The organism is Nocardia sp. NPDC055165, assembly GCF_053606985.1.
Genome location: NZ_JBSGSS010000003.1, coordinates 78,342 through 193,147, shown reverse-complemented (window position 1 = coordinate 193,147; position 114,806 = coordinate 78,342). Strand labels below are relative to the sequence as shown.

Annotated in this window: 112 protein-coding genes (1 of these 112 only partly in view); 26 read left to right on the top strand and 86 right to left on the bottom strand. The window is 68.7% G+C overall.

Annotated features, from left to right (window positions below):
• Window positions 1-136: the 3' portion of a helix-turn-helix transcriptional regulator gene (locus ACWFRF_RS07670; RefSeq protein ID WP_452449241.1), read on the top strand. It extends 584 nt beyond the left edge of the window; 136 of the gene's 720 nt are visible here — the last part of the coding sequence; the start codon falls outside the window, past its left edge; it ends in the stop codon at window positions 134-136.
• Between the two features lie 56 nt (window positions 137-192).
• Window positions 193-588: a hypothetical protein gene (locus ACWFRF_RS07665; protein ID WP_452449240.1), complete on the top strand. Its 396-nt coding sequence runs from the start codon at window positions 193-195 to the stop codon at window positions 586-588.
• A 12-nt stretch (window positions 589-600) separates the two neighbouring features.
• On the opposite strand, the gene ACWFRF_RS07660 is transcribed toward ACWFRF_RS07665, so the two are convergent.
• Complete coding sequence (locus ACWFRF_RS07660; protein ID WP_378989015.1) at window positions 601-1,977, bottom strand: replication-associated recombination protein A; 1,377 nt, start codon at window positions 1,975-1,977, stop codon at window positions 601-603.
• A gap of 123 nt (window positions 1,978-2,100) precedes the next feature.
• Here ACWFRF_RS07660 and ACWFRF_RS07655 point away from each other — a divergent pair, with 123 nt between their 5' ends.
• From ACWFRF_RS07655 to ACWFRF_RS07645, 3 genes are all read left to right on the top strand, one after another.
• Window positions 2,101-3,765, top strand: a complete 1,665-nt coding sequence (locus tag ACWFRF_RS07655; protein WP_452449239.1) for an alkaline phosphatase D family protein — start codon at window positions 2,101-2,103, stop codon at window positions 3,763-3,765.
• Between the two features lie 133 nt (window positions 3,766-3,898).
• A complete protein-coding gene (locus tag ACWFRF_RS07650; protein WP_387442819.1) occupies window positions 3,899-4,252 on the top strand; it encodes a YciI family protein in 354 nt (117 codons plus the stop codon).
• Window positions 4,249-5,496 carry an RNA polymerase sigma factor gene (locus ACWFRF_RS07645; protein WP_452449238.1) on the top strand — a complete coding sequence of 416 codons (1,248 nt, stop codon included), beginning with the start codon at window positions 4,249-4,251 and terminating at the stop codon, window positions 5,494-5,496. Before ACWFRF_RS07650 ends, ACWFRF_RS07645 begins: the two co-directional genes overlap by 4 nt.
• A 21-nt stretch (window positions 5,497-5,517) precedes the next feature.
• Here the strand turns inward: ACWFRF_RS07645 and ACWFRF_RS07640 are convergent, their stop codons facing one another.
• Window positions 5,518-6,339 carry a siderophore-interacting protein gene (locus ACWFRF_RS07640; RefSeq protein ID WP_387442815.1) on the bottom strand — a complete coding sequence of 274 codons (822 nt, stop codon included), beginning with the start codon at window positions 6,337-6,339 and terminating at the stop codon, window positions 5,518-5,520.
• 76 nt (window positions 6,340-6,415) lie between these two features.
• Window positions 6,416-7,585: a phosphotransferase family protein gene (locus ACWFRF_RS07635; protein ID WP_379312458.1), complete on the bottom strand. Its 1,170-nt coding sequence runs from the start codon at window positions 7,583-7,585 to the stop codon at window positions 6,416-6,418.
• A 193-nt stretch (window positions 7,586-7,778) separates the two neighbouring features.
• Between ACWFRF_RS07635 and ACWFRF_RS07630 the strand changes: the two genes are divergently transcribed.
• Window positions 7,779-8,789, top strand: coding sequence for a hypothetical protein (locus tag ACWFRF_RS07630; RefSeq protein ID WP_378989009.1), 1,011 nt, complete (start codon window positions 7,779-7,781; stop codon window positions 8,787-8,789).
• Between the two features lie 2 nt (window positions 8,790-8,791).
• Here the strand turns inward: ACWFRF_RS07630 and ACWFRF_RS07625 are convergent, their stop codons facing one another.
• Window positions 8,792-9,760, bottom strand: coding sequence for a DUF389 domain-containing protein (locus tag ACWFRF_RS07625; RefSeq protein ID WP_378989008.1), 969 nt, complete (start codon window positions 9,758-9,760; stop codon window positions 8,792-8,794).
• Window positions 9,761-9,835: 75 nt separating this feature from the next.
• Complete coding sequence (gene aspS / locus ACWFRF_RS07620; protein ID WP_452449237.1) at window positions 9,836-11,650, bottom strand: aspartate--tRNA ligase; 1,815 nt, start codon at window positions 11,648-11,650, stop codon at window positions 9,836-9,838.
• 209 nt (window positions 11,651-11,859) lie between these two features.
• Here aspS and ypfJ point away from each other — a divergent pair, with 209 nt between their 5' ends.
• Window positions 11,860-12,786 carry a KPN_02809 family neutral zinc metallopeptidase gene (gene ypfJ, locus ACWFRF_RS07615; protein ID WP_452449236.1) on the top strand — a complete coding sequence of 309 codons (927 nt, stop codon included), beginning with the start codon at window positions 11,860-11,862 and terminating at the stop codon, window positions 12,784-12,786.
• 48 nt (window positions 12,787-12,834) lie between these two features.
• A complete protein-coding gene (locus ACWFRF_RS07610; RefSeq protein ID WP_452449235.1) occupies window positions 12,835-13,329 on the top strand; it encodes a hypothetical protein in 495 nt (164 codons plus the stop codon).
• A gap of 58 nt (window positions 13,330-13,387) precedes the next feature.
• Here ACWFRF_RS07610 and ACWFRF_RS07605 read toward each other — a convergent pair whose 3' ends face one another.
• Both ACWFRF_RS07605 and ACWFRF_RS07600 read right to left on the bottom strand, forming a co-directional pair.
• Complete coding sequence (locus ACWFRF_RS07605) at window positions 13,388-15,013, bottom strand: hypothetical protein (protein WP_452449234.1); 1,626 nt, start codon at window positions 15,011-15,013, stop codon at window positions 13,388-13,390.
• Window positions 15,010-15,327, bottom strand: coding sequence for a type VII secretion target (locus ACWFRF_RS07600; protein ID WP_378945397.1), 318 nt, complete (start codon window positions 15,325-15,327; stop codon window positions 15,010-15,012). Before ACWFRF_RS07600 ends, ACWFRF_RS07605 begins: the two co-directional genes overlap by 4 nt.
• 193 nt (window positions 15,328-15,520) lie before the next feature.
• On the opposite strand from ACWFRF_RS07600, the gene ACWFRF_RS07595 reads away from it, so the two are divergent.
• On the top strand, window positions 15,521-16,495 hold the full coding sequence (locus ACWFRF_RS07595) for an NAD-dependent epimerase/dehydratase family protein (protein WP_378989003.1): 975 nt from the start codon (window positions 15,521-15,523) through the stop codon (window positions 16,493-16,495).
• Between the two features lie 31 nt (window positions 16,496-16,526).
• Window positions 16,527-17,540 (top strand): Rv2578c family radical SAM protein, encoded by a 1,014-nt coding sequence (locus ACWFRF_RS07590; RefSeq protein WP_378989002.1) that lies wholly within the window; start codon window positions 16,527-16,529, stop codon window positions 17,538-17,540.
• A 42-nt stretch (window positions 17,541-17,582) separates the two neighbouring features.
• Here the strand turns inward: ACWFRF_RS07590 and ACWFRF_RS07585 are convergent, their stop codons facing one another.
• Both ACWFRF_RS07585 and hisS read right to left on the bottom strand, forming a co-directional pair.
• Entirely contained in the window at window positions 17,583-18,230 is a 648-nt protein-coding gene (locus ACWFRF_RS07585) for a hypothetical protein (protein ID WP_378989001.1), read from the bottom strand.
• Between the two features lie 108 nt (window positions 18,231-18,338).
• Entirely contained in the window at window positions 18,339-19,613 is a 1,275-nt protein-coding gene (gene hisS / locus ACWFRF_RS07580; protein WP_452449233.1) for a histidine--tRNA ligase, read from the bottom strand.
• Between the two features lie 85 nt (window positions 19,614-19,698).
• Between hisS and ACWFRF_RS07575 the strand changes: the two genes are divergently transcribed.
• Window positions 19,699-20,595: a peptidylprolyl isomerase gene (locus tag ACWFRF_RS07575; protein WP_378988999.1), complete on the top strand. Its 897-nt coding sequence runs from the start codon at window positions 19,699-19,701 to the stop codon at window positions 20,593-20,595.
• 240 nt (window positions 20,596-20,835) lie between these two features.
• Window positions 20,836-21,390 carry a hypothetical protein gene (locus ACWFRF_RS07570; protein ID WP_452449232.1) on the top strand — a complete coding sequence of 185 codons (555 nt, stop codon included), beginning with the start codon at window positions 20,836-20,838 and terminating at the stop codon, window positions 21,388-21,390.
• 60 nt (window positions 21,391-21,450) lie between these two features.
• Here the strand turns inward: ACWFRF_RS07570 and ACWFRF_RS07565 are convergent, their stop codons facing one another.
• From ACWFRF_RS07565 to ACWFRF_RS07460, 22 genes are all read right to left on the bottom strand, one after another.
• Entirely contained in the window at window positions 21,451-21,876 is a 426-nt protein-coding gene (locus ACWFRF_RS07565) for a DUF4913 domain-containing protein (RefSeq protein WP_378626947.1), read from the bottom strand.
• Entirely contained in the window at window positions 21,873-23,699 is a 1,827-nt protein-coding gene (locus tag ACWFRF_RS07560) for a type IV secretory system conjugative DNA transfer family protein (protein ID WP_387442797.1), read from the bottom strand. The genes ACWFRF_RS07565 and ACWFRF_RS07560 overlap by 4 nt, the downstream gene beginning before the upstream one ends.
• Window positions 23,700-23,730: 31 nt before the next feature.
• The gene (locus ACWFRF_RS07555) at window positions 23,731-24,297 is read right to left on the bottom strand and encodes a hypothetical protein (protein WP_379313402.1); all 567 of its coding nucleotides are present in this window, start codon (window positions 24,295-24,297) and stop codon (window positions 23,731-23,733) included.
• Window positions 24,294-25,949 (bottom strand): peptidoglycan DD-metalloendopeptidase family protein, encoded by a 1,656-nt coding sequence (locus ACWFRF_RS07550; RefSeq protein ID WP_378988995.1) that lies wholly within the window; start codon window positions 25,947-25,949, stop codon window positions 24,294-24,296. The genes ACWFRF_RS07555 and ACWFRF_RS07550 overlap by 4 nt, the downstream gene beginning before the upstream one ends.
• 61 nt (window positions 25,950-26,010) lie before the next feature.
• Window positions 26,011-26,319, bottom strand: a complete 309-nt coding sequence (locus tag ACWFRF_RS07545) for a transposase (RefSeq protein ID WP_056810706.1) — start codon at window positions 26,317-26,319, stop codon at window positions 26,011-26,013.
• Complete coding sequence (locus ACWFRF_RS07540) at window positions 26,316-28,607, bottom strand: hypothetical protein (protein WP_379313400.1); 2,292 nt, start codon at window positions 28,605-28,607, stop codon at window positions 26,316-26,318. Before ACWFRF_RS07540 ends, ACWFRF_RS07545 begins: the two co-directional genes overlap by 4 nt.
• 7 nt (window positions 28,608-28,614) lie before the next feature.
• Entirely contained in the window at window positions 28,615-30,111 is a 1,497-nt protein-coding gene (locus ACWFRF_RS07535) for an SCO6880 family protein (protein WP_378988993.1), read from the bottom strand.
• Window positions 30,108-31,559 carry a hypothetical protein gene (locus ACWFRF_RS07530; RefSeq protein ID WP_379313399.1) on the bottom strand — a complete coding sequence of 484 codons (1,452 nt, stop codon included), beginning with the start codon at window positions 31,557-31,559 and terminating at the stop codon, window positions 30,108-30,110. The genes ACWFRF_RS07535 and ACWFRF_RS07530 overlap by 4 nt, the downstream gene beginning before the upstream one ends.
• A 56-nt stretch (window positions 31,560-31,615) precedes the next feature.
• Window positions 31,616-32,431 (bottom strand): hypothetical protein, encoded by an 816-nt coding sequence (locus ACWFRF_RS07525; RefSeq protein ID WP_378626938.1) that lies wholly within the window; start codon window positions 32,429-32,431, stop codon window positions 31,616-31,618.
• Window positions 32,428-33,024: a hypothetical protein gene (locus tag ACWFRF_RS07520; protein ID WP_379313398.1), complete on the bottom strand. Its 597-nt coding sequence runs from the start codon at window positions 33,022-33,024 to the stop codon at window positions 32,428-32,430. The genes ACWFRF_RS07525 and ACWFRF_RS07520 overlap by 4 nt, the downstream gene beginning before the upstream one ends.
• Before the next feature lie 8 nt (window positions 33,025-33,032).
• Window positions 33,033-33,287: a hypothetical protein gene (locus ACWFRF_RS07515; protein WP_056810720.1), complete on the bottom strand. Its 255-nt coding sequence runs from the start codon at window positions 33,285-33,287 to the stop codon at window positions 33,033-33,035.
• Window positions 33,287-33,580, bottom strand: coding sequence for a hypothetical protein (locus tag ACWFRF_RS07510; protein ID WP_056815437.1), 294 nt, complete (start codon window positions 33,578-33,580; stop codon window positions 33,287-33,289). The genes ACWFRF_RS07515 and ACWFRF_RS07510 overlap by 1 nt, the downstream gene beginning before the upstream one ends.
• Before the next feature lie 94 nt (window positions 33,581-33,674).
• Window positions 33,675-34,316, bottom strand: a complete 642-nt coding sequence (locus ACWFRF_RS07505) for a hypothetical protein (RefSeq protein ID WP_449966109.1) — start codon at window positions 34,314-34,316, stop codon at window positions 33,675-33,677.
• Window positions 34,313-35,167: a MinD/ParA family ATP-binding protein gene (locus ACWFRF_RS07500; protein ID WP_378626934.1), complete on the bottom strand. Its 855-nt coding sequence runs from the start codon at window positions 35,165-35,167 to the stop codon at window positions 34,313-34,315. Before ACWFRF_RS07500 ends, ACWFRF_RS07505 begins: the two co-directional genes overlap by 4 nt.
• A gap of 9 nt (window positions 35,168-35,176) precedes the next feature.
• Entirely contained in the window at window positions 35,177-36,370 is a 1,194-nt protein-coding gene (locus ACWFRF_RS07495; protein WP_452449231.1) for a hypothetical protein, read from the bottom strand.
• A 52-nt stretch (window positions 36,371-36,422) separates the two neighbouring features.
• On the bottom strand, window positions 36,423-38,060 hold the full coding sequence (locus ACWFRF_RS07490; protein ID WP_452449230.1) for a cutinase family protein: 1,638 nt from the start codon (window positions 38,058-38,060) through the stop codon (window positions 36,423-36,425).
• Window positions 38,061-38,270: 210 nt separating this feature from the next.
• Window positions 38,271-40,643 (bottom strand): RelA/SpoT family protein, encoded by a 2,373-nt coding sequence (locus ACWFRF_RS07485; RefSeq protein ID WP_101467044.1) that lies wholly within the window; start codon window positions 40,641-40,643, stop codon window positions 38,271-38,273.
• A 307-nt stretch (window positions 40,644-40,950) separates the two neighbouring features.
• Complete coding sequence (locus tag ACWFRF_RS07480; protein WP_452449229.1) at window positions 40,951-41,967, bottom strand: alkaline phosphatase family protein; 1,017 nt, start codon at window positions 41,965-41,967, stop codon at window positions 40,951-40,953.
• A 219-nt stretch (window positions 41,968-42,186) separates the two neighbouring features.
• Window positions 42,187-42,816 (bottom strand): NUDIX hydrolase, encoded by a 630-nt coding sequence (locus ACWFRF_RS07475; RefSeq protein WP_452449228.1) that lies wholly within the window; start codon window positions 42,814-42,816, stop codon window positions 42,187-42,189.
• A 68-nt stretch (window positions 42,817-42,884) separates the two neighbouring features.
• Complete coding sequence (locus ACWFRF_RS07470; RefSeq protein ID WP_379318204.1) at window positions 42,885-44,201, bottom strand: adenylosuccinate synthetase; 1,317 nt, start codon at window positions 44,199-44,201, stop codon at window positions 42,885-42,887.
• On the bottom strand, window positions 44,198-45,145 hold the full coding sequence (locus ACWFRF_RS07465) for a hypothetical protein (protein WP_452449227.1): 948 nt from the start codon (window positions 45,143-45,145) through the stop codon (window positions 44,198-44,200). The genes ACWFRF_RS07470 and ACWFRF_RS07465 overlap by 4 nt, the downstream gene beginning before the upstream one ends.
• A 92-nt stretch (window positions 45,146-45,237) precedes the next feature.
• Window positions 45,238-45,756, bottom strand: a complete 519-nt coding sequence (locus ACWFRF_RS07460; protein ID WP_452449226.1) for a winged helix-turn-helix transcriptional regulator — start codon at window positions 45,754-45,756, stop codon at window positions 45,238-45,240.
• Between the two features lie 92 nt (window positions 45,757-45,848).
• Between ACWFRF_RS07460 and ACWFRF_RS07455 the strand changes: the two genes are divergently transcribed.
• Complete coding sequence (locus ACWFRF_RS07455; RefSeq protein ID WP_378626922.1) at window positions 45,849-46,292, top strand: nuclear transport factor 2 family protein; 444 nt, start codon at window positions 45,849-45,851, stop codon at window positions 46,290-46,292.
• Here the strand turns inward: ACWFRF_RS07455 and ACWFRF_RS07450 are convergent.
• Window positions 46,210-47,880 carry an ABC-F family ATP-binding cassette domain-containing protein gene (locus ACWFRF_RS07450; protein WP_452449225.1) on the bottom strand — a complete coding sequence of 557 codons (1,671 nt, stop codon included), beginning with the start codon at window positions 47,878-47,880 and terminating at the stop codon, window positions 46,210-46,212. The two genes, ACWFRF_RS07455 and ACWFRF_RS07450, sit on opposite strands and share 83 nt — an antisense overlap.
• 234 nt (window positions 47,881-48,114) lie before the next feature.
• Here ACWFRF_RS07450 and ACWFRF_RS07445 point away from each other — a divergent pair, with 234 nt between their 5' ends.
• The gene (locus ACWFRF_RS07445) at window positions 48,115-48,723 is read left to right on the top strand and encodes a GNAT family N-acetyltransferase (RefSeq protein ID WP_452449224.1); all 609 of its coding nucleotides are present in this window, start codon (window positions 48,115-48,117) and stop codon (window positions 48,721-48,723) included.
• 1 nt (window position 48,724) lies between these two features.
• On the opposite strand, the gene ACWFRF_RS07440 is transcribed toward ACWFRF_RS07445, so the two are convergent.
• The 6 genes from ACWFRF_RS07440 to ACWFRF_RS07415 form a co-directional block, all read right to left on the bottom strand.
• Window positions 48,725-49,297: an adenine phosphoribosyltransferase gene (locus ACWFRF_RS07440; protein WP_378626917.1), complete on the bottom strand. Its 573-nt coding sequence runs from the start codon at window positions 49,295-49,297 to the stop codon at window positions 48,725-48,727.
• A 23-nt stretch (window positions 49,298-49,320) separates the two neighbouring features.
• Window positions 49,321-51,033, bottom strand: a complete 1,713-nt coding sequence (locus ACWFRF_RS07435) for an ABC transporter substrate-binding protein (protein WP_378988979.1) — start codon at window positions 51,031-51,033, stop codon at window positions 49,321-49,323.
• 25 nt (window positions 51,034-51,058) lie between these two features.
• Window positions 51,059-52,237, bottom strand: a complete 1,179-nt coding sequence (gene secF, locus ACWFRF_RS07430) for a protein translocase subunit SecF (RefSeq protein ID WP_378988978.1) — start codon at window positions 52,235-52,237, stop codon at window positions 51,059-51,061.
• Window positions 52,234-53,937 (bottom strand): protein translocase subunit SecD, encoded by a 1,704-nt coding sequence (gene secD / locus ACWFRF_RS07425; protein ID WP_452449223.1) that lies wholly within the window; start codon window positions 53,935-53,937, stop codon window positions 52,234-52,236. Before secD ends, secF begins: the two co-directional genes overlap by 4 nt.
• 98 nt (window positions 53,938-54,035) lie before the next feature.
• Window positions 54,036-54,377 (bottom strand): preprotein translocase subunit YajC, encoded by a 342-nt coding sequence (yajC, locus tag ACWFRF_RS07420; RefSeq protein WP_378988976.1) that lies wholly within the window; start codon window positions 54,375-54,377, stop codon window positions 54,036-54,038.
• Window positions 54,378-54,520: 143 nt separating this feature from the next.
• Complete coding sequence (locus ACWFRF_RS07415) at window positions 54,521-56,011, bottom strand: flavin-containing monooxygenase (protein WP_452449222.1); 1,491 nt, start codon at window positions 56,009-56,011, stop codon at window positions 54,521-54,523.
• Between the two features lie 82 nt (window positions 56,012-56,093).
• Here ACWFRF_RS07415 and ACWFRF_RS07410 point away from each other — a divergent pair, with 82 nt between their 5' ends.
• Window positions 56,094-56,723, top strand: coding sequence for a TetR/AcrR family transcriptional regulator (locus ACWFRF_RS07410; RefSeq protein WP_452449221.1), 630 nt, complete (start codon window positions 56,094-56,096; stop codon window positions 56,721-56,723).
• A 36-nt stretch (window positions 56,724-56,759) separates the two neighbouring features.
• A complete protein-coding gene (locus ACWFRF_RS07405) occupies window positions 56,760-57,338 on the top strand; it encodes a DivIVA domain-containing protein (protein ID WP_378626903.1) in 579 nt (192 codons plus the stop codon).
• Between the two features lie 186 nt (window positions 57,339-57,524).
• On the opposite strand, the gene ACWFRF_RS07400 is transcribed toward ACWFRF_RS07405, so the two are convergent.
• From ACWFRF_RS07400 to ACWFRF_RS07350, 11 genes are all read right to left on the bottom strand, one after another.
• On the bottom strand, window positions 57,525-58,037 hold the full coding sequence (locus tag ACWFRF_RS07400; protein WP_378626902.1) for a GtrA family protein: 513 nt from the start codon (window positions 58,035-58,037) through the stop codon (window positions 57,525-57,527).
• Window positions 58,038-58,091: 54 nt separating this feature from the next.
• The gene (ruvB, locus tag ACWFRF_RS07395) at window positions 58,092-59,186 is read right to left on the bottom strand and encodes a Holliday junction branch migration DNA helicase RuvB (protein ID WP_452449220.1); all 1,095 of its coding nucleotides are present in this window, start codon (window positions 59,184-59,186) and stop codon (window positions 58,092-58,094) included.
• A gap of 3 nt (window positions 59,187-59,189) precedes the next feature.
• The gene (ruvA, locus tag ACWFRF_RS07390) at window positions 59,190-59,789 is read right to left on the bottom strand and encodes a Holliday junction branch migration protein RuvA (RefSeq protein WP_378988972.1); all 600 of its coding nucleotides are present in this window, start codon (window positions 59,787-59,789) and stop codon (window positions 59,190-59,192) included.
• Window positions 59,786-60,355 (bottom strand): crossover junction endodeoxyribonuclease RuvC, encoded by a 570-nt coding sequence (gene ruvC, locus ACWFRF_RS07385; RefSeq protein WP_101467026.1) that lies wholly within the window; start codon window positions 60,353-60,355, stop codon window positions 59,786-59,788. The genes ruvA and ruvC overlap by 4 nt, the downstream gene beginning before the upstream one ends.
• Window positions 60,356-60,435: 80 nt before the next feature.
• Window positions 60,436-60,882 (bottom strand): acyl-CoA thioesterase, encoded by a 447-nt coding sequence (locus ACWFRF_RS07380; protein ID WP_452449219.1) that lies wholly within the window; start codon window positions 60,880-60,882, stop codon window positions 60,436-60,438.
• A 60-nt stretch (window positions 60,883-60,942) separates the two neighbouring features.
• Window positions 60,943-62,076 (bottom strand): ABC transporter substrate-binding protein, encoded by a 1,134-nt coding sequence (locus ACWFRF_RS07375; protein ID WP_452449218.1) that lies wholly within the window; start codon window positions 62,074-62,076, stop codon window positions 60,943-60,945.
• 51 nt (window positions 62,077-62,127) lie between these two features.
• Window positions 62,128-62,982 (bottom strand): ABC transporter permease, encoded by an 855-nt coding sequence (locus tag ACWFRF_RS07370; RefSeq protein ID WP_452449217.1) that lies wholly within the window; start codon window positions 62,980-62,982, stop codon window positions 62,128-62,130.
• Entirely contained in the window at window positions 62,979-63,791 is an 813-nt protein-coding gene (locus ACWFRF_RS07365) for an ABC transporter ATP-binding protein (RefSeq protein WP_452449216.1), read from the bottom strand. Before ACWFRF_RS07365 ends, ACWFRF_RS07370 begins: the two co-directional genes overlap by 4 nt.
• 68 nt (window positions 63,792-63,859) lie before the next feature.
• Window positions 63,860-64,903: an amidohydrolase gene (locus ACWFRF_RS07360; RefSeq protein ID WP_452449495.1), complete on the bottom strand. Its 1,044-nt coding sequence runs from the start codon at window positions 64,901-64,903 to the stop codon at window positions 63,860-63,862.
• 14 nt (window positions 64,904-64,917) lie between these two features.
• On the bottom strand, window positions 64,918-65,058 hold the full coding sequence (locus ACWFRF_RS07355; protein ID WP_452449215.1) for a hypothetical protein: 141 nt from the start codon (window positions 65,056-65,058) through the stop codon (window positions 64,918-64,920).
• 67 nt (window positions 65,059-65,125) lie between these two features.
• On the bottom strand, window positions 65,126-65,872 hold the full coding sequence (locus tag ACWFRF_RS07350; RefSeq protein ID WP_378988966.1) for a sulfite exporter TauE/SafE family protein: 747 nt from the start codon (window positions 65,870-65,872) through the stop codon (window positions 65,126-65,128).
• Between the two features lie 202 nt (window positions 65,873-66,074).
• Here ACWFRF_RS07350 and ACWFRF_RS07345 point away from each other — a divergent pair, with 202 nt between their 5' ends.
• A complete protein-coding gene (locus ACWFRF_RS07345) occupies window positions 66,075-66,746 on the top strand; it encodes a GntR family transcriptional regulator (protein WP_378988965.1) in 672 nt (223 codons plus the stop codon).
• 110 nt (window positions 66,747-66,856) lie between these two features.
• Entirely contained in the window at window positions 66,857-68,122 is a 1,266-nt protein-coding gene (locus ACWFRF_RS07340) for an amidohydrolase family protein (RefSeq protein WP_452449214.1), read from the top strand.
• Between the two features lie 50 nt (window positions 68,123-68,172).
• Here ACWFRF_RS07340 and ACWFRF_RS07335 read toward each other — a convergent pair whose 3' ends face one another.
• From ACWFRF_RS07335 to ACWFRF_RS07315, 5 genes are read right to left on the bottom strand one after another with little or no spacing between them, the layout of a single operon-like run.
• The gene (locus ACWFRF_RS07335) at window positions 68,173-68,979 is read right to left on the bottom strand and encodes an ABC transporter ATP-binding protein (protein ID WP_452449213.1); all 807 of its coding nucleotides are present in this window, start codon (window positions 68,977-68,979) and stop codon (window positions 68,173-68,175) included.
• A gap of 19 nt (window positions 68,980-68,998) precedes the next feature.
• On the bottom strand, window positions 68,999-69,868 hold the full coding sequence (locus tag ACWFRF_RS07330) for an ABC transporter permease (protein ID WP_387442763.1): 870 nt from the start codon (window positions 69,866-69,868) through the stop codon (window positions 68,999-69,001).
• Window positions 69,865-70,878: an ABC transporter substrate-binding protein gene (locus ACWFRF_RS07325; RefSeq protein WP_452449212.1), complete on the bottom strand. Its 1,014-nt coding sequence runs from the start codon at window positions 70,876-70,878 to the stop codon at window positions 69,865-69,867. The genes ACWFRF_RS07330 and ACWFRF_RS07325 overlap by 4 nt, the downstream gene beginning before the upstream one ends.
• A 14-nt stretch (window positions 70,879-70,892) precedes the next feature.
• The gene (locus tag ACWFRF_RS07320) at window positions 70,893-72,125 is read right to left on the bottom strand and encodes an amidase family protein (protein WP_452449211.1); all 1,233 of its coding nucleotides are present in this window, start codon (window positions 72,123-72,125) and stop codon (window positions 70,893-70,895) included.
• Window positions 72,122-73,264: an acetamidase/formamidase family protein gene (locus ACWFRF_RS07315; protein WP_452449210.1), complete on the bottom strand. Its 1,143-nt coding sequence runs from the start codon at window positions 73,262-73,264 to the stop codon at window positions 72,122-72,124. The genes ACWFRF_RS07320 and ACWFRF_RS07315 overlap by 4 nt, the downstream gene beginning before the upstream one ends.
• Before the next feature lie 199 nt (window positions 73,265-73,463).
• Here ACWFRF_RS07315 and ACWFRF_RS07310 point away from each other — a divergent pair, with 199 nt between their 5' ends.
• Window positions 73,464-74,156: a FadR/GntR family transcriptional regulator gene (locus ACWFRF_RS07310; protein WP_387442760.1), complete on the top strand. Its 693-nt coding sequence runs from the start codon at window positions 73,464-73,466 to the stop codon at window positions 74,154-74,156.
• 43 nt (window positions 74,157-74,199) lie between these two features.
• Here ACWFRF_RS07310 and ACWFRF_RS07305 read toward each other — a convergent pair whose 3' ends face one another.
• Complete coding sequence (locus ACWFRF_RS07305; protein ID WP_452449209.1) at window positions 74,200-74,709, bottom strand: O-acetyl-ADP-ribose deacetylase; 510 nt, start codon at window positions 74,707-74,709, stop codon at window positions 74,200-74,202.
• A 91-nt stretch (window positions 74,710-74,800) separates the two neighbouring features.
• Between ACWFRF_RS07305 and ACWFRF_RS07300 the strand changes: the two genes are divergently transcribed.
• Window positions 74,801-75,301, top strand: a complete 501-nt coding sequence (locus ACWFRF_RS07300) for an SRPBCC domain-containing protein (RefSeq protein WP_452449208.1) — start codon at window positions 74,801-74,803, stop codon at window positions 75,299-75,301.
• Window positions 75,302-75,360: 59 nt separating this feature from the next.
• Here the strand turns inward: ACWFRF_RS07300 and ACWFRF_RS07295 are convergent, their stop codons facing one another.
• The 3 genes from ACWFRF_RS07295 to ACWFRF_RS07285 all read right to left on the bottom strand — a co-directional run bounded on the left by ACWFRF_RS07295 (window position 75,361) and on the right by ACWFRF_RS07285 (window position 77,695).
• The gene (locus ACWFRF_RS07295) at window positions 75,361-76,116 is read right to left on the bottom strand and encodes a YebC/PmpR family DNA-binding transcriptional regulator (protein ID WP_378988955.1); all 756 of its coding nucleotides are present in this window, start codon (window positions 76,114-76,116) and stop codon (window positions 75,361-75,363) included.
• Between the two features lie 92 nt (window positions 76,117-76,208).
• Window positions 76,209-76,829 carry a pyridoxal 5'-phosphate synthase glutaminase subunit PdxT gene (pdxT, locus tag ACWFRF_RS07290; protein WP_387442758.1) on the bottom strand — a complete coding sequence of 207 codons (621 nt, stop codon included), beginning with the start codon at window positions 76,827-76,829 and terminating at the stop codon, window positions 76,209-76,211.
• 44 nt (window positions 76,830-76,873) lie between these two features.
• A complete protein-coding gene (locus ACWFRF_RS07285) occupies window positions 76,874-77,695 on the bottom strand; it encodes an acyl-CoA thioesterase (protein ID WP_378988953.1) in 822 nt (273 codons plus the stop codon).
• Between the two features lie 79 nt (window positions 77,696-77,774).
• Here ACWFRF_RS07285 and ACWFRF_RS07280 point away from each other — a divergent pair, with 79 nt between their 5' ends.
• The gene (locus ACWFRF_RS07280; RefSeq protein ID WP_452449207.1) at window positions 77,775-78,383 is read left to right on the top strand and encodes a hypothetical protein; all 609 of its coding nucleotides are present in this window, start codon (window positions 77,775-77,777) and stop codon (window positions 78,381-78,383) included.
• Window positions 78,384-78,457: 74 nt separating this feature from the next.
• Here ACWFRF_RS07280 and ACWFRF_RS07275 read toward each other — a convergent pair whose 3' ends face one another.
• The 3 genes from ACWFRF_RS07275 to ACWFRF_RS07265 form a co-directional block, all read right to left on the bottom strand.
• Entirely contained in the window at window positions 78,458-78,955 is a 498-nt protein-coding gene (locus ACWFRF_RS07275; protein WP_378988951.1) for a hypothetical protein, read from the bottom strand.
• Window positions 78,956-79,131: 176 nt separating this feature from the next.
• On the bottom strand, window positions 79,132-79,920 hold the full coding sequence (locus ACWFRF_RS07270; protein ID WP_378988950.1) for an inositol monophosphatase family protein: 789 nt from the start codon (window positions 79,918-79,920) through the stop codon (window positions 79,132-79,134).
• 101 nt (window positions 79,921-80,021) lie between these two features.
• Window positions 80,022-80,756, bottom strand: coding sequence for a sulfite exporter TauE/SafE family protein (locus ACWFRF_RS07265; RefSeq protein ID WP_378988949.1), 735 nt, complete (start codon window positions 80,754-80,756; stop codon window positions 80,022-80,024).
• A gap of 126 nt (window positions 80,757-80,882) precedes the next feature.
• On the opposite strand from ACWFRF_RS07265, the gene ACWFRF_RS07260 reads away from it, so the two are divergent.
• Window positions 80,883-81,680 (top strand): hypothetical protein, encoded by a 798-nt coding sequence (locus ACWFRF_RS07260; protein WP_449966178.1) that lies wholly within the window; start codon window positions 80,883-80,885, stop codon window positions 81,678-81,680.
• A gap of 19 nt (window positions 81,681-81,699) precedes the next feature.
• Here ACWFRF_RS07260 and ACWFRF_RS07255 read toward each other — a convergent pair whose 3' ends face one another.
• Window positions 81,700-82,317, bottom strand: a complete 618-nt coding sequence (locus tag ACWFRF_RS07255) for a hypothetical protein (RefSeq protein ID WP_452449206.1) — start codon at window positions 82,315-82,317, stop codon at window positions 81,700-81,702.
• Window positions 82,318-82,456: 139 nt separating this feature from the next.
• Between ACWFRF_RS07255 and ACWFRF_RS07250 the strand changes: the two genes are divergently transcribed.
• Together ACWFRF_RS07250 and ACWFRF_RS07245 are read left to right on the top strand one after the other, a co-directional pair.
• A complete protein-coding gene (locus tag ACWFRF_RS07250) occupies window positions 82,457-83,620 on the top strand; it encodes a sensor histidine kinase (protein ID WP_452449205.1) in 1,164 nt (387 codons plus the stop codon).
• Window positions 83,617-84,267, top strand: a complete 651-nt coding sequence (locus ACWFRF_RS07245) for a response regulator (protein ID WP_452449204.1) — start codon at window positions 83,617-83,619, stop codon at window positions 84,265-84,267. The genes ACWFRF_RS07250 and ACWFRF_RS07245 overlap by 4 nt, the downstream gene beginning before the upstream one ends.
• A gap of 17 nt (window positions 84,268-84,284) precedes the next feature.
• On the opposite strand, the gene ACWFRF_RS07240 is transcribed toward ACWFRF_RS07245, so the two are convergent.
• Window positions 84,285-84,857, bottom strand: a complete 573-nt coding sequence (locus ACWFRF_RS07240; RefSeq protein ID WP_452449203.1) for a TetR/AcrR family transcriptional regulator — start codon at window positions 84,855-84,857, stop codon at window positions 84,285-84,287.
• A 107-nt stretch (window positions 84,858-84,964) separates the two neighbouring features.
• On the opposite strand from ACWFRF_RS07240, the gene ACWFRF_RS07235 reads away from it, so the two are divergent.
• Window positions 84,965-85,792: an SDR family NAD(P)-dependent oxidoreductase gene (locus tag ACWFRF_RS07235; RefSeq protein ID WP_452449202.1), complete on the top strand. Its 828-nt coding sequence runs from the start codon at window positions 84,965-84,967 to the stop codon at window positions 85,790-85,792.
• Between the two features lie 90 nt (window positions 85,793-85,882).
• On the opposite strand, the gene pdxS is transcribed toward ACWFRF_RS07235, so the two are convergent.
• From pdxS to ACWFRF_RS07170, 13 genes are all read right to left on the bottom strand, one after another.
• On the bottom strand, window positions 85,883-86,803 hold the full coding sequence (gene pdxS / locus ACWFRF_RS07230; protein ID WP_056810852.1) for a pyridoxal 5'-phosphate synthase lyase subunit PdxS: 921 nt from the start codon (window positions 86,801-86,803) through the stop codon (window positions 85,883-85,885).
• A 152-nt stretch (window positions 86,804-86,955) separates the two neighbouring features.
• A complete protein-coding gene (locus ACWFRF_RS07225; protein WP_452449201.1) occupies window positions 86,956-87,078 on the bottom strand; it encodes a hypothetical protein in 123 nt (40 codons plus the stop codon).
• Between the two features lie 105 nt (window positions 87,079-87,183).
• Window positions 87,184-88,230, bottom strand: a complete 1,047-nt coding sequence (locus tag ACWFRF_RS07220) for an NUDIX hydrolase (protein WP_379312721.1) — start codon at window positions 88,228-88,230, stop codon at window positions 87,184-87,186.
• Complete coding sequence (locus ACWFRF_RS07215) at window positions 88,230-89,354, bottom strand: glycosyltransferase family 4 protein (RefSeq protein WP_379312717.1); 1,125 nt, start codon at window positions 89,352-89,354, stop codon at window positions 88,230-88,232. Before ACWFRF_RS07215 ends, ACWFRF_RS07220 begins: the two co-directional genes overlap by 1 nt.
• Complete coding sequence (locus ACWFRF_RS07210) at window positions 89,351-90,274, bottom strand: phosphatidylinositol mannoside acyltransferase (RefSeq protein ID WP_387442739.1); 924 nt, start codon at window positions 90,272-90,274, stop codon at window positions 89,351-89,353. Before ACWFRF_RS07210 ends, ACWFRF_RS07215 begins: the two co-directional genes overlap by 4 nt.
• Window positions 90,271-90,942 (bottom strand): phosphatidylinositol phosphate synthase, encoded by a 672-nt coding sequence (pgsA, locus tag ACWFRF_RS07205; RefSeq protein WP_378988934.1) that lies wholly within the window; start codon window positions 90,940-90,942, stop codon window positions 90,271-90,273. Before pgsA ends, ACWFRF_RS07210 begins: the two co-directional genes overlap by 4 nt.
• A 5-nt stretch (window positions 90,943-90,947) precedes the next feature.
• Window positions 90,948-91,502, bottom strand: a complete 555-nt coding sequence (locus ACWFRF_RS07200) for an HIT family protein (protein ID WP_378626868.1) — start codon at window positions 91,500-91,502, stop codon at window positions 90,948-90,950.
• Entirely contained in the window at window positions 91,499-93,562 is a 2,064-nt protein-coding gene (gene thrS / locus ACWFRF_RS07195) for a threonine--tRNA ligase (protein WP_378988932.1), read from the bottom strand. Before thrS ends, ACWFRF_RS07200 begins: the two co-directional genes overlap by 4 nt.
• Window positions 93,563-93,670: 108 nt before the next feature.
• Window positions 93,671-94,345 (bottom strand): (2Fe-2S)-binding protein, encoded by a 675-nt coding sequence (locus ACWFRF_RS07190; protein WP_452449200.1) that lies wholly within the window; start codon window positions 94,343-94,345, stop codon window positions 93,671-93,673.
• Window positions 94,342-94,833 carry a TIGR02611 family protein gene (locus ACWFRF_RS07185; RefSeq protein ID WP_379312715.1) on the bottom strand — a complete coding sequence of 164 codons (492 nt, stop codon included), beginning with the start codon at window positions 94,831-94,833 and terminating at the stop codon, window positions 94,342-94,344. The genes ACWFRF_RS07190 and ACWFRF_RS07185 overlap by 4 nt, the downstream gene beginning before the upstream one ends.
• A 44-nt stretch (window positions 94,834-94,877) precedes the next feature.
• Entirely contained in the window at window positions 94,878-97,103 is a 2,226-nt protein-coding gene (locus tag ACWFRF_RS07180) for a SulP family inorganic anion transporter (protein ID WP_452449199.1), read from the bottom strand.
• Between the two features lie 220 nt (window positions 97,104-97,323).
• Entirely contained in the window at window positions 97,324-99,558 is a 2,235-nt protein-coding gene (locus tag ACWFRF_RS07175) for a SulP family inorganic anion transporter (RefSeq protein ID WP_452449198.1), read from the bottom strand.
• A 207-nt stretch (window positions 99,559-99,765) separates the two neighbouring features.
• Entirely contained in the window at window positions 99,766-100,530 is a 765-nt protein-coding gene (locus ACWFRF_RS07170; protein WP_452449197.1) for a tyrosine-protein phosphatase, read from the bottom strand.
• Window positions 100,531-100,784: 254 nt separating this feature from the next.
• Between ACWFRF_RS07170 and ACWFRF_RS07165 the strand changes: the two genes are divergently transcribed.
• Window positions 100,785-101,579 carry an MBL fold metallo-hydrolase gene (locus ACWFRF_RS07165; RefSeq protein ID WP_387442729.1) on the top strand — a complete coding sequence of 265 codons (795 nt, stop codon included), beginning with the start codon at window positions 100,785-100,787 and terminating at the stop codon, window positions 101,577-101,579.
• Between the two features lie 3 nt (window positions 101,580-101,582).
• Here the strand turns inward: ACWFRF_RS07165 and ACWFRF_RS07160 are convergent, their stop codons facing one another.
• The 10 genes from ACWFRF_RS07160 to ACWFRF_RS07115 form a co-directional block, all read right to left on the bottom strand.
• A complete protein-coding gene (locus tag ACWFRF_RS07160; protein ID WP_452449196.1) occupies window positions 101,583-102,791 on the bottom strand; it encodes a cytochrome P450 in 1,209 nt (402 codons plus the stop codon).
• On the bottom strand, window positions 102,788-104,446 hold the full coding sequence (locus ACWFRF_RS07155) for a fatty acyl-AMP ligase (protein WP_452449195.1): 1,659 nt from the start codon (window positions 104,444-104,446) through the stop codon (window positions 102,788-102,790). Before ACWFRF_RS07155 ends, ACWFRF_RS07160 begins: the two co-directional genes overlap by 4 nt.
• A gap of 8 nt (window positions 104,447-104,454) precedes the next feature.
• A complete protein-coding gene (locus ACWFRF_RS07150; protein ID WP_452449194.1) occupies window positions 104,455-105,192 on the bottom strand; it encodes a thioesterase II family protein in 738 nt (245 codons plus the stop codon).
• Window positions 105,189-106,448, bottom strand: a complete 1,260-nt coding sequence (locus ACWFRF_RS07145; protein ID WP_452449193.1) for a cytochrome P450 — start codon at window positions 106,446-106,448, stop codon at window positions 105,189-105,191. The genes ACWFRF_RS07150 and ACWFRF_RS07145 overlap by 4 nt, the downstream gene beginning before the upstream one ends.
• Window positions 106,445-107,338 carry a class I SAM-dependent methyltransferase gene (locus tag ACWFRF_RS07140; protein WP_452449192.1) on the bottom strand — a complete coding sequence of 298 codons (894 nt, stop codon included), beginning with the start codon at window positions 107,336-107,338 and terminating at the stop codon, window positions 106,445-106,447. Before ACWFRF_RS07140 ends, ACWFRF_RS07145 begins: the two co-directional genes overlap by 4 nt.
• Before the next feature lie 2 nt (window positions 107,339-107,340).
• On the bottom strand, window positions 107,341-107,598 hold the full coding sequence (locus ACWFRF_RS07135; protein WP_056810906.1) for an acyl carrier protein: 258 nt from the start codon (window positions 107,596-107,598) through the stop codon (window positions 107,341-107,343).
• Between the two features lie 12 nt (window positions 107,599-107,610).
• On the bottom strand, window positions 107,611-108,528 hold the full coding sequence (locus tag ACWFRF_RS07130; RefSeq protein WP_452449191.1) for an acyl-CoA desaturase: 918 nt from the start codon (window positions 108,526-108,528) through the stop codon (window positions 107,611-107,613).
• Window positions 108,529-108,589: 61 nt separating this feature from the next.
• Window positions 108,590-109,843: an MFS transporter gene (locus ACWFRF_RS07125; RefSeq protein WP_452449190.1), complete on the bottom strand. Its 1,254-nt coding sequence runs from the start codon at window positions 109,841-109,843 to the stop codon at window positions 108,590-108,592.
• A complete protein-coding gene (locus ACWFRF_RS07120; RefSeq protein WP_452449189.1) occupies window positions 109,821-112,067 on the bottom strand; it encodes a beta-ketoacyl synthase in 2,247 nt (748 codons plus the stop codon). Before ACWFRF_RS07120 ends, ACWFRF_RS07125 begins: the two co-directional genes overlap by 23 nt.
• 29 nt (window positions 112,068-112,096) lie before the next feature.
• Window positions 112,097-114,806, bottom strand: a 2,710-nt coding sequence (locus ACWFRF_RS07115) for an SDR family NAD(P)-dependent oxidoreductase (RefSeq protein ID WP_452449188.1), incomplete at its 5' end; no start/stop codon positions are given.

Genomic DNA, 114,806 nt, shown 5'->3' with positions numbered 1-114,806 from the left:
TCGGGTGCTGGCCGCCGACGTCCTGGACGAGGCGGCTCCCGAACGCGAGGTGGACCTGTCGGCGATCCCGACGGGCTTCGGCACGCTCATCGATGTGACGGCGATCACCGACACACCGTTGTCGCGCAACGACTGAATTCTGGATGACGCAGGCCGCCGCACCCGCCGCGGCCCGACTCGAAGGAGCAGTCCATGACAACCACGACCGTCACCGCCGATCAGCTCGCCGCGACCTGGACCGAGCTGTGGAACGGCAGCACCGAACTCGCGACGGCGTTGCTCACCGACGACTTCAGCATCCGTTTCGCCTCGCCGACCCGCGACATCACCGACGCGCTGCGCGGGCCCGCGGCGTTCGCCTCGTTCGTCGCCGAATACCGGGCGCAGCGACCCGGCGTCGGGTTCGTCGTCGATTCCGACGCGGTCGGCGGTCTCGATGCCACCGGCACCGGCACATTCGCTGTCCGTTGGCATTCAACCCACGACGAGATTCCCGCGCACGGCGGGATCGACGTCTTCGAAGCGGTCGGCGGGCAACTGCGCAAGGTGTGGTCGGTCGGTGGCGCCGGTCCGTTCACGCTCGACTGACCGCACCCCGCCTCACTTGCCGCGGATGATGCGGCGCAGCTTTTCCAGACGCGGGGCGATCGTGCGTTCGTTGCCGTGGTCGGTGGGCAGGTAGTAGTCGGTGCCGACCAGTTCATCGGGTGGGTACTGCTGGGCCACGACGCCTTCGCGGTACTTGTGCGGGAACTTGTAGCCCTGGGCGTTGCCCAGCAGGGCTGCGCCCGCGTAGTGACCGTCGCGCAGGTACGGCGGGACGGCACCGGCCTTGCCGCGCGAGACATCGGCCATCGCCGTGCCGATCGCGGTGGTCACCGCACCGGATTTCGGGGCGGTCGCGAGATGGATGGTGGCCTGCGCCAAGGCGAGTTTGCATTCGGGCAGGCCGACCTGCTGGACGACCTGGGCGGCCGCTGTCGCGGTCTGCAGGGCCATCGGGTCGGCCATGCCGATGTCCTCGCTGGCGTGGATCATCAAGCGGCGCGCGATGAAGCGGGGGTCCTCGCCCGCGGCGAGCATGCGCGCCAGATAGTGCACGGCGGCGTCGACATCGGAGCCGCGAATGGACTTGATGAACGCGCTGATCACGTCGTAGTGCTGGTCGCCCGCCCGGTCGTAGCGGACGGCGGCCTTGTCGACGGTCGCCTCGACCGTTTCCAGGTCGACGGCGCCCTCGGTCGCCGACTCGGCCGACGCCTCCAACGCGGTGAGCGCGCGGCGAGCGTCGCCGCCCGCGATCCGCACGATGTGCTCGATCGCGTCGTCGCTGACGGTGTAGGCGTCGGCGAGACCGCGCGGGTCGCTGATCGCGCGGGCGAGGACCGCGCGGATGTCGTCGGGAGTGAGCGGTTGCAGTTGCAGGACGAGCGAGCGCGACAGCAACGGGGAGACGACGGAGAACGAGGGGTTCTCGGTGGTCGCACCGACCAGCAACACGACCCGGTTCTCGACGGCGGCCAGCAGCGCGTCCTGCTGGGTCTTGGAGAAGCGGTGGATCTCGTCGATGAACAGCACGGTCTGCTCGCCCGCGGCGAGCCTGCGCCGGGCGAGGTCGATCACCGCCCGCACCTCCTTCACGCCGGCCGAGAGCGCCGACAGCGCTTCGAACCGACGGCCGGTGGCTTGCGAGAGCAACGAGGCCAGCGTGGTCTTTCCGGTGCCGGGCGGGCCGTAGAGCAGCACCGATGCCGCACCCGACCCTTCGACGAGCCGACGCAGCGGAGACCCGGGACCGAGCAGATGCGTCTGTCCGATCACCTCGTCCAAGTTCGCCGGGCGCAGGCGAACGGCGAGCGGCGCGCCGGAGTCGCGACGGAACACCGCATCGGCGCCGGGTTCGGCGGACGCGTGTTCGCCGGGCACGTCGAAAAGGCTGTCGCTCACGTTGTGCAGGGTACCGAGGCCCTCGGACATGTCCTGCGAAGCTCACCAACCGACCCCGGAGATCGACCAGGACCTGCCACATAGATGGACAGTTGACCAACAATCCTCCGGTCGACTTGCGCCCGAGCGATTCGTGGGCTGTGATCGCTGATCGTGGTCGAAAACAACAGCGCCGTAACCTCCCAGCCGGTCGGGTTCGCCCGCCGCACCCTGTTCGCCGGTTCCACGGCGGTCGCGGCGGTCGCGGTGCTGGGCACCGCAGCGCCCGCGCACGCCGCGGGTGCTGTCTTCCGGCACGGCGTCGCGTCCGGCGATCCGCTACCGGGCGCGGTCATCCTGTGGACCAGGGTCACGGTCGCCGAGGACGCCGCTCCAGGTTCCGGCCTCGGCGACGCGGCAGCGGTGCGCTGGGAGATCGCCACCGACGCCGGCTTCGGCACGCTCGCCGCGTCCGGCACCGTCACCGCCTCGGCCGACACCGACCACACCGTCAAGGTCGACGCGACCGGCCTCACCCCCGGTGAGGACTACTTCTACCGTTTCACCGCGCTCGGCGAGACCTCACCCGTCGGCCGCACCAGAACAGCGCCGGCACCGGACAGCGAGGTCGACCGCCTCCGCCTCGGCCTGGTCTCCTGCGCCAACTGGGAAGCAGGCTGGTTCGGCTCCTACCGGCACCTGGCCGCGCGCACCGATCTCGATGCGATCGTGCACCTCGGCGACTACATCTACGAGTACGGCCGCGGCAAGTACACCGGCCGCAACGGCGCGGTCCGCGCACACGACCCGGCGAACGAGATCGTCACCCTCACCGACTACCGCACCCGCCACGGCCAGTACAAGACCGATCCCGACCTGATGGCCCTGCACGCGGGTGTGCCGTTCATCTGCACCTGGGACGACCACGAGTCGGCCGACAACTCCTGGCGCGAGGGCGCGGAGAACCACGACCCCGCCACCGAAGGCCCCTGGGCCGACCGTAAGGCCGCGTCCACCCGCGCCTACCTGGAGTGGATGCCGGTGCGCGCCACGCGCGCCGACGGCCAGGTGCAGATCTACCGACGCCTGCGATTCGGCACGCTGGCGGAACTGTCGATGCTGGATCTGCGCACCTACCGTGACGAGGAGGCGGGGCCGGGCGGGGGCTGGCGGCACGCCGACGACCCGTCGCGCACCATCACCGGCCGCGCCCAGATGGCGTGGCTCACCGCGGGACTCACCTCCTCCCCCACCCGCTGGAAGCTGGTCGGCAATTCGGTGATGGTCGCGCCGCTGGTGTTCCCGCCGCTGGAAGCGGCCACGACCCAGGCGATCACCGAGGCACTCGGTATTCCGCAGGGCGGGATCACCGTCAACGGCGACCAGTGGGACGGCTACACCGCCGACCGCACCACGCTGTTCCGGGCGATCGCCGACAACGAAGTGGGCGACGTTGTGTTCCTCACCGGCGACATCCACACCTCCTGGGCCGCCGATCTGCCGGTGAACGCCGCGAACTACCCGGGCGGACCGACTGTCGGCGCGGAGTTCGTGATCCCGTCGGTCACCTCCTCGAGTGTCGGCGACCTGCTGAAGATGCCCGCCCGCACCGCGTCGGTACCGGCGGAAGAGGCCATCAAGGCAGCCAACCGCCACCTGCGTTACGTCGAGCTCGACTCCCACGGTTTCGGCGTGCTCGAGGTGACCGCGACGCAGACGCAGATGGACTGGTTCTACCTCGCCGATGTCACCGATCCCGCGACGGGCGTGCGCCACGGCGCGTCGTTCGCCGTTCCGGCGGGCGGTCGGCTCGAACCGCGGCCGACGCCGATGCCCTGACCGGGGTTCGCCGCGACGCGGCGGAAATCGGCGCAGAATTCTTCGGACAGGGTTGTCGATTGCGCCCGTGGTCGCTCGTCGAGTGAGTACGGCACCCGACGAGCGGGCAGCCCCACACCCGAAGGAGCACATCATGAGCCAGTACCTGGTCCTGATCTACGGCGACGAAGCCGCCTACGCCGCGTACTCCCCCGCCGAGTTCGACGACATGCTCGCCGCGCATCGCACCTTCCAGCAGATCGCCGGTGACGCCAATCTCGGTGGGCAGGCGTTGCAGCCCACCGCGACCGCCACCACGATCCGCCACGACGCCAACGGCGAGGTCGTCATCACCGACGGGCCGTTCGCCGAGGCGAAGGAAGCGCTCGGCGGCTACTACTTGCTGGAGGCGCCCGACCTGGATGCCGCGATCGCGATCGCCGCGCGGGTGCCTGCCCCCACCGGTGGCGTCGAGGTACGCCCGATCCAGGTCTACCCACAGTCGTGACCACGGTGGCGGCCGCGGCCGTCGAGCAGGCGCACCGTCGTGAATGGGCCTTCGTGCTCGCCGCGACGGTGCGGCTGGTCCGCGATTTCGACCTCGCCGAGGAATGCGTCCAGGATGCCTACGCGACGGCCCTCACTGTCTGGGCGAGCGACGGTGTCCCGGCCAAGCCCGGCGCCTGGCTGACGACGGTCGCGCGACGCCGGGGCCTCGACCTGCTCCGTCGCGACAGCACCTTCCGGCGGGCGCTGCCCCAGCTCGTCGTCGACGAGCCGGTCGCCGACACCGCCGATCTGGCGCTGGCCGACCTGGACGACCCGGCGATCCCCGACGACCGGTTGCGGTTGATCAGCACCTGCTGTCACCCCGCGCTCGCACCGCAGGCACAGGTCGCGCTGACTCTGCGGCTGGTCTGCGGTGTCACCACCGCCGAGGTGGCTCGCGCGTTCCTGGTGAGCGAGTCGACGATGGCCGCGCGCATCACCCGAGCCAAGAAGAAGATCGCGGTCGCGGCCATTCCGTATCGGGTGCCCTCGGTGCGGGAACTGCCGCAGCGGCTCGATTCCATCTGCGCGGTGATCCATCTGCTGTTCACCACCGGCCATACCGCGCCGGCGGGTGAGGTGCTGGTCCGTGCCGATCTCGTCGACCGGTCGCTGCAGTTGGCCAGGATGATGCACGCGCTGGTTCCCGACGACCCGTCCGTGACCGGGCTGCTGGCGCTGATCCTGCTCACCGACGCCCGCCGGGCAGCGCGCGTCGACGACGACGGCAATCTGTGCACGCTCGAACACCAGGACCGCGAGCGCTGGGATCACGCGGCCATCGCCGAGGGCATCGCGCTGGTGAAACACGCTCTGCCACATATCGACCGGTATACCTTGCAGGCCGCGATCGCCGCGGTCCACGACGAGGCACCCACGTGGGCCGACACCGACTGGCGAGAGATCATCGGCCTGTATCGGCTGTTGCTGCGCGATTCCGCGTCGCCGGTCGCGCTGCTCAATCACGCCATCGCGGTCGGCCTCGCCGGCGATCCGGCGCAGGCGCTGGCCTTACTGGATCCGCTCGGCGCGGAACCGGCGCTGGCGACCTACGGCTATCTCGACGCCGCCCGCGCCGCTTTCCTCACCGATCTCGGACGTACCGAGGAGGCGATCGCCGCCTACGAGTCGGCGCTGCTGCTCACCGACAACGCGGTCGAACGTGCCCATCTGCGTGACAAACTCGTCGCGCTGACGAGCTGACCGGCACCGGGGAACTCCGGATCAGGCGCCTTCGGCGGCCAGCTCCCGCTTCCACTCGCGGAAGCCCTCCTCGGTGCGGCCGCGCCGCCAGTACCCCGAGATCGAGACCCATTTCGGCGCGACGTCACGTTCCTTGCGCAGGTAGGGACGCAGCTGACGCATCACGGCCTCGGCCTCCCCGTGCACGAACGCGTGGACCTGTCCCGGCAGCCACTCGGCCGCGCGCACCGCGGCCACCAGTGGTGAGTGGGCCCCGGCGAGGTCGTCGGTGATCCGGTCCGAGGACACCCCGCGATGCACCCACTGCAGGCGCAGGTCGGCGGGCGAGTCGAGGGCGATCTCGTCTTCGGTGCCGCCCACTTCGACGAACACCAGGGCGGGCACACCGGCGGGTAGCGCCTCGAGCGCGGCCGCGATGGCCGGCAGCGCCGACTCGTCGCCGGCGAACAGGTACCAGTCGGCCGCCGGGTCGGGCGCGAACGCACCGCCGGGTCCGTTCAACCAGAACCGCGCGCCCGGCTCCACCGAGCGCGCCCATGGCCCCGCGATGCCCTCGTCGCCGTGCACCACGAAGTCGATGCTGATCTCGCGTCGCTGCGGATCGAAGGACCGCACGGTGTAGGTGCGCAGCACGGGCTGGCTCTCCGGGCCGAGCGTCGCGCGCACAGTGTCGAGATCGAACGGCTCGGGGTAGTCGACGCCGGGCACCGGAAAGATCAACTTCACGTAGGCATCAGTGAACCCGTTAGGGCTGAATCCGTCCGAGACCGTGCCGACCACCCGCACCAGGTGCGGGGTCAACCACTGCTTGCGGACGACTGTGACGGTGACCGGTATCGGCACGGCTGCTCCCAACTCCTCAGATCCCTGCCGACGGTACCCGTGTCGCGCCGGGAAGTGGGGAGCCCGCTCGGCGGCGCTACTCCGACCAGCGCTCTTCGAGCATCGCCGAGACCTGTTCGGCGAAGTCGCCGACCGCGTCGTCGCCGGTCATCCTCGCGTCCTCGGCCAGCGCCGACCACCGGTTGATCAGCGCCTCCGAGCGCGGCACCGACAGCCCGTGCTCACGCGCGGTGGCGATGCGGGCGTGGTCGGCGGGCAGGAACCAGTACGTCGACAGCCAGACCCAGATCAGCCGGGCTTCGAGGATTCGTTCGGCCAGGACGGTGTCGTCGGCCAGCGACGGCCATACACCGACCACGGCCGAACGCCAAGCCTCGACCATCTCCTTGGCACGGCTGCGCGAGAGTTCGAAATCGCACAGGCAGCCGGGGAAGGAGACCAGCGCGTAGGCGATGTCGAGGGTGGCGTCGCGGAAACCGCCCCACTCGTAGTCGAGGAACCGCGCGCCTTCCTCGTTCATGATCACGTTGTCGGGGCACAGGTCCGACGGGCTGAACGCGCGGTAGCGGCCGCCGGTGAACAGACGGTTGCCGTGCACGATGCGCTCGGCGATCTCCCCGGGCACCTCGACGCCGAACTCGGCTTCGAGCAGACCTGGAACCTCGGCGATGGCAGCCTGCGCCTGCTGGGCGATCCCGTCGACGCGATGCGCCGAGTCGACCCGGCGCATCAGGGCGACGAAGTCGGGTTCGCGGCCGACGGTCGCGGCGTGCATCCGGCCGAGCGCCTGAGCGAACGCCATCAGCGAGTTGCGGGTGCCCGGCTCGACACGCGCCTGCAGCACCGAGGTGAGTAAGGCGTTCTCGCCGAGGTCCGACAGCACGAGGAGCCGGTCGGGAACGCTGTGGGCGATCAGGAAGGCTCCGGGGCGCTGTTCGCGACTCAGCGCGGTGGTGAACTGGTAGGACACCGCCTCGCGCAGGAACGCGGCGTCGATGCTGGCGACGCCGGGCGCCAGACCACCGATGCGGCGGTCAGGACTGGAACCGCGCACCTGCTTCACGATCAGGGTGCGCGGCAACGAAAATGCGTTTTCCGCAACACGCACGCGTAGGACTGTCGTCCTACCACTGCCGCTGAGCTCCATCGGATCACTCAGCTTTACCGGAGCACCCATTCGCTTTGTGAGCAACTGTTGTGCTGCGGACACGACGTCGGCGGCGCGTTCGGCCAATAGTGCGGTCATCGCCTCTCAAGCTACTCGTACCCGGTCACTTCTAGCGAGCGGTTGGACAACCTTTCCGCGTCGCTCGGCGTGTTGGCGCCGAGGTTGCGCGTGTGTGCCTGTTCGCTTGACACATCAGCCGGTCGTCGGGTTTTCTCATCGTGAACTGCTGTGCGCCACACCGCAAACCGGTTGAGTCGAAAGGTCTATCACAGTGACCGACACTCCGTACGCCGCATCGAGCGATTCGCCGGGCGGGTCGCCTGTTCCGGGCGGTGGCGGACAGTTCGCCGGCCCCACGGGCAGACATGAGGGCACCGGGCAGCCACCGGCTCCCGGTCCGGGACCGAGCAGGCACGGAATGGCCGGTGGCGCAGGCTATCCGCAATTCGAGGGACCCGGCGCCGCCCAGTACGGGCAGGAGCCGGTCGAGCCGCCGCCACCGATTGCCGGACGCGGGGGGCCCACACCGCAGTACGGGCCCGCGGGCACGGGCTCCGGTTACGCCGTCCCCCAGGCGAAACCGGAGAATCCGGTATACCCCGCATCCGGCGTGTCGCAGGGCGGTGCCGGGCAGACGCCCGGTTACTACCATTCGGGAGCACAAGCCCTCGATATCGGCCGTTCGCTGAGCTACGGCTGGGAACGATTCCGGGCCAATCCGGGTCCGTGGCTCGGCGTCACCGCGGTGGGCGTGCTGATCTATCTCGGCTTCGTCGCCGTGGTCCAGATCGTCGAGCCGACGTCGCCGTTCAGCGTGCTGTTGCTGTTCTTGATGGTGATCGTCGCACTGTGGCTGCTGCAGGCGGCGATGGTGCGCGGCGCGCTCTACGAAACCGACGGATACCCACCGGCTTTCGGGTCGTACTTCCGGTTCGTGAACGCGGGCAATGTCCTGCTCACCTCGCTGCTCGCCTTCACCGTCACGCTGCTCGCCTCGACGCTGTGCCTGCTGCCCGGCATCGTCGCCGGGTTTCTGTGCATGTTCTCGATGCACTTCGTGATCGACCAGGACTACGGTCCGGTGGAAGCGATCAAGGCGAGCGCGCAACTGGTGCTGGCGAACCTGTGGGCGGCGCTGCTGCTGGCGCTCACCATCACGCTGGTCACCCTCGTCGGCGCGATACTGTGCGGGCTCGGCCTGTTCGTCGCGGGGCCGGTATGCGTCATCGCGGTCACTTACTCCTACCGGATGCTGACGGCGGGACCGGTCGCCCGCGTCTGAGGTCAGCGGTCGAGTGCGGACCGCATGCCGATGGCCCGCTTGAATCGCCCGACCGGACCGTCCGTGTCCCCCGCCCGGGGTCGCAACTCGAGCACGATCACCCCGGCCACGACGATGCCGAGCAGGTTCACCGCGAGCTGACCGACCGATTCGAACGCGCGATGCCACTGCCCGATCGTCGCCGCCACCACCGCGTAGCCCGCGGCAGGCACGGTGGTGACCGAGATGAACACCCCGATCAGGGCCGCCGACTTCGCGGTGACCAGCGACAGCATCCCGGCCGCACCGGCGAGTAGGGCCACGACCAGCGAGAACGGCCCCACCTCGTAGATGAAGTCGACATTGTGCGCGTCGATGACACCCTTGGTGGTGATCCAGCCCAGCTGCTGCCACACCAGGGTCGCGCCGAGCGTGATCACCATCGCCACCGGGAAGGCCACGGCAAGCGCGAGTACCGAACGCCGGGCCAGCCGCCAGTTACGGCGAACCAGTGCGACCGACAGCGCTGCCAGCGGCCCGAACTCCGGACCCACCACCATCGCGCCGACGATGGTGACCGGCGAGTTGGTCGCCACACCGATCGAGGCCAGCAGACACGCGATCGTCAGAAACGCCACAAAGGTGGCGTTGAGCGAGGATTCCTCGTGCGTCTCCTTGAGCAACTGCTCCCAGACGACCGCGTCGCTCGGGTCTCCCGGTGCCGCGTGGACCGCGCGATCGGCGGCGTCGGACAGCACCGCCGTGATCGGTTCCAGCGTGATCCCGCCGGTATGAACGATGCCGAGCGCCTTCACATCGGCGAGAACCTTGTTGCCCGCCTCGCGCGCCACATCGGCCTGGACCAGATCGCCCGGCGGGTCGAGGGCGATCCCGCGCGCCACCGTCAGATGAGTGACACCGGCGTCCTCCTCGAGCACCCGCACCAGGGCGTCGGTCTGCTCGGGCGGGCTGATCACTCGCAGATGTAGCACCCGGTGTCCTCCTGATCGGTCCCGCCGTCGCGATCGGGAACTGACCAGAAGGTACCGGGCTACCTCCGATGACCGCTATTTCTCGGCCGCAACAACTTTCGGCGCGTCGGTGGCGTCGCCCTTGCCCTTGGCCTCGGGCTTGGCGTCGATGCCCGCTTCCTTGCGCTGCTGCGCGGTGATCTGCGCGGGTGCGTCGGTGAGCGGGTCGACGCCGCCACCGGTCTTCGGGAACGCGATCACCTCGCGGATCGAGTCCTCGCCCGCCAGGAGCGCGGTGATGCGGTCCCAGCCGAAGGCGATGCCGCCCATGGGCGGGGCGCCGTAGGAGAAGGCGTCGAGTAGGAAGCCGAACTTCTCCTGCGCCTCGTCATGGTCGATGCCCATCACCTTGAACACGCGTTCCTGCACGTCGCGGCGGTGGATACGGATGGAACCGCCGCCGATCTCGTTGCCGTTGCAGACGATGTCGTAGGCGTAGGCCAGTGCCGCACCGGGGTCGGTGTCGAAGGTGTCGATCGACTCCGGCTTCGGCGAGGTGAACGCGTGGTGCACCGCGGTCCAGGCCGAGTAGCCGAGGGCCACGTCGCCGCTGGCGGTGGCATCGGCGGTGGGCTCGAACATCGGGGCGTCGACGATCCAGACGAAGGCCCAGGCGTTCGGGTCGATGAGGTCGCACTTGCGGGCGATCTCGCCGCGCGCGGCACCGAGCAGGGCACGGCTCGACTTCACCGCACCGGCCGCGAAGAACACGCAGTCACCCGGCTCGGCGCCGACCTGCTTGGCCAAGCCGTCGCGCTCGGCGTCGGTCAGGTTCTTGGCGACCGGGCCGCCCAGGGTGCCGTCTTCGTTGATCAGGATGTAGGCCAGGCCCTTGGCGCCGCGCTGCTTGGCCCAGTCCTGCCAGGCGTCGAGCTGACGTCGCGGCTGGCTCGCGCCACCGGGCATCACGACCGCGCCGACGTACTCCGACTGGAACACGCGGAACGTGGTGTCCTTGAAGTAGTCGGTGAGCTCGGTGATCTCCACACCGAAGCGCAGGTCGGGCTTGTCGGAGCCGTAGCGCCGCATCGCCTCCGCGTAGGTCATGTGCGGGATCGGGGTGACGATCTCGTGGCCGACCAGCTTCCACAGCGAGGTCAGGATGTCCTCGGCCAGCAGGATCACGTCTTCCTGGCGCACGAAGCTCATCTCGATGTCGAGCTGGGTGAACTCGGGCTGACGGTCGGCGCGGAAGTCCTCGTCGCGGTAGCAGCGCGCGATCTGGTAGTACCGCTCGATGCCGCCGACCATCAGCAGCTGCTTGAACAGCTGCGGGCTCTGCGGCAGGGCGTAGAAGCTACCCGGCTGCAAGCGCGCGGGAACCAGGAAGTCGCGGGCACCTTCGGGAGTAGAGCGGGTGAGCGTGGGGGTCTCGACCTCGACGAAGTCGTGGTTGGCCAGCACGTCGCGAGCCGCGGCGTTGACCTTGGAGCGCAGGCGGATGGCGTGGCCGGGGCCTTCGCGGCGCAGGTCCAGGTAGCGGTACTTGAGGCGGGCCTCGTCGCCGGGGGTCTCGTCGAGCTGGAACGGCAGCGGCGCGCTCTCGTTGAGCACGACCAGTTCCTTGGCGTCGACCTCGATCTGCCCCGTCGGCAGCTCCGGGTTCTCGTTGCCGTCGGGACGCCGTTCCACCACACCGGTGACCTGCACACAGTATTCCGCGCGCAGCTTGTGGGCCTGCTCGGCCGCCTCGCCCTCGCGGAAAACCACCTGCGAGACGCCCGAGGCGTCGCGCAGATCGATGAAGGTCACACCACCGTGGTCACGACGCCTCGCCACCCAGCCGGTGAGGGTGACGGTCTGACCGGCGTGCTCGCCTCGCAGCGAACCAGCCAAGTGGGTGCGCAGCACGGTATTCCTTTCGACAGACTTTCACGGACTTGTCGCACCGGCGCAGATGACCGTGTGCACTGCCATCGTAGTGAGACACGGTGCCCGGATGAAAACCGATATCTTCCTCACCGTGTCAAGCTTGTGACACCTGTCCGCCGTCGCCGCTCCCGCCGACGGTGAATCGCGCTGTGAGACAGCTGGACAACCGAGCGAAGGCGAGTACCGCGATGACCTTCAACGAAGGTATGCAGATCGATCCCGGCCGGGCGTCGTCGGGCGGCGGACCCGGCATGGGCGGCAAACTCGCTCTCGGCGGCGGCGCGGGCGGTCTGATCCTGTTGGTGATCACGTTGCTCCTCGGCGGCGATCCGGGGACAGTGCTCGGCAACTTCACCGGCGCGCAGAGCGGGCAGCAGGCACAGCCGGGGACCGCGGGAACGCCGACCCACTGCAAGACCGGCGCCGATGCGAACAAGTACGTCGACTGCCGGGTGGTGGCCACCGCGCAGAGCCTGGACGCGGTGTGGTCGGTGCAGCTGCCAAAGCAGACCGGCAGGCAGTACGTGGAGCCCGAACTGGTGCTGTTCACCGGCGGCGTGAGCACCGGCTGCGGCAACGCCACCAGTGATGTCGGCCCGTTCTACTGCCCCGCCGACCAGACCGCCTACTTCGACACCGCCTTCTTCCAGGAACTCACCGACCGCTTCGGCGCGAGCGCGGGACCGCTGGCGCAGGAGTACGTGGTCGCGCACGAGGTCGGCCACCACATCCAGAACCAGCTCGGCGACATCGGCAAGGCTCAGCGTGATCCGCAGGGTGCGACCTCGGGCGCGGTCCGCACCGAGCTGCAGGCCGACTGCTACGCCGGTATCTGGGCCAACTTCGCCGACAAGCAGCCCTCGCCGGGCGGTGGACAACCCTTCCTGAAGCCCCTGTCCGACAATGACATTCGCGATGCGCTGTCGGCCGCCAATGCCGTGGGTGACGACCGTATCCAGCGCTCGGCCGGTCGCGGTGTCAATCCCGAGTCGTGGACCCACGGATCCTCCGAACAGCGGCAGAAGTGGTTCCTCACCGGCTACCGGACCGGGTCGGTGCAGGCGTGCGACACCTATTCCGCGCGTGACCTCGACAACCCGCCCGGGATACGCTGACGCCTCGAACGCGATACCCACGCACTGTCTTTCGATCGAGGGGAACCCATGCGCCCGACCATGACCGGACTGCTCGTCTGCGCTCTCGCCCTGAGCGGCGCGAGCGCACTCGCCCATGCCGATCCGGCGCCACTACCGTTGGTGAGCCTGACCACGATCCCCGACGGCTGGTCGCAGCGCACCGACCTGCGTCCGGTCCTGCAGGTGTTCGCCGACGGCAAGGCCGTGCACATGCCCGACGCGGTGAGCAAGGACCGTAAACCCGAGACCGCACCCAAGCAGGTGACCGGAAAGGTTGCCGCCGACGTGATCGAGGCCGCGCGCGAGGAGATCAACGCGCTGAAGGACACCGACTTCGGGATGCCGGCGGGCGACAACCGCGGCACCCGGATCATCGACCTGATGCCCGACGACCCGGCCGACGAAGCGCACCTGGTGATCTACTCCCCCGATGCGTCCGATGGCCTCAACCCGGAGCAGAAGGCCGCGCGCAAGCGCTTCACCGACCTCTACAAGAAGCTGGTCGACGCCTTCAAGAGCTGATCCTTCGACACCGAACCGCAAGGGGCTCGCCGGTTTTCACCGGCGAGCCCCTTGCCGGTCAGAACCGATCCGCGGTCGCGTCCGCTTCGCGTTCGTCCTCGTGGACGGCACCGATCACGTCGGGCGTGGATTCGCCCAGCGGACCGGTGAGATCGTCGTTGCCGGTGCGGCTCTGGTAGGGCTGCACGGTACGACCGTGTTCTTCCTCGTTGTTGCCACGGCCCGCACCCGCTCCCGCGCCACCACCGCCCATCATGCCGGAGGTACCGCTGGTACCGGCGGCCGTGGTGGTGCCGGAGCCCATCACCGTGCTGATCGCCCGGCCCGACGCCGGAACCGCCGCACCCGGCACGGCCGCGGTGGACTTCGGAGTGCCCGAGCTCGGAGTGCCGCCGGTGCTGCCCGCCGAGCCGCCGGCGCCGCCGCGCGCGGTACCGAGCGCGCCGAGCGAGGCGCCGGATCCACCGCCGCTGCCACCGGTACCGACACTCGACGGTGAAGTCGAGCCGGGAGTAGTGGTACCCGCGGTGGTGCTCGCGGCAGTGGTAGACGAATCGCCGCCGCCGGTCAGAGCCTCCTCCGCCTGGGTGAGCAGCGGTTCGCCGATGTTCTCCGAAGCCGCGGAGAGAACTTCCTCGGGCGAGGGCAGGCCGCTCTGGCTGGCCAGCTGCCCGACGACGCCGCTCAGCTCGCCGGTGTACCCCATCAACTGCCCACGGGTGACGTTGACGACCGACACCGCCTCACCGAGATGCGAAGTGGCCAAGCCGATCAGGGTGGCCTGGGTCGGCGGCAGCATGATCGTCGGCGCGAGCGCGGTGGCCTGGGCCGCGAAGGTGGTGGCGATCGTGGTGAGCTGGGCGTTGCCGGTCTGGACGACGGCAGCGGCCTGCTGGGTGAGCGCGGAGATATCGATGCCGCGCTGGCTGGTGTCCTGCCCCTGTGTCTGCGCCTGCTGGCTGGCGGTGGTCGCCGCGTCGGCGGACTGCCCCTCCCACACCTGCTGAACGGTCTTCACGCCGCCTTGGGCCAGAGTCATCGCCTGCTCGATGACCGCCGAGGAATTGCTCAGGATCGAGGTCGGGTCCAGCGAGCCGAAAACGCCGGTACCGAAGCTGCTGAGCAGATCGAGGAACGGCTGGAACAGGGTGTCGATGCCGGGCAGTGCGGGCAGCGACAGGCCGCTCATCAGCGCGGCGACCGGATCTTCGGTCAGGGTCGTCGCGGCGGCCGACGTGCTGGCGCCGGCGGTGCTCGACGCGCCCGCACCCGAGGTGCCGGTGAGTGCGGACTTGGCCTGGTCGAACGCGGTCAGCGCGGCGGCCGACGCGGGCGCGGCGACCTGAGCGACCGTCCCCTGCAAGCCGCTCAGCGCGGACGACGCGTCGTCCGCGACGCCGGACAGGATGTCCTGGGGCTCTACGCCGGTGCCGAGGCCGCCGAGCCCACTCAGTCCGGCGGGCGACATGCTGCCGTTCTGGGCTTCGTCGGTGATCTTCTGCGCGAGGGTGAAGACCGCTTCCTCGTCGGTCGCCACATCCTCGGGCACCTGCATGAGCGGGACGTCCAGGATCGCCTGCGAATCGAGGGGTACCGCACCCATCACCGACGCCGTCGCGGCATCGGCGGCGGCCATCGCGGCATCGGGAGCGATGACGCCCGCGTCCGAACTCAGCGGCTTCACAGGCCGGCGGCCTGACGGGCGAGTTGGGCGGCATTGTCGATATCGGTCGTCTCGAAGGTCACCGACGACTTGAAGGCCGCGTCGGAGAGCGAGCTGAACTTCGCCGACAGGTCGTTGATGTCCTTGGCCTGCAACGCTTGCGCGGCCGCGAACATCGCCAGGTAGTCGGCACCGATGAGGCCGAACACCGGCGTCGCCGCCGACACGCTGGCAACCAGGTCGATATTGCCCGCCGCGGCGACCTGTGCCGCCACCCCGCCATTGGTCGCCGCGAACGCGGCGACTTCTTCGGTTTGCACCGAGAGATCGGTCATGCGAAATCCCCCCAACTCGTCGTGAAAAGTCTGCACTACAGAAGCGAGCGACGGACGCGAAACTCCCGACGCGACCACCCAACTGCGATTGGCGCCAAATATAGCCGAACTCCCCGGCAGTTTTCGAGTCGTGCCACCCCCGATCTGCGTGATCCACTATCAAAACTAGAACATGTTCTATATCCTCGGCCTCATGAAGGTCGCAGTGACCGGCGCAGCCGGCTACCTCGGTACCAACTTGATCCCTCTGCTCGTCGAGCGCGGCCACGAGGTCGTCGCGATCGACCGCGTCGCCCCGGCTACCGCCGATCCGGCCGTCACCTGGGTCGAAGGCGATGTGCTCGACCCGGCGTCGATGCGTGCGGCGCTGGCGGGCACCGAGGTGGTCTACCACCTCGTCGCGCTGATCACCCTCGCCGAACGCAACGATCTGGCGTGGCGGGTGAACACCGAGGGCGTGCGCGTCACCGCCGAGGCGGCGCTGGAATCGGGCGTGCGCCGGTTCGTCCACACCAGCTCTATCCACGCTTTCGACCAGTACCGCGCGGGCGGGCACATCGACGAGACCTCCGGCCGCTCAGACGATCCCGGTTTGCCCGTGTACGACCGGTCGAAGTGGTCCGGCGAACTGGCCTTGCGCCCGGTGATCGAGCGCGGACTCGACGCGGTGATCGTGAATCCGACCGGCGTCTACGGCCCGGTCGACCTCCCCGATCGCCTGTCCCGGCTGAACGTCATCGCCGCCCAGGCGATGCGCGGCCGGATTCCGGTGATGATCGGCGGCGGCTTCGACCTGGTCGACGTGCGCGACGTCGCCCAGGGACTGGTCCTCGCGGGCGACAAGGGCCGCACCGGCGAGAACTACCTGCTCGGCGGCGAGATGACCACGATGATCGACTTCTGCCGGATGGCGGCGGCCCGCACCGGCGCCAAGGGCCCACGCTTCGCCATCCCGGCGAAGGTACTCGGCGCGACACTGCCGGTGCTCGAGCCGATCGGCAGGCGTTTCGGCTCCGACAGCCTGTCCAAAGCCGCACTGGGCGCGCTGATCTCGGCGCCGGTCGTCGACCACGGCAAGGCCGAACGCGAACTCGGCTACCGCCCCCGCCCGACCACCGAGACCGTCAACGACCTCGTCGACTTCCTGCGGGCGTCGCGTCAGGCTTGACAGCTGTTCGAACAAATGTTCGACTCATGGGGTGCGGTGGCAAGCTCAGACCCTGGACGCCGATGACGGCGCGCTGCCCGGCCTGACCAGGGCCGGGCTGGTCCGCTCCGTCCGCACCCCCGAGTTCGACGGCATCACCTTCCACGAGGTGCTGTGCAAGAGCGCGCTGAACAAGATGCCCGAGAGCTCCGCGCTGCCCTTCCGCTGGACGATCAACCCGATGCGTGGCTGCTCGCACGCCTGCCGCTACTGCTTCGCGCGCGGCAGCCACGAATATCTCGGCCTCGACGCGGGCGAGGATTTCGATTCCGAGATCGTGGTGAAGACCAATATCGCCGCGGTGCTGCGTCGCGAACTCCTGCGCCGGTCCTGGCAGCGCGAGGCGGTGGCGCTCGGCACCAACACCGACCCGTACCAACGCGCCGAGGGCCGATACCGCTTGATGCCCGGCATCATCGGCGCACTCGCCGATTCGGGCACCCCCTTCTCCATCCTCACCAAGGGCCCGCTGCTGCGCCGCGATCTCCCCCTGCTCACCGAGGCGGCCCGGCGCGTAGAGGTGAGCGTCGCGGTGTCGATCGCCATCCTCGATCCCGACCTGCATCACCGCCTCGAACCGGGCACCCCCGAACCGCGTGCCCGTCTCGACCTGGTCCGCGCGCTGGCCGACGCGGGCTTCACCGTCCATGTCATGGCCGCGCCGATCATCCCCTGCCTCACCGACAGCCGAGCCCACCTCGAGGCCCTGTTCGCCGCGATCGCCGACGCGGGCGCGGCCAGCGCCATGGCCTTCCCGATGCACCTGCGCGGTCCCACCCGAGACTGGTTCCTCACCTGGCTCGGTACCGAACACCCCGCGCTCATGCGCCGCTACCGCCAGCTCTACGCCCGCGGCGGCAACGTCACTCCCCTCTACCGCGACTGGCTACGCGACCGAGTGAATCCCCTCCTCGACCACCACGGCCTGCGCCGAGTCCAAGGCCCCACCACGCCGGCCGCTCCCCCACCCACGCCGCAGGACGCGCAGCTCGCCCTCTTCGGCTGACCGCCGGACAGGCGGTCGGGCTACGACACCATCCGGCGACGCTCAACCGAGTGCGGCGACCTCGGAATCGGTGAGGACCACCGGTGAGACGCTGTCCTTGCTCCGCACCGACCGCACCGCGCGATACAGCGGACGTTCGCCGAGGCCGGCGTCGCGCGCCTCGGCACGCAACTGCTGCACGAGCACTTCCGAGATCGCGATGGCCGCGGCGAGTTCGCTGGCGGCGAGTGCGTCGGCGAGTTTGCGCAGGCCGAGCAGATGCAGTTCGCGGCCGCTGCCCACGTCGGTGTACATCGCCAGCGGCACCAGTTGGGTGTCGCCGCCGGCGGTGACCCGCAAGACGATGCGGCTCAGGCGTGCGGGATACACCAGCAGTTGCACGCCGGTAGCGTGGGCGAGGTCGACCGTGTGTTCGCCGACCAGCCGGTGTGCGCGGATCACGGTGCCGCTCAACCACAGCCGCCGCCGCTGGAACGCGAAGACGTAACCGATAGTCGGGACAGCGACGGCCAGTCCGATCAGGATCGCGTACGGCCAGCTCAGCCAGACCGCCGACAGCAACGCCGCACCGACGCCCACGCCGAGCGCGGCCAGCGCGAGCCTGCGCAACATCGGCGCGAACACCTCGGGCGCCACCAGGTCGATTCCCACCGGTTCCGTCGCCGCCGACTGCCCGGACTGCCCGTCCACGATTGCCTCTCCGCCCCCACCGGCCCGCCCGGCATGAGGCGCGGTCAGATTACCGCGCCCCACCGACCTCAGCAGCCGAGCGCGGCGCCCACCGCGGAGTACGCGGCCTCAGCGACCGAGCTCCGCGCGCAGCACCGCCACGACGCCGTCGAGCGGGACGGACCGCTGTTCACCGGTTGCCATCTCCTTGACGCCGATCGTGTTCTCGGCGAGATCGCGATCTCCGAGCACAAGGGTGTACTTCGCCCCCGAACGGTCGGCGCCCTTCATCGCACCCTTCATCCCGCGTCCGCCATAGGCCAGGTCGACGCTGATGTCGGCGGCACGCAGTTCACCGGCCAGCGCGACCAGCTTCGCCTTGGCCGCGTCGCCGAGCGCGACGCCGTACACCTGGCAGCGCGCCGGATCGGCCGCCGACTTGCCCTCGGCAGCGAGTGCCAGCACCGTCCGGTCGACCCCGATGCCGAAACCGATGCCCGACAGCGGCTGACCGCCCAGTTCGGCCATCAGTCCGTCGTAGCGGCCACCGCCACCGATGCCCGACTGCGCACCGAGCTGGTCGTGCACGAATTCGAACGTGGTCTTCGTGTAGTAGTCCAGACCGCGCACCATGCGCGGGTTCACCACGTACGGCACGCCGAGCGCGTCGAGGTGTCCGAGAACCTGCTCGAAGTGCGCCTTCGCCGACTCCGAGAGGTGGTCGATCATCAGCGGTGCGTTCGCGGTCAGCTCGCGCACTTCGGGACGCTTGTCGTCGAGCACACGCAGCGGGTTGATCTCGGCGCGGCGCTGTGTCTCCTCGTCCAGGGGCAGCCCGCGCAGGAACTCCTGCAACAGTTCGCGGTACTGCGGGCGGCACGTCTCGTCACCGAGCGAGGTGATCTCGAGGCGGAATCCGTCCAGGCCCAGCACGCGGAATCCGGCGTCGGCGATCGCGATGACCTCGGCGTCGAGGGCGGGGTCGTCGATGCCGATGGCCTCGATGCCGACCTGCTGCAACTGCCGGTAACGTCCGGCCTGCGGGCGCTCGTACCGGAAGAACGGACCGGCGTAGCAGAGCTTCACCGGCAGCTGACCGCTCTTGTCCAGGCCGTGCTGGATCACCGCGCGCATCACGCCCGCGGTGCCTTCGGGGCGCAGGGTGAAGCTCTCGCCGTTGCGGTCGGCGAAGGTCCACATCTCCTTGCTGACCACGTCGGTCGACTCGCCGACACCCCGTGCGAACAGGGCGGTCTGTTCGAATACCGGCAGCTCGACATGCCCGTACCCCGCGAGTCGGGCGGCGTGGATCAAGCCGTCGCGCACGGCGACGAACTCGGCCGAACCGGGCGGCAGGTAGTCGGGGACCCCCTTCGGGGCGGTGAAGCTGCTGGTCTTGGTCACGATGGTCCAGTTTTCCCCACGGGCGCCCCCCGCGTCCAACCGGTTACCCTCTAGACGAACCTGACGACACGGGAGGAACGCGGTAGTGCCGAGTAACGAACAGCGACGGGCGGCGGCCAAGCGCAAGCTGGAGCGCCAGCTGGCACGACGGGCCGAGCAGGAGAAGAAGCGCAAGCGCTTGACGATCGCGGGCTCGGTACTGGGTGTGATAGTCGTCGCGGCCGCCGCGACCGGCGTGTATTTCCTCACCAGGGGCGACGACAGTGAGTCGGTCAACGCCGAGTCGTCCTCGGCGGTGCCGACGACCCAGTTCGTCAACACTCCCCTCGACATCCCCGGTCCGCCGCCCCCCGCGGCCAAGCCCGCGACCGTCGACTGCAGCTACCCGGCGGGCCAGGAGCCTGCGGCCAAGCCCGTCACCGCGCCCACCACGACGTCGGTCGCCACCGACGGTCCCGAGGTGAAGGTGGCGATCGATTCCACCCAGGGCCCGATCGGGTTGTCGCTCAACAGCGCGCAGGCACCCTGCACGGTCAACTCGATGGTGAGCCTGGCCCAGCAGGGCTATTTCGACAAGACCAGCTGCCACCGCATCGTGGCCACGCCGGGCTTCGGCATCCTGCAGTGCGGTGACCCCGCGGCCACCGGTATGGGCGGCCCCGGCTACTCCTTCGACAACGAATACCCCACCGACCTGTTCCCCGCCGGTGACCCGGCGCTGCAGCAGCCGGTGAACTACAAGCGCGGCCTGGTCGCGATGGCCAACGCGGGTACCTCCCCGGAAGGCAAGGGCACCAACGGAAGCCAGTTCTTCCTGGTCTTCGGCGACACCCAGCTGCCGCCGAACTACACCATCTTCGGCACGATCGACGAGGCCGGCCTGGCCACCTTGGACAAGGTCGCGGGCGGCGGCGTCAAGGGTGGCGCGGAAGACGGCGGGCCTGCCATCCCGATCTCGTTCAACTCTGTCAAGGTGGGCTGACACCCGCTTTCCCAGGACAGAAACGGACCGGACACGCTGGCGTGTCCGGTCCGTTTCCGGTTTTCCCGCCCCGACGTGCGAAGAAGATCATCAGAGGCTAGGCAATCCTACGATTCATCCGCCTCATGCACCGCTCACCCGCATTTTCTCCGCTGTCGACCCGGCCCGCCGGACATCGCACCGTGTCCTTCGCGCGGTAGGCTCAGATGTCCACTTCCACAGCAGCATCGGGGAGCAGTCATGGCGGAACTCGACGACATCGGCAGCGAAACAGCGTCCATGATGCGCACCATGCTGCAGATGGCCATCTTGGTCGCCGTCAAATCGCGGGAACACGGCCAGAAAGAGGCCGAGTCCCGGGCGAAGGCGATCGAGGCCAAGATGAAGGAAGCGCGCGAATTGCAGATCCGCGAGGCGCGTGATCTCAAGGCCAAGGATCCGCGCAATATCGAACTCGTGCAGATGATGTCGGTGGGGTCGCGCACGGTGGAATCGCGCGGTGTGGAGACGCGCGGAATCAACCTCAACAAGCCGGCGGGCTCCGCCTTCGCCGCGAGCGCCGCGGCGACGCCGAGCGTCGGCTACGACTCGGCCGAGCGACGCTCGGCGATCGCGGCACATCTGCAGCGTGCCGGCGTCGCTCCGGAGCTCACCCAGGTTCGGATGCTGGTCGAAATGGGCCAAGGCATCTCGCCGGAAGAGGCGATCCGGTCCCGGGACACGGTGATGCGCGCTACCCTCGCGCGCCAGCGTGGGGAACGCGGGATCGAACGCGGGATCGAACGCGGTCGCTGACCCGACTCCGAATATGCTCGGATCCCCTTGCCTGGCAACGGGATCCGAGCATCCGTCCGGTCAGTCCGGTATGCGGCCTTTCTGCCAGAGTCGGTCGATGTCCGGACTGCCGAACATCTGCGCGTCCGCGCCCTCCGGTTTCTTGAGCGGCAGCGGTTCGAGCATCCCCTTGTGACCGTTGCGCACACTGCAGTACTTGAACGGCCCTTTCGGGTCGAACAGCTTGGTCATGTGCGGGTCCGCATGGTCGAGAAACCACACGCTGATACCGGTCCCGCCCTGCAGACGGTGATGCTCCCAGGCCTGCCACAGCGCGCTCAACCGGATCACGGCCTCGCTGTGGTGCCACCATTCCGGGCACCACACCGTGTCACTGATATCGGTGACCTGGCGCCGGTAGACCTGACTCAGGTACTCGGTGACGAACTCGTACACCCCCTGGTAGCCGTTCGTAATCTCCCCATTGGCGACATTGTCGTAGCTCACAGCGGCTTGACCTCCTCGACTTCACCCATCTCTTCCGGCGGAACAGATTTCGCTAACGACGCAGACCCGAAAAGGTCTTCGATGCGGGTCTTGCGAGTCGGGTCGTTCTGCTCGATCGACCGCTTGACCGCGTCGGCGTACTCCGACTCCCACCACGGCACGGTCCGCACCAGGACCGCGGGCTGACCGGAGGTGAACACGACGGCACGACCGCGCGGTAGCGTCGCCAGGCCCTGCGCGGTGAAGGTCACCGAGGAGCTCAGCGAACGCGAGTAGCTCTTGCTGTTGCCCGACTGCGACATCGACGCGGAGATCGAGTCGTACTCGCCGATCGCCTCGGACCGATCGCGCAGGAAGGCCATATCGTCGACTCCGCTGCCGAGAACCTTGATATTGGCGGCCGACCACAGCGCGCTCATCCCGGCCTCGCCCCAGCAACGCGCGCCCTGCGCCCACGACTGCAACACGGTCATCACCACGATGCCGCGCGACCCGAAGTGGCTGTACTGCTTGGGCAGATCCTTCCAGCGCACCACGTTGGCGGCCTCGTCGAGCACCGCGAGCAGCGGGATCGGCAACCGGCCACCCGACGAGCGCGAGGCCTTACGCATGGCCACATCGATGACCGCCTCGGTGAGCGCGCTCACCAGCGGTGCGGCCGAACCGCGCCCCTCGAGCGACAGGCAGTACAGCGTGCCGTTGCGTTCGATGAACTCCAGTTCGTCGAACTGGGGACGGACGCCGTCGGCCGGGGTGATCCACGGGTGCACATTGGACAGCTGCAAGCAGCGAATCATCTTCTTCGCAGTACCGAAGATGCCGCTCCTGGTGCGCTCGTCAGCGTTGTACTGCATGGCGAGGCCGGACGCGGTGAAGTGGTGTTCGGCGCCGCGCAGGTGTTCGATCGCCTCGGTGTTCTGCGGATTCGTCACCCATTCCCACACCTGGGTGATCGGTTTGCCCGCGATCGCGGCCGCGAGGAAGAACGCGGCGAGCAGGTCTTCGGCCTCAGGATCGAAGAAGTTGTCGCCGTCGTCGGCGCTGCCGCCGGTCTCGGCGTCGGCGAAATGTCCCGCGAGCCGAGCCGCCCGCATCTCACACCCCTCGGTGCGGAAGTTGACCCAGCTCAGCGGATCCCAGAACCAGGTCGGTCGTTCACCGGCAACGCCTTGTGGATCGAACACGAATGTGCGACTGCCCTTGGCTTCCTGCACATCACGGGTCGCGTCGACCACGTCACGCTTGTTCGACGTCGCCAGCACGGGCCCGATCGCGGAGAGGATCGCCGGAATGACCCGCGAGGTGGATTTGCCCTGTCGCGGGCCCCAGATGTCGAGATGCAGGTCTTCGTAGGAGCCGTAGAGCGAGGTGCCGTCGGCGACAGCGATGCCGATCGGCACACCGGGTGAGTCGTTGGTGCCCAGCTTCATCCCCAGAGCTGCCGCCTTCTCCCTGACTCCGGCCTCGGTGATCGACGCGATCGCGCTACCGCTGCCCATGTGGTCGGCCTTGTCGTCGACCGCCAACCGCCCCACACCCGCACGCTTCTTCAACCGCTTGCGGATCACCACATACGCGATGGCCGACGCGATCACCAACAGCACGATCACCGTCGACGCACGCGGCCAGTGCAGCTTGCCCCGCGCCAGATCGGCGACCACCGCGATCGGGTTGATCGGAATGGTCTGCGGCACAACCGCCAGCGCGTTGCCCAGGTGCAGGGCGACGGCGAGGGTGATCAGCGCCGCGAACCCGAACATGATCATGATCAGCGTTGTGTCGGGTCCGACCGCGGCCGGATCCGTCACCTTCTTCTTCGCCACGGGTGCCTCCTTGTGTGGACGTGGTGGGTGGTCAGCGGAACGCGTCGAGGCGCCAGCCCTGCGGGGTCTGCACCACCGTCGCGATGACGGTGCTCGGCGGTAGCTCTTCGGTGCGGCCGTTCGGGTAGACGACCGTTTGTTCGATGCCGATCTTGTACTGCGCCACCGCGGGATCGGCGCTCGCGGGCGCCGGCTCCCCCGAGGCGAAGGTGAACGCCTCCACGCGCGCTTTCGCCTTGGCCCAGTCGGCCCACTGCAGCGACGGTTTCGGAGTCGCGGTGGCCCCGATCGAACTGTCCAGCATACGTATCATGCTGGGCCCCAGCCATTCTCGCGCGCGCTGCAGCGAGGATCCGGGTTGCTCGGTCGCGGGGTACCAGGTGTAGACCTCGCGCAGCGCGACCACCGCGACACCGTCGGGAGTCGTCGGGTCGACCGCGGCTTCGAGCAGACGCGTGGTGGAAGTCGCCTCGGGACGCGTCGGCTCGGCATCACCACTGCACGCCGGAACCGAGAGCAGGACTGCCACGAGCATCACCGCCGGGGTTGTGCGGATTCGTGTTCTCTCCCACCAGGTTATCGCTGGTCGCGTGGTCACAACACCCTCCTCGCCCGTGCGTCGCCGGGCACCGCCACCTCGGCGACACCCCCGCCACCGCGGTTGCTCGTCGGCGGCACCGACTGGATCAGCCGACCATTGCCCGCGTAGATCCCGACCTGTGTCGGGCCCTGCCGTCCGAACCCGCTGAACACCAGATCACCGGCGACGGCCTTCGCGATCGGGACCTCCCGCCCGGCCTCCCATTGCTGTTCAGCGGTGCGTGGCAACGTGACCGCGCCCGAGGACGCGGCGAACACCGCCGCGGCGGTCAGCCCCGGCCCGTCGAATCCGCCACCGCTCGGCCCCTGTACGCCGCCGCCGCCCCACACATACGGTGTGCCGAGCCAATCGTGGGCGGCCTCGACGATCTGCTCGCCGTCGCTGCCCTGCCCGGGGGTGAACCGGCCTTGCGCGCCGGGCGCGCGGTACTGGGGTTCCATCGACAAGATGTTGGTGACGTAGGGCCTGGTCTCGGAATAGTGCGCCGCATACTGATTGGGCATCCCCCCGGAGGCCAGCACCGCGCCCTCACCGGCGTTGTACCCGGCCAGAGTGAGGGCGGCCAGGTCGCCCGACACGCGCCCCGCGGCCATCCAGCCCGCGATCTTGTGGGCGATCGAGCACATGTAGCGGGCCTGTCCGATGATCGCGTCACCGTCGTCCCACACGCTGGCGGACCCGTTGCCGTCGGCGTCGATGACGTAGGGCTGACCGTCCTCGGGATTGATGCCCGCCGCCGTGCCCGGCAGGAACTGGGCCAGGCCCTGGGCGCCCGCGGGCGAGGTGAGCCCCCGCCGGAATCCCGACTCCTGCTTGGCCTGCGCGGCCAGCAGCGACGAGGAGATCTCCGGGCATACCGTCCCCGCGCGGCGATACCAGATCTCGAGTTCGGCGGGTACCTTCCCGTCGGCCAATGCCCCACCGGCGCTGCCGAATCCGCGCACACAGTTCGGATCGCTCGAAAATGCCCGCGCGCCACCGACATCCGGGGTCGGCGCGCCGTCGAGCCACGGCATCGGGTCGATCTGACGACCGCCGGTGAACCGGCCACCGGGCACGATCTCGAAATGCAGGTGCGGACCGCTCGATTCGCCCGCGGACCCGACCATCCCGATCGGCTGACCCGCGGTCACCGTCTGGCCGGTGCGCACCTTGACGCCCGCGTCCCACATGTGGCCGTACACCGCGGAGTAGGCGCGACCGTTGGTGTCGACGGAATCGACGACGATCCAGTTGCCGAAACCGGAAGCGGGACCGGCGGCGACGACCCTGCCGTCGGACACCGAGTAGATCGTGGTGCCGTCGGTGGCGGCCATGTCGATGCCCTTGTGATCGCCGCCGCGCGAACCGAACACATCGGAGATGGTGAACGTTCCGGTCTCCAGCGGCAACGTGCGGCGCAGCGGACCCACACCCGCGGCCAGCACCGGTGTTCCGGTGACCGCCGGATTCGATGTCGGCGCGGCAGCACTGGTCGCGCCCGCGCGATTGTCTCCACCGAGTTCGGGCAGCGTCGGCACCGACGATCCGACCAGCACATCCCCGGTCTCGCAGGTCTCATCCGAGGACGGCAGCACGATCACCAGCACCAGGGCCACCAACCCGATGACCGAGCCGAACACCGTCATCATCATCGTGCGGACGTTCACCGGCCGCCTCCCCGCGGTCCGCGCCGGGCGCCGATTCGCGCAACGTCCGCCGCGGCGGAGTTCATGTTCGGCGCCGGGACTCGTTGAGCGTGTCGGCGAGCGTGCGGTTCATTTCCGCGGCGGCGGCCAGCTGTTGTTGCAACAGCGCCACTTTGCGGCGTAGCGCGGTGGCGTCCATGCGGTCCAAGCTCGGGTCCTGGGTCGCGCGGACCCAGTTGCGCACCGAATTGGCGTGCACGCCGATCTGTTCGGCCACCATTCGGCAGGCCTCCGATTCGCTGCGCAACTTGTCGGTCAGCGCGACCACCTGGGCGACGGCGGCATTGCGGACCTCCGGCGAGACCCGGCGATAGGACCGGTGCGGCATCATTGCTCACTCCCGTTCGAATAGTCCGGCGTGCCCCTGGGGTTGTCGCCGAACTCGCTGAAGCGCTGGTTCGTGTCGTGGATTCCGCTTTCTCGCTCCGACACCGTGAACTCCATGTGGAAAGGAATGCCCGGCCGGCGATCCTCGCCGACCTTCAGCAGGAACTTGCCGGTACCGGGCGGCGACGGCCGCTGCTGGCCGGGCTTGAGCGCCTCCCCGGTGAGGGCCTGCGGCGCCGACCAACTCGTCACCATCTCCTGCTCGGCCGAGGTGAACGGCACCGTGGAGTCGAGCCTGCTGATCTCCTCGGCGGGTAGCGCGCCGAAGATCTTGGCGCGCGCGCGTTCCAGGAAGCCGATGGCCTTGGCGATCGCGGCGTCGGACCCCAGCGCCTGCAGGTCCTTGATGGTGTGGCTGATCATGATCAAAGCGGTGGCCAGGCCACGCTGCAGACGGGTCAGTTCGTCGACGCGGTCGACCATGAAGTCGCCGAGCCCGAGCACCTGCCACAGCTCGTCCATCACCACCTGGAAGTAGCGCTGCGGGCCGAGGTCCGCGTCGGCCAGCACGTGCGCGGCCTCGACGGACGCGAAACCGTCTGCCCAGCAGGCCAACATGACCGCGGCCTTGAGCTTCTTGTCACCGCTGGGGATGTGCGAGACGTCGATGCACACCGCCACGGCGCTGGTGTCGATCGGAACGCTGGTCTGGCCGTTGAAGATCGCGCCGAACGGGCCCTGGGTGAGCGCGCGCAACGATCGACGCAGTCCCTTGATCGCGTTCTGGTATTCGTCGGCGTTGTCGGCGCCCGCGTCGAGCATCATCTCGGCGCCGCCGCCGACGATCACCTCGAGCAGGTTTTCCATGATCGGCGGTTTGTCGGGGGTGAACCCGCCGGGCTGGTAGAGGATGCGCAGCGCGGTGGCGATCAGCGTTTCCTCGAAGTCGGCGACGCGGGCGCCGCGAACCAGTTCCACCAGGCCCGCGATCAACGTCACCTGCCGAGCGCGCAGATCCTGCAGCACCTGACGTTGCAGTGCGGGTTCGTCCGCCAGGCGTGGCACCACCGAACCGAGCACGCCCGCGGCCAGCGGGTTCAGCTTGCCGTGTCCGTAGCCGAGGTCGATCACCTGGCCGCCGACGAGTTCGACCATCTTGCGATAGTCGGGTTTCACGTCGGCCAGGATCAGCGGGGTGATGCCCTGGGCGATGCCGCCGAGCACGATCCGGCGCACCAGCGAGGACTTGCCGAAACCGTTGAGGCCGAGCACGAACAGGCTGGGTGCGGTGATGAAACTGCCGCGCATGAACCAGTTCATCGGGTCGAAGCACACCGGGGCGCCGGTGTGCAGGTGCGAGCCGAGTGGGGTGCCGATCAACGGCGCACCGGCACCGACCGACCACGGCCACAGACCCGCGACCTGGGCGGTGGTGGCGCGATACTCGACCGGGCGGCCGACGACGTTCATCTTGCCGCCGCCCGCGCCCGAGTACCCGCGGTCGGTCAATTCGGCGGTGGTGCGGTCGAACCCGTCCTTGACCACGGCCTCGGTGCGCGCGTGCGCGTTGTTGCGGCGCAGATCGTCGGTGTGGATCCGGAACGTCGCCCAGGCCGCGCGCAGACCCGACTGCTCGCGGGCGATCATCTCGTAGCGGGCGCGGGTAGCGTCGTCGAGCAGCGAGGGGCCTTGCGAACGCCGGTCCGGCTTGGTCGATTTCGCCGACCGGCCCGAACCCATCGCCCGATCGGCGGCCTCGTCGGCCCGGACCGCGCGCACCGCCTTCGCGGGCCGCGCCTTCTTCATCGGCTTCGGTGCGGCCTGCTTGGGACGCCGGCGCGGATCACCCTGTGGGCGTTCGTGTTCCAACCGGGGACCGTGATCCTGGTCGCGCAACCCACGCTCGGCGCGCGCCCTGGCGCCCCGATCGGCATCGGGACGCGGACCCCGCGTCCGCCGCTCGCCCTCGCGCGATCGACGCGGCTCGTCCTCGCGTGGCCTGCGTGGCTCCTCGCCACGGGGCCGGGGTGGACGACCTCGCTCGGTGCGGGCTTCGTCCCGTGCCCGGTGCTCGACCGGTGGACGGCCTTCGGCCGTGCGTGATCCCCGCGCCGAGCCTTCTCGCTCGTCGCGGTCGGTGCGCTCGTCGAGGCCGAGCACGTCGTCGCTCACGCGCGGCGCGCTCCCCGCGGGCCGTGGCTCGCGTTCGCCGCGGATGCGCGGCGGCCGGTGAACCGGGCGCAACGCGACGTCGTCGCGATCGCGCACCGGGGGTTCGTAGTCGCGTCCCATAATCGCCTCACCCCGCCAATGCCTTCGGAATGGTTGCGTGTTCGGGCAGGATCACGCCGCAACCGAGAGATGCCGCGAACGCCGCGGACTGGTAGCGATAGCAACGCCGGATCTTGAGCCGAGCCTGCGTGGACAGGTCGCGGGTGATGGCCTCGATGCGGGGCAGATCACCGCGCAGCGGCTCGGTGATCGTGACCAGCGCACCGAACCGGGTGACACCGTGTCCGCGCGCCTGCTCCTCGCGCGCCTGCTGGGTGGCGCCGACGCGCAGCGTCGCCGCCGCCGAGACCACGCCGCGTTCGCTCTGCTGGGCCACGAGCGCGTTCTTGAAGTCGTCGTCGACGATCTCGGCGGCGTCGGCGGCCGAGTGCGGCCGGTAGACGATCGCGATGCGTTTGCGTGGCACTTCGGGATTGGGCGCGAGCAATCGCTGCAACACCCGCTCGTCCACCGCGCCCTCGGGCGCCGCGTCCATTTCCCAGGTCACCGAGCGGCCGCCGTCGTGGATCAGGTGATCCCACTTCTCGTCGTAGGACACCGGACCCGCGTCGTCCCAGCCGAGGCCGTGCCCACCGGGATCGGCCGCGGCCACCTCGAGGTCGGCCTGCGAGGCCGGGTCGTAGCTGCGGCGGATGAAGGAGATGACCTCCTCCGCCGACATCGGCTGCGCCCGCACGCCGGCCTCGGCCAGCGCCGCGCAGATACCGGGCAGCCTGCGCCCGATCTCCACCGCTTCCTCGGCCGGGTTCTTGCGCCGCTCGGCGGTGGTCGCCTTGAACGTGATCGCCACCCGCGGCAGCAGTTGCACACGCTCCTGCGGCAATTCGGTCGCCAGCTCGTACATCACCTGCTGGGCCAGATCGGGGGCTTCGGGGCGGGTGATCGTGGACACCTCGTTGAGCAACCGGTTTCCGGTCTCGGGCACCGTGTCGATCACCGGCACCACCGCGACGATGTCGCTGGTCTGCCCGACCGAGGCGAGGAAGGTGCCCCAGGCCGCGACCCAGCGATCGATCACCGGCTGGTCCACCGCCTCGTGCCCCTGCGGCCAGGCCCGCAACACCACCGTGTACTGCGCGAACGCGGGCAGATGGATCATCCCGAAGTGATACCCACCGGCGTCGATGCCTTCGTAGAGCTTCGACGGCGCGAGCAGCCCCGGCAATTTCGTGACACCGCCGGGGATCCGGGAGAACCGGCCACCGCGATACACGTGCTCGCCGTTGTTGCGCGAGCGCCTCCAGTTGAACATCATCAGTCCCGTCTCATAGCCCGAGCGGCCCCCCGTCCGCCACACCAGGGGCACCATCACCAGCGCACCGAGCCCGCCGACGACGAGGCCCCATTTGAATCCACCGACCATCGCGCAGATCAGTGCCGTGATCACCACGACGAAACCGATCACGGTCTCTTCCCAGCGCAGGCCGAAAAGGCCCGCGCTGCGCGGTTTCTGCCACAGCCCGTACGAGCGGCGCTCGTAGGTGTCGGTCGCCGAGGTCGTCATCGCGGAATCGTGCTCCTGCCGAGGTCGGGTGAACGATTCGCCCAGCGGTCACCGGCGACGTCGCCCATCGATTGGTCCGCGCGCGAGGTGGTGTTGGCCGCGGTCCGAGCGGCCGCCACATTGCGGGCGCCGGCGGGTACCGAGCCCGAACTCGTCGTCGCGGGCGCGGGCGCACCCCCTCGTGGTGGCGGTGTCGGTCGTGGCGCCGCGCCACCGCCGCCGCTTCCCCCGCCCCCGCCGGGTCCACCGGGCCGCGGGCCCGCACCGCCATTGCCGAAGTAGCCCGCGGAGCCGGGCGCCGCCACCGGCCGAGAGGCGACAGCCTTGGTGCCGATCGCACCGAGCCCCATCGCCGCTACCGCCGCACCACCGGCCACCATCAGACCCGAGCCGCCGGTGCCGACCGTGGCCACCGCCGGCGCGACCAGGCGCATCAGCGCGGGCAGCACGAACGCCACGCTGCACAGCAGCACCAGCGCGACCAGCATCCGCTGCGCGTCCTCGCCGCTGGGCAAGCCGCCGGAGTCCGTGGTCTCGTCGACGTGGCCCGCGGTGGTGAACGCGATCATGTACACGATCGCGGCCACCGGTTTGAACAGCATGAACGCGATGATCCAGCCGACCAGTTTCTGATACGACTGCTTGCCGGTGCCCGTCGCCGAGGCAGCGGCGGCCAGCGGCAGCACGCCCGCGGCGACCACCAGCAAACCCTGCCGAACGATGGCGAGCACGATCTGGGCGAGCGCGCCGAGCAGGCCGACGATGGCGATGATCAGCACCAGGCCCGGCGAAAAGGCCTGCAGCTTACTGGTTTTCACCATCAACTCGGCCATGTTCTTGGCATTGCCGCCGGTGGCGTCGTCGATGATCCACTCGGAGAACTTGTCCGAAGCTCGCGTACCCGCGACGATCACCGCACCCAGCATCCACGAACTGAACACCACCCTGGCGAACAGGCGGAACGATTCGGCGGCCTCGCTCACGGCCGCCCCGCGTCTGGCCTCGGCCAATCGGCCGCCGGTGATGATCACCGAGGCGATCAACAGCAATATCTGGATCTGATAGGTGTAGTCGTTGATCTTGGTGAACAGTGCCCCCGAGTCGCTCACCGCCTCGTTGGGCACCTTCATCCAGAAGGTCAACGCCAGGATCAGCGCCTCGCCGAGGCCCTTCATCAGCGAGTCGACCACCTTGCCGAAGGTGGAATCCCACGCCTTGTCCTTGACCGCGGTGGCCGCGTCGCCGGGGTGGGAGGCGGCATTGCCCGCCTTGCACACCGCCGACGCCGCGTCGCCGAGCGAGACTCCGGGGATCGCGACGCTGTCGAGGGTGTCGTGCAGTTCGTTGCACGCCTCGTCGAAGCCGTAGGTCTGGCCGTAGGCCACCGTCGGCGTCGCTATCATCACGGTGAAGATCACCGCGAAAATGGTGACGATCCGCCTCAGCATAGTTGGCACCCCTCGATGGTCCGCGCGGAATCGATCCGGGCTGTGCTGTACCTCGATCACCATGTCGTCCACCCCGCCAGCGATTCCACGTATTCGGTCTGGGTATTTGCTGTCGTCGACGGTTTGAGCCGCCAGTCACCGGCGTCCCACACCACGATCATCCGCATCGCGGCGTACAGCTGCTTGCCATCGATCACCGGACCGCGCGAAGCCAGCCGCACGATCGCCAGATCCTCGGCGAAATCGTCGATCTTGAACGCGTCGGAGGCCACGAAATACCGGGTCACCTTCTCCGGCTGCTGTTTGGGCAGCCGCTCGCCCGACAACGCGGAGTCGTAGGCGGCCAGCTGCGCTGTGCTGACCCGCAATTGCGTCACATACAGGTCGCGATCCGCCGGGCGGGCGTTGAGCCGGTAGGTGATCTGCGCGGCGGCCAGTGCGGCGCCCTGTGGTGTCCGCGCGTAGCCGACGGCGAGTCCGTCCTCGATTCGCGACGGCCCGTCGGAAGTGGAGAACGGCACCGACGCGCCGTAGACACGCTGCCAGCCGTGCGGTTTCGTGGTGCCCTCCGGCGCGCCGGTCAGCCAATCCGGGTCCGCGGCGGTACGTTGCGTACCCGGTTGCTGGGCCAGCGGCTGACCCGCCGGGTTGTTCGGGATGTCCACCCGCCTGCCGAGCAGGTCGACCTCGGGTTCGGCGAATCCCGTTCCGCCCGCGGCCTGGGCGGGCGGCGGCGCGTTGTCCACCTCGCTGCCGCCGTCGCGAGTGAAGTACACGACGGCGCCGACGACCATGATCAGGGCGAGCAGGGCACCGGAGGCGATCATGCCGAAGGACGCGCGGTCGCGCGTGCCCGGCTCCTTCTCGCTCACTGCGGTGCCTCCAATGTCACAATGTCCTGCGGTAATTCATCGATCGGGTCGACCGGCCGGTCGGTGGACCGGGGATCGGGTAACTGCAGTCGCCAGTCTCCGCCGTACCAGCTCACCGTGGTGTGGTTCACCGCCCGTGACCGGTCGGAGTATTCGGTATAGACGTCGACAGTCGTTCGCTCGTCACGATATTCGGTAATTTTGTAACCCAACAATTTCGGCGCGTACTCCGCCGTGGCGGGTCCGGTGATCGACAGCTGTACTCGGTTGATCGCCCACTCGTCCCGCGCGGGCCCCGGGACGAGTTCGGCGTTCACCACCTGGGCCCACTGACTGTCCGGCGCCACCGACAACCGGATGGTGTGGGTCAGTGCCGCCAGCCCGGCCCCGCGCGGGGAATGCTCGAACCCCGTCGCGGCGCCCTGCCCCACTGTTGTCGGGCCCTGATCGGTGTGCGGCAGGGAGATGCCCTGGTAGTCCTGCCAGCCCACCCCGGTCGGCGCGGCTGTCAGGTCGGGGCCGGTATCACCACCGCCGCCACAGCCGACGGCCGCGGCGAGCAATGCGATACCGACCGCAACCGGTCGTGTCACTGTGGAATTCATGCCGGCAGGAAGGCCAGCGCGATCGCCGACGCGGTGCTGGCCACCGAGGCACCGATCAGGCTCATCAGGACGCCGTGTGAGGCGTCGTTGACCGCCAGGTCGCTGCGGAACGCGATCCACAATCGACCCGCCGACAGGATCATCCAGGCCAGGCACGACAGCAGGACGAACCAGAGCAGCCAGTTGAGCAACTGCATCATCGGCGCCAACACGTCGGCCGGGATCTGTTTATAGGCGAGCACGGTGATCACTAACCGATGACCGCACTCATGATCGTGCCGGCGCTGGTCGCCACGACGCCACCGATCATGGCGCCCGCCACCATCTTCGGCGATTCGAGACCACCACCGGTCCAGCGCTCCCACGCGAACTTGCCGCCCGCGTAGGTGATGCCGCAGATGCCCGACAGCAGCACGAACCAGGTGAGGTAACGCACCAGCTGCAGGATCTTCTCCGAGCCGGGAGGAGCCTCCGGGGTCGGGTTACCGACCTGGGCCAGCACGGTGCCGTACGTGTCCTGCACGGCGAGGAGGAGCATGCTCATCGGGTGCCTTTCTCCCACAGTAAAGGTGTTGTGCCACAAACACTTCGACGACGACACACGTTTGTACACCACCGACCGGCGAACCGCCCGGCGTTCATGATCGACCCTGACCCGACGTGGGCGGGCCGAGACTGGTGCGGATCGCGGCGACCACATCGGTACCGAGGTCACCGATTTCGACCGGCACGTCGTCGAGCGGGTCGGGGCGGCGCTTCTTGACCGCCACCTCGTCGCCCGGCGACCACACCGGAAGCGCATCGGACTCCACCAGAGTCCATTCCTCGAACCACGGCACCTGCCAGACGTGCCCGGCCAGCGAGCCGACCACCTCCCGGTAGCGCCGGATCTCCGGTGCCATCCGGCCGGGGCGCGCGGCCACGGTGATCAGGCCGAGAACCAGCGCCGGGCCCGCGAGCCCGGCGTGATGCTGGCGCAGCAGATCGTGCGCACGGGTGAGTCCGGAGATGGTTTCCCTGGCGACCAGGACCACATAGGGGGATTCGCGGTCGAACACCCCGGGCCAGCGCCCGCGCGCGTCGGCGGCGGGGGCGAGCACATGCGACAGCGTGGTCGCGCCCGCGCCACCGTGCACGCCGAGCAACCACACCAGCGGCGCCCGGCCGACCCCTGGCACCGGGCGCTCCCAGATCTTGGCGCGCAGCGATTCTGGCGGCGCGACTACACCGGCGGGGGCGTCCGGTTCACGACGACGACGAAGATTCATGGCTGCCGTCATGATGCCACCCCCGCGAGCAAGCTCGCATACGCCGAACGCGTCGTCTCGGCCAGCTCGGCGTGGCGGACGAGTTCTCCGCGCGCGAGATGCGGATCGTAGGGAATCTCGACGACCTCGCGCACCCACCCCGACAGGTGCTCGCGCAAATGCTCCGCTACGCGCGAGTCGTCGTGCGAATACTGATGCGAGACAACGATAGTGGTGTCGGCGACCACACCGGCACCGTCGTCGCCGTAGTGGTCGTCGAGCCATTCCAGGGTCACGCGCAGCCGGTTGGCGGCGTCGACGCGGGCCGGGATGGCCAGCACCAGTGCGATATCGGCATCGTCGAGCAGGGGTCGCAGTTGCCGTCCGGCAATCGGGTTGCCGCCGTCGTAGACCGCGGTGTACCCACCGGTGTCCAGCGCCCGCGCGACAGTGAGAAATGTCGCGCGGCGGCGCAGTGGGGTCGCGTCCCGCCAGAGCAGCCCGAACCCGGAGGTGGAGCGGGACAGGCAGTCTTCCAGCGGCGCCGGTTCGTCGTCGCCCCGGCCGTACACCCAGGACTGCAGGTTCACCGGGTGCAGGTGCTTGTCGGCCCCACGCAGCGCGATGTCGCTACCCGCCGCGGTCGCGTCGACCGCCACTGTCGTCGCACCCGCGGTGACGAGCTCCGCGGCCAGGCCGAGCGCGGTCGTCGTGGTGCCCGCGCCGCCGCAGCCGCCGACCACCAGGATCGGCCTGCGAGTGCCGTCGCGGCGCTCACCGTTGCGACGCCGCAACCGCACCACCGGAGCCGGATCACGCGCCAGGTCATCGGACGGGTCCCCCTCGGGGGCCTCGTCGAGCCATCGGCTCCAATCGTCTGTCATCGCCTCTCCTTACCCTGCCGCGATGCCCGTGATGAGCGTGCGATCGCCGACCAGCGCTGTCCGCACCGATTGCTTGGTGTAGGTGGCCGGTGCGCCCGCGGGCCGGAACTCGGTGACCTCCACGGTGAACCGGTCGGCCGCGACGGTGGTGATCCGCACGCAGTGGGTGGTCCCCACCGGGATGGTGTCGATACCGCGCTGGATCACGGCGGCCGGCGAGACGTCGGCGTCGGGGGTGACCACCGCTCTGGCCTGCGCCCCCGATCGGGTCACGTAGTAGGCGTACTGGAAGGCGAGGACGGCGTCGGGGCCCGAGTCGGTGCCGCCCGCTTCGGCGCTGCGCAGCACGATCTCGGTGCGTTCGGTCGGGCACGAGCCCGCGGTGTCGGCGGTCAGGTTGCCCGCGGTGAAGTGCAGTGGCGGGGCGGCGTTGCGGGCGGTGTTGCTGTCGCCGCGCCCGAACAGCAGGAAGAACACCCCGGTCGCGGCGAGCACGAGCACGAGCACCGAGACCGCGAGAACCACCCACGTGCGCTGACGTTTCCGGTTCGCCCGCAGGGCGCCGGAGGGCTCGAGCACACGGGCGTTGTCGTATTCGTCGGCGGCGGCCTCCGGCCAGGGGAACTGGACGAGTTCGGCGTCGTAGTCGTCGTCGGGGCCGGGTGCCGGTTCGGCGACCCAGTCCGACCAGCCACCGGTGAAGTCGCTACGGCGTCCGGCAAGTTGCGCGGGAGGCGGTGGCGGGGGCTCGGGCACATCCTCCGGTTCGGCCGGGGGGTTCGGCCGCTTGTCGCCTTCGGCCGCACCCCAGCCCGCGGATTCGGTTGTCGTGTCATCGAACTCGGTGGCCCGACTGACGGGGTCACCGTCTTTCGGCTCGGACTCGACGTTCCAGCCGTGCGGGTCGCCGGCAACTTTCGCCTGATGCCCCGTCTCCCCGCGCTGCGAGTCGCCGGTGGCGGTCGGCTGAAAGTCGAGGGCGAGGCTGAACGGTTCCGGCTGCCGCTCCCCTGCCGTGGCGCGATCCGGCGCCGGCTCGGCGATCGGGGCGGCGCCGGGACTCGTCGAATATCGGTCGATGCTGTCGTCGTCGCCCGTCACCGGTTCGGTGGTGTCCGGACGCACAGGGGCACCGGTCTCGGTCTCGGCCTCGGGCTCCAGCGCCGAGTACCAGCGCGACAATTCGTTGTACGACTTCAACATTCCCCCCTTTCCACGGCGCCGGGCACAGTTCGCATCGAAGACCTCTCGGTGATCAGTTCACAGAGAACGGACGGGTGGTGGGTGCGGTGGTTACGGGTGTCGCGGCAGGCGGAGTCGTCGCGCCGCCGGATGAGGCGCCATCGGCTCCTGTCCCGAACGGAAATTGTCCCCCACCGGAGGGTTTGGTTGTCGTAGACGCGCCGGTCGGGCTCTGGAATATTCCCATACCACGCGAGTCGGACCCGCCGACCGGTACCGTTCCCTTCCCGGAAACGCCTGCCGCGTCGTGGGCGAGCGCGGCGAACCACCGGCCGACGTACTCCGTCGGGGTGGCGCCGTTCGCGCCGACGCCCATGCGCGAGTACGCGTCATGGCGTTGCAGCGTGTCCCAGTAGCGCACCCAGGTGGTGACGTCGAGGAGTTCGGCGTTGTCGGTGACATTCTGCTTGACCGCGGTGAACGCCTCGTTGACCAGCCGAACCCCGGTGGTCGGCGGCACCAGTTGCGGGACCGCCCCTGCCAGTTTCGTCCCGAGCAGCGTCAGTCCGGCCAGCGGATTCGACAGTGTGGCCGTGGCCAATTCGCTGATACTCGCCGGGCTGATCACCGACTTCACCACGGTGGCGACGGCGTTCAGGCCGATCATGCCGACCTTCAGCAGCGCCTGATAGGCGGCGTTCATGTCGAGCTTGCTGTTCGGGTCCGAGGCATCGGACACTCGCTGTGAGATCGACTTCTTCGGCGAGATCGACACGTCGGCCAGGGTGGCGCCGGAGATGTCCTCCTCGACCACCGCGGTGGCGGTTTTGATGGAGGTGAACGCCAGCGCCTGCGCGATCGAGGTCAACGAGCCGATCGGATCGCCGCCGGAGAGTTTCGACTGGCTCATGAGGTTGGTGACGGCACGCACGATCGGCGCGCCCTGCGGTGCGTCACACGCGAGATCGCCTGTGGCACAAAAGCTTGCGACACGACCGGTCAGTTTACCGAAGTCGTCGGTCTGCTCACTCTGCGGGGCGAGCCCACCACCGGAGGCGACCCCTTGACGCACGGCACCGATGTTCGCCACCGCGTCGCCGGAGGTTCCCGCCGCCGCCAGCGGTGCGGTCCGGTCGGGCGCGCCGGGAAACAGTGGCGCGTTCTCGGCACGGGTCGGGTCGGCGAACAACGCGACCGCGGCGACCTTGTCCGCGGGCAGTGCTCCGGTGCCCGCTCCGACCTCCTGGGCGAACAACGAGGCGACGTGGGCACCTTGGGAATAGCCGACGACCGCGAACCGGGTGTCCGGGCAGCGCTGCGCCACCTGGGTCGCCATCGCGCGAAGTCGTTCCAGGCCCCCGGCCACCGATTCGGTGTACGGCACCGCGCCGCCCTGGACCGCACCGCCGAAACCGGCCTCATAGGGCACGTACGCACGATCGACGAGGCCCGGGTCGGCCGCACCGGCGAACATCGGACGGAACACCGTCGACAGCATCCCGGTGTCGGTGCTGGGCGCCGCGTCGGGCGAGGACTCACCCGTGCCCTGAATTCCCAAGGCGTAGAGCGCCGGACACGCGGCGATGGATACGTGTGTAGACGGCGTGGTGGGTGTACCGTCTTCCGCGCCGGCCACCCCCGCCGTAACCGACAGCGAAGCGACGGTGAACGCGATCAGCGTCCCCGTGAGTCGTGTCGTGCACCGAGCCATATCGATCCGCATCACAGTCCGTTTCGGCTGACCAGTGGAGCGTTGAAACGCACTAAACCGTAACAGATTCCGGGTAACCCAACCGCTGCCCTAATCGGCCCTTTCGCTGCCCCCGGCAAACCCGATGCGACCAGCAACCTTTCGGCGATCACCTGGGCAGACAGCGGCCCGGGCACCCTCGCGAGGAGAGTGCCCGGGCCGTGGTCGGGGTCAGGCGGCGGAGGTCACCCGGTACACGTCGTAGACGCCTTCGACGTTGCGCACCACATTGAGCAGGTGACCGAGGTGCTTGGGGTCGCCCATCTCGAAGGTGAACTTGCTGATCGCGACACGGTCACCATGGGTGGCCACCGAGGCGGACAGGATGTTGACCTTCTCGTCGGCCAGCACCTTGGTCACATCCGAGAGCAATCGGGTGCGGTCGAGCGCCTCGATCTGGATCGCGACCAGGAACACCGACGAGGGCGAGGGCGCCCATTCGACCTCGATGATCCGCTCCGACTGCTCCTGCAGGGAATCGGCGTTGGTGCAGTCGGTCCGGTGCACGCTCACCGCGCCACCGCGGGTCACGAAGCCCATGATCTCGTCACCCGGCACCGGCGTGCAGCACTTGGCCAGCTTCGCGACCGTTCCCGGCGCACCGGGAATGAGCACGCCGGCGTCCCCGGTGACCCGCTGACGGGCCGGCGTGGTCGACGGTGTCGACCGCTCGGCCAGCTCGTTCTCCACATCGCCGATGCCGCCGAGCTGGGCCATGAGCCGCTGCACCACATGATGCGCCGACACCTGGTGCTCGCCGACCGCTGTGTAGAGGGTGGAGATGTCGCTGTAGTGCAGCTCGTGCGCGACCGCGGTCATCGCCTCGACACTCATCAACCGCTGCAGCGGCAGCCCGACGCGGCGGACCTCCTTGGAGATCTGCTCCTTGCCGCTCTCGAGCGCTTCCTCGCGCCGTTCCTTGGCAAACCACTGGCGAATCTTGGCTTTCGCGCGCGGTGAGACCACGAACTTCTGCCAGTCGCGACTGGGTCCCGCGTTCTGCGCCTTGGAGGTGAACACCTCCACGACTTCGCCGTTCTCCAGCTGCCGTTCCAGCGCCACCAGGCGACCGTTCACCCGCGCGCCGATGCACTTGTGCCCGACCTCGGTGTGCACCGCGTACGCGAAGTCGACCGGAGTGGACTTCTGCGGCAGCGTGATCACATCGCCCTTGGGCGTGAACACGAAGATCTCCGGCGACTTCAGGTCGAAGCGCAGCGATTCGAGGAACTCCGCGGGGTCGGCGGCCTCCCGCTGCCAGTCGAGTAGCTGACGCATCCACGCCATGTCGTCGACCTCGGCGGCGTCACCGGAGTGCTTGCCCTTGGTCTCCTTGTACCGCCAGTGCGCGGCGATGCCGAACTCGGCGGTCCGGTGCATGTCCTGCGTGCGGATCTGCACCTCGAGCGGCTTGCCGTCGGGGCCGACCACCGTCGTGTGCAGCGATTGGTAGACGCCGTAGCGCGGCTGCGCGATGTAGTCCTTGAACCGCCCCGCCATCGGCTGCCACAGCGAGTGCACGACGCCGACCGCGGCGTAGCAGTCGCGGACTTCCTCGCACAGGATCCGCATGCCGACCAGGTCATGGATGTCGTCGAAGTCTTTGCCCTTGACGATCATCTTCTGATAGATCGACCAGTAGTGCTTGGGCCTGCCTTCGACGATCGCGTTGATCCGCGACGCGGCCAGGGTGTTGGTGATCTCCGCGCGCACCTTCGCCAGATAGGTGTCACGCGAGGGCGCGCGATCGGCGACCAGGCGCACGATCTCGTCGTATTTCTTGGGGTGCAGGATCGCGAAGGCGAGGTCCTCCAGCTCCCATTTGACCGTGGCCATCCCGAGGCGATGCGCCAGCGGCGCGATCACCTCGAGGGTTTCCTTGGCCTTCTTGGCCTGCTTCTCCGGCGGCAGGAAACGCATGGTCCGCATGTTGTGCAACCGGTCGGCGACCTTGATCACCAGCACACGCGGGTCGCGGGCCATGGCGATGATCATCTTGCGGATGGTCTCGGCCTCGGCCGCCGCGCCCAGGTTGACCTTGTCGAGTTTGGTGACCCCGTCGACGAGGTGGGCGACTTCCTGCCCGAACTCTTCCTTGAGCTGCTCGAGGGAGTAGCCGGTGTCCTCGACGGTGTCGTGCAGCAGGGCCGCGACCAGGGTGGTCGTGTCCATGCCGAGCTCGGCCAGGATGTTGGCGACGGCGAGCGGGTGCGTGATGTAGGGGTCGCCGGACTTGCGGAACTGCTTGGCGTGGCGTTCGTCGGCGACGTCGAAGGCGCGCTGGAGCAGGCCGAGATTGGCCTTCGGGTACAGCTCGCGGTGGACGGTGGCCAACGGTTCGAGCACCGGCTTGACCGCCGCGATCCCCCGTTGACCGGTCATCCGCCGAGCCAGCCGCGCACGAACCCGCCGAGACGCCGAACTGGGCACCGAGGCTGTCGGGGACTGCTTGGCGGTTTCGGGGGTCTTCGCCGGTGCACCCTGGCTCGGCGTGGCGCCGGTGGATTCCTGCCCAACCTTCGCCTCGCCCAGTTGTCGAGTCATGCCACCACCTCTCACGCTGCATTCGGACCTTGTCGGCCGAGTGCTGCAACCGCCCAGGTCCTCACTTTAGTCCTCGTACCGACCTGGCGTTCGAGTCACCGGGGTCACAGGCCTGCGGCTAATCCGCCTCTTCGCGGTTTCTGCCGGTCGTTCCCGGGCAGCGTAGTGAGTTTCCGGGAGTGCGGATAGGTGTTCGACAGGTTCGGAGGTCCCCGGCGCGTTTCCCATCTCCCAGCGTGATCAGTGGTTTTGTTCGGGACCGAGTCGCGGATCCCGCCTGAGCGGGAGTGCCTGGGGGCCGAATCTGTCAGCGCTCATCGCCTGGCATCGGGCGGGTGCGGAGACTGTGGCCGTCGAGACGGCCGGGCGGGGCGGCGAGGAGGTCGAGGACGGTGGGCGTGAGGTCCACCAGGGTGTGGGCGCTGGTCACGGTGCCCGGGGTGAAGTCGGGGCCCCGGGCGATGACGAAGTTGGCGGTTTCGGCGGGGGTCTGGCCGCCGTGGCCACCGGCCGGGAGGTGGCCGTGGTCGGTGGTGACCAGGACGGTCCACTGTTCACGGGGATGAGCGTGCGCGCGCTGGTCGACCGCCGCGACGATCTGGCCGACCAGCGCGTCCACCCGGCGAATCGCGGCGAGATAGGCGCGGGACGCACCGCCGTGCCGGTGGCCCGCCAGGTCGATCTGGTCGAGGTGGGTGAAGACCAGATCGGGGCCGGAACGCTCGATCGCGGACACCACTTCGGTGGCGGTCGCGGCATCGGTGGCCGACTCGTCGGGATCGTCGACGACGGGTGCGGTGGTGAGGGCGATGTCGGCGCGCCGGTCACCGGTGGCGGCGATCGTCGCGATCTGGTGCCAGGTGCCGATGGACACCGTGTGCCGAGTGGGGTCCGCCCGTTCGATCCGGGTGAACACGCTCGGGTGCGCCAGGAACGGACTCGCGTCGAATTCGTTGCCGGTGATCCCGTGCTCGGTGTCCCACACCCCGGTCAGCGCGCTGGCCCACGACGGCCCGGAAATCGTGATGTGCCCCGCGATGGTCCCCTGCGACAGCAGCCCTTGCGCGGCGAGATGCCGCAATCGCGGTGCCTGTGCCGCATCGGCCTTGTCGAACATCAGCCCATCGATCCCGATGACGACGACCTTGTTCACCACCTCGCCCGCCCCGCGCCGCGGAGCACCGAACGCGGCCGCCGCGTCGACCCTCGCCCCCACGTCGTCGAACGCCGCTACCGAGCCTGCCGTCGATCCCACCAGCGGAATCGTCACCAACGCCGTCACCAGCGCTGCGAGCACTTTCGCCGGAGCCGACATCTCGCGCATGTCCTCACGATGCGGGATCGGCACCGACGCGGCGAGGCCGACGCGACGGTGTTCATCGACGTTTCATCGGCTTCGCACGCATCGGACGCCTCGCTGAACATCCCGCGAACGGGCGAGGCGAGTTCCGCCGCCTCGGCGCGCACGCCGAAATACTGCCGCAGGCAAGCGATCTCACCGATGGCGACACCGAGCGAGAGTCGGAAATCCGGTCGCCGGGGCTCAGTGTCCGTCGACGTCGAACGCCCACACCACAGCAGGCCGCCCGGTGGCTTTCACCCGGCGACGTTCACCGGTCCGGCCGAGCCCTGGAATCGCGGCGAGCGTGCGGTTGAGGTTGGCCGGGTCGGGACGAGTGCCGTGGAGGGAGGTACTGAGATCGACCGCGCGGGTGGCGGGAAACTCGGTGCCCGCCAGTGCCCGGGTGAGCGTCGGGTCCTTCCACAGAAGTCCGGCCAGCAACGCACGACTGGTATCGACGATGCGATTGTGGTCGAACGCCAGCGGCGGGACCTCGTCGAAGCCCACCCACTCGGCGGGTCCCTCGTGCTCGGCGACCACCGCCCACATCGCGATGGCCAGCGTCGGGCCGCGCGGGTCGCGGTGTGGTTCGTCGAACGTGACGAGCTGGCCGACCGCGCCGACCGCCGCGGGCGGCACCCCGAGTTTGGTGTGGACGGCGCGCCGGGCCGCGTCGACGAGACGTTCGCCGCGGCCGAGTAGCACACCCGGTAGGGCGAGTTCGCCGGTGAACGGCTCGAACTCGCGGGGGGCGACGCCGATCCGGACGCCATTGTCGGCATCCCAGCACCGCAGGGTCACCACATCGATCGACACAACGGATTGCTCCACGTCATCCCATCCTGCCTCGAGCTGCTCTGCTCCGGGCGCAGTACGTTGTCACCGGCCGGTACCGCGGTTCACGGTACGGATGCTCCGATTCTTCCCTGCCGACCGACATCAGCGGGCCGCTCCCTCCGGTCGGCGACCGAACCCGCGACAGCGCGGTCGCGCCGATCCGGGCCGTGCCCGGTCAGCACCACCGGTACCCGCAACCGCTCGGCCAGCCACGCTGCCGGGTCGGTGTCGATCGGCACGAGAATCGGTGTCGCAGCGAGGAGTTGGCCGGTGAGCCGCTGCTGGTGATCGAGATCACGCCACCGGCCGGGGACCAGTACGGCCGATCTGCCCGTCGGCGTCTCGTATGCCTGTGCGGCGCAGAGGGTTCCGGGCACGTCGAGGTGGTTGACGACCAGCCCGTCGATCCCGCCGCACACGTCGACGGCGTAGCGCAGCAGGATCGGATCCAGGTGTCCCTGCCGAAACGCACCCTGATAGCGCCCGGTGCCGTTGTGCGGTTCGGGAAAACCGAGCGGCGCTTCGGTCGGCAGCGGACCCGCGCCGTGCCGGGTCATATAGGTGCGGGTGACGCCGAGAACCGCGGCGGATCCGCCGATGTCGCGGATCATGGCGCGGGCGTTGCGTGGCTCGACCGTCGACCAGGTGGTGTGCGGGTGCAGGCCGCGCCACTCGTCGAGTAACACACCCTGCGCGCCCTCGAACACCAATCGGCCATCGTGCGCGATCCGGGCGAGTTCCTCCGCACCGGTGATGCGGACGGCTCGCGCGAAATCGCCGTACATCGCCACCAGGGCATCGATCGATTCGTACCCGTGCGCGCTGGGGCCGATGAGGTCCTCGTAGTGCGCCGCGAGCCGATCCAGTTTGGCGCGCAGCACGGCAGGAGCCCGGCAGTCGGCAACGCTCGGCGCGTCGTTCTCCAGTGCGTACCAGGCTGTTTCACCGATACCGCGGCCGCAGGAACCGTGCCGCGAAGTACCCCTCGCGTCCTCGCGCGCACGGTTCGCCGCGATGTGGATCGGCGTGGTCAGCAGGGCGCGGCCGTCGACGGCGAGCAGGCCGAGCGGGTCGTGCACACCGAGCGCCGCCACCTGTTCGGACTCGGCGGCGAGCGCGATCGGCTCGACCAGCATGTGCCGCGACAGCAGCGTCGGGACCCCCGAGAAAGTCCCCGATCCGAATTGCGCGAAGGTGTGGTGGCGACCGTCGGCCACGACGTTGTGCGCGGCCTGCGCACCGCCGTTGAACCGCACCACGGCCGCCACCCCGAGATCGGCCTCGGGCGAGCACAACCAGTCGACCGTGGCGCCCTTGCCCGCGTCACCGAAGCCCAGATCGACGACGACGAGGTGCCTGTCACCGAACACCTGGCTCATCGCCCCGGCGGCAGCGCGCGCGGCGCCTGGCCGGGCTTCGAGCCGAGCGCTCGGCCGACCGCATCGGCCTCATCACTCGATCCGACGTCGCGCAGATCGGCCAGACCGGTGTCGAGATCGACCCGGTCCTCGCCCAATCCGATGGTCAGCGCGATCAGTTCGCAGACCGCGCCGGGGTCGTCGAGTTTCAGGAAGTTCTGCCCGAGCAACGCCCGCCAGTGTTCGGCGATGTCCGGATCCCGGTAGTACGACGACTGATTCGGCAGGATGTAGTACACGTGCCAGCGCCGCTCGAGTTCGCGATAGATCGACTCGACGGACACGTCGCGGCGCACGTGATCGCCGATCACCGCCCTGATGTGCCGGGCGGCCAGGCGAGGCTTGTTCAGTTCGTCGCCGATCAGGAACAGGTATCCCTTCTTGCCGCGCTTGTCCCATGCGTCCGTCGCGACATGCTCGGCGACGAAATAAGCGGCCAGTTCATAGCTTTCGGACTTCTGCCCGCCACCGCCGCCTTCGAGCAGGATCGCCCGCAGCTGTTCGTCCATCCGGTTGTCGGATTCGAACTGCCCGATCTGTAACGGCACCCGGTCGGTGTCGGCGTCGCCGATCGCGCCGAACAGGACCTGCGGGTCCTGCGCGTACCCCTTGTTCTTCAGCAGCCCGTGCAGCTTTCCCAGCTTGTCCTGCATGATGCGTGGCACCCGGCCCATCGACCCGGTCACATCGAACAGCACGGCCACCGGCAGTGAGTTCCCGTGCTCGGCCGAGTCCCGGCACTCGCGCGTGCCGACCCCGAAGGGATCGAGCAGCGGATGCGCGCACCACGTGTCATACGGCTTCGCCCGCATCTCGGCCGTGTACCCGAAATCGTCCACCCCCTGCCGCGCCCGATACGTCTTGCCCGCCCGGTAGGCGGTGTCATCCCAGTTCCCGTACCCCATCCGAACCACACCCTCTCGCCTTGATCGTTGTTTTAGTCTATTCAACTAAAACAACGATCGTCAAGGCGCCGGGGCGAATTCGCCGGAGCCGGTCAGCAGGAGGCAGCGCCGTCCGGCAGAGGCGTCAAGCGCGAGGCGACGAGAACGACACCGGGACCGGGCCTACCGCCCGGGCCGGCATGCCAGGTGACATTGCCCGAGGTGAGCGGAGCGGCGCAGGCTCGACAGACGACGACACCCTCGGTCACGTGACCGCAGTCGCGATGAACCACCGACAGCGGCGGCCCATCCGCACCGGCGAGCCAGCGATCTCCCCACGCCAGCAGCATGGTCAGGATCGGGTAGAGATCGCGACCGCGGTCGGTGAGGACGTACTCGGTGCGGGTCGGGTTCTCCTGGTACACCCTGGTTTCCACGATCCCGTGGTCGCACAGGGTACGAAGGCGATCGGTCAGCACATTGGACGCGATGCCGAGGTCTCGACGCAGGTCCTCGAAGCGGCTGATGCCGAGGAACAGGTCGCGCAGGATCAGGGGAGTCCACCGCTCCCCCACGATGCCGACGGTACGGGCGATCGAGCACGCGATATCGGCGAGGTCCACTTTTGCCATAGCACTCAGGATAGTCCATTGCTTTTTGCAAGTCAGCTGGTTACGGTCGGGAGGCACCTGAACGATTCGCCACAGAGGAAGGTGTATTTCCCATGCCCGACGCCCTTGCCGATCCGGTGTCCACCGATTCGGTCGCCCGATTCCGGCGCGCGACCACCGACAACGACATCCCCGCCCTGCTCGACACCTTGACCGACGATGCCGAGCTCATCTCACCGGTGTCGGGGCGGCTCGTCTTCCGTGGCCGAACCGACCTCGCCCCGTTGCTCACCCTCGTCTATCGCGCGGTCAGCGATCTGCGATGGACCGACACACTCGGCACCGGCGACACCCGAGTCCTGTTGGGCGAAGCGAGGTTCGGGCCTTTCCGGATGACCGAGGCGATGGTGCTCGACCTCGATTCCGACGGCCGCATCCGGCGCATGCGCCCACACTTGCGTCCCTGGCTCGCGCTCACCGCCGTGGCGGTGTGGTTGGGCCCGAATCTGCTCCGGTATCCGGGAGCGGTGCGCCGGGCCGCGAGTTCTGGGCGGTAGCCACCGGACCGTCTTCGACCAGGCCGTCCGGGGTGAGCTCGAGCCTGCGGGTGACCCCGATGTCGTCGAGGAAGCGTTCGTCGTGGCTCACCACGATCAGCGCACCCTCGAAACTCGCCAGTGCCTGGGTCAGATGAGCCAGGCTGGGCAGGTCGAGGTTGTTGGTGGGCTCATCGAGCATCAGCAGCCGGGGAGCCGGTTCGGCGAGCAGCAGGGTGGCCAGGGCGGCGCGCAGTCGTTCACCGCCCGAGAGGGCGGCGGCCGCGATGTCGGCGTCGGCGCCGCGGAACAGGAAGCGCGCGAGCTGACCGCGGATCTGTTCCGGTGTCGCGTGCGGTGCCGCAGCGGCGACATTCTCGAACACCGTTCGCGTTTCGTCGAAGACATCGAGTCGCTGCGGCAACAACCGCCACGAAACCTTCGGTCCCTCGGCGACGATCCGACGCAGCAGGGTGGTTTTGCCCGCGCCGTTGCGGCCGGTCACCGCGATCCGCTCCGGTCCGCTCACGCGCAGGTCGACCACCGGACCGTTGGCCAGCTCGACCTGCTGTAGGTCGAGCACATCCTGTCCCGGATACAGCCGGGTGCCGGGGAGCTCGACGCGGATCTCCCGGTCCGCGCGCACCAATTCCTCGGCGTGATCAAGAGTTTCGCGGGCAGAGTCGAGTTTGTCGATATGGGAGTTGCGCAGTTTGCCCGCCGATACCTCCGCGGCGTTCTTGCGCAGTCCCGCGACGATTTTCGGTACCCGCTTGTTGTCCTGCATCTTCTGCGCGAAGCGCGCCCGCCGGTCCAGTTTCGTTCGGGCGTCGACGAGTTCGCGCGCCTGCTTGCGCACATCGCTGCGCGCATCGCGAACGGCGGCGCGCGCCGTTTCCTGCTCGGCCTCGATGATCCGCTCGTAGTCACTGAAACCACCGCCGAAGGAGCGGATTTCGCCCGCGCGCAGTTCGGCGATGCCGTCCATCCGATCGAGCAGTTCGCGATCGTGGCTGACCACGATCACGGTGCCCGCGAACTGCCGGATCACCTCGTAGAGCCGCCCGCGGGCGACCGCGTCGAGGTTGTTGGTCGGCTCGTCGAGCAGCAGCACGTCGGGTTCGCGCAGTAGTTCGGCGACCAGGCCGAGCAGCACGGTTTCGCCACCGGAGAGGGTGTCCAGGGTGCGGTCGAGGTCGTCGACCGAGGTGGCGACGTAGTCGAGACCGAGCTTGCCGAGCAGTGCGACAGCCTCGTCCTCGATCTGCCAGGACATGCCGACCGTGTCGAAGTCGGCGGGCTCGCCGGTGCCGCTCTCGATGCGGTGCAGCGCGCCGCGTACCTCGGCGATACCGAGCACCGCGTCCACCCGCTGACCGGTCTGCATGCCCAGGTCCTGCCGGAGATAGCCGAGACTGCCCGGCACGGAGATCGACCCACGCACCGGCTTCAGTTCACCGGCGACCAGCCGCAACAGCGTCGATTTGCCGGCCCCGTTGCTGCCGACGAGACCGATCTGACCGGGGCCGACGACAGCATCGAGCCCGTCGAAGACAGCGGTGCCATCCGGCCAGTGAAAGGTGAGATCGGACAAGGAAAGAGAGGTCATGCGGATCCCCTGGAGGTGCGACGGAAACACGGTGCGCAGAATGCGGACCGTCCGAGAGCGCTACCTCAAGAAATCAACGCGTGGCTCCGATCGCCGGGAACAAGACCCTTCATTGATAACACCGAGCTACCCCGACGCGCCACCCCTTTTCTCCTCCTGTGAGGCCCGTCATGGAAAAGCTAGCCTGGACGCGAGTCGCCATCTTCGTGGGCGACCCCGGATCGAAGGAGTGCGATGGCGACGATTGTGGTGCGCAAGGCGGCCCGGCACGATGTCGACGCGGTGGCCGAGACGCTGGCCGCGGCGTTCCAGCACGACCCGGTGATGAGCTGGATCCTGCCGGATCCGGATCGGCGAGCCGCCGGCCTGCCCCGGTTCTTCGCCACGATGGCGCGCCATCTCTTCCTACCGGCGGACGTCTCCGACCTCGCACTGCGCCCCGACGACACGGTGGGCGGCGTGGCCCTGTGGACCCCACCGCACCGTCAGAACCCGTCACCCCTGGCCGAACTTCGCACGCTGCCCGGTATCTGGCGCGCGTTCGGCCGCCGCACCCTGGCCGGCAAACAGGTGGGTGACCTGCTGAAGAAGAACCATCCGACAGAACCACACTGGTATCTGGCGATGCTCGGCTCCGCCCCCGATGTCCGAGGCGGAGGTTACGGGAGCGCCCTGCTCCACAGCCGGCTCGACCGCGTCGACGCCGAGCACGCTGTCGCCTATCTGGAATCGAGCAACCCGGTCAACGTCCCGTACTACGAGCGCTTCGGCTTCGTCGTGACCGGCGAATTGCAGGTGCCGGGCGGCCCGATGCTGTGGCCGATGCTGCGGGCAGCGCGCTGAGTCAGATCTTGACGATCGAGCTCACCGGGTAGTCACCCTGGTGCTCGCGGCCCTTCAGGAACTCGAGTTCCATCACCACGGCGGCGGCCACCACCTCGGCGCCGACCTCCTTGAACAGGGCGGCTGCGGCGGCGAGGGTGCCGCCGGTGGCGAGGACGTCGTCGAGCAGCAGAATCCGCTTGCCCTCGAGGTCGACGCCGTCGGCGGGGATTTCCAGTGCGGCGGAACCGTATTCGAGCTTGTACTCGCGTGAGACGACCGGCGGCGGGAGCTTGCCGCCCTTGCGGATGGCGAGCACGCCGGTGCCCAGCGTCGCGGCGACGCCCGCTCCGAGCAGGAAGCCACGCGCGTCGACGCCTGCCACGAGGTCGGCGTCGGGGGCGATGGCGGCGAAGCAGTCGATGACCGCGCGGAAGCCGACGGCGTCGGCGAACACGGGAGTGAGATCGGCGAAACGCACACCCGGCGTGGGGAAGTCGTCGTGCCAGCGGGTCAGCCGGGTGACCGCGGCGGCCGCCTCGGCGGTGCGCTCACTGGCCTGATCGTCGGACTCGACCACCGCGTGCTTGCTCATCAACCCTCTTTCATCACGTGCGCTCATCGCTGCAACACCCAGCGATCCATGTTCCAGCCGGTACCGGCCTGTGTCGGCCCGGCGATCCCGTTCTGCATCCCGTTACCGAACGCGATGATGCGCGGCGTCGCGAACAACGGAATGCTCGGTAGCTGCGCCCACAGCAGGTTCTCGGCCTCGGTCAGCAGGTTCAGCGTCGCGGTCGAGTTGGCTTCGCCCGCAAGCTGATCGGTGATCGCATCGTAGCGACCGTTAGCGAAGCCACCGAAATCGAGGCCGCTACCTGCCCGCAACGCGGCGAACGCGGCAGCGCCCTCGCTCGATCCCGCGGGCCCCGGCACCGCGCCGGTTCCGCCGAGCACCGCGTCGACCGCGCCCTCGGGGAGCTTCACCGGGGTGAAGTCGGGCGAACCCGCGTCGACCACGGTGATGCCCGCGCCGCGGCAGGTCTCGGCGATCATCGCCACGGTCTGCGCACGGCGAGCATCGGGACCCTGATACCCGATCCGCACCGTCGGCTGCGCCGTGCCGGAGGACGCCAACGTCGCGGTGGCCGCGGGGATGTCGGCGCCACGATACCGGTCGGCACCTCCGGTCACCGCCGGGTAGTACAGCGAATCCTGCTGTACCACATGGGCGTTCAGCACTCCCGCGCCGAGGCCGTGCGGCGCGGGCTCACCCGCTTTACCCAGCGTGTCGAACAGTGCCTGGCGCGGCACACACTGTGCGAACGCCCGGCGCACCTCCACCCGTGAGAACACCCCACCGGTGGCGAGCACGAGCTGCTCGGCGCTACGGCTCGCCACCGTCCGCTCGTCGAAACCGTCGAGCTTCAGATCCGCGACCGACCCGGCCCCGAGATCGACCACCCCGAGCGCGTTCTCCTTCGCCTTGGCGGCGAAGTCGGTGCCCTTGGGCCACACCACGATCCGCTTCGTCTCGGGCGCGTCACCCCACCACTTCTCATTGGCGACCAGCACCAGACCGTCCTTCGCGCTGAAGGATTCGATCCGATACGGCCCCGACGACGGGAACTTCGTCAGGTCGAGCCCCCCGGCCTTCACGGTCCAGCCGGTGTTCCAGAAGTCGGCGATCCGGCCGATCACCGCACCGTCGCCGGTCTGCAGGGCGTTCACCACGTTCGGCACACCCACCGCCTGCGCCACCACATGGGCGGGCATCACCTCGGCCGCGGTGAACAGCGTCCGCCACGGCAGGTAGTGCTTGCCCGGCCGGAACACCACGGTGGCGTCCTTGGACCCGGGCTGACAGTCGATCCGTTCGATCTCGTCGTAGCCCACGGTGCTCGCGGCGTCGAACAACGAGACGGGCCCACGGTCGCCGGGGCGGGTGAACTTGCCCGAGCGCGCCGACCATGCCAGCACCAGATCGTCGCAGGAGGTCTTCACCCCGTCGGAGTACACCCCGTCCGGGTTGAGCCGGTACTGCACCGTCTGCGTCTCGCCCGGCACTTCCTTGGCCGTGCCGACGTCGGTGTCGGCCACCTGCTGACCGTCGGGTCCGGTGTAGAAGAACCCGGTCAGCACCCGGCCGAACACCGCCGCGGCGCCGCTGCTCGCGCCGAGCGTGCTCGCGCCGTTGTAGCTGGCGACCGCGGCGTCGACCGCGTACCCGATGGAGGGCACCTGGTTCTTGGTCGAGCACCCGGCCACCACGGAGGTGGTCACAGCCGCCGTGGCGAGCACGGTGATCAGTCGAATCGTGCTGCGTCGCATGATGAGACCCCCTGCTAGTCGGTCGTCAGTGCCTTCTCTGCTGCCGCTTCCCACTCGGACGCGACCCCGGCCGCGGCGCACCGCTGCCGGTCGGTCGCGCGCCACGGGCAGCCGTCGCGCCCACCGGAACCCGAGCGCCCGCACCGACACCGGCGCGCTTGTCCAGGACCTTCTTGGTGTGCGCGGCCACCGGACCCCAGCGTTCCTTGATCGAGACCAGCACCGGCACGGCGAGGAAGATCGAGGAGTAGGCGCCGACGATCATGCCGACCAGCTGCACCAGCGCGAGGTCCTTGAGCGTGCCGACCCCGAGCAACCACACCGCGATCACCAGCATGCCGATGATCGGCAGGATGCCGATCACGGTGGTGCTGATCGAGCGCATCAGCGTCTGGTTGGCGGCCAGGTTGGCCTGTTCGGCGTAGGTGCGTTTGTTCAGGTGCAGCACGCCACGGGTGTTCTCCTCGACCTTGTCGAAGACCACCACGTTGTCGTAGAGCACGTAGCCCAGAATCGTGAGCAGACCGATCACCGCGGCCGGTGTCACCTCGAACCCGACCAGCGAGTAGATACCCGCCGTCACGAACAGGTTGAAGAACAGCGACACGATCGCCGCGACCGACATGTCCCGCTCGAAACGGATGGCGATGTAGACCATCGTCAACAGCACGAACACCGCCAGCGCGATCAACGCCTTCTGGGTGATCTGCCCGCCCCAGGTTTCGCTGATCTCGGCGATGCTGATGGCGTTGCGGCTCACCTGCCCGGACGAGTCCTTGGGCTGGAATTCGTCGTAGAGCGCGGTCTGGAGCTGGTCGATCTGTTCCAGGTCGAGCGTTTCCGAACGCACCTGGATGGTGGCCGCGTCCCCGGAGCCGACCTTCTGCACCGATACCGGTCCATGGCCGAGCGCCTGCGAGTAGACGTCTTCCACCTCCTGGGTGGTGACGCCCTCGGCCGCGGGGATCTGGATACGCGAGCCGCCCTCGAAGTCGATACCGAGGGTGAAACCGCGCACCCCGATGCTGAGCAGCGAGATCAGCAGCAGCACCGCCGACAGCGCGTAGAAGAACTTGCGCCTGCTGACGATGGGGAAGCCGCCGGTGCCGGTGTAGAGACGTTCGAAGAACCCGTGCTTCGGGCCCTGCGTGGGCTCGTAGGAGTCCAGGTTCACCGATTCCTCGGTGGGTTTGTCGTTGCTCATCGTGACATCTCCTTCGACCTGGCCTGGCCGCGTTCCCTGGCGATCTGCTGAACCGAGCCGAGTCCGTTCACCGACGGCTTGGCCCAGAACGGCGATCGCGAGGCGAGCATCAGCAGCGGTGCGGTGACCAGGTACAGCACGATCACGTCGAGCACTGTGGTGACACCGAGGGTGAAGGCGAAGCCCTTAACCTGACCGGCGGCGAGCAGGTACAGCACGACCGAGGCGATCAAGCTGACCGTCTTACCGGACAGGTTGGTGCGCTGGGCTCGCTGCCAACCGCGCGGCACCGCCGAGCGGAAGCTGCGACCTTCGCGCATCTCGTCCTTGATGCGTTCGAAGAACACCACGAACGAGTCGGCCGTCAAACCGATACCGATGATCAGACCGGCGATACCCGCGAGGTCGAGGGTGAACCCGATCCACCGCCCGAGCAGCACGATGATGCCGTAGACCGCGACACCGGCCGCGATCAGCGAGAACCCGGCCAGCAGGCCGAGCATCCGGTACACGAGCAGGCAGTACAGCAGCACCGCGATCAGGCCGACGGCGCCGGCCAGCAGACCCGCCTTCAGCGAGGACAGGCCCAGCGTCGCCGAGACCGTCTCCGCTTCGGAGGTCTGGAACGACAGCGGCAGCGAACCGTACTTCAGCGTGTTGGCCAGCTCGGCCGCGCTGTCGGCGGTGAAGCTGCCCGAGATCGAGGTACGACCACCCAGCTGCGGGCCCTGCTGCACCTGCGGCGCGCTCACGACCTTCGAGTCGAGCACGAACGCGACCCGCTTGTTGACGTACTCACCGGTCAGCTTCGACCAGGCGTCGGCACCGGAGGACTTGAACTCGAGGTTCACCTCGTGCCGGGCCTGCTGGGAGTTCAGGCCGGAAGTCGCGTCGGCGATCTCCTGGCCGTCGATGCGGCTCGGGCCGAGCAGGAACACCTCGGTGCCGTCCTGCGAGCAGGTGACCAGGGGAAGGGCCGGGTCGTCGTTACCGGTCAGCGGGTCGGGCTTGGTGCAGTCCATCGCCGCCACGGCGACCTGCTGAACCTGCTGATCGGTGCTCTGACGCAGTGCCTTGGCGTCGGCGATCTCCTTGGCCTGCTGCTGCTGGGTGGTGAGCCCACCGGGCGGCGGCGTCGGCGTCGGCGTCGGCGGTGCCTGCGCGGGGAACACCCGCGACTGCGGCGCCGGGGTCGTCGCGCCCTCGGCGGGCGGGGTCGGCTCGCCGGGTACGGGCGCCGGCGTCTCCGTGGCCGCCGGGGGCGCGGTGCCACCCGGTGGCGCGGTGCCGGTCGCGGGCGGAGCCGCGCCGCCTGCCTGCGGCTCGGTCGCGAACAGCACCGGGCGGATGTAGAGCTTGGCGGTGGTGGCCAGCGCGCGTGCCTGCTGGCTGTCCTCACCGGGCACCGTGATGACCAGGTTGTCACCGTCGATGACCACCTCGGAGCCGGAGACGCCGAGACCGTTGACGCGGCTCTCGATGATCTCCTGCGCCTTCTTCAGGCTGTCCTGGCTCGGCTTGTTGCCGTCGGGGGTCCGCGCGGTCAACGTGACGCGGGTACCGCCCTGCAGGTCGATGCCGAGCTTGGCCGACGGGGAATGGTCACCGGTGAAGAACACCAGCGCGTAGATCACGGCCAGCAGCGCGGCGTAGACGCCGAGCAGCCGGAACGGATGCGCCGATCCTTGGGAAGGTGGCACAGCAGGTCATCTCCTAGGCGGGAAGTCGAGGCTGGATCGGTGGGCACAACGGTGCCCGGCCCGCAACGCCAGTGCGCCCGGGCGGGAAAAGGGACTGGTCAGTCCTTGGTCAGCCGGGTCTCGGTCTGTTCCACGACTTCCTCGACGGGGGCGTCGGTGACCTCGGGGGTCTCCTCGACCGTCTGCTCGTCGGCGCGCACCTCGCGGATCGCCTGGCGCAGCCACGTGGTGACCACGTCTTCGGCGATCTCCAGGTCGACGGTGTTCTCGTCGAGGTCGACGACGGTGCCGTACAGACCCGAGGTGGTGACGACAGCGTCACCGACCTTCAAGGCCTCCTGCATCGTCGAGACCTTCTCGGCCTCCCGCTTCTGTTTGCGGATACCGAAGAACATCGGCACGAGCAGGGCCAGGATCAGCAGCGGAAACAGGAAGTCCATCGTCGAAGTCAGTCCCTAGTCAGTGGTGGACGTGCAAGTACGCCTGACAGTCTGCCAGTTCCCCGCCGCGGCGACACACCGGACACCGACGCGCGCGTGAAACAGCCCCGGTCCGCGGGTGCGCGAACCGGGGCCGAGGGTGTTCAGGCGATGCTGCCGTAGGTGTAATCGTCGAGGGGGAAGGTGACGGCCTCGCGGTGCGCGGCGGCGGTGCTGGTCGGGCGCAGCAGTGCCGCTTCCCCGTGCTGGTTGAAGTAGTAGCTGCGCGCGGATGAGCAGTCACCGCCGTAGAAGACCGAGGAACCCAGCTTGTCGGTCATCCGGTCGAGAAATTCCGCGTTGGCTTCTTCGGTGACCTCGAAGGTCTGCTCGCCACGACGGAACAGCTCGGCGAACAACCTGCCCATGTGCTTCATCTGGGCTTCGATGGTGGTGAAGTACGACAGCCCGCTGTAGGAGTAGGGACTGTTGAGACTCAGGAAGTTGGGGAACTTGGGCACGGCGATGCCCTCGTATGCCTGAAAACGGTTGTCGCGCCAGAACTTTCCGAGGTTCACACCGTCGCGGCCGATGATCTCGATGGCCGGGAAGTTCACGTCCCAGAGGTTGAAGCCGGTGGCCAGCAGCAAGGTGTCGATCTCGGTTTTGTGGCCGTCGGCGGTGACGATGCCGTCGGGTTCCACATGGTCGATCGAGTTCGTTTCCAGCCGCACGTGCGGTTGGTTGAACGTCTTGAAGTAGGTGTTGGAGAACGTCGGGCGCTTGCAGCCGAAGTCATAGTGCGGAGTGAGCTTCTCCCGGGTCCCGGGATCACGCACCTGCGCGAACAGGTGCGCCTTGGCCAGCGCGGCGGCCGCCCGGTTCAACGGTTTGGCCTGCTTGTAGTGCAGCACGCCGACGACCATCAGCGCCTCGAGCATGCCGGTGTTGACGAGCCGAGCCGCCTTCTGCGTGAGCGGGACCTTGTCGAACAGTTCCCGCACCACCCCCGGAATCGGCGCGTCGACCTTGGGCACCACCCAGATCGGGGTCCGCTGGAACACGGTCAGCTCGTCGACCTTCTTCGCGACCTCGGGCACCAGCTGCACCGCGGTGGCGCCGGTGCCGATGATGGCGGCCTTGCGACCGGTCAGGTCGTAATCGGCGTCCCAGTCGGTGGTGTGGATGATCTTGCCCGCGAAGGACTCGATGCCGGGGAACGGCGGCGTGTAGGGCTGGGACAGGAACCCTGTCGCCGCGAGCAGATAGCGCGCGGTCAGCGTCTCACCGCCGGCGATCGTCACCACCCACTGCCGGTGCTCCGCGTCCCAGCGCGCACCGTCGACGACGGTGCCGAACCGCATCCGCCTGCGCAGATCGTATTTGTCGGCCACGTGCTCGGCGTATTTCTTCAGCTCGGCGCCGGGCGCGAACAAGCGGGTCCAGCGCGGATTCGGCTCGAAGGAATAGGAATAGGTCACCGAGGCGATGTCGACCGCCAGACCCGGATACCTGTTCACATGCCAGGTGCCGCCCAGGTCGTCCTCCCGTTCCAGGATGACGAAATCGCGCAACCCGAGCCGGTCGAGCTCGATACCGGCACCGATGCCACCGAAACCCGCTCCGACCACGACCGCGTCGAACTGAGGTACCACGCCGAACCTCCACACTGAGAGAGAATGCACCAGTCTCAGAATGACACGTCATTCTGATTACATCGAATGTAACATCGTCAATGTGACGAAGCCACCCTCGCGAATCGACCAGCGCAAAGCCGAATTGCGCAGGGAGATCATCTATACCGCGTTCGACTGCTTCGCCGAGAAGGGCTATCACGCCACCGGAATCGCCGATATCGCCACGCGTCTGGGCATCGGACACGGCACCTTCTACCGCTACTTCGCGAACAAGCGCGACATCATCGACCATGTCATCGACGAGGTGAGCGGGCGCATCTTCGGCACGCTCGACAACGACATGGAGCCCGAAAGCGCCGCCACCATCGAGGAATACGCCGCACTGATCGACCGGCTCAGCGATTCACTCAACCGCGTCCTTCTCGACGATCCGCGCACCGCGCACCTGTTGCTGTTCCACGCCACCGGCATCGACGACGAGCTCACCGACCGGGTGTACGGCCTCGTCGACGCCACCGAGATCCTCATGGCGCGCTACCTCGATCACGGTGTGCGCGTCGGCTACCTGCGCGCCGATATCGATACCGCCAATACCGCCAAGGCGGCACTCGGCATGATCGTCGCCGGGCTGGTGGCGGGGATGCGAACCCCTGATCCGGCATCGATGTCGGTGTACAGTCACGCCGTGCGGCGGCTGTTCATCGATGGCGTGCGCGCCGCTGCCCGATAACGAAAAGCCGTGGGATAGAAGGGCAATCCTGAGACAATGACCGCTGTGACGCCCGACGATGTGAGCCGCACCCACTTCGCCATGCCGACCCTGGGGCACCGCGGCTACCACGCAGACGAGGTCGACGCCTTCCTGGAACGGGTGTCGGCCACCCTCGACGGGCAGGGCGCGCTCACCGCCGACGACATCCGCCACGTGCACTTCGGCGCACCGCGCTTCGGCGGTCGCGGATATCAGGCCGATCAGGTCGACGACTTCCTCGACCGGGTGCGGACCGAGCTCGAACATCGCCAGAAGGGCGGCGCCCCCGTTCCGGCGGCGCGCGCGGGCGACGATGTCGCCGAGATGCTCACTCCCGACGATGTGCACCGCATGCGGTTCACCCAGTCCGCCGTCGGCAGGCGCGGCTACCACGAGGAAGAGGTCGACGCCTTCCTCGACCTGGTCGCGGCGACCCTGGCCCACAACGGCCCCGGCAGCCTCACCACCGCCGATGTGCGCGGCGTCCGCTTCACCGACACCCGCCTCGGCACCCGCGGCTACGCCCGCGAAGAAGTCGACGCCTTCATCGACCTGGTGATCACCGCACTGGAACACCCCGAGCGCCGTCAGTAGTTTTGGCGGCCGGCGCCGCGGGGGTTCTCGGCCCGAAGGCCTCGATCTTCCCTCCCTCCGGGCACTCCTTCGTCGCACCCTCCACTCAGTCCAGATCGAGGCGGCCGAGAACCAACAGTAATTTTGGCGGCTGGCGCCGCGGGGTTCTCGGCCCGGCACGAGCGGTAGGGATTGCCGCCGGTTGCGTTATCCCTGGATGCTGTGGAGTTCGGCTTCTCGCAGGTCGTCGGGGAAGACGTAGCGGCGGAAGGCCCAGAAGCGGAACGCCATGGCCAGCAGGACGCCGAGGATCTGTCCCGAGATGAAGTTGGCGACCATCTGTACCGTCGGATCCACGTGCGGCACACGCAGATTCAGCGCGTAGAGCGACAGCGCCTGCGGGATCATGGTGACCACGATGCCCAAGGCGCTGACCGCGAAGAACAGGGCCGCTTCGTGACTGCGCTGGCGCCCGCCGCGTGCGTTGAACGACCACTCGCGGTTGAGGATATAGGAGGCGATGGTCGCGATCAGCGCCCCGAGCAGGCGCGCGGTGAGCGGCTTGTCGCCGAGCACCGTCAGTTTCACCGCGTACACAACGCCCGTGTCGATGAACCAGGTGATCGCACCGACCACGGCGAATTTCAGAAGTTCCCGATGCTTCAAGAGCAGGGAACGCAACGGCTCGGGGAGTCGTTGCACCACCTCTAGGACTGCCACCGAATCGACAGTAGACGACGTTGCGGCGCCGTGCCCGCCCGGAGGCGCGCTAGCTCAGTCGAAGCGGTCAGCGCTCGGTTGCGGTTCGCGACCACGCACTTCGATGGCGCCGATGACCAGGTCGGGCGGCGGCACCAGGCCGAGATGTTCCCAGGCCCCCGCGGTCGCCACTCGGCCGCGGGGTGTGCGGGCGACGAGTCCGGCGCGGACCAGGAAGGGTTCGCAGACCTCTTCCACGGTGGCCGCTTCCTCGCCGACGGCGACGGCCAGGGTCGATATACCCACCGGTCCCCCACCGAATCCACGCACGAGCGCACCGAGGACGGCGCGGTCGAGCCGGTCGAGGCCGAGCGCGTCGACGTCGTAGACCTCGAGCGCCGCCATCGCGATGGGGTGGGTGATGATGCCGTCCGCCCTGACCTCGGCGTAGTCGCGCACCCGGCGCAGCAGCCGGTTGGCGATACGCGGCGTGCCCCGCGAGCGCCCGGCGACCTCGGCGGCGGCGTCGTGGTCGATCTGCACTCCGAGAATCCGGGCCGAGCGGGTGAGGATCTGCAACAGTTCGGCGGGGTCGTAGAAGTCCATGTGTCCGGTGAAACCGAAGCGATCACGCAGCGGACCCGTGAGCGCGCCCGAGCGGGTGGTGGCGCCGACCAGGGTGAACGGGGCGATGTCGAGCGGGATCGAGGTCGCGCCGGGACCTTTGCCGACGACCACGTCGACGCGGAAGTCCTCCATCGCCAGGTACAGCATTTCCTCGGCCGGGCGGGCCATGCGGTGGATCTCGTCGATGAACAGGACATCGCCCTCGACCAGGTTGGAGAGCATGGCGGCGAGATCGCCCGCGCGTTCCAGCGCGGGTCCCGAGGTGATGCGCAGGGCGGTGCCGAGTTCGCCGGCGATGATCATCGCCATGCTGGTCTTGCCGAGGCCGGGCGGTCCCGACAGCAGGACATGGTCGGGAGTGGCGCCGCGCTGACGCGCGCCACGCAGGACCAGTGCCAGCTGTTCGCGCACGCGGGGCTGGCCGATGAACTCGTCGAGCGAGGTGGGACGCAGGCCGGTCTCGGCTTCGCCGTCGGTGCTGAGATACCGGGCGGTGAGGTCGGATTCGTCGGTCTCGGCGAAGGTGTCGAAGTCTTCGTCCACGGTCTACCTGTTCTTGCCGAGCAGGCCGAGCGCCGCGCGCAACGCCACCGAGGTGGTGGCGGTGGGCTGGTCGGCGAGGACGGTGTCGACGGCCTGTTCGGCCTGCTTCGCCGGGAACCCGAGGCCGACGAGCGCTTCGGAAACCTGCTCGCGCACAGGGGTACTCGGGGTTTGCGCACCGGGCGGACCGGTGGGGACGGCCACCTGGTTCACCTTGTCGCGCAGTTCGACGACCATCCGCTCGGCGCCGCGTTTGCCGATGCCGGGGACCCTGGTCAGCGCGGCGACGTTGCTCTCGGCCAACGCCTTTCGCAGCGCTTCGGGTTCCAGCACGGCGAGCACCGCCATCGCCAGGCGGGGGCCGACGCCGGAGACGGTCTGCAACAACGCGAACAGTTCGCGCGCTTCGGTGTCGGCGAACCCGAACAGGGTCATCGAGTCCTCGCGCACGATCATCGCCGTGTACAGGCGGGTCTGCTCGCCGCGGGTCAGCCCGGCGAGTGTGGCCGGGGTGGCGTTGAGGCGGTACCCGACGCCCGCTGCTTCGATCACCACGTGATCGAGCGCGATCTCGAGCACCTCCCCGCGTACCGACGCGATCACCCGCGCACCACCTTCCGTTGTTCGGCGAGCCGTTGTTCGTAGCGGCGGCGGACCTCGTCCGCCTGTGCCTGCGCGGCCGCCATCCGGTCCATCAGCGGCGCCCGCCAACAATGACAGATCGCCAGTGCGAGCGCGTCGGCGGCATCGGCCGGTTTCGGCGCGACCTGCAAACCGAGAATCCGCGTCACCATCGCGGTGACCTGCGCTTTGTCCGCCGTACCGTTGCCGGTGACGGCCGCTTTCACCTCGCTGGGCGTATGGAACGCCACCCGGATCCCGCGCCGCGCCGCGGCCAGCGCGATCACCCCACCGGCCTGCGCTGTGCCCATCGCGGTCCGCACATTGTGCTGGGCGAACACCCGCTCGATCGCGACAGCTTCGGGCCGATGCGTATCCATCCACTCTTCGGCGGCATCCGCGACGGCCATCAACCGCAACGCCAGCTCGGCGTCGGGCGGGGTCCGCACCACCCCCACATCGAGGGCCACCACCTTCCGGCCCGGTCCGCTGTCGACCATGCTGAGCCCGCACCGGGTAAGCCCCGGATCGACGCCCATCACCCGCACCGGCCACCCCTTCGAAGACACGAACAGTTGTTCGAAAGTCTAGAGCATCCCCGCGTTCGGGCCGACCAACGACACGATCCTCACGCCGGTCGCGGCGGCAGCCCCAGCAACGCCGGATCGCGGGCGTGCTCGGCCCAGACCCCCGCCGGATCCGCGACCAGCTTGCGCGCCCGCAGGTCGAGCAGTCCACTCACATACGACACCGTCGCGGCGATCTCACCGTCCGCCCTGGTGAGGGTGTGCTCCACCCGATAGGTCTTGCCCTGCCCCCACTCCCACCGGCAGTCGACCTCGACCGTGTCGTTCGCGCGCAACTCCCGCAGATAGCGAACGTTCAGCTCGAGATTGACCGGCCCCATCCCCGCCGCGAGGAGGTCGGGCACCGAGACTCCCGCCTCGGTCACGCACGCGAACCGCGCGTGATCGGCGAACTGCTGATACGCCGAGCCGGTGACGTGCAGTTGCGGGTCGAGATCGGACACCCGAATCGGGATCCGAACCCGAAACGGCACAATGGTTTCCGTCATGCCCGCGAGTGTGCCACCGGGGTCCGACACCTTCGCGGGCCGTCGCCGAGGGACCGGCGACTACGGCGTGCTCTTCAGCCCGATCGACGGGTCGATGAACTCGTTGGTGACGATCGCGTCGGCGGCGAGGCCGTCGAGAACCTCGACTCCGCGCTTGCGCAGGATCGGGGTGACGGCGCTGATCACCCGGTCGACGCGGGCGGTGTCGAAATCACCGAGACTGCTGTCGGGGCCGTTGCCGACGATCTTCTGGGCGAGCTGGACTTTCACCGAGTCGGTGTTACCGCCCGCGGTCATCGGCGGACCGTCGGGAACCGTCTGGGCGATGCGCAGCAGCGCCGCGTTGACCGGTTCCGGATCGCTGATGTAGTCGATCTGGGCCTGCTGCAGCATCGGCACCAGCTTGCTCAGGCAGGGGCCGAGTTTTTCCCTGTCACCGGCGCGTACCGACCAGGCATGCGGATAGATCTCATAGCCGGACTCGTGGACCAGCAACGACTTCACCGGCTTGAGCCACCCCTTCACGTCGTGTTCCCAGCGGTAGGGCTCGTTGGAGACGTAGCCCTGCTGCATCACTCGGCCGTGTTCGGCGACGAAGCGGCTCGGGGTGCCGTCGAAGGAGGCGTCGGCCTGGTCGGGTTTCACGTCGCCGTGGGCGATCAGGTAGTCCATGAACAGCTTGCCCTCGCTGTAGACGACGGGTGCGCCGGACGCGGGAACGTCCTTCCACGACGTGATCTGCGGGTAGGTCGCCGGATCGAACAGGACGATCTGCGGATTGACGTCGAGTGAGGCGAACACCCCGGTCACCGGGAATTTCGCCTGCGCCCGCACCGCGTCGTCGGTCGGGACGAAACCGAGGGTGATGCTCTGGTCCTGATACATCTGCGCGGGCACCGGCTGACCACCGAGGAACGGACCACCGAGGCGCACTTCGACATTCACCCCGGTGTCACCGAGCGGACCGGAGTACGCGCCTTTCTTCACATCGACCGTGCCGTTCGGCCCGACCAGCTGATACGCCGCCGCCCGCTCCGGCGTGGCGAACCAGTCCGTCTGAACGACCACGGTCGACGGGCAGACACCGGCGAGGACACCCTGCCCGGTGGGGCCGGGCACCGAGGTCGCACTGTTGCAGGCGGTCAGCACTGTGGCGCCGGCCAGCACGGCCGTGGCGAGGAGAGGTTTGCGCACCGGGAATCCTTCGGGGTCGAGCGAATGTGAGGGTGGGACAGGAGAAGTGGGCTACTTGCCGCGACGCAGTCCGTGCGCCCGGTCGACGCGCCCGGCCAGGAAGTCGAAGAACCAGAACAGGATCAGGCCGACCAGCGAGGACATCAGCAGCGCGGTGAGCAGTTCCTCGGTGGCGAGTTGCTGACGGTAGACATCGATCATCCGGCCGATGCCGGGCTCGCCCTGACGGAAGAAGAAGTCGGCCACGATGGAGCCGATGATGGCCATGCCGCCGGAGATCTTGAACCCGGAGATCATCGCCGGAAGCGCTGTGGGCAGTTGCAGTTTCAGCAACCGCTGCCACCGCGAGGCGCCGTGCAGGGTGAACAGGTCGTGCTCGGCGGGAGCCACCGATTTGAGCCCGAACAGCGTATTGGTGATCACCGGGAACAGCGCCACCATCACGCACACGATCACCCGGCTGGAGAACTCGTAGCCGAACCAGAAACCGAACAGCGGCACCACCGCGAGGATCGGGATCGTCTGCAGCACCACCGCGTACGGATACAGCGAGTATTCGGCCCAGCGTGCCTGGCTCATGACCACCGCGAAGCCGACGCCGAGCGCGATCGCGATCACCAGTCCCACGAGCGCGACCTGCACCGTCGACCACAGCGCGGTCAGGATCGTCGATCGCGCCAGCGGATCGAGCAGCCCCTTGCCGATCACCTGTTCCGGCGCGGGCAGCAGGAACCGCGACTCCTCGGCCAGCAGTTGGTGGCTGACCAGCGACCAGAGCCCGAGGACTGCGACGAACACCAGGATCGGCGCGATGACACGCACCGGGGCGACCCGGAAAGGCCAGCGGTACTTCGGTTTCGCCGCCGATTCCGCGACGGCTCCCCCGGCGATGGCGACGGTGGTCATGCGGCGGCCACCTGTCCACGCAGCGCGGCCGATACCTCGGCGCACAGATGGGCGAATTCGGGGGTGTAGCGCAGCTCCGGGGTGCGCGGGAAGTCGAACGGGACCGGGATGTCGGCAGTCACCCGGCCCGGCCGGCCCGTGAGCACGACGACCCGAGTGGACAGGAACACCGCCTCTCCCACCGAGTGGGTGACGAACACTCCCGCGAAACCGTCGCGGCGGAACAGGGTGCCGACTTCCTCGTTCAGGCGCTGCCGGGTGATCTCGTCCAGCGCGCCGAACGGCTCGTCGAACAGGAACAGCTCCGGCTGCGACGTGAGGGCGCGCGCGATGGAGGCGCGCATCCGCATGCCGCCGGACAGCTGGGCGGGTTTGTGCTTCTCGAACCCGGCCAGTCCGACGCGTTCGATGGCGTCCGCGGCGGCGGCCCGGCGGGTGGTCTTGTCGACGCCTTCCAGCTCGCCGGGCAGTTCCACGTTCTGCCGCACTGATCGCCATGGCAGCAGGGTGGACTCCTGGAAGACGTAGCCGAGGCGGCGGGTGCCGACACCGACCGTGCCCGTGGTGGGCTTCTCGAATCCGGCGGCCAGGCGGAGCAGGGTCGATTTGCCGCAGCCGGAGGGCCCGACCAGCGAGACGAATTCGCCACTGCGAACAGCGATGTCGATATCGGCGACGGCGGTGGTGCCGTTGTCGAAGGTCAACGTCACATTGTCGAAGGACAAGGCGGGGGCGGGCTCGTCGCGTTCAGCAGTCGTATACGAGTCCCGGCCCGATACTGCGGGGGCGGTGGAAACCGTGGCGCTCATGCACTATTTCTAGTGGCATACCATTGCCACCAGCGGTCAGCGCGATTACGTCCCTGTTTCGTATACGATCAGTTCGCAGTGCGGGTATCCGCCCGGGACACGATCTGGCCGCGCTTCACCACCAGCTGCCGGGTGGGCAGCTGGACCACCGCGGCGGCGGGCGTTTCGGCCTCCACCACGAACAGATCGGCGGGTGCGCCGACCGCGAGCCCGTAGTCGTCGAGGCCGAGAACCCTCGCGCCGCCATAGGTTCCCGCGGCCAGCGCGAGTTCGATCTCGGCATCGGCGACAAGGCGGTCACGATAGGCGACGGTGTTCACGCGGCGCAGCATGTCGCCGTCGCCGTACGGCGTCCACAGGTCGCGAATGCCGTCGTTGCCCAGAGCCAGGGTGGCGCCCGCCTCGTGCATCACGCGGACGGGAACGACCGCCGCCTCACCGACCGCGCAGGTCACCATGGCGACACCCGCCTCGGCGAGCGCGTCGGCGATGCGGCGCTGTTCGTCGTCGGATCGCCCGCCCATCGCATAGGCGTGACTGATGGTGACCCGGCCGGAAAGGCCGGTCGCCCTGGTGCGTTCGATGATCAGGTCGAACTCCCACACACCCATGGCACCGCCGTCGTGCAGGTGGATATCGACCTTGGCGCCGAATTTGTCGGCGAGATCGAAGATCACATCGAGTTGCCCGACCGGGTCGTTGTCGTAGCCCGCCGGATCGAGGCCGCCGACGACTTCGACACCATCGGCCAGCGCCGCGGCCATCAACGCGGCGGTGCCGGGACGCGTGATCAGCCCACCCTGCGGGAAGGCGACCAGTTCCACCTCGACCCGCCCCGCGTGCCGTTCGGCGGCGGCCCGCACCTGCTCGACGCCCCGCAACCCGATGCCGGGATCGATGTCGACGTGGCTGCGCACGAAGGAGGTGCCGTATCCGACCATGGCACCCAACAGATTCGCGGCGTATTCGGCATTCGGAATGCCGAGTTCGGCACGGCGGCGTTCCCCGTTGGCGATGCGCCCGGCCAGCGTCCGACCACCCGAGTTGGCCACCCATGGCGCGCTGTACAGGGTTTTGTCCAGATGACAGTGGGTGTCCACGAGGCCGGGCAGTACCAGCGCCCCGTTCAGCTCGATGACTCGGCGCCGGGAGCGGTGAGGCCGGTGCCGATCGCGGCGATCCGGCCGTCGGCGAGGTGGAGGTCAGCGAGTTGCGGTGTGGTACCGGGTGTCCACGGTCGGCCACCGCGCAGGAGCAGGTCGGTCATCAGAAGTCCTTTCGGTCGCGGGTAGGGAGTCGTGCGATGAGCGGTCGTCGTATGCCCCGGCGCACTGTCAGCCGGTGACCAACATGGCGGACCCGGCGCCGACCCCGAAGACGATCACCACGGTCCGGAACACGGCCGGGCGCAGACGATCGGCGAACTTCGCGCCGAGGACACCGCCGAACAGACAGGCCGGCGCGAGGATCGCGACGACGAGCCAGTCCACCGGCCCGAACAGCGCCACCGCCACCATCGCGGTGGTCGAAACACTCAGCGTGAGGACGCTCTTCAGGCCGTTGAGCAGTTGCGCGGAGGCATCGAGGCCGAGTGCGAGAGCGGTCAGCAGCACGATGCCCATGCCGCCGTTGAAGTAGGCGCCGTAGACGCTGCCGACGAAGACCCCGAGATAGAGGGTGATGCGCGAATCGGGCCGGCGGGCACCGAGAGTGCGCGAGAGCCAGGGTTGTGCGGCGAACACCGCGGTCGCCCCGAGGACCAGGAACGGCACCAGCGCGGCGAACACCTCGGGGGGTGCGGCGAGCAGTGCGAGCACACCGAGACCGGCACCGGCGACGCTGATCACGACGAGCCGCGGCAGCAGTGCGCGGTAGTCCTCGGCACGCTTGCGCAGGGCCGCCGCACCGCCCAGGTAACCCGGCCAGACCGCGACCGAGTTGGTGACCGTGGCGGTCACCGGGGGCAGGCCGAGTGCGAGTAGCGCGGGGAACGACAGCAGGCTGCCGCCGCCCGCGATGGCGTTGCAGAAGCCTGCGCCGAGTCCTGCGGCCAGCAGCAGCGCTAGATGCACGGGGTCCATGAAATCCTTCCGACAGAGCGTCGTGCGATCGTATACGACAGCGGTCGAGGGGTCGCGCCGAGCGATGTCACCGGCAGAACACCCGCCCGAATGCCGTAGATTCGGAGCAATCCTTCGAAGACCGGGCGCCGGTTCGTAGCCGACCGGCGCGCGGCTCCGCCATTCGACCGTTGGGGGCGACGTGAGCAGCACCGTCCGACGCATGACACCGCAGCAGGTGTGCCGCGCGATCCGCGACGACATCATCCGTGGCGATTTCCGCCCCGGGCAGCGCCTCACCGAGGACACTCTGGCCGAGCGATACGGTGTCTCCCGCGTGCCGGTCCGGGAAGCATTGCGGACGCTCGAGGCCGAGGGATTCGCCTGGTCGCGCCCCTACGCGGGGACCTTCGTCGCCGAGCTCACCGAGGCTGAGGCGGCCGATCTGCTCGAGATCAGGGCACTGCTGGAACCGATGTGCGCCGGTAGGGCCGCCGTGCGCCGTTCGCCCGAACAGCTGGGACGACTCAAGGAACTCACCTCGCTCGGCCAGGAAGCGGTGCGCGACGGCAGACTCGGCGAACTCGCCCGGCTCAACAGCCGCTTCCACGAGGTGCTCGCCGAGGCGTCGGGCAGCGCGCTACTCAGCCAGCTCATCACCCAGCTGAGCTGGAAGATCGCCTGGGTGTACGCGGTCGAACTCCCGCGGCGCGCCGAGGATTCCTGGCGCGAGCACGAGGAGATCTGCGCGGCGCTGGAGGCACAGGATCCCGACCGGGCGAGCGCGGTGGTCGCCGAGCACATTGCCCACGCCACCTCGGCTTATCGCCTGCGACCACGTGCCGGCGCCGAGACTGCGCCCGAGCCCGTTCCCCCGCCGGTACCTACGCCCTGAGTACCGCGCCTGCGCGCCGATGGCGTAACACAGGCGCAGCAATCGCCGCCATCACCCGAAACCTCAGCGTCGTATACAAACGTTGTCCCGTTCTGCGACTGGAGGTTTTCATGGTCGATCTGCTGCTGCGTCGCGCGTGTATCGCCGATGACGCCGACCCGGTCGATATCGCCGTCACCGAAGGCTTGATCACCGCGATCGGACCCGCCTTGCCCGGTAGCGCGGCGACCGAGATCGATTGCGCGACAAGGGTCGTCATTCCCGGGCTGGTCGAATCCCATGTGCACCTGGACAAGGCTCTGCTCGATCGCCGGCGCAGCGCGCCCGACGGCACCCTCGCGAGCGCGATCGAGGTGACCGGCGAACTCAAACGGGGGTTCACCGCCGACGGGGTTCGCGACCGCGCGCGCCGGATTCTCGATCAGGCGATCACCCACGGCACCACCGCACTTCGCGCCCACCCGGATGTCGATCCGATTGTCGGGCTACTCGGCGTCGAGGTGCTGTTGGAGCTGCGCGAGGAGTATCGCGACCTGATCGACCTCCAGATCGTCGCCTTTCCACAGGAGGGAATCCTGCGCGCACCCGGCACGCTGGAACTGCTCCGCGCAGCGCTGCGTCTGGGCGCCGATGTCATCGGCGGATGCTCCTACAACGAAGCCGACGTCGCCGACTGCCGCCGCCACGTGGACCTGGTCTTCGAACTGGCCGCCGAATTCGGCGTCCCCGTCGACATCCACGCCGACTTCGCCGACGACGCCACCGACCCCCGCTTCGCGATGGCCGACTACATCGCCGAGGCCACCCAGCGCTCCGGTCTGCGCGGCCGGGTCGCCCTCGGCCACGTCACCTCTTTGGCTGCCCGTCCCCCGCGCGAACGACAGGCGACCATGGCCCACCTCGCCCAGGCAGGCGTCGCCGTGGTTCCGCTGCCCGCCACCGACATGCACCTCGGCGGGCGAGGCGATCAGGCCGCGGTGCGCCGTGGCGTCGCACCGGTCCGTGAACTGTGGGCCGCCGGTGTGACAACCGCTTACTCCTCCAACAACATTCGCAATGCGTTCACCCCCTACGGCAACGCCGATCTCCTCGACATCGGTCTGTTCCTCGCCCAGACCGGGCATCTGTCCGGCGACACCGACCTGCGCCGCGTCCTCGACATGGCCACCACCGACGCGGCCAGGGTGCTCGGCATCGCCGAGCACCACGGTCTGCGCGTCGGCGCCCGAGCCGATCTGGTCGTCCTCGGCACACATCGCCTCGCCGACGCCCTGCTCGACCGCCCCGACCGCTGCTACGTCATCAAGGCAGGCCGAATCATCGCCCGCACCACACGCGTCACCGAAATCCTCGCCCCCGCTGTCCACGCACGCTGATCCGGCGCTCGACGGACCGACTTCGCTCGTGGGGCATCCACTGCGTCGGCTCAGGCCGCGCTGTGGTTGCCGCGGTGGACGAGGGCGTCGATGCGCCGTTTGAAGGCATTGAATTCCGGTGTGGTGGAGTCGCGTTCGCCGGGCAGGTGGATCTCGACGATCTCGCGCACATGGCCCGCGTTGCCGTGGGCCGCACCACCGGCCATCACCACGACACGGTCGGCCAGGTAGACCGCCTCGTCGATGCTGTGGGTGACGAACACGACGGTCACCGCGGTCTCGTGGTGGATGCGTTTCAGCTCGGCCTGCATGTCCGTGCGGGTGAGGGCGTCGAGTGCGCCGAACGGCTCGTCCATCAGCAGCACCGCGGGACTGTTCGCCAGCACTCTGGCGATCGCCACGCGCTGCTGCATGCCACCGGAGAGCTGGTGCGGGAACGACTCGCGCACCCGGGACAGGCCGACGGTATCGAGCCATCGGTCGGTGATCTCACGGATGTCGGGCCGGGTCATTCTGGCCTGTTTCGGTCCGTAGGCGATGTTCTCGGCGACCGTGAGCCAGGGGAACAGCCCGTAGTCCTGGAACACCACACCGCGCTCGGGACCCGCCCCGCTCACCGGTTCGTCGGCGACAGTGACCGTGCCCTTGGAGCCTGCCTCCAAACCGGCGAGAATCCGCAGCAGCGTGGACTTTCCGCAGCCGCTGGCGCCGACCACGCAGACGAATTCACCTGCCGCGATGTCGAGTTCGACGCCGTCGACGGCGAATCCGGCCGCACCGGCATATCGCTTACCGAGCCCGTCGACGACGATGCGCGCGGGGCGCTGCGGGCGGCGGCGGGTGGAGTAGATCTTCATGAGGGTCCTGTCTGCTCGATCACGGTAGGAGCGGCCTACGGCCCGCCAACAGCCTCACCAGCAGCATCAGCAACCGGTCGGCGACGAATCCGGCCAATCCGATCACGATCATCACCGCGATGATCAGGTCGGTGCGTGACTGTTCTCTGGCCTGGGTGATCAACGCCCCCAAGCCGATTCGGATACCGACCGTCTCGCCGACGACGAGGATCACCCACGACAGGCCGAGCGCGATCCGCAGACCGGAGACGATGCTCGGCACGGCGGCGGGCAGCACCACCTTGTACAGCGTGTGCGCGGGTCGGGTGCCCAGCATCGCGGCGGCCTCGAGCAGCCGGTCCGGTACCGCCCGCACCCCGGCGATCGTGTTCAGCAGGATCGAGAACACCGCGGCGAGGAACACCAGGAAGATCGTGGAGCGGTCACCGAAGCCGATGATCAGCAGTGACAGCGGCGCCCACGCGGTCACCGGGATCGGGCGGACCAGGTTGACGGTCGGTTCGAGCATCCGGTAGACCAGCCGGGAGCGACCCATCACGATGCCGAGCGGGATCGCGACGGCGGCCGCGAACAAGAACCCCTGCACCACCCGCAGCGTGCTCGCGTACAGGTGCAACCACAGGGTGCCGCTGTAGGTGTCGCCGATGACGCCGCCGAACGCGAGGTCGGCCAGGCGCCGCGCCACCTCGTACGGTTTCGGCAGGAATTGCATCTGGATACCGAACGGCAGCGTCCACGCGCCGTCGACACCACGATCCCACAGCAGCCCGAGCAGCAGCGGGACCGGCAGGGCCCACAGCACCGTCAGCACCCGGTCGGGAAGTCGCCGTCGACGCGCGGGCGGCGCCTCGGTGGTGCGGACGACCGGTGGTGCGTCGAGCGCTGTCATCGCCCGATACCCGCGGGGGTCAGGAACCCGGTGTCGAACACCTTCGCCATATCGGGTGCCTTGGACAGCTGGTCGAAGGCCCGCATCTGCTCGGCGAGGGCGACCACCCGGCCGCGATACTCGTCATCGAGTTCCCACCGCAACCAGACGTTCTTCGTCGCGGTGTCGACGATCGTGCGGTCGAGGCCGAAGGTGTCGACGAGCCCGTCGACCCAGGCGGTGTGATCGCCCTTCATGTACTCGATCGCCTGGACGAAGCTGCGCACGGTCTGCTGCACCCGGTCGCGATCCTGGTCGATCAGCGCGCCCCTGGTACCGAAGACGATGTTCACCGCGCCGATCGCGGTGTCGTACGGCGAGACGATCGGATGCGCGCCGACCCCCATGACGATCGACGGTGCGGTCTCGGCGCTCAGGAACGCGTCGATCTGGCCGGACTTGTAGGCGTTGGCCATGTCCGAGTAGGAAAGGTTGACCAACTGCACGTCGGTGGCCGGGTCGAGGCCGTGCGCGGTCAAGGTGAGCCGCAGCAGGATCTCCTGCGACGAGCCCTGCGGGAATCCGATCTTCTTGCCGCGCAGCCCGTTCACCGTGGTGATCTCCGGCTTGCCGACGAACGCCGACCCGCCGTCAGCGGCCGAGGCGACGATCTTCACATCCTGACCCGCGGCACTGCCCGCCAGGATCGACGGTGCGCCGAGCACTCCGAAATCGATGGCACCCGAGGCGATCGCGTTCTTGATATCGGGTGAATTCTCGAACAGCACGATCTCGTAGGTCGTGCCCGCGGGGGCGAAACGCTGCATGAAGTAGGGCGCGTAGAGATGCGGCTGCCCCCGCAGGGTGCCGATTCGCACCGATGCCGGGTCGCTGCCGCCGCCCGGTGTCGATACGCAGGCGGTCAGGCCCGTGACGATGAGCAAGGCCGCGATCACGGCCGAGAGAACCCGGCGCAGTGGGCGATTCATCGGTGCAGTGGTGGCGGTCCACGGCATGTCGGAGGCAGGCATTGCGGGTCCATTTCTCATAGGTTCGCCAGTCGGGCGGCGCACTGGGTAGCGAGGACGATGAGGGCGCGGTCGGAGTTCGCGGCGCCGATCAGGCACAGCCCGGCGGGCAGGCTGCGGCGGTTCGGCAGCGGCAGCGTGACGGCGGGCAGGCCGGCGATCGACGCCAGGCAGGTCAGCCGCAGAGTCGCGTGGCGGACGGCGTCGCGCGTACGCCGGTCAGCCGCTCGCGGCGGCGGCGGTCCCGCCGTGGTCGGCAGCACCAGCGCCCGGTCGCCGAGGATGTCGCGGATCCGCGCAGCGGCCTCGGCGACGACTGTCCGCGCGGCCGCGGCCTCCTCGGCGGTCACCGTTGCGGCCCAGGCGAATCGCTCGCGCACGTCGGGTTCGAGCGCGTCGGGATGCGCGGTCAGCCAGTCGCCGTGCCCTGCCCATGCTTCGAACGCCTGCACCGCGCGAAACGCGGAGAACCAGCGATCGAGGTCGGCCCGCAGGGCGATCCGTCGAGCGCCGAGTTCTTCGGAGGCCCGCGCACACTGCTCGGCGATCTCGGGCTCTGCCGCCGCACACAACGTTGGATCGACGACCAGGTCCGTGTTCGAGAACCCGGACCCGTCTGACCGGGGTACAGCAGTATGGGCGAACACGCTGTCGGCCACCGCGAGCAGGGTCGCGGCGTCGCGGGTGAGCCATCCGATGGTGTCGAACGACGGGGCCAGCGGGAGGAGGCCGGTGGTATCGAGACCGGCGTGCGTAGTCCTGATGCCCCAGAGTCCTTGGTACGAGCCGGGAACCCGGATCGAGCCCGCGGTGTCGGTGCCGAGGCCGATCGATACCTCGCCGCGGGCGACCGCGACGGCGGGCCCGCTCGATGAACCACCCGGAACTCGCTGTGGTGCGACCGGATTGACCGGCATGCCGGTGCGCCCGTTGGCGCCGGTGATGCTATAGGCGAACTCGTCGGTCCTGGCGATGCCGGTGACGGTGGCGCCCGCCGCGAGCAGGTCGGCGACGACCGCGGCGTGGCGGGACTCGGGAGTGCGCTCGGTGAGAAAGTCCTCCACACCTGCGCCGAGCGGGTGGCCGGCGACAGCGAACAGGTCTTTCACGGCCACCGTGTGCCCGGTGAGCGGGCCGGTCGAGGTCGCCCCCACCAACGGCGAACCGAGCTCGCGCCACACCGTGCTGTCCACGCCGCAGCGCGCTCCCGCGGCGAACCGAGTCGCCGTCTCCCGCGCCGTCGCGGTCACCGCGCTCGCTCCAGGATGAAGCGGGCCAGATCGGTACCGGTGGTATGCGCGAAGTCGGCGACACGGATCTTGCCGTGTACCCCGCGGGTCAGATCGACGGCTTGCGAGATGGTGAAGTCGGCTGCGGCACTGAGGTAGAGGTAGGCGCTGCGCGGATCGGTGTCGAACAGCGCGCCGAGCAGGTCGACGGCGTTGCCCACGCACAGCGACAGCGCGGTGTCCAGATCGGGATCGAGCCCGGTCGGGATGACGAGTCCGTGGCCTGCGGCGAACGGCCCTGTACCCGACCCGATGTCGGTGACCTGTTCGGCCGCAACGACGTCGAGGGTCACGGTCGCCCGCAACGGCGCCTCCAGGGCGGTGAGCGCCACCTCTCCGTCGCCCTGCGCGAAATGCGGATCGCCGACATAGAACAGCGCGTCGGGCACCTGCACCGGCAGGAACAAGGTAGCGCCCGGAGTGAGCAGTGTGACGTCGATATTGCCGCCGTGCGCGCCCGGTGGCACGGAGTGCGCCCGGTCCTCGGTGTCGGTGGCCACGCCCATGATGCCGAGGAACGGGGCGAGCGGGAAGCGCGCCCGGTGCTGGCTGCCCGGCCGGATCGGCATGGTGCCGAACCACTCGTCGTCGCGCCCGGTCACCGTGCAGAACTGACCGTACGAACCGTCGTGTGGTGTCCCGGCCAGCATGCCGCGGCCGTGCCGGGTCGAGATGACGCCGTAGGGCACGCGCATGGCGAGGTGCTCGATCCGCACGGCGAGGAGATCGCCGGGCTCGGCGCCGTCGACGGCGATCGGACCGGTCACGATATGCGGGCCTGCTCCGTCCTCGCGGACGCGCCGGGCGACCACCTCGACGGTGTCGTCGAGTATCTGATCGCGGGCCACGCCGTGCCCGCGGAAGTAGGCGACCGGGTCCGAGCCCTGATCGTCGAGGATGCCCTCATGACTGATGGTGTCGATGACCACCCGCGTCCCCGGCGCGACGGTGGTGACCGGCGTATCGCCGCGTCGCGGCAGCCTGCCCCACAGCACCCGATCCGGATCGGCGGGGATATAGGTGGTCTCGGGTGTGATGCCGATGCCCTGCTGCAGCACCGGGAAAGCGGCGGCGATCTGGTCCCCGGCCAACGACGTCACAGTGGGTCCTCCGGTCTCCGCGACACTCGGTCGAACATTGGTCCGACCATCTGATGCGATAACGGTATTCCACTATCAACAGCCCTGCTACCGGGAGAAACGTGCGTAACCGAGGCTTTACACCCCGGCAATATCGGGCCGCCGGGCACCACTCTTATATGATTGGCCGGACCAATCCGTAGGTGTCGAGAGGAGTCCGATGGCCGTCCCGCCGATCCCCCCGCTGCGCCGCCGCACCGGCAGCGTCAGCGCCGAAGTCGCCGCTCACCTGGAGCGGCTGATCATCGACGGCGCGCTGCGCGCGGGCGATCGCCTGCCGCCCGAACGCGAGCTCGCGGCGCAGCTGAACGTGTCGCGGTCCTCGCTTCGCGAAGCCATGTTCGAGCTGGAATCCAAGAAGCTGGTCGACCGCAGGCAGGGCCGTGGCAGCACCGTCACCGATCTGCCCCGCGGCGCCGCCGAACTGCACGGCAGCCTCGCCGACCTCGACACCGAACTCGCCTACGCGACCGAACTGCGCGACCTGGTCGAACCCCGCATCGCCCAGCTCGCCGCCCTGCGCGCCGTCGAATCGAATCTGCTGTCGCTGCACGAGATCATCGACCGCTCCGACGAAGCCCTCGGCCCGGCGGAATCGATGGCCCTCGACATCGAATTCCACACGCTCCTGGCACATTCGGCCCAGAACCCGCTCCTGGTCACCCTCTGCACGATGACCACGGAATGGACCCGCCACACCCGAGTCCTCTCCCACCGCACTCCGCTCGGCCGCCGCGTCTCCGTCCACGGTCACACCCAGATCCTGCGCGCCGTGGACCACCGAGACGGCCCCGCCGCCGCTGCCGCCATGGAACAACACCTGCGCGAGGTCCGCGAGATCAGCACCCGCTAGCGACCCACATGATCCGGGGAGCAGAACCTTCCCACGCTGCCGCCTACCCCACAGCGGTGGTGAAGACCTCCAGGGCACGATCGTCGAACAGCACGAACCGCACCTGCGTCACGTGTGTCTCGGCCGTGCGGACCGTCTCGACCGCGATCCGCGCGCCGTCATCCATCGGCCAGCCGAAGATACCGGTGGAGATCGCCGGGAACGCGACGGTTGCCGCTCCCAGTTCGTCTGCCACGCGCAGGGATTCGCGATAGCAGGAGGCGAGCAGCTCGGAGCGGTCCTCGGTGGCCGACCACACGGGGCCGACTGTGTGGATCACCCAGCGGGCGGGGAGCAGGCCCGCGGTGGTCGCCACCGCCTGGCCGGTACGCAGGCCTTTGCCGTAGTGCGAGGCGCGCAGGTCGCGACATTCCGACAGGATCTGCGGACCGCCCTTGCGGTGGATCGCCCCGTCGACGCCACCGCCGCCGAGCAGCGAGGAGTTCGCGGCGTTGACCACCGCGTCCACCTGCTGCTCGGTGATGTCGCCCCGGACCGTCTCGATTCGCGTCATGATCCTCATTGTGCCGGGGCGTCCACGTAGTCCACGGGTACCGTCGAGTGAGCAGGCATGGTCGGTCCGTCCGAGGCGAGGAGAACCACGCATGGCCATACCCACCGGTGACATCGTCGCGACGCCCGACGGGCGGGACCTGGTGATCACCAGGTCGCTGGGGTTGCCGATCGAGGAGGTGTGGGCACGGTTGACCGATCCGCACCTGACCTCGGGGTGGTACGGCACCTGGGAGGGCGAGCCGGGGACCGGCAACACCATCCGGGTGCAGATGCGCTTCGAGGAGGGTGAACCGTGGTCGGCGATGCGCATCGACGACTGCACCCCGCCGATCCACCTCGGCGTCTCCTCGACCGACCAGATCGGCCTGTGGCGGCTCGAGGTGACGTTGCTCGACACCGGCGCGGCCACCGAACTGCGCCTGGTCCACCATCTGACGTCGGAATATCAGCTGGCGGAGATCCCGCAGATCGGTCCGGGGTGGGAGTACTACGCGGACATGTTCGTCGCGGCCTGCACGCACACCGAACGACCGGATTTCGCCGACTACTACCCGTCGATGTCTGGCTACTACCAGCAGCGGGCGTCCTAGCCGAAACGTGAACCGCCCCGGCCGAATTCACGGCCGGGGCGGGTTCGACGGAAAACGATCTACTCGTCGTCGAGTTCCGCGGCGACCTCGTCGGAGATGTCGACGTTGGTGTACACGTTCTGCACATCGTCGCTGTCTTCGAGAGCGTCGACCAGCTTGAACACCTTGCGCGCACCGTCGGCGTCGACCGCGACCGACACCGACGCCTGGAAACCGGACTCGGCGGAGTCGTAGTCGATGTTCGCGGCCTGCAGGGCCGAGCGCACCGCGATCAGATCGCCGGGCTCGGAGATGATCTCGAAGACGTCGCCGTGGTCGTTGACGTCTTCGGCGCCCGCGTCGAGCACCGTCTCGAGGACGTCGTCCTCGGACAGGCCGTTCTTCTCGAGCGTCACCACGCCCTTGCGGGCGAACAGGTACGACACCGAACCCGGGTCGGCCATGTTGCCGCCGTTGCGGGTCATCGCCAGCCGGACCTCGCCCGCGGCGCGGTTGCGGTTGTCGGTGAGGCACTCGATCAGCACGGCCACACCGTTGGGCCCGTAGCCCTCGTACATGATCGTCTGCCAGTCGGCGCCGCCGGCCTCTTCACCACCACCGCGCTTGCGGGCGCGCTCGATGTTGTCGTTGGGGACCGATGTCTTCTTCGCCTTCTGGATGGCGTCGAACAGCGTCGGATTGCCCGCAGGGTCACTACCACCAGTGCGGGCCGCCACCTCGATGTTCTTGATCAGCTTGGCGAAGAGTTTGCCGCGCTTGGCGTCGATTCCCGCCTTCTTGTGCTTGGTGGTGGCCCATTTGGAGTGGCCGCTCATGCCCTACTTCCTTCAAGTCGGTTGCGCGTCTGCCCGGGCGGACAAGCTCGATCCAGCCTACTCACCGTCCACCACGCCCGCCGACGCGGGCTTTATCGCGCGGCCCGAACCAGGTCGACGAACAGTTCGTGCACCCGAAGATCGCCGGTCACCTCGGGATGGAAGGAGGTCGCCACCACGTTGCCCTGCCTGGCAGCGACGATGCGGCCCTCGGCGGGGCCGTGCGGCACCCGCGCCAGCACCTCGACGCCGTCGCCCACCCGCTCCACCCACGGCGCGCGAATGAACACCGCGCGCACGGGCGTGTCGAGGCCGGTGAAGTCCAGGTCGGTCTCGAAGGAATCGACCTGCCGACCGAACGCGTTGCGCCGCACCGTCATATCGATGCCGGACAGGTGCTGGGCGTCGGCCCTGGTGTCGAGGACCTCCGAGGCGAGCAGGATCATGCCCGCGCAGGACCCGAACGCGGGCAGCCCGTCGCGCAGCCGCGCCCGCAACGGTTCCAGCAGGTCGAACGCCTGCAACAGCTTGGAGATCGCGGTCGACTCGCCGCCGGGCAGCACGAGCCCGTCGACCGCGGCCAGCTCCGACTCGCGCCGCACCAGCACCGGATCGGCCCCGCAGTGCTCCAGCGCGGCAACGTGTTCACGCACGTCACCCTGTAGCGCGAGGACACCGATGGTCGGCCGGGTGGGGGTCGAGGTTGCGTTCACAGCCGTTGAGCTTACGAGCGCGCCCGATGTGGGCCCGCTCACGCTCACTTCTGGCGCGGCGTGCGGATCAGACCTTCCTGGACGACAGCGGCGACCAGGTTGCCCTCGCGGTCCCAGATCTTGCCGCCGGTCAGCGCGCGACCGAAACCGGCCGAGGGAGAGGACTGGTCGTAGAGCAGCCATTCGTCGGCACGGAACGGGCGCAGGAACCACATGGCGTGGTCGAGCGACGCGTTCTGGGTCGGTTCGTCGGGGTGGATCACCTTCGACGAGCCGAGCAGCGTCATATCGCTCATGTAGGCCAGCGTGCAGACGTGGAACATCGGGTCGTCGGGCAGCGGGTGCCGGTACCGGAACCACACCTGCTGGGGGGAGACGGCGCCGTCGCGCGCGACGACCTGATCCTGCGGGACCGTGCGGATGTCCCAGTGCTCCCATTCACGCATGGCCCACAGCCGCTCGGGGGTCATGGTCACGCTGGCGTCGGGCAGGTCGTCGGGACCGTCGACCGAGGGCATCACGTCCTGGTGTTCGGGCCCTTCGTCACCGTGATGGAACGAGGCCGACATCGTGAATATCGCCTGTCCGTCCTGCACGCCGGTGACCCGCCGCGTGCAGAACGACCGGCCGTCGCGGATGCGTTCCACCAGGTAGACGGTGGGTTCCTCCGGATTGCCCGGTCGCAGGAAGTAGCCGTGCAGAGAATGCACCTGGAAGCTGCGATCGACGGTGCGGACCGCCGAGACCAGCGCCTGCCCGGCCACCTGACCGCCGAAGGTGCGCGGTAGCTGAGACTCCGTGGAAGCACCGCGGAAGATGTCGCGCTCCAGTCGCTCGATCGCGAGCGCCTCTTCGATTGTCGCCATGCGCTCGAGATTATCGCCTTGCCGACCGGGCGGTATGTCCGGCTCTGCACAGCGGCCCGGAATTTGCTGAGATGGTCCGGTGCCGACGTTCACTCCCACCTCTCCCGCCGCCCTCGCCCGGCTCGTCGCCGACCGGCTCGTCGAGCTGCCGGGGCGACGGGTGCTCGCGGTCGACGGCGCCGACGCGGCCGCCCCGATGGAACTGGGCCGCCGGATCGTGGACACGCTCACCGACCGGGGGCGATCGGCGGCGGTGGTGTCGGTGCACGACTTCGTGCGACCCGCGTCGCTACGCATGGAATACGGGCGCGATGACGAATGGTCTTATCGCACAGCATGGTTCGACTACGAGGCCATGCGCCGCGAGATCCTCGACGTGCTTCGCACCGAAGGGCGCTGGTTGCCCGCGCTGTGGGACGAGGAGCGGGACAGGTCGGCGCGGGCGGCGATTCGGGCCGCGCAGGCCGATCTGGTGCTGGTGCTCGCGGGGCCGATGCTGCTCGGTCGCGGTCTGGATTTCGATCTCGCGATCCGCCTGGAACTGAGTGAGCAGGCGGCGCTGCGGCGCACACCCGCCGAGCAGCGATGGACGCTGCCCGCTGTACGCGATCACACTGCCGACAATCCCGAGGAAGCGACCTGGACCGTTCGCTGGGATCACCCCGATCGGGCGGCACTTCGCCGCTGACAGCACGGGAGCCGAAACAGCCCGGATACGCGAAAGCCCCGTCCGACAGACGAACGGGGCTCGAGCGACGACGATCAGGCGCAGGCGACCGAGGTCTGACCCAGGTTGGTCAGCATGCCGCAGGCCCACGACTTCTGGACCTTCCACTTGCCCGCTTCGGCCACGAACGGCACGTCGACGACATTGGTCTGGCCGTTGACGGTGAAGTTGGCCTTGGCGTTGACGCTGTCACCGAAGGAGGTCACCTCGGTCACCTGGACCTGGACGTTGTTGTCCTGGACGGCCTGTGCCAGGCGGTTCGGCAGCTCGGGGTCGGCCTCGATGCCCTGCACGAAGTCCAGCTTCTGGTCGTTGGGGACCGCCGGATCCAGTGCGGTGGTGAGCTGCGCGTTGAGCTGTTCGACCGTCGGCACCGCCGGCAGGTCCGCGGTTGCCGAACCCTGAGCCTTGGCACTGGTGGTGGTCTTGGGCGCGGGCTTGTCGCCCTTGTCGTCACTGCACGCACTCAGGCCGAGCGCGGCGACCACAGCCAATCCTGCGATCGCGACTCGTCCGGTCCTACGAAACTTCATCCACTCGTCCTTACGTCGGGTCGGAATCTCGCCCTCTGGGCGACGGCGGAGGACCGGCGCCACACAGCGCAGGCCTCGATGCCACGGCGAGGACGCTACCCAGTGATGTTGAGGAAACTCTGAGACACAGACAACCGGGGGCTGTGAGCTGCGCCCGATTGTGATGCACCCCAGCGTCACCCGGCGCGCAGACCCACCACCGCCTCGACCAGCCGCGCATGGGTCGGCGCGTCCGCTGCCGCGATGAGCCCGTGTGGCGCGGTGTGCAGCGGTTGCCCGGCGAGACCGGTAACCACGCAGCCCGCCGCCTGACACACCGCGATCGCGCTGCTGAAATGCACGCTGTCACGGAGATCGCCGCCGGTGATGTAGGCGGCGCGACGCCCGGCCGCCACCCAGACGAGGGCTAACGAGGTCGATAGGACCCGCGGATGGAACTCTCCCGCAAAGCCTTCGGCGTCGAAGAGCCGCGCCGGGGTCGACCAGGGGAACGGGTGGTCGAGGTCGACATCGACGAGATGGCTTCCCGAGTGCGGGCGCAACGGCTCGTCGCGGCCCTCGGTGCGCAGGAACGCGCCCTGCCCCGCCGTCCAGAACACTTCGTCGGCGAACGGGTCGGCGGTCGCCGCCACTGTCACGGCGTCGCCGTCGCGCAGCGCGACGTTGACCGCCACGAACGCGGTGTCGACGGCGAAATTCCTGGTGCCACAGAGTGGATCGACAAACCACGTCCGATCGCTGCGGGCAGAGCCGGTGACGCCCGATTCCTCGGCGACGAACCGGTCGCCCGGACATTCGGTCGCGAGGACGTCGAGGATGGCTTTCTCGGCCGCGATATCGGCCTGCGTGGCGAAATCGTCGCCCTGTTTGGCGTAGCGAGTGAGCGGGCCGTGGAAGGCCGACCGGATCACCGCCGAAGCGACTTCTGTTGCGTGGATTGCGATTTCACTATCTGAGTGGTGCACCGTCTCCAGGCTACGGACCGTGTCGCCGCCCGGCAGGCGAACAGCGGTCTGATCGGCCCGGACACGCAGCGCGCACGGCCCGAGCCAACGCGGAGGTACGCCTATCGGGCCAGGTACACGGCGAGCCCGAGTCCGCCGATACCGACGGTCACCCGCAACACACTCGGCGGAATCACTTTCACCACCGGCGGACCACACCAGCCACCTGCCAGCGCACCCGCGCCGAGGGCCAGCGCCGCGCCCCAGTGCACCGGTCCGAAGGCCGCGAAGCCGACCGCGGCGACGAGGTTCGCGATGCCGAGCAGGAAGCTCTTGAGAATCGACGCGCTCCAGATCGATTCGGCGGTGCACAGCATCATCATCGACAGGTAGATCACGCCCGCGCCCGCGCCGAAGTATCCGCCGTACACGGAGGTGAGCAGGATGCCGACCGGCACGATCCAGGGCGCGCTGAGCTCGCCGATATGGTGGCGCACCAGTGGTTGCACCAACAGCGCGATCGACGCCATCGCCACCAGGAACGGCACGACCACCTCGAACGCGCCGTCCGGAGCGACCAGCAGCGCGAGCGCGCCGAGCAGCCCGCCCACGGCCGCCAGCACCGCCCAGCGCACCAGCGTGGGCCCTCGGCCGACGAGTTCACGCCCGGAATTCGCGGTCGCCCCGACGCCGACGGCGACCATGGCGACCGTGTTGGTGACATTGGCCGCGACGGGCGGCAGACCGGCGGCCAGCAGCGCCGGATAGGAGACGATCGAGGCCATCCCGGTGACGAAACCGATCAAGCCGGTGAAGAATCCCGCGACGACCAGCAAGGAGAAGTCGAGCGCGGTCACGGACCGACTGTACGGTATGCCCAGTTGGCAGCAATTCCTGGGCCAACCGATACCGAGCCCACATCGCCCACCTGCGCCGGGATCACTCCGACTCGCCGAAGGCCGTGCCAGGATGTCGGAGTGCAGATGACGACTTTCGAGCCGGGCGAACCACCCGTTCGACGTAACCGGCTGGACTCCAACACCGTTGCCCGCCTCGACGACGTCACCACCTTCGCCCAGCTGCTCGACGCGTTAGAGCTGGTCCGCATGGATCATCCCGATGCCAGGATCCTCTGCACGCTCGACGATCTCGGCCAGTGCGCCTACACGAGCATGCACGCCACGCTCGGACTCGTCGAAGGCGAGGGCGGGGTCGTCCACGACGACCCGGACGACCCCGCCGCCACCCACCACGCCGAGAACGCCACGGTCTCGCGCATCGCCGCGCTGCTGGACAACCCGTCCGCCCGCGTTCCGTGGGACGCGCTGCGCGACACCCGCAACGCGTCCGAGGACGAACTCGCCGCGCTCGTCGCCGCCAACCGTTCCCCCGACCGTGTGGTCGACGACGTCGTGCTGATCCAGCGGGTCCCGGTGGACCGTGACGACCTCGCCATCGCCGGTATCCCCAACGGGTACTTCGCCGACGACTGGAGCACCTACGACAACCACACCGTCATCCGCCGCATGGCCACCCACGGCTACCGCCACATCGCCATCGGCGCTTCCCTGCTCGCCTTCGCCCGCCCCACCGCCCCCACCCCCGAGCAAGCCGCTGCCCTGGTCACCGACCTGACCCACCTCTACGGCTCCCCCACCGCCATCGCCTGGCACGAGCTGGCCGTTCTGCTGCCCACCCAGCGCCAGCTCATCCTCGGCTACGCCGAGAACTTCGCCGACGCCCTCACCACCGATACCGAAGGCGCGGCGGGCCAGCCGTAGGCCGCGGCCCCTGGTAGCGCTATCGCGCCGGATCGGGTGTCGACGGCTGCCACGCGCGAGCGGTAGCCGCCGGGGCGACCGTCACGCTCGACCACACCGCCCAGGCCAGCCACACCATGCCGAATCCGGCCGCGATGTGTCCGACGCGCACCAGCGTCGCCGGGAGCAGGAAGGTGAGGCAGAGCACGGACAGGCCTGCGGTGTAGAGGATGGCCGCGCCGCGCGGGACCGCCGCGCTACGCAGCAGCGCTGTGCCGAACAGCAGCGTTCCACCCAGCGCGAGGACCGCGGTGGCGAGGAAAGCGAATTCGGCCGGGCTGGTGAGCAATTCGTCGACCACCGGCTTGTCCAGGTACACCAGCACGAAGTTCATGGCGAAGGCGATACCCGCGAAATAGCCGAAACCGAGGAATTGCACGACGAAGGCGAGTGCGCCGAAGCGGCCGAGACGCTGGTGCAGCAGTGCGTACAACGCCACCAGCAGTCCGATCCCGAAGGGAACGGCCGCCCCGTTGAGAACCTGGGTGAGCGGTATCTTGCCCGCGGCGATCAGTTCGATCGCGCCCGCCGCCGCGATCGCTCCGCCGCAGACGAAGCCGGAGATGCCGCCCAGTCGCAGTAGTGCTCGTGTGTCCATGTCGAAATCCCTTCTCGATGTCGAGTTCGACGGTAGGAATCCGGTGGTCACGGCGGTAAGTGCCGGGCGACCCATGACCTTCGGCCAAAATTGCCCCTCGACCGTGGCCGTGCGATGAATCCGGCCATACGCTCAACGAATGCATCGACCGCGCGCACTGACCTGGGTGGCGTGCTTCCTCTATGTCTCCGTGCTGGTCGCCGGGCTCGCCGTCGCCTCGACCGGGCCTGTCGACCCTGCCCGGTCCAGCGCGTTCGCCGGGGCCCTCCTGCTCGCGGGAGGGCTGGAGATCGCCGCAGGGAGGTTCACTGGGTCCAGGACGCTCGCGATCGCCGGGCTGGTCGTCCGTGCCGTCCTGTACACGGTGATCACCGTGCTCGACAGCAGCGGCAATGCGAAGGTCCTGTTCGTCTTGCTGCCGCTCACTGCCTATTTCACCGTCGGGCATCGGGTCGCCTACACACTCGCCGGTGGCGGTCTACTCCTCGCCGGGATCATCGTCCTCGGGCGACCGGCGCTGCGAACGAATCCCGAAGCGCTCTCGGATCTGCTGATGTTCACGATCGGCGTCGTTTTCGCCCTCGCGATCGCGGTGATCGCCGAACGCGAGGAAACCGGGCGGCGGCGCGCGGAAACACTGCTCACCGAGCTGTCCGACGCGCACGCCCGGCTCCGGGAATACGCCGACCAGGCAGTCTCCCTCGCCACCGTCGCCGAACGAACCCGGGTGGCCCGCGATATCCATGACAGCGTCGGCCACCATCTCGTGGTCACCGCGATCCAGCTGGAGAAATCGGCCGCCTACCGGTCGTTGGACACCGATATCGCCGACCGGGCGCTCGCCGAGGGGCGTCATTCCACGCGCCTGGCGCTCGACGAGGTACGGCGCGCGGTCGGCACCCTGCGCGCCGACGACACACAGTTCACCCTCGCCACCGCGTTGCGAGCGCTCGCGATCCGGCTCGACGACACCGGCTTCGCCGTGTCCCTCGACCTCACCGGCACCGAGGACACCGTCGGCGAACCTGTCCGCCTCGCCCTGTATCTCGCCGCGCAGGAAGCACTCACCAACGCGCGCCGCCATTCCAGCGCCACCGCCGTGGCGGTCCGGGTCAACCTGACACCGGCCACCGGCGTCCTCGACATCGCCGACAACGGAACAGGTTTCGCGCCGGGCACGGTCGAGGGGCAGGGGCTCACCGGAATGCGTGAACGGCTCGATCTGGTCGACGGCGAGGTGCGAATCACCTCCAGCACCACAGGAACTCGTCTGCTCGTCACGATCCCGGTGGTGGCGCGATGATCGGACACGATGCCGGTATTCCTGCGCCGAAGGTCCGCGTGCTGATCGCTGACGATGAGCGTCTCGTCCGCGAAGGGATCGCCGCGCTGCTCGCCTTGCAGTCCGGTATCGACGTAGTCGGCACGGCCGAAAGTGGCGCCGAGGCAGTCGAATCGACTGGCGCGCTGACACCTGATGTGGTCCTGATGGACGTGCGGATGCCCGGAATGGACGGCGTCGAGGCAGCCGCTCTCGTGCGCGGCCGGGCGACGGTGCTGATGCTCACCACCTTCGACGACGACGGCTATATCGTCGCGGCCCTGCGCGCGGGCGCCTCCGGATACCTGCTCAAAGACCTCCCCGCCGCCGAACTCGCCCAGGCGATCCGCCTCGCGCACGCCGGCGTAGACCAGTACTCCGCCGCCGTCACTGCGCGCCTGGCCGCCATGGTCCGATCCCGCACACCACGCCCCACCGTCGAACTCACCGGTCGCGAAACCGAGGTCCTGCGTCTGCTCGCCACCGGCGCCGCCAACCGCGAGATCGCCCGGTCCCTCTACCTCAGCGAGGGCACCGTCAAGAACCACATCTCGAGCATCCTGAACCGTCTCGGCGTGCGTGACCGCACCCAAGCCGCCATCTACGCACACGAGCAGGGCATCCTCTGAAACGCCCGTGCCCGGGTTCAGGTCAGGGCGTTCACCATGCGCGCGGCGAGCACCCGGGTTCGGTCGAACGGCGCCGCGCTCACGGCGGGCGTGCCGATCACCGAGCGCAGCACGCCGAGGCCGATCAGCAGGGCGCCGATCAGCTCCGCGCGTAGTTCCGCGTCGGGTCCGTCGAGCCGGTCGGCGAATTCACGCAGGTAGCCGTCGCAGAGTTGGGCGCGCAATTGATCGCGCACGTCGTCGTGACCGGCCGATCGGAGCATGGCCAGGAGCGGGTGTTCGCCGCCGTAGCGCGACCAGTCCTGGTACACGACATCGTGGAGCAGGGCGTCGGCGATGCTGACGACCGGGCGGTGCGGATCGGCGGCCACTCCGGTGGGGATCTCCAGGTGCATCGCCTCGGCGTAGAGCCCCTTCTTGGAACCGAAGTAGCGCGACACCAAGGCGGGATCGACCCCGACCTCGGCGGCGATCTCGCGCAGTCCGGTGCCGTCGAAACCCTGCGCTGCGAAGCGGATTCGTGCGGCGTCGAGCAGCGCGGCGCGGGTGGCCGCACGGTCACGGCGACGGGGTTCGGCTTTCGGTTCCATGAAGTCATGCTAAGTCATCAGATGTTGACTTGGTGGCGCGTTCGTTTCTAGCCTCGACATATCGGCCGATGACACAGTCCAGAGTGATTCGAAGAGAACGGGATTCGATGCGCACATATGTCATCACCGGCGGCACCGACGGCATGGGCAAAGGGCTCGGCCTACATTTTCTGCGACGCGGCGACCGGGTGATCGCGATCGCCAGCGGCGCGACGAAAGGCGAGGCGTTCGGCCGGGAGGCCGCCGCGATCGGCGCGGGCGAGCGCGCGGTGTTCCTGCGAGCCGATCTGAGCACCCTGACAGGAATGCGGGACACCCTTGCCCGGGTCACCGCGCTGGCCGGTACCGTCGACGGCCTCGTCTTCGGCGCCCAGCGCTTCCGGCCGCGGCGCGAGGTCACCGAGGACGGCACCGAGTTCACCTTCGCGCTGCACTACCTGAGCCGATTCGTTCTCGGACACGGTCTCGTCGCTGCGCTGGAACGCGCGGATACCCCGGTCATCATGAACATCTGTGGCCCCGGCGGCTTTCCCGGCCGCATCCACTGGGATGACCTGACCCTGCGCGAGGGCTACACCGGCATGCGCGCCGCCATGCAGGCCTCACGCGCCAATGACCTGCTCGGCGTCGCCTTCCCGCACCGCCACCCGAACACCCGCACCCGCTACGTGCTCTACAACCCGATGATGGTGCGGACCGCGATGGCCGACCCGCTGCCCGCACCCCACCGGATACTGGCCAAGGCCGCCGGATTCGTTGTCGGCCGATCGGTCGATCAAGCGGTCCCGCCGATCGCCCAGCTCCTCGACGAGCCACCCGCCGATCAGGTGACCGCCTTCCGGCGCCGGACCCGGCTCCCCCTCACACGCAAGGACTTCGACCCGGACAACGCGATCCGCCTCGACACCCTGACCACCGAGCTCGTCCAGCGCTGAGTCGACGCACGAGAATGCCTCGGCGGGCGTCGCGATCGCGACGCCCGCCGAGGCGAATGTTTCAGTGCCCGAACGATATCGGGCCCACGATCACCAGCCGCGCTCGGCCAGACGGTGCGGCTGCGGGATCTCTTCGACGTTGATGCCGACCATGGCCTCGCCCAGGCCACGCGAGACCTTGGCCAGCACGTCCGGGTCGTCGTAGAAGGTGGTGGCCTTGACGATGGCGGCGGCGCGCTGTTCGGGGTTGCCGGACTTGAAGATGCCCGAGCCGACGAACACGCCTTCGGCGCCGAGCTGCATCATCATGGCGGCGTCGGCGGGGGTGGCGATGCCACCGGCGGTGAACATGACGACCGGGAGCTTGCCGGTCTGCGCGACCTCACGAACCAGCTCGTACGGGGCCTGCAGTTCCTTGGCGGCCACGAACAGCTCGTCCTCGGACAGCGAGGTCAGGCGACGGATCTCGCCGCGGATGGTACGCATGTGGGTGGTCGCGTTGGACACGTCACCGGTGCCCGCCTCGCCCTTGGAGCGGATCATGGCCGCGCCCTCGGTGATGCGGCGCAGGGCCTCGCCCAGGTTGGTGGCGCCACAGACGAACGGGACGGTGTAGTTCCACTTGTCGATGTGGTTGGCGTAGTCGGCGGGGGTGAGCACTTCGGACTCGTCGATGTAGTCCACGCCCAGGCTCTGCAGGATCTGCGCCTCGACGAAGTGGCCGATACGGGCCTTGGCCATGACCGGGATGGAGACCGCGGCGATGATGCCGTCGATCATGTCCGGGTCGCTCATCCGGGACACGCCACCCTGGGCGCGGATGTCGGCGGGCACCCGCTCGAGCGCCATCACGGCCACGGCGCCGGCGTCTTCGGCGATCTTGGCCTGCTCGGCGTTGACCACATCCATGATCACGCCACCCTTGAGCATCTCGGCCATGCCGCGCTTCACGCGGGCGGTGCCGACGGTGTTGGTGGTCTCAGGCGTAGTCACGAATGTCTCCTGTGTCATGGGCGCCAATCAAGTCGCTCGGATTCGGTTCACCGTCGATTCTAGAGCTGCCCGAAATCGGCCTTCATAGCCAGTTGAGCACCACTGGCCTTGTCACGACCAGCGGTGATGTGTTCACCGCGCACCGCTGGCCTTGTCCGATGGCCTGGCATTCACCGTGCCACGGCTCCGACCCGGTCCGCCACGGGGCCGCGCCGTGTCCGGTCGACCAGCACGATCGCCAGGAATCCGGCGTTCGCGACCGCGGCAACCAGCACGGAAACCTCGATGGGCATGATTGATCAACTCTCCGGATACCGGGACGCCGCGCGTCGCACTCGGTGTCCGAGATGAGGCGGCATCGAGCGAATCATGGCCCGGGTACTGTCCCCCGCTGGGCCTCAGCGGATCGAGCGGACCACGTGCTGGGTGTCGTCTTCAGCCGCGGAAACGGCTTCGGTGAGGAGTTCGTCGAGGTGGTACGGATAGACGGCCTCGCCCGCGTCGTCGAGTGCGCGGATGTCGTCGGCGGAGCACCAGCGGTGGTCGGTGATCGTGCGGCGCTCCAGGGCGGTCAGATCCGCCGGGCGCCATTCGAAGCCCGGCGAACGCAGGCTGAAGAACAGTTCCTCGGAGCGGATCAGCTCGCCGTTGAACGGGAACACCGCGACCCGGCGCCACAGCGGACCGCGCAGCGCGGCGGGATCCACCCGCTGCCCGGTTTCCTCGTAGATCTCGCGCACCGCGGCGTCGCGCAGGTTCTCCCCCGGTTCGACGCCGCCGCCCACGGTGAACCAGAACGCCACCTCGGGGATCATCGGGTCGTGACCACGCAGCAGCAGCACGCGGTTGTGCTCGTCGAGCAGCATCACCCGGGCGGAGGTACGGGTGGTGTGCACGGTGAGGCCGGTGGCGGCGGCGGGCGTCGCGCGTTCGGTGATCTCGAAATAGGTCGGTAGCGGCGCGGTACCGCCGAGGTGCAGGATGCGCACGGGCCTGCGGGTGCGCAGGGCCAGGGTGTCGCGCACGGCGTCGTTGTGGAAGCGCCGGGCGATCAGCACGCGCGCCTCGGCGTCGGCGAGTTCGGCCACCAGCTGCGGTCGCAGGTGGTCGATGTCGACGAGCGACAGCGCGGCGGAGAGCTGGTTCTCGATCGTTTCCCGGTCACCGCGATCGGCGCGTTCGGCCCGATCGGCGAGTGTGGCGAGCTGGGTGGCCCGTTCGGCCCGGCGGGGATCGGTACTCACCGGACCGGCCTCCGACATCGCCACCGCGCGAGCCACCACCGCCCGGCGGGCGAGCGCGGCATCGAGTGCCTGCCAGGACTGATCGGAGCGCACGTGCAGCCGGTCGAGCCGGTTCGCCGTGGAGTAGGCCCACACGCCGAGGGCGAGGACGAGCAGTGCGATCAGCCCGAGAACGAGGACGGTGGTCGCGGAGAAGGTGATCATCCGGCGGCCCGGACGCGGTTGTCGCCGACGGTGACGGTCTCGTACACCCGCAGGATCTGTTCGGCCACAACCGGCCAGTCGTAGCCCGCGACCACCTGGGTCGCGGTGCTGACCAGACGCGTCCGCGTCTCGTCGTCGGTGAGGAGCGTGTCGATGGCGGTGGCCAGCGCGTCGGAGTCACCGATCGGGGTGAGCATGCCCGCGGTCCCGTCGCGCAACACGCGACGGAAGGCGTCGAGTTCGCTCGCGACCACCGGGGTGCCTGCCGCCATCGCCTCGATCAGGATGATCCCGAAACTCTCGCCACCGAGGTTCGGCGCGACGTACACGTCGGCACTGCGCAGCGCGGCGGCTTTCTCCTCGTCGGAGACCTGTCCGAGGAACCGCAGATGCCCCGCGTGCTCCCCGGCTTCACGGCGCAACCGATCCTCGTCACCGCGGCCGACGATGAGGATCTCCACGTCGGGATGGTGGTCGATGAGCGCGGGCAGCGCGCCGAGCAGCACGTCCATGCCCTTGCGCGGTTCGTCGTAGCGACCGAGGAACAGCACGGTGCGGCCCGCGCGCGGGTATCCGTCGAGTGGCTCACCGCGCGCGAACGCGGACACATCGACACCGTTGGGGATCTCGACCGCGTCGGATCCCAGCGCCTCGACCTGCCAGCGCCTGGCCAGCTCCGACACGGCGATCCGCCCACTGATCTTCTCGTGATACGGACGAAGCACACCCTGAAAAGTACTGAGTACCAACGACTTCGTGGTCGAGGTGTGGAAGGTCGCCACGATCGGGCCCTCGGCGATCTTGAGCGCCAGCATCGACAGGCTCGGGGCGTTGGGTTCGTGGATGTGCAGCACGTCGAAGTCGTTGCTGTCGATCCAGCGCCGGATCCTGGTGTAGGCCATGGGGCCGAACGACAAGCGCGCCACCGACCCGTTGTAGGGAATCGCCACCGCGCGACCCGCCGAGACGACGAAATCCGGCAGCGGGGTGTCGTCGGAGGCGGGGGCGAGCACGCTCACCTTGTGCCCGCGTTCGATGAACACCCGGGCCAGTTCGACCACATGGGCCTGCACACCGCCGGGGACGTCGAACGAATACGGGCAGATCATGCCGATCTTCACGGCTGCCCTCCCGCCTGCTGCGCGGTGATCCGCGACAGTCGTTCGGGCGACAGATCGCCTTCCCAGAGCGGTTGCAGCATGTGCCAATCGGCCGGATGCTCGGCGATATTGGCGGCGAACCGGTCGGCGAGTGCCTGCGTCGCAGCCGCCACCCCACCGGAAACATCCAGGGCCGGTTCGGCTTTCAGCCCCCAGCCTTCGGTGCCGTCCTCGTCGACAGTGAACCAGCCGTGCACGGGAACCAGCGCGGCGCCGGTCTCGATGGCCAGTTTCGCGGCACCGCCGGGCATCCAGGTGCGCTCGCCGAAGAAGTCGACGGGCACGCCCTTGCCGGTGAGGTCGCGTTCGCCCATCAGGCACACGATCCGGTTCTGGCGCAGGCGTTCGGCGAGCGCGGCGAACGGCGGCTGCTCGCCACCGGTCAGCGGGAACACCTCGAAACCGAGGCTCTCGCGGTAGGCCACGAACCGCTCGAACAGCGATTCGGGCTTCAGCCGTTCGGCCACGGTGGTGAAGTTGTCGTAGTGCTGCACCAACCAGACACCGGCCATGTCCCAGTTGCCCGAGTGCGGCAGCACCAGGATGAGGCCGCGGCCCTGCTCGAGCGCGGCGTCGACGTTCTCCAGACCACCGACGTAGTAGTCGATCTTCGTGTGGTCCATCGACGGCAGGCGGAACGCCTCACGCCAGTAGCGGGCGTAGGAGCGCATGCTCGCCCGCATCAGGTCGCCGGGGACCTGGTCGGCGGGCACACCGAGAACGCGAGCGAGGTTGCGGCGCAGCTGTTCCGGCCCGCCGCCGCGCACCGAACGATCGGCGCCGAGGTCGAAGACCTTGCGCGCCAACCCTTCCGGCGCCGAACGCACGAGGCCCCAGCCTGCGGCGTAGCCCCAGTCGCTCAACCGATCCGTGAGGCTCACGAGGCAGATCCCGCGTCCGGCTGCGGCGTCGGCGGAATCACCACGCGGGCGCCCGGCGAATTACGCACCGCCAGCACCCGCTGGAACACCGTCACGATGCTCAGCACCGCCAGCACCCACATCGCCACGTACACGGCCCAGGTGAGCCAGTCGAGCCCCCAGTGCCCGCCGATGCCGGTGAGCCCGGCGCCGACCAGCACGATGACCAGACGGTCCGGGCGTTCGATGAGCCCACCGTCGGCGGACAGGCCACTGGCCTCCGCACGCGCCTTGGCATAGGAGATCACCTGCGAGGTGACCAGCACGATCAAGGTCAGCGCGAACAGGTGCTTGCTGTGCTCGTGATAGACGGCCCACCAGGCGAGTCCGCCGAAGATCGCGCCGTCGGCCACCCGGTCACAGGTGGCATCGAGGACGGCGCCGTACTTCGTGCCGCCGCCGCGGGCGCGCGCCATCGCACCGTCGAGCATGTCGAACATGACGAACAGCCAGATGACCATCGTTCCCCAGAACAGATGTCCGGAGGGGAACAGCGTCACCGCGGCCGCGATCGTCGCGGTGGTGCCGATCAGGGTCATCGCGTCCGGGGTGAGCCCCGTCCCGACGAGCGCTTTGCCCAGCGGCGCAGTCGCTTTCGCAAACGTCTGGCGGCCGAAGAAGCTGAGCACGGTCCTTATTCCTCCCACGCCTCCGCCAGCAGCTGCCGCGTGTCGCGCAACAACTGAGGCATCACCTTCACCCCGCCGACCACGGTGATGAAGTTCGCATCCCCGCCCCAGCGCGGCACGATGTGCTGGTGCAGGTGGTCGGCGAGCGAACCACCGGCCACCCCACCGAGATTGAGACCCACGTTGAATCCGGCAGGCCGCGAGACCTGCTTCATCACGCGGATGGCCCGCTGCGTGAAGGCCATCAGTTCCGCGCTCTCGGCGGTCGTGAGGTCCTCCAGGTCGGCTACCCGGCGGTAAGGCACCACCATCATGTGCCCTGGGTTGTACGGGTACAAGTTGAGCACGGCGTAGACATTCTCGCCGCGGGCGATGATCAGGCCGTCTTCGTCCGACATCTTGGGGATATCGGTGAACGGATGCCCGGTCGCGTCCTTGGGCTTGACCTCGCCGGTGATGTAGGACATCCGGTACGGCGTCCACAACCGCTGCAGGCGGTCGGGCTGGCCGGCCCCGGCGTCGACGATCGAGCCGGCCTCGGGGGCGAGGTTCTCGCTCATGCCTGAACCGCCGCGGAGACGACCTCGAACCCCTCGGCGGTGGGTGAGGCGTTCACGCGGTGGGCGACCCAGGTGGTGATGGTGGCGACCGCGTCGGCGACCGGCACACCGTTGACCTGGGTGCCGTCGCGGAACCGGAAGCTCACCGCGTCCGCTTCCACGTCACGCGCGCCCGCCAGCAGCATGAACGGCACCTTCTGCGCGGTCTGGTTGAAGATCTTCTTCTGCATCCGGTCGTCGCTGCGGTCCACCTGGGCCCGCACGCCGGCGTCGCGCAGCCGCTCGATCACCGAATCCAGGTGCGGCGCGAAGTTCTCCGCCACCGGGATGCCGACGACCTGCACCGGCGAGAGCCAGGCCGGGAAGGCACCGGCGTAGTGCTCGGTGAGCACGCCGAAGAAGCGTTCGATCGAGCCGAACAGGGCGCGGTGGATCATCACCGGACGCTGCTTGGTGCCGTCGGAGGCGGTGTACTCGAGGTCGAAACGATCGGGCAGGTTGAAATCGAGCTGCACGGTCGACATCTGCCAGGTGCGGCCCAGCGCATCCTTGACCTGCACGGAGATCTTCGGACCGTAGAACGCGGCGCCGCCGGGGTCGGGCACCAGGTCGAGGCCGGAAGCCTCGGCGACCTTCTCGAGGGTTTCGGTGGCCTCGGCCCAGAGTTCGTCCGAGCCCACGTACTTCTTAGGGTCCTTGGTGGACAGCTCGAGGTAGAAGTCGTCGAGGCCGTAGTCCTTCAGCAGGCCGAGGACGAACTGCAGGGTGCTGGTGAGCTCGGCGTGCATCTGCTCTTTGGTGCAGTAGATGTGCGCGTCGTCCTGGGTCATGCCACGCACGCGGGTCAGGCCGTGGATCACGCCGGACTTCTCGTAGCGGTACACCGAACCGAACTCGAACATCCGCAGCGGCAGCTCACGGTAGGAACGACCGCGCGCGCCGAAGATCAGGTTGTGCATCGGGCAGTTCATCGGCTTGACGTAGTAGTCCTGGCCGGGCTTGCGGACGGTGCCGTCCTCGTTGAGCTCGGCGTCGAGGTGCATGGCCGGGAACATGCCGTCCTTGTACCAGTCGAGATGGCCCGAGATCTCGTACAGATGCCCCTTGGTGAGGTGGGGGGTGTTGACGAACTCGTAGCCCGCGTCGACGTGGCGCTGACGCGAGTACTCCTCCATCTCCTTGCGGATGATGCCGCCCTTGGGGTGGAACACCGGCAGACCCGAACCGAGCGCGTCGGGGAAGGAGAACAGGTCCAGTTCGAGGCCCAGCTTGCGGTGATCGCGGCGCTCGGCCTCGGCCAGCAGCTCCAGGTAGGCGTCCATCGCCTCGGTGGATTCCCACGCGGTGCCGTACACGCGCTGCAGGTCCTCGCGGTCCTGGTCGCCACGCCAGTAGGCGGCCGAGGAGCGGGTGAGCTTGAACGCGGGGATGAACTTGGTGGTGGGAATGTGCGGGCCGCGGCACAGATCGCCCCACAGCTTCTCGCCGGTGCGCGGGTCGAGGTTGTCGTAGATGGTCAGCTCGTTGCCGCCGACCTCCATGATCTCGGGATCGTCGATGCCGGACTTGTCACTGATCAGCTCGAGCTTGAACGGCTCGTTCGCCAGTTCGACGCGGGCGTCGTCGATCTCCACGACGCGCCGCGAAAAGCGTTGCGCGCCTTTGATGATCTTCTTCATCCGCGATTCCAGCTTGGCCAGATCCTCGGGGGTGAAGGGCTTGTCGACCTGGAAGTCGTAGTAGAAGCCGTCCTTGATCGGCGGGCCGATCCCGAGTTTCGCGTCGGGGAACTCCTGCTGCACCGCCTGGGCCAGCACGTGCGCGGCCGAGTGCCGGATCACGCTGCGCCCGTCCTCGCTGTTGGCGGGGACCGGCTCGACGTCGGCGTCGTCCTCCGGAATCCAGGACAGATCCTTGAGCGCGCCGTCGACATCGCGCACGACCACGACGGTGTCGGGGCCCTTGGTGGGCAAACCCGCCTCCCGTACCGCCGCGCCCGCCGTAGTCCCGGCCGGCACTCGAACGAGGGCGACTGGACTGATGGGTGCAGAGGTGGTCACGGGGATGCTCTCCTTGACTTCGGTGCCGGGTCGATCCGGCAGTTCTCGCAGGGTCCTTCCCGCGCCCGCCCATGCTATCGGGAGCGCGCGTGGGCCGTGTCGATGGACCTAGGAGGTCCGAGCGCGCGCGGCGGCGGCCAGGTGTTCGGCTCGGTCGGCGGGCGAGCGTTTCGGGCAGCTCGTGCACATCTCGCGGCCGGGCGCCTCGTAGACCAGGCAGCACGAGGCGCGGCGGACGAAGGTGCGGCCCGCGACGGTGACGAACCGCGGCGCGGGCAGGCGCGCGCCCACGTCGGCGGCCAGCCTGGTCGCCGCGTCCGGGGAGCCCGCGTCCAGTGCCCGGTTGCCGATGGCATCGGCGACAACCGCCCACAGCGCCGGCATCCCGGCCCCCGACACCGCCGCGACCTGGGTGATCACGGCGGTCAGGGTGTCACGCAAGGCGGCAGCGACCTCGTCCGCCGCTGCCGCACCGGTCTCGCCACCTACGTCCGAGCGCACGGAACGGCCGGTGGCATCGACCGGCACGCGGTGGAACTGCGCGTGTTCGACACCACCGTCGGGCCGGACCACGCACTCGAATTCGCCCAGGGCGGCGACCGGGGCGGGCGTGCCCGCCGCGTAGGCGACGGCGATCTGCTCGACCAGCGTCGAGGCGACCATGCACCACCACAGGGTGCCCGCGACCCGGGGAACATCGGTGCCCCAGGTATGGCTCATCGCGTCGATCCGCGCCGCGATCCAGGCGGGGTCGGTGAGGACGTGGCCGGGAACAGTGCTCACGACATCAGGGGACTGTGTAACCATGGCCAATCGACTCCGATCCACCCTGCGACCATCGAAAATGTACCGAGCAGCCACAACGTCACGAGGACGAGGGCGAAGGTGCCCACCGCGCCGAGCACCTTGATGAACCAACCGCGCGAGGTGTACCAGTCCATGACGATCCGGTACTTGCCGCGCACCCAGGTCAAGGTGTGGTGGGCCCAGACGAACTCGGTGGCCAGGATGCCGAATCCCGCGAACACCAGCGCCCAGCCGGGTCCGGGGTACGGGATCGTGACGATCCCGACGAGCAGGACCAGCCCACCGACCACGCCGACGACGATGCGGTAGCCGAGGTCGAGGGTAGGGCGCTGGGCGATGTGTGCCCGGAAGGCGCGCCCGCGTTCCTTCAAGCCGTCCCACCGCTCCGGCTCGGCCGTGGACTCCTCGTCCGCGGAGTCGGGGCCGTCGGTGACGCGCTCGGCGGCGGTCGGATCGCTGGTCATGATTTCCAGACTACGAGTCCGACCGCCGACCGGTCGCGGTGTCGTCAGCCGGTGACGGCGAGTGCGGCGTGATCGTCGATCGCGCTGACCCCGTCGAGCGTCACCTCGAGCACCCGCGAGGTCGCGATGTCGAAGAACAGCCCCGACACCGCCAATCCGCGCTCGGCCACCGCCCGGCGCACCGCGGGATTACGTCCCAGGGTCTCCAGCTGCACGGCGACATTGACCATGCTCAGCTGGTCCACCTCGTCGTACCCGGCCGCCCTGGCCGCCTCGGCCACGGGATGGCCCGCGAGGAACCGCTCCAACGTCGGCTCGGCGTGGCGCAACCACGAGCTCAAGCCGCCTTCGGTGGCGGCGGCGGAGTGCACCGCCTTCATCGCACCGCACGAGGAATGCCCGCACACCACCACCGAGCGCACCGCGAGGCTGTCCAACGCGAAACTCAGTGCCGCTTCGACGGAATCGTCACCGCTGACCGGGACCAGATTGCCCACATTGCGCACGGTGAACAGGTCGCCGGGACCGCTGTTGGTGATCACGTTGGGCACGATCCGCGAATCCGAGCAGGTCAGGAAGAACGAGTCCGGGTCCTGACTGTCGTGCAGCCCGTCCAGATGCGGTCGCACGACGTGCGCGTGGCCGCGATGGTAGGCCGCGACGCCCGCGGTCACCGCGTCGCCGCCGGACTTCTGGTGCCGCCACGGACCCAGTATCTCGTCGATGGCGGCGCGACCGAATCCGCGGATCGGCGGCGCGGCCGGGGTATCGGCCATCCGCGCACTGCCGATTTCGACGAAATCGACACGGCCACCGCCGCTTTCCTGCTGACGCTGCCACTCCTCGATCGCCTCGAACGCGGCGTGATCGAGGAAGTCGACGGTCATCTCGACGGTCACCTCGGCGCCCGCGGGTACCTTCGCCAGCTCGCCCGACAGTTTCGGCAAGGCGAGGAAGGTGCACGAGCCGTCGATATGGACCTGCCAGCGCCCGTCGGGCAACGGGGTCGCCGCCACCTGCACGCGCACGACCCGCCACAGCAGCAGCCCGAAGGCCAGGGCGAGGCCGATGACCACGCCTTCGAGCAGGTTGGTGAACACCACGCCGAGCACGGTCACCACATAGACCAGCAGATCACCGGTGCGCCGGGCCAACCGGATGTGGGCCAGTTTCAGCAGCTGCATGCCGATGACGATGAGCAGACCCGCCAGCGCGGCCTTGGGGATCTGCTCCACCAGGCCGACCAGCGCCACCGAGAACAGCAGAATCCAGAGTCCGTGCAGGACGGTCGATGCCCTCGTGCGCGCGCCCGCCTGCACATTGGTGGCGCTGCGCACGATCACACCGGTGATCGGCAGACCACCGACCAGGCCCGAGACGACGTTCGCCGTGCCCTGGCCGATGAGTTCCCGATCGAATCCGGTGCGCGGACCGGTGTGCATCTTGTCGACCGCGACGGCCGAGAGCAGGCTCTCCACACTGGCGATCAACGCGATGGTCAGCACCATCATGGCGACGGCGGACCAGTTGCCCGAGGGCAGTTCCGGCAGGCCGAGCGCGTCGAAGACCGACCCGCTCAGGGCGATGCGCTCGACCTCGGGCAGGCCGAGCGAGAGCACGGTGCCCACCAGCACCGCGACCAGCGGGCCCGGCACCGCGCGCAGCTTCGGCGGGACGTACTTCCAGCCGAGCATCACCGCGATCACCACGGCGCCGACGAGCGCGTCACTACCGTGCAGCGCGAGCAGCTGTCCGGGGAGTTCGATCAGGTTGCGCAGCGCGGTGCTGTGCGAGGAGCCGCCGAGCAGCACGTGGACCTGCTGCAGGGCGATGGTGATGCCGATGCCGGCCAGCATGGCGTGGACCACCACGGGGGCGACGGCGAGCGCGGCCCGCGCGATCCGGCTGAGCCCGAACAGGATCTGCAGCACACCGGCGGCGACGACGATGAAACAGGTGACGCGCCAACCGAATTGCGAGATGGACTCGGCGACGACCACGGTCAGACCCGCGGCGGGACCGCTGACCTGCAGGACCGAGCCGCCGAGCAGGCCCGCGACCACACCACCGATCACGGCGGCGACGAGACCGGCGGCGATCGGCGCGCCGGAGGCGACCGCGATGCCGAGTGAAAGCGGCAGTGCCACCAGGAAAACCACGATGGAGGCGGGCAGATCGTGACGCAACAGCGTCTGTTGCCACGCGGGGCGGGACGACTCGTTCGACGAGCCGTCCGCGTGGGGCGGGGCAAGGTCGTTCTCGACAGACATTGACTCTCCTTCGCCGGCTCCCGGCGCTGGGCCGAGGCCGATCATCACGAGGACGGTGAAGCAAAGGGACGGGAGCATCGAAGGATCCGGTGCAACGGCGAACCGGGTTCGGATGGATCCAACCTATTAGTAAAGAATTGGCAAAGCCAGTGTGCCGCACACATAGTGGGTCTCGCCATAACAGCAGGCAGTGTGTGGTGTGACCCACAACTACCCCGCTTTACACCGGTTCGGCGGCGGCCCGACGGGCCTCGTCGAAGTCGGCGATCCCGTCGGCGGTGATCTCGATGACCCGCGCGGTCGCCAGGTCGAAGAACAGCCCCGACACCGCGACCCCGCGTTCCTGGATGCCACTGCGCACCGCCGGATAGTCGATCAGGGTCTGCACCTGCCGGGCCACGTTCACCATGCCGAGTTGGTCGACCGGGCCGAAGCCCGCCAGCCTGGCGGCCTCGGCGACGGGGTGACCGGCGTGGAACGCCGCCAGCGTGGGCTGAGCATGGGCCAGCCAGTCGTCGAGTCCGGGCCCGGCCTGCACCTGCCCGTACAGCGCTTCCATCGCCCCGCAGCCGCTGTGCCCGCACACCACCACCGAGCGCACGTCGAGCTTGTCGAGCGCGTAGATCAGCGCCGCTTCCACCGAGACGTCGGAGCCGCCCACCGGCACCAGATTGCCGACATTGCGCACCGTGAACAGGTCGCCGGGACCACTGTTGGTGATCACATTGGGCACGATGCGGGCGTCGGCGCAGGCCAGGAAGAACGTGTCGGCATCGGGCCGGTGCCGCAACCCGTCCAGGTGCGGGCGCATCAGGTGCGCGTGCTGGCGATGGTAGGCCGCGATACCCGCGGCGATCGGGTCGACGCCGCCGCTGCGCCGCCACGGCCGGATCGCCTCGTCGACCGCTTTGCGCGCGTGGCCGTGCTCGGGGGGCCCGTCGTGGGTGCGGGCCATCCTCGCGGCACCGAGTTCGACGAAATCGACGGTGCTACCGCCGGATTCACGGGCGTCGGCCCATTCCGAGAGCAACTCGCACGCCGCGTGGTCGAGGAAGTCCACGCTCAGTTCGACGGTCACGTCCACACCCGCAGGCACCTTCGCCAGTTCGGACGTGAGCCGGGGCGCGGCCAGGAAAGTGCAGGTGCCCGCGATGCGCACCAGCCAGGTCCCGTCCTCGCGCGGGGCCGCGGCGATGGTGAACTTCACGACCCGCCACAGCAGCAGCGCGAAGGAGGCGACCAGTCCGATCAGCATGCCCTGCAACAGGTTCAGCGCGACCACGGCGATCACGGTGACCAGGTAGACGTAGATGTCACCGGTGCGGCGGGCACGTTTGATGTGCGCCAGCTTCACCAGCTGCACCCCGATCAGCACCAGCAGCCCGGCCAGCGCCGCTGTCGGAATCTGGCGGACCAGACCGACCAGCACGATCGCGAACACCAGGATCCAGCCACCGTGCAGCACGGTGGCCGCCCTGCTGCGGGCGCCCGCGTTGGCGTTGGTGATGCTGCGCACGATGACCGCCGCGATCGGGAGGCCGCCCAGGACGCCGGAGACCATGTTCGCCGCACCTTGGCCGAGCAGTTCCCGGTCGAAGTCGGTGCGCTGATCGGGGCGCAATTTGTCGACCGCGACAGCCGAGAGCAGCGTCTCCACACTGGCGATGAGGGCGATGGTGAGCATGGTGAGCGCGATCGGCAGCCACCCGCCGTGCGGCAGCGCGGGCAACCCGATGCCGTCGAGCAGTGAGCCGTCGAGGCGCACCCGTTCCACCGTCACCGGCAGCACCAGCGAAACCACCGTCGCCGCCACCACCGCGACGAGCGGGCCGGGCACCACCCGTACCCGGCGCGGCAGATACTGCCATCCGATCAGCACGGCGATCACGAGCAGCCCGACGAACAGGTCACCCTTCTGCACCGACATCACCTGATGCGGGAGCGCGACGATGCTCGCCCACGGCGAGCTGACCGTCGCTCCGCCGAGCAGGACGTGGACCTGCTGCAGCGCGATCACCACTCCGATGCCGGCGAGCATCGCGTGCACCACGACCGGCGCGATGCCCAGCGCGGCGCGCGCGATCCGACTGAGCCCGAACAGAATCTGCAGGACACCCGCGCCGACAGTGATGAAACACATAGCAGCCCAACCGAATTGCTGAACGGCTCCCGCCACGACGACGGCGAGACTCGCCGTCGGCCCGCTGACCTGAACCTTCGAGCCGCCGAGCAACCCGGCGACCACCCCGCCGACAGCGGCGGCGATGAGCCCGGCGACCACCGGCGCGCCCGAGGCCAGTGCGACGCCGAGCGACAGCGGCAGGGCCACGAGGAAGACCACGAGTGACGCTGGAAGATCTTGCTGGAGAACAGCTTTCATTGACGCGCACGACATCGGGCGCGCCGTGGCGATGGTAGTGGTCGTAGTGGTGCCCGGATCATTGTCGGTCATCATTCTCCTTCGCCGGGGCGGGTGAGCTCCCGGTTCATCGGTCGAACATGCACTGGCAATTGATGCTGAGCTGCGAGCGAACGGCGGATCTGCAGCACTGCTCGAAGAGATCGGACCCCAGACACAGAGTCGGGTTAATAGTAAAGAACTTCCCAAGCATTAGAAAACGTTCTGGGAAGAATGGGACGGAATCGCCGTCGTTCTGTGACCTCAGTCACAGAGCAGGGCCTCGGCGAGCTGCCGTTGCGTCGCCTGGTCGAGACCGGCACGGGTCGCCCACGCGGTAGGGCCACCGTGCTCGGTGTCCAGGTGGGTCAGGAACTGGCGCATGGTGATCGCGTCGGCGGCGAACACCCAGGCGGGGAGCCGATCGGCCGCGTCGTCCGGTCGGGCAGGCCGGCCGTCGCGAGCCCGTAGCGCGGCGATGTTCGGGGTGGTCGCGGCGTAGTCGGCGATGATGTCGTCCGCGCGTACCCCGGCGACCGCGAGCAGTAGGGCGATCACCACCCCGGTCCGATCCTTGCCCGCGGCGCAGTGGATCAGCGCGGGCAGTTGGCTCGGAACCGAGAGCAGACGCAGCACGGCGGCGATGTTCTCGCTGCTGTGCTCGAGGTACTCGCAGTACCGGTCGAACATGCTCCCGTCGGGCGAGACCTCGGTGAGGTCGAGCCGCACCCGGTCCGCGCCGTAGACGTGCAGGTTCCGGTAGTCGGCGACGGCATCGACCACCGCACCCGTTCCGTCCGTGACGATCTCGTCCGGCGCGCGCAGGTCGACGACCGTGCGAAGTCCACAGTCGGTGAGCAGAAACGCCACGTCCCCGGCATCCAGCCGGGTGAGCAGATCCGACCGAAACACCCGCAAGCGACGCACCTGCCGCCCGTCCACCGTGCGCAATCCACCCAGATCGCGCGCGTTCACCGCACCGCGCAGCGGCAATTCCCGGCCCATCGCAGAACTCACACCATTGGTCATCACAATCCCCGTTCTCACTTTTCGCAGCACCTGCTGCCAAACATTGATCAACGGTATTCGGTGCCGAGCCTCCCCCATTCCGAAATCCGCTCTCCCCGAACGAGCTTCCGACTATTTGCGCAGGTCAGAACCCTTCATACGTCGATTCGATCGCGAAATACGATGGACGGATCGAGATATTCGATACGAGTCGGCGGCAGCCGTTCTCATCGATACCGTCGGCACGAAAACTCCCGTGTCGAAAGGTATGTCGCATGCACCTGACAATCGTCGGAAATCGAGCCGGTATGCCCGCCGACGGCGCAGCCAGTTCGGGCTATCTGGTCGAAACCGGCCAGTCGAGAATTCTGCTCGACTGTGGTCCCGGGGTCGCGGTGATGCTCGGCAATTACCTGCACGCGAGCCTGCTCGACGCGGTGGTGATCAGCCACCTGCATCTGGATCACTGCTACGACGTGCTGCCCATCGGCAAGCAGGCGATGCGCAGAGCCCCCGACGCCCCGGACCGCCGGATCAAGCTGTTCGTGCCGAAAGGCGCTCGCGCGAGACTGGATCAGCTCGCCGCGCTGTTCCCGGTGAAGACCTTCCCCGACCTGAATCGGGCGTTCGACCTGGCCTATGAGGTCATCGAGTACGAGCGCGGCGCTACCTACCCGCTCACCGACTGCAGCATCGAACTGGTGCCCATGGTGCACACCGAACCCGCCTGCGGGATCCGGATCGAAAGCCCTACCGGCAGTATCGCGTTCACCGGCGACACCGGCTGGAACGACAACCTCGTCGCGCTCGCCGCCGATGTCGACATCTTTCTCGCCGAGTCCACCCTCGCCGAGCCGGATCACACAGCTCACGGCCATCTGTGCGCCACCGAGGTCGGGCGGGCCGCCGCGGCCGCGGGTGCGCGCTCGGTGGTACTGACCCATCTCGGCTCGGCGCAGCCGCAATGGCAGCAGGCTCGACGCGACGACGTGGCCGCGGAGTTCGACGGGCCCGTACACCTGAGCCGACCCGGCATGCGGTTCTCGGTGCCCGCCGAACAGCCGAGCTGAGCCCTACACCGCGACCGTCAGTGTCGCGAGGCCGCGCAGGTTGATCCGGCCGTTCCAGGTCTGGTCGACCACCGCGGCCTCGGGAAAGCGGGTCACGAAGCGCGGGAACACGATCCGGGCTTCCATCCGGACCAGGGCGGCGCCGAGGCAGTGGTGGATGCCCGCGCCGAGCGAGACGTTCTGGTGCGCGTTCGGCCGGTCCAGACGCAATTCGTCGGCGTCGGGGCCCCAGAATTCCGGGTCCCGGTTGGCGGCGGCCAGCGCGCCGATCACCCAGCTGCCCCCCGGGATCTCGTGCTCGCCGACGCGCAACGGTGTGACGGTGATCCGGCGCATCAGGTGCACCGGGGTGTCGAAGCGCATCAGCTCGTCGACGGCGCTCACCGCCAGGTCGGGCTCGTTCCGCAGTCGCCGCGCCTGGTCCGGATGCTGCAGCAGCGAGCGGATTCCGCTGCCGAGGTGGGTCACCGTGGTCTCGTGGCCCGCGATGTAGAGGAACATCACCTGCGAGATCAGCTCGTCCTCGCTGAGCATGTCGCCGTCGTCCTCGGCGCTGATCAACGCGGAGAGCAGGTCGTCGCCGGGGGTAGCGCGCTTCCAGCGGATCAGCTCACGAACCATGCCGAACAGTTCCTGGTTGGCGGCTCTGATCTGTTCCTGGGTCTCGGCGCTCGCGAACGGCTCGAACACCAGCACGATGATCGCGGTCAGCTCGCGCAGGCGGGTGTGCTCGCCGACGGGGATACCGAGCATTTCCGAGATGATGGTGAAGGGCAGCGGAAAGGCCAGTTCGGCGATGACATCAGTGGTGCCCGCGGCGGCGATCCGGGCCAGCGCCTCCTCGACGAGTTCCTCGACGCGCGGCTGCAGCGATTCGATGGCGCGCGGGGTGAAGGCCTTCGACACCAGCCGCCGCAGGCGGGTGTGGTCGGGCGGGTCCTGGTCCAGCATCGACAGCCCGCCCATCACCCGGCTCTCCTTGCGGACCTCGGCACTGCCGCTCTTCCACGCGGGCAGATGCCGCAGGTGCGCCTCGTCGACCGAGTGCGCCGAGCGCTGCAACGCGGCCACATCGGCGTGCCGGGCGATGATCCAGAACCCGAGCGGATGTTGCTGCGCGGGTCCCGCGGCCTGCAGCTGGGCGTAGTGCGGATAGGGGTCGTCGATGAATCCCGGTGCGGTGGGATCGAAGACGTAGGTCTCGGTGCTCATTCCAGGTACCGCTTTCTCGCTGCTGCTCGCATGATTTTTCCGCTGCTCGTCTTCTGCACGGTGTTCGGCGCGGCGAGCACCACATCCGCCACGGCGAGTTCGTGCTCCTGCGTCACCGCCGCCCGGATGGCCCCCACGATGTCGTCGGCGTCGGCATCGGCGTCGCGCTCGAGCTCCTGGACGACGACCAGTTTCTCGCCGTCGCGCCCCGGCACCGCGAACGCCGCGCCGCTGCCGGGTCGCAGCGCCGGGTGCGCGCGGGCCACGGTGTGCTCGATGTCGTGCGGGTAGTAGTTGCGGCCCCGGATGATGATCATGTCCTTGAGCCGGCCCACCACATACAGTTCGTCGTCGACGATCAGGCCGAGGTCGCCCGTGCGCAGGTAGGCGCGCTCGGCATCGTCGGCGATGCGAGCCTGGAAGGTCGCGGCGCTCATCTCCGGCAGGCCCCGATAGCCCTGGGCCACATGGTCACCCGCCACCCAGATCTCGCCTGCCCGATCCGGCGGGCAGGGCTCGCCCGTTTCCGGGTCGACGATGCGCAGCGACTCACCCGGCAGCACCACACCCGAGCCGACGAGCGTGCGCCCCTGATCCGCGGTGGCCGGGACGTAGCGCCGGTCGGCGAGCGCGTCGATATCGGCGTCCAGCAATCGCGGACCGCGTCCCTTCCCACTGGCCGACACCAGCAGGGTGGCTTCCGCGAGCCCGTAACACGGAAATACCGATTGGGCGCTGAAGCCCAGTGGGGCAAAGGTTTTCGCGAACCTGTCCAGGGTCTCGGCCCGGATCGGTTCGGCGCCGTTGAAGGCGACCTTCCAGGAGCTCAGGTCGAGATCGGGCAGCTCGCCCGCCGCCGCGCGCGCGACACAGGCATCGAAGGCGAAGTTAGGGCCGCCGCTGGTGTGCGCGCGATAGCGCGAGATGGCCTCCAGCCACCGCAGCGGCCGCCGGATGAACGTGGTGGGCGACATCTGGATACAGGTCGCGCCCACGTACACCGGTTGCAGCACATTGCCGATCAGGCCCTGGTCATGGAAGAAGGGCGCCCAGCCGACGACCGTCGACGCGCTGTCGTGGCCGAAACTGTGCCGGATCATCTCCTCGTTGGCCACCAGGTTTCGATGCGTGACCATCACGCCCTTGGGCGCGGAGGTCGACCCGGAGGTGTACTGCAGGAACGCCACGGAATCCGGATCGAGCACCTCCGGCGCGAAAGCGGTGTCCGCTGTGGACAATTCGTCGACGGCCAGCCACTGCCGCGCCGCGCACAACGGCTCGAGCACCGCGCGCAGGGGCTCGAGCACCGCGCCGATCGTCAGCACGGCCGTGGGCGCGCAGTCGGCGACGACAGCGCGGGTCGAGTCCTGCACCTGGCCGCGACGCGGCGGATTCACCGGCACCGCCACGATATCGGCGTAGAGGCAGCCGAAGTAGGCGGTGATGAACTCGACGGACTGCCCGAAGACCAGCAGGGCGCGATCGCCCGGCTCGCACCGCGCGCGCAGCAGGCTCGCCACCGCCGTCGCCGCGTCGTGGAGTTCGCGATAGGTCGTGGTGGTGTGCTCGGCACCGTTGTCGTCGAGGAAGATGTAGGCGATGCGGTCCGGCTCGTCGACGGCGCGACGCGCGAGGATGTCGGGAAGAAGCTGCACGTCGGTCCTCAGGTCAGGGCGGCGGTCATGATCGCCGCGATCGCCGCGCGGTGTCGATGGTGGAACAGGTGATCACCGGTGAACTCGTGCGTGGCGAACGGGCCGTCGGTCAGTGCGCCCCAGGCCCACACTTCCTCCGGATCGGCGATCGGGTCCTCGGTGCCGTAGAAGGTCGTGATCGGGCAGCTGAGCCGGGGCTGCGACCGGTGGCTGTACTCCTCCGACAACTCCAGGTCCGCCCGCGTCAGCGGCAGCGCGTACCGCAGGAAGCTCGCGCTGCGGCCCGCCGCGCCCCACGCCCCCATCGCGGCCATCGCGTCGGCGAAGTCGTCGTCGGGCAGGCGATGCAGGACCGCACGACTCGCCGCCAGGTGCGGTGCGCGGCGACCGGACACGAACAGGTGGATCGGTGGCCGATCAGCGAGGGTCAGCGCGCGAGCCAGTTCATAGGCGATCAGCGCGCCCATGCTGTGGCCGTAGATCGCCACCGGCGTTTCACCCGATTGTGTTATCTGGCCGGTCAATTCGTCGACCGCGTCGCCGACCCGGCGCAGCGGCGGCTGCTGCGCGACGTCCTCGCGGCCGGGGAGCTGGACGCGGACCACCCCGATCTCGAGGCCGAACAGGTCGGGCCAGCGGTTGAACGACGACGCCCCGGCGCCCGCGTGCGGAATGCACACCAGTCGTACCGCCGCGGGCGCGGTGTCACTGCGCAACCACGATTTGACCAGTCCGGTGCCGGTCATGATGCCCGCCGCACATCGACGGGAAGGCTCTTCAGACCGCGCACGATGAAACTGTGGTCCTGCCACTCGAGTTCCGCCGACCGTGATTCCAGGTACTGCGAGCGGACGAACAGGTACTCGAAGGCGACCTGAGCCTGTAGTTCGGCGAGCAATCCGCCGAGACAACCGTGCATACCGTGGCCGAAGCCCAGATGTCCACCGCCGGTGCGGGTCAGGTCGAACTCGTCGGGCCGGGTGAAGACGTCGGGGTCGCGGTTGGCCGCGCCGAGGCACACCAGGATCTGCTCGCCCGCCGAGATCCTGGCCCCGTCGAGCTGGATATCGCGGGTGGCCAGGCGTTTGGTCAACTGCAGCGGCGGGTCGTAGCGCAGTGCCTCGGTGACCGCCGCCTCGACCGACTCCGGTCCGCGACGCAGCAGCGCCGCCTGCTCGGGATTGCGCAGCAGGGCGAGTGTGCCGTTGCCGATCAGCGATTTGGTGGTTTCGTTGCCCGCGACGAAGCACATGATGCAGACGAACACCAACTCCTCGTCGGACAGCACATCCCCGCCCCCGGTCCGCGCGGCGAGCAACTGGCTGATCAGATCGGTGCCAGGCCGGGCTCGTCGCTGCGCCGACACCGCGTCGATGGCGGCGGCGAACTCCTCGACCACCGCGCAGACCCGCTCGAAGTCCCCGGCCTTCATCATCCCGGGTTCGAGCAGGAATCGGATGTCGTGGGTCCACGGCCCGACTCGGCCGCGCAACTCCTCGGGCAGGTCCATCCACTCACACAGCACCGCGACCGGCAGCGGCGCGGCCAGATCGGCGATCACATCGAAGCCACCGTCACGCCAGGCTCGCTCCATCAGATCGCCGGCGACCCGGGTCACCAGCGGTCGCAGCGATTCCACCGACCGGGCGGTGAACACCCGGTTCACCAGTCCGCGCAGGCGCGCGTGATCGGGATTGTCGGTGAACACCAACGACTTACGCCCGAGACGTTCGATCTGCTCGACGCTGCAATGGCCGAGCCGCTCGGCCTGCCGGGTCACCAGGCTGGGGATCAGCCCGGCGCTGAACGAGCGATCGTGCAGTACGCCGCGCACCTCGGCGTGCCGGGTGAGCACCCACATGCCGAGCGTGCGGTGCACCGGTTCGACCTCACGCAACTGCTGGTAGATCGGGTACGGGTCGTGCCGGAATTCGGCGCTGAACGGGTTGAACCGCACCCGGGTCCGGGCGGGCGCGACGGGATCGGACGACTGCGTGGTCATGCCGACCGCACCGGATGGTCGGTGAAGAATCCGCTGCGATAGGGCACCAACACCAATCGCAGCAGGCCGATCTTGCCCATCCGGAAACCGAGCGCCGAAAGTTTCAGGTAGCGCGCGTAACGCGCGACCACGTCGGCGCCGACGAGTTCGGTGGCCTCGGCACGGTTCGCGCGCAGCCTGCGCGCCCACTGCTCACACGTCCAGGCGTAGTCGAGACGACCGTTGCTGATCGAACGCACCTCGAACAGTCCCTCGGCCGCGGCGGTGATCTCGGCCAGGGTCGGCAGGTCGGCGTCGGGGAAGATCTCCTGCTGCATGAAGACACTGGCCTGATCGCGGGACATGTTCGCGTAGGCGATGGTCTGCAACGACAGCGTGCCGTCGGGCTCGAGCCAGTCTCGGCACCGCGTGAAGAAGTCCCGGTACACACCGATCTTCTGTTCCGGCGAATCGTCGGGGGTGGCGAAGTGTTCGAAGGCGCCGATCGAGATGATGCCGTCGAAGCGGGTGTCCGGCTCGTAGTGCAGCCAGTTCTCGGTCCGCACTTCGACGCCGGGGCAGGCGCGCGAGCCGACGAACTCGGCCTGCTCGGGGCTGAGCGTGAGCCCGACGGACCGGGCGACCCCGGCTTTTGCCGAGCGTTCGAGGATCGCGCCCCACCCGCAGCCGATGTCGAGGACCGAGGTGGCGTGCTCGGCGTCGATCGCGTCCAGGTGGTATCGCAGTTTGCGATCCTGGGCGATTTCCAGTGTGTCGTCGGGGTTTTCGCGCAGGGCGCAGGAGTAGGACAGCGACTCGTCGAGCCAGAGCCGATAGAAGTCGTTACCCGCGTCGTAGTGGTGGCGGATCGCTGCGGCGGCCGCGACGGACCGCTCGATATGCACCGACATCGCTACCCCACACTCCGCCGGCTCTGCTCGTGCAGGTAGGCGGCGACGGCGTCGAGGTTCGGGTTGTCGAACAGGTCCTCGGGCGCCAGATCGACGCCGTAGCGGTCCTCGACCTCGATCAGCAGCGCCACGGCCAGGGCCGAGTCGATGCCGAGGCGGTCGAAATCGGTGGCCGGGTCGATGGTGGCGGCCGGTACCTCGAGCAGACTCGCGAGGTATTCCTGGCACCAGGTGACAATGGCTTCTTTACTCGTATCCATGGTGAGAATTCCTTAGATTCGCTTGGCTGCCATGCGTTCGGCGGACGGCATTTTCAGGTCCCAGGCGAGACCACAGAACGCCAGTGTTCGAATGAGCCAGAAACCGGGGTCGAGTCGATACCAATCCAACCCGAAAGAGGGCGACTCCGGAAACGCGTGGTGATTGTTGTGCCACGACTCCCCCAGTGTCGCCAGGGCGAATACACCACCGTTGTGGCTGTTCTCGCGGGATTCGTACCGACGGGTGCCGAACATGTGCAGGAACGAATTGATCGCCCACACGATGTGCTCGAGAACGAAGATGCGTACCAGTCCGCCCCAGAGCAGGCCGGCGACCGCGCCGGTCCAGCTCATCGAGACCAGACCGCAGATCACCGTCGGGATCAGCAGCCCGAGCGCCACCCAGTAGTAGTAGAGGCGGGCGATGCGGACCAGGCCACGGTCCTTGATCAGATCGGGCGCGTAATGCACCACGTTCGGGTACTCGTGGCGGCGCATCCACAGAAAATGCGAGTGGGCCAGGCCACGCAGGGCCCCGCGCAGGCCGTCACCGGCGAGGTTGGGTGAGTGCGGGTCGCCTTCGCGATCGCTGTACTCGTGGTGGCGCCGGTGCAGCGCGACCCAGGAGATGACCGGACCCTGGCCCGCCATCGAACCGAGGATCGCGAGCACCCAGGTCACCCACGGCGCCGCCTTGAACGTGCGGTGGGTGAACAGCCGGTGGTAGCCGACGGTCACACCGAGTCCGGTGAGCAGCCACATTCCGAAGAGCAGGGCGAATTCCAGCACGCCGAAGGGCCGGACCAGCAGGAAGGCGACGGCGACGACGGTGCCGATGATCGGGAGAATATCGAACAGCAGGAAATGGCGTCGTTGCAGTCGATGAATATAGGGACTGCTGATCGTTTTTCTGCGCGGATCGGGATTCATTTTTTCACTTCACCTCAGCGGTATAGAAACCGGGCGCAACATTATTACCGTATTCATCGCTTCAACGGTCGGCGACGGCGTGTGACAATTGCCGATCGCCGGATCGGAATTGTTTATGACGGACCAGCGACAGCGCGACACTGATCGCGCCGAAGCCGGTGGCGAACATCCAGAGGTGGCCGGCGCCGAAGACCGCGATCACGGCTCCGCCGATCGCCGAGCCGAGTGCGGCCCCGAGATACAACGCCGAACCGTTGAGCGACAACAGCATCGGTGCCTGCTCCGGGCTCGCGTCGGCGATCATGCTGTGTTGCTGTGCGGGCAGGAAGGCCCAGCCGACCACACCCCACACCGTGACGAAGGCGACGGTGGTCGCCAGGGTCTGCGCGGCGATCGGCTGCCAGGTCAGGTTCGCGGTGAAGATCGTCAACGCGCCGAGCAGGACCGGCCGGGCACCGAATCGGTCGACCAGCACGCTCCCGCCCCACAGACCGGCGATCGCCCCGACGCCGTGCGCCATGATCAGCGTGCCGACAGAGCCGGCACCCACCGCCGGGACCTCCGCGTAGATCGGACCCAGGTAGGTGAAGACCATCAACCCGGCCGTCATCCCCGAGATCGTCACCGCGAGGCCGAGCCACACCGGTGGGTGCCGCAGGGGTGCGAGTCGCTCTCGCAGCGACACCACGGGCGTGGTGTCGCCCGCCGGAACCGTCAGTGCCACACCGACAGCGGTGATCAGCGCCACCACGGCGACGGCGACGAACGCCATCCGCCACGACGACAGCCCGGCAACCCATACTCCGAGCGGCACACCTGCCACGGTGGCGATCGAGATACCGCCCAGGATCACCGCCAACGCACGTCCGCGACGATCCGCCGTAGCCATTCCGGCCGCCGCCGCGGCCGCCAAAGGGACGTAGATCCCCGCGACGCACCCGGCCGCGATGCGCGCCAGCGCCATCACCCAGGGCGACCAGGCCACTGCGGCAAGCAGATTCACGACGACGAACAGCGCGATCGCGGCCAGCAGCAGCAGCCGAGGCGAACGCACCCGCAGCACGGTGACCACGACGGGTGCGGCGAGCGCGTAGGCCAGCGAGTAGCCGGTGACGAACAGCCCGGCGCCGGCGACGGAGACCCGCAGGTCGGCCGCCATCGGCGCCAGTACCCCGGCGACGAGGTAGTTGTCGGTCCCCGCGCAGAACGCGCCGAGCGCGAGCACCAGGACCGGCAGCCACCGAATCGACGACGGCGCGGCATCGGTGACGGTCACCGAATGCCCCGGCGCCTCACCAGGGTCGGGCGCCGGCATCGCGCAACTCCACGGCCACATCGATGAGTTCGTAGATCCGCATGCTCGGTTTCCAGACGCTCGCGTCGGCGATCACCCGGATCCGGCCCGGTCGCCGTTCGACGCTCTTGATGTGCACCTCGAGGGTCATCAGCTCGTCGCTCGCCAGGATCTGCCCGCGATACCGCCACGACAGCGACACTCCCACCGGGAGCACGAATTCCGGCGCGACCAGCTCGGCGGCGAGACCGGAGTCGACCGTCCACTCCTGCATCGCCTGGATCACCGCCTCGACCCCGAGCGAGCCCGGCATCACCGGGTCGAGGTAGAAGTGGTAGCCGAAGAACCAGTCGTCGGCGGCGACCGGACGGGTGGCACGCAGGTAGCCGAGCCCGTAGGTGCCCGCGCTGTCGACGGTCTCGATGCGGTCGAGCATCGCCAGATGCCCGACCGCGCACGGCATGCCGGTACCCGCCGCGCGTCTGGCCGCCACGTCGATCACGCGGACGTCGGGACGTCGGTCCTGGCTGTCGAGCCAGGTCGGCACGAGCTCGCCGTTGTCGAGTCCGTTCTGGTTCGCCAACGCCGGGGCGTTGAAGAACCCGAACAGCGACTGCCCCGCGTAGAACGGTTCACCGTCCACCGAGAGTTCGTAGGAGAACGTCTGCAACACGACGCCGACCAGGACGGTGGTGTCGGTCAGCCTGCTCGTCTGCTGAATCGTCTTGTCCCGCAAGTCGACTTCGCGCAGGACGGTCGCAGAGCCGTCGAGATTGCGCAGGCTGAAATCCTCCCCGGGCGAGGTGAGGGTCGCGCCGAGGAAGTAGCCGAGCAGCAGCGCCGATTGCAGCGAGGTCTCCATGTAGACGACGTTGGGCATGGAGGCATCGGCCGACTCGAGGTAGTACCAGGAATCGGCGGGCGAGTCGTACTCGGTGTGCGAGCTGCCCGCGTCGAGCTGTCCGCGTCGTCCGTCGACGGCCATCACGCGGTCGCAGAGCTGGAGTCCGTGGTTGGGCATGCGGGTGGCCCTACGGCCGGCGTAGGCCGAGAACTCCGGGCCGAGCGCGATGCCGAGATCACCGCGGGCGCTGTGGGTCATGTGGAATTCGCCGAGCAGCGCACGCTGACCGAAGGCGTTGCGGCGGCCGAGGAATCGGGGAATCTCACCGCCGGCCTCGGGACCGATCGGCAGACCCGATTCCTCCGCGACCTCGAGGGTGAGGCCGTGCACGCGCGCCACCACTGCTCCCGCACACCGGATCTCGGCGTTGATCCGGAGCCAGGGACGCGGGAGCAGGTCGATCTGGACCACGTCGGCGATCAGCTCGACGGGGCCTGTCATCGGCGCGGACACGGTCACCTCGAAGGGCTCCCCCGCCTGGAATCGGGCCCCGGCCAGGCACAGCTGCAAGCCCGCGCGCACCGCGAAGACCTGGGCGGCCTGCCAGATGAGCTCGGTTGCCGCGGTGACCGGATCGGGGCCGTCCACGCGGCAGGTGGCGCGCAATCGCCCTCTGGCCCATGGCCCTTCACGTCCGGCGATCTCGAGCACCTCGGTGAGGGTGGCGTGGGTGCCGTCGGTCAGCCGGATGTCGGGGTTGACGCCTTCCTGGTCGTAGGCCGGACCGAAGACAGCGGCTATCTCGCCCCTGCCCAGCGCCGCGAGGTCGGCGCCGTTCAGCGTGGTGATCGGCGTGCGGGCGAGGAACTTGAAGGCGTTCATGGTGGTCGCGGGCGCAGGCAGCTCGAAGACCACCGGGTGCCCGGGCGCCGCGGAGACCGCCAGACCGGTTGCCGGCGTGTAGTCCACCATCACCGCGAAGGACTGTTCCGCCCAGGTGGGCGACTCGGGGGTGATTTCCGTGTCGGTCCGGGCGATGTGCTCGCCGCGACCGAGGCTCGCGAGCGTGCGCCGCTGCAATGCGGTCTGCACGTCCATCGCCGACAAGTGCGCCGTCACCAGCTCGGAGCGAACCTCGTGCAGGAGGGCGGAAATGGGGTCGGCGGGTGTACCGCCCGCCGCCACCGGCACAGTGGCCGATGGCGCCGGTGCGGTGGCCGACTGCGCCGGTGCGGTGGTGTGTCGCACCGCGGGCACCGCCGAGCTGGGCGCCGGGGCCTCCGGCGCTGTGGATGACGATCGGGGGGCGGGGCTGACGGCCGGCTCCAGTGCCAGCGACCAGGCGAGGACGTCGAAGGGCTCACCGTCGAAGTCGAGGGTGTCCAGTGGTGTGATGGTCATCGGATCTCCATTCCTCACATCGACGATGCTCACGCGCGCTGCTCGCGCAACCGCACGGCCTCGGCGAACTTCTCGGTCATCTCCGGAGTGGCGATCACGGCGAGATCGGAGTAGCGCTGCAGCACAGTGCCGTTCGGAGCACACGCCGTGACGGTCACGGTGACCTCGGTGCCGGTCGCGTTGGCGCGCAGGTCGTCGACCACCAGCACGAACGAACTGTCGTCGGGCAGGGGGGCGAAGTACTCGATACGCCCGATCGACAGCGGCAGGCAGGCCGAGTTCATGAACCACACACCGAGCAACGCGCCGGCCTGGATCGCGACGTCGGCCAGCACCGGACTGTGCAGTGCCCCCGCGTAGTTGCCGGTGCCGAGGCGAGCGTCGGGGAGCTTGCCTTCCACGACGAGGCGGCGGTCGGCTCGTTCCAGGATGCGGCGCACGCCCTGCAGCAGCGGCCCGTGGAACAGGTCCGCTGCACGGTAGACGTCGAGCCCGTTCTCCGGTCCCACACCGATCGCGTAGCCCGGCCAATCGGAAGCGACGGGGGCGGGCCATGTTTCAGCGGCGAGGAGGAAGGTGCCGGTGAAGTGCGACGGCGCCAGTGTCTTGCCCGGTTCGTCGCTGCGGATCCAGACCGTGACGCTCAGGCGATCGTCGACGACGATCCCCGCCTGCGCCTCGAGCCGGTAGGAGCGTTCGTCCTTGCCGTCGTAGACGATGCCCCGCAGTACCTCGAAGCCGGTGCATTCCACCACCCGCAGGCCGGGGTTGGCGCGCTCGAGCACATTGATCGCCCAGCCGAGTCCGGCGGCCGCCGGGAACACCGGGAACTTGCCGACTCGATGATCACCGATCACCGCGTCGCCGGCCAGCGGCGCGAGATCACGGTGAGTGGTGAAAGAGCTTGTCGGGGTGAGGGTCACGGCCGTGGCCAGCGGTGCCGCGGGACCGACCAGCACCGACACGTCGTCGGCGCGACCGGGGGCGAACTGTTCGGCGAACATCCGGGCTCCGGCGTCCATCCCGAGCAGCGCGACACCGCGGGCGAGGAAGACTTCGCGCAACTGCGGAGTCACCATGCCGCCGTCCCACGCACCCCAGTTGACGGTGGTGACGTGGCCGGCCAGACCCTGCCGTCGCCAGCTCACCGCCGCCCGGTTGAGGGCTTCGTTGGCGACCGCGTAGTCGGCCTGACCCGGATTGCCGTACACCCCGGCCACCGACCCGAACAGGATGAGGTGCCCGAGCGTGGCGTCGCGCAGCGCGGTGACCACGTTGTACAGCCCGTCCAGCTTGGTCGCGAGGACGAGGCGGATGTCGTCGGCCGTCTTGGCGGGGAGCAGGGAATCCGCGAGGGCGCCTGCCCCGTGCACGATGCCGGTGATCCGGCCCGCGTCCGGCGCGAGTGCCCGCTCGGTGGCTTCGGCGTCGGTGATGTCGACCGCGAGGTAGCGTGCCCGTGCGCCGGTCTCGGCCACCGCGTCGACGGTCGCGCGGATCTCGCGCTGCGCCAGCAGGTTTCGAGTGAGGCGGTCGACCTGCTTGGGCGTCGGCTGCTCACCCGCGGCGCGTACGGCGGCGATGGCGGCGGCCTTGAGCGCGTCGTCGGCGACACCTGCCGCCCACTCCGGCTCGTCCTCGAGTTCAGTGCGGCCGAGCAAGAGGAACTCGCACGGCTTGCGAGCGGCCAGTTCACGAACACACCGCGCGGTCACTCCCCGTGCGCCACCGGTGACAACGAGAACATCGTCGGTGGTGAGGGCGAGTTCGGTGGCCGTGGCCGTGCTGTCGACTGCCTGCGGGCGCAGTGTCCAGCGGGTGTGATCGGCGTCGACCCCGACTTCGCGCGCGTCGATCGCGGCGTCGTCGAGCTCGGCGAGGAAGGAGACGATCAGTGCCTCGTCGGTCAGGTGCGGCGAGAGATCCAATGCCCGGCAGAACAGCCCGGGCGCTTCCTGCGCGAGGGTCTTCACCAGACCGCTGACCCCGCCGACAACGGCGGCGGCGGCCGCTCGTTCACCGCGGTGGCCGAGCACGCCGTCGATGCGGGTGAGCGTCACGAACGCCGCCCGTGTACCGGCTTCGGCGGTCGCGACCAGGCGGTCGTGCACCAGCGTGGCGGTGTGGATGGTATCGGCGAGCCGATGACCGCCCACCAGCCACTGGCTGTCCGCGGGCAGGACAGTCAGGCACAGATCCAGCCGCGCAACATCTTTCAGCGCGGACTCGATCGCCCCCCGCACGGTGGCGCCGTCCCATGCGGCTACGCCGGCATCGTCGCGGGCCGCGACGGCGGCCGTGTGCACGGTCCAGCCCTGCTGTTCGAGGCCGGTCGCGAGAGCCGCCGCGGTGGTGTCACCGTGGTCGAGGATCAGGGCCGTCCGCTCCGCGGCGTAGGGCTGGGAAAGGCGGTCGATGTCGGGAAGTGCGACCGGCACGATCCGCAGCAGCACCGGATCGTCTTCGATCCCGTCCTGGCTGGATCCCGGCTGAAACCCGTGTGCACCGGCGGCTTCCGACCCGCCACCGACCGTGGGGACAGCCGGGGTTGCGGCGGGAGCGGCGGAGCCGGCGACGAAATCGACGATGTCGTTCAGGGTCCGCAATTCCGCGACCTGCTCCGGACCGACCGCGGGCACACCATCGATACGCTCACCGACCGCACCCATGATCTGAACCCGCTTGATCGAATCCACCCCGAGATCGGCCTCCAGATCCAGCGACAACGCCAGCATCTCG

Bases quoted from the DNA above. Each gene is read 5' to 3' on its own strand.
- ACWFRF_RS07330 (WP_387442763.1), bottom strand. From the start codon at position 69,868: ATGACAGCGCTCGACGCACCACCGGTCGTCCGCACCACCGAGGCGCCG.
- ACWFRF_RS07285 (WP_378988953.1), bottom strand. From the start codon at position 77,695: ATGGCGACAATCGAAGAGGCGCTCGCGATCGAGCGACTGGAGCGCGAC.
- ACWFRF_RS07665 (WP_452449240.1), top strand. From the start codon at position 193: ATGACAACCACGACCGTCACCGCCGATCAGCTCGCCGCGACCTGGACC.
- ACWFRF_RS07365 (WP_452449216.1), bottom strand. From the start codon at position 63,791: ATGAGCGCCACGGTTTCCACCGCCCCCGCAGTATCGGGCCGGGACTCG.
- ACWFRF_RS07480 (WP_452449229.1), bottom strand. From the start codon at position 41,967: ATGCGCGAGATGTCGGCTCCGGCGAAAGTGCTCGCAGCGCTGGTGACG.
- ACWFRF_RS07445 (WP_452449224.1), top strand. From the start codon at position 48,115: ATGGCGACGATTGTGGTGCGCAAGGCGGCCCGGCACGATGTCGACGCG.
- ACWFRF_RS07570 (WP_452449232.1), top strand. From the start codon at position 20,836: ATGGCGGAACTCGACGACATCGGCAGCGAAACAGCGTCCATGATGCGC.
- ACWFRF_RS07180 (WP_452449199.1), bottom strand. From the start codon at position 97,103: ATGTCTGTCGAGAACGACCTTGCCCCGCCCCACGCGGACGGCTCGTCG.
- ACWFRF_RS07510 (WP_056815437.1), bottom strand. From the start codon at position 33,580: ATGAGCATGCTCCTCCTCGCCGTGCAGGACACGTACGGCACCGTGCTG.
- ACWFRF_RS07160 (WP_452449196.1), bottom strand. From the start codon at position 102,791: ATGAGCACCGAGACCTACGTCTTCGATCCCACCGCACCGGGATTCATC.
- ACWFRF_RS07505 (WP_449966109.1), bottom strand. From the start codon at position 34,316: ATGACGGCAGCCATGAATCTTCGTCGTCGTCGTGAACCGGACGCCCCC.
- ACWFRF_RS07310 (WP_387442760.1), top strand. From the start codon at position 73,464: ATGGCCGTCCCGCCGATCCCCCCGCTGCGCCGCCGCACCGGCAGCGTC.
- ACWFRF_RS07335 (WP_452449213.1), bottom strand. From the start codon at position 68,979: ATGAAGATCTACTCCACCCGCCGCCGCCCGCAGCGCCCCGCGCGCATC.
- ACWFRF_RS07175 (WP_452449198.1), bottom strand. From the start codon at position 99,558: ATGATGACCGACAATGATCCGGGCACCACTACGACCACTACCATCGCC.
- ACWFRF_RS07485 (WP_101467044.1), bottom strand. From the start codon at position 40,643: ATGACTCGACAACTGGGCGAGGCGAAGGTTGGGCAGGAATCCACCGGC.
- ACWFRF_RS07350 (WP_378988966.1), bottom strand. From the start codon at position 65,872: ATGGACCCCGTGCATCTAGCGCTGCTGCTGGCCGCAGGACTCGGCGCA.
- secF (WP_378988978.1), bottom strand. From the start codon at position 52,237: ATGAGCAACGACAAACCCACCGAGGAATCGGTGAACCTGGACTCCTAC.
- ACWFRF_RS07240 (WP_452449203.1), bottom strand. From the start codon at position 84,857: ATGGAACCGAAAGCCGAACCCCGTCGCCGTGACCGTGCGGCCACCCGC.
- ACWFRF_RS07300 (WP_452449208.1), top strand. From the start codon at position 74,801: ATGGCCATACCCACCGGTGACATCGTCGCGACGCCCGACGGGCGGGAC.
- ACWFRF_RS07530 (WP_379313399.1), bottom strand. From the start codon at position 31,559: ATGCTGAGGCGGATCGTCACCATTTTCGCGGTGATCTTCACCGTGATG.
- ACWFRF_RS07225 (WP_452449201.1), bottom strand. From the start codon at position 87,078: ATGCCCATCGAGGTTTCCGTGCTGGTTGCCGCGGTCGCGAACGCCGGA.
- ACWFRF_RS07635 (WP_379312458.1), bottom strand. From the start codon at position 7,585: ATGACCGCACTATTGGCCGAACGCGCCGCCGACGTCGTGTCCGCAGCA.
- ACWFRF_RS07405 (WP_378626903.1), top strand. From the start codon at position 56,760: ATGACCGCTGTGACGCCCGACGATGTGAGCCGCACCCACTTCGCCATG.
- ACWFRF_RS07140 (WP_452449192.1), bottom strand. From the start codon at position 107,338: ATGTCGGTGCATATCGAGCGGTCCGTCGCGGCCGCCGCAGCGATCCGC.
- ACWFRF_RS07370 (WP_452449217.1), bottom strand. From the start codon at position 62,982: ATGACCACCGTCGCCATCGCCGGGGGAGCCGTCGCGGAATCGGCGGCG.
- ACWFRF_RS07340 (WP_452449214.1), top strand. From the start codon at position 66,857: ATGGTCGATCTGCTGCTGCGTCGCGCGTGTATCGCCGATGACGCCGAC.
- ACWFRF_RS07165 (WP_387442729.1), top strand. From the start codon at position 100,785: ATGCACCTGACAATCGTCGGAAATCGAGCCGGTATGCCCGCCGACGGC.
- ypfJ (WP_452449236.1), top strand. From the start codon at position 11,860: ATGACCTTCAACGAAGGTATGCAGATCGATCCCGGCCGGGCGTCGTCG.
- ACWFRF_RS07200 (WP_378626868.1), bottom strand. From the start codon at position 91,502: ATGAGCGAGAACCTCGCCCCCGAGGCCGGCTCGATCGTCGACGCCGGG.
- ACWFRF_RS07650 (WP_387442819.1), top strand. From the start codon at position 3,899: ATGAGCCAGTACCTGGTCCTGATCTACGGCGACGAAGCCGCCTACGCC.
- ACWFRF_RS07610 (WP_452449235.1), top strand. From the start codon at position 12,835: ATGCGCCCGACCATGACCGGACTGCTCGTCTGCGCTCTCGCCCTGAGC.
- ACWFRF_RS07465 (WP_452449227.1), bottom strand. From the start codon at position 45,145: ATGGGGTACGGGAACTGGGATGACACCGCCTACCGGGCGGGCAAGACG.
- ACWFRF_RS07275 (WP_378988951.1), bottom strand. From the start codon at position 78,955: ATGAAGTTTCGTAGGACCGGACGAGTCGCGATCGCAGGATTGGCTGTG.
- ACWFRF_RS07660 (WP_378989015.1), bottom strand. From the start codon at position 1,977: ATGTCCGAGGGCCTCGGTACCCTGCACAACGTGAGCGACAGCCTTTTC.
- ACWFRF_RS07435 (WP_378988979.1), bottom strand. From the start codon at position 51,033: ATGCGACGCAGCACGATTCGACTGATCACCGTGCTCGCCACGGCGGCT.
- ACWFRF_RS07295 (WP_378988955.1), bottom strand. From the start codon at position 76,116: ATGAGCGGCCACTCCAAATGGGCCACCACCAAGCACAAGAAGGCGGGA.
- pdxS (WP_056810852.1), bottom strand. From the start codon at position 86,803: ATGACACAGGAGACATTCGTGACTACGCCTGAGACCACCAACACCGTC.
- ACWFRF_RS07440 (WP_378626917.1), bottom strand. From the start codon at position 49,297: ATGAGCAAGCACGCGGTGGTCGAGTCCGACGATCAGGCCAGTGAGCGC.
- ACWFRF_RS07450 (WP_452449225.1), bottom strand. From the start codon at position 47,880: ATGACCTCTCTTTCCTTGTCCGATCTCACCTTTCACTGGCCGGATGGC.
- ACWFRF_RS07135 (WP_056810906.1), bottom strand. From the start codon at position 107,598: ATGGATACGAGTAAAGAAGCCATTGTCACCTGGTGCCAGGAATACCTC.
- ACWFRF_RS07250 (WP_452449205.1), top strand. From the start codon at position 82,457: ATGCATCGACCGCGCGCACTGACCTGGGTGGCGTGCTTCCTCTATGTC.
- ACWFRF_RS07455 (WP_378626922.1), top strand. From the start codon at position 45,849: ATGCCCGACGCCCTTGCCGATCCGGTGTCCACCGATTCGGTCGCCCGA.
- ACWFRF_RS07260 (WP_449966178.1), top strand. From the start codon at position 80,883: ATGACGACTTTCGAGCCGGGCGAACCACCCGTTCGACGTAACCGGCTG.
- ACWFRF_RS07595 (WP_378989003.1), top strand. From the start codon at position 15,521: ATGAAGGTCGCAGTGACCGGCGCAGCCGGCTACCTCGGTACCAACTTG.
- ACWFRF_RS07540 (WP_379313400.1), bottom strand. From the start codon at position 28,607: ATGGGACGCGACTACGAACCCCCGGTGCGCGATCGCGACGACGTCGCG.
- ACWFRF_RS07170 (WP_452449197.1), bottom strand. From the start codon at position 100,530: ATGACCAATGGTGTGAGTTCTGCGATGGGCCGGGAATTGCCGCTGCGC.
- ACWFRF_RS07245 (WP_452449204.1), top strand. From the start codon at position 83,617: ATGATCGGACACGATGCCGGTATTCCTGCGCCGAAGGTCCGCGTGCTG.
- ACWFRF_RS07545 (WP_056810706.1), bottom strand. From the start codon at position 26,319: ATGATGCCGCACCGGTCCTATCGCCGGGTCTCGCCGGAGGTCCGCAAT.
- ACWFRF_RS07325 (WP_452449212.1), bottom strand. From the start codon at position 70,878: ATGCCTGCCTCCGACATGCCGTGGACCGCCACCACTGCACCGATGAAT.
- ACWFRF_RS07120 (WP_452449189.1), bottom strand. From the start codon at position 112,067: ATGACCATCACACCACTGGACACCCTCGACTTCGACGGTGAGCCCTTC.
- ACWFRF_RS07125 (WP_452449190.1), bottom strand. From the start codon at position 109,843: ATGCCGGCGCCCGACCCTGGTGAGGCGCCGGGGCATTCGGTGACCGTC.
- ACWFRF_RS07345 (WP_378988965.1), top strand. From the start codon at position 66,075: ATGACACCGCAGCAGGTGTGCCGCGCGATCCGCGACGACATCATCCGT.
- ACWFRF_RS07255 (WP_452449206.1), bottom strand. From the start codon at position 82,317: ATGGACACACGAGCACTACTGCGACTGGGCGGCATCTCCGGCTTCGTC.
- ACWFRF_RS07490 (WP_452449230.1), bottom strand. From the start codon at position 38,060: ATGGCTCGGTGCACGACACGACTCACGGGGACGCTGATCGCGTTCACC.
- ACWFRF_RS07460 (WP_452449226.1), bottom strand. From the start codon at position 45,756: ATGGCAAAAGTGGACCTCGCCGATATCGCGTGCTCGATCGCCCGTACC.
- ACWFRF_RS07305 (WP_452449209.1), bottom strand. From the start codon at position 74,709: ATGACGCGAATCGAGACGGTCCGGGGCGACATCACCGAGCAGCAGGTG.
- ACWFRF_RS07355 (WP_452449215.1), bottom strand. From the start codon at position 65,058: ATGACCGACCTGCTCCTGCGCGGTGGCCGACCGTGGACACCCGGTACC.
- ACWFRF_RS07500 (WP_378626934.1), bottom strand. From the start codon at position 35,167: ATGACAGACGATTGGAGCCGATGGCTCGACGAGGCCCCCGAGGGGGAC.
- ACWFRF_RS07600 (WP_378945397.1), bottom strand. From the start codon at position 15,327: ATGACCGATCTCTCGGTGCAAACCGAAGAAGTCGCCGCGTTCGCGGCG.
- ACWFRF_RS07145 (WP_452449193.1), bottom strand. From the start codon at position 106,448: ATGACCACGCAGTCGTCCGATCCCGTCGCGCCCGCCCGGACCCGGGTG.
- ACWFRF_RS07380 (WP_452449219.1), bottom strand. From the start codon at position 60,882: ATGACGGAAACCATTGTGCCGTTTCGGGTTCGGATCCCGATTCGGGTG.
- yajC (WP_378988976.1), bottom strand. From the start codon at position 54,377: ATGGACTTCCTGTTTCCGCTGCTGATCCTGGCCCTGCTCGTGCCGATG.
- ACWFRF_RS07535 (WP_378988993.1), bottom strand. From the start codon at position 30,111: ATGACGACCTCGGCGACCGACACCTACGAGCGCCGCTCGTACGGGCTG.
- ACWFRF_RS07235 (WP_452449202.1), top strand. From the start codon at position 84,965: ATGCGCACATATGTCATCACCGGCGGCACCGACGGCATGGGCAAAGGG.
- ACWFRF_RS07495 (WP_452449231.1), bottom strand. From the start codon at position 36,370: ATGTTGAAGTCGTACAACGAATTGTCGCGCTGGTACTCGGCGCTGGAG.
- ACWFRF_RS07150 (WP_452449194.1), bottom strand. From the start codon at position 105,192: ATGACCGGCACCGGACTGGTCAAATCGTGGTTGCGCAGTGACACCGCG.
- ACWFRF_RS07470 (WP_379318204.1), bottom strand. From the start codon at position 44,201: ATGAGCCAGGTGTTCGGTGACAGGCACCTCGTCGTCGTCGATCTGGGC.
- ACWFRF_RS07185 (WP_379312715.1), bottom strand. From the start codon at position 94,833: ATGACCAGCGATCCGACCGCCGCCGAGCGCGTCACCGACGGCCCCGAC.
- ACWFRF_RS07130 (WP_452449191.1), bottom strand. From the start codon at position 108,528: ATGAATCCCGATCCGCGCAGAAAAACGATCAGCAGTCCCTATATTCAT.